The following is an 82,903-nucleotide window of genomic DNA, read 5'->3' as shown; positions in this document are numbered from 1 at the left end:
CATCCGGTCGGTGCCAGGGACTTTGCATGGCGCGTGCCAGTTTATGAACGCACGGTTTATCAAGGGGTTGGCGCTTCGATCCCCGCGGCGTTGGGATTTCGCGCCACTCCGCGGTGGCGACCGGCGCCAACTTACGGCGCGATGATCGTCCGCCCGCGCCCCTCGCCCTTCGCGCGGTACAGCGCCGCATCCGCCCGCGCCATCAACGACGCACGTCCCTCGTCCACGACCCCCTGGACCACGCCGGCGGAGAAATCGATCACGCCCAGCGGCTGGTCGGTCTCGCGGACGCGGAACCGGCGCCCGGCCAGATTCTCGCGCACATGGTCGATCCGCGCCTTCGCCTCCTCGGCGCTGATCCCCTCGTACAGGACCGCGAATTCCTCGCCGCCGTACCGCGTCGCCAGGCCGCCGCATTCCTCCATCAGCGTGCGGGCGACGGTGCGCAGCACGCGGTCGCCGACGGCGTGGCCGTAATTGTCGTTGACCCGCTTGAAATGGTCGACGTCGCAGATGACCATCGCCACCGCGGCATCGGGGGCCAGGGCGTTGAACGCATGGTCGAACGCGCGGCGATTGCCCAGTTCGGTCAGCGGATCGGTCAGCGCGTTGCCGCGCGCCTCCTCCAGCGCGTGACGCAATTCGTCCGATTCGCGCCGCGCATGGTCCAGTCGCTGCTCGGCGCGGGCGACCCGCTCGATCATCGCCGCGGTCAGCTCCTCGATCTCCGCCATGCCCGCCAGCGGCCCGGCGTCGCGCATCGTGTCCGCGCTGCGTTGCAGGTCGCGGCCGAAATCGCTCGTCTCCGCGAACACGATATCGACCGTATGCGCGAATCCCTCCATCTGGCTCATCGCGCGGTCCAGCAGCGCGCGCTCCTCCTTCAGCGCATTCTCTCCGCCCGGCAGCGCCACGCCGCCCAGCTTCGCGATATCGTCCGCCGACAGCCGGACCCCGCCGTCGGTCAGCACCGCGACCTCGCGCGCGGTCACGCCGCTCGGGTTCGCGACCACCTCGTATCCGATGGTGTAGTTGCGCGGGTCGGGCGACAGCCGGTGCGCCGTCAGGAACGCCCCGACCTGCGCGAACACCGCCTGTGCCGTCGCGCCCGCATCGCGCTCGATCGTCTTGGTCGCCATTACCCGCCCCGCCCTCTGCCCGCGCACGGACCTGCCGGACGGGATGGAGGGGCACGCTATCGGCGAAGCGCTAAGATATGGTGACCGGTGCTACCGCTTCGCCATGCCCTGCACCGCGGCCAGCGTGGCGGCGACATGCGCGGCCGGGTCGTTCCCGCCGTGCGCCAGGACGATCCGCCCGTCGCGCCCGATGACGTAGCTGACGCGCGCGGTGATGTCCCGACCCTTCAGCTGCCGCCCCATCGCCACGTCATACCCCTGGATCACGCGCGGCCCCGCGCTCGCCACCGCGAACTTGCCCGCGCATTCGGTGGCGGAGAAGCGCTGGAGGTCCGCCACCGAATCGGCCGACATGCCGATGACGGTGGCGCCCGCGGCCTTGAAGGCACCGACCTTCTCGGCGAAGGCGCGCGCCTCCGCGTTGCAGCCGTCGGTGAAGGCGGCGGGGAAGAAGTACAGAACCACCGGCCCGCGCTTCAGCGCCTGCGCCAGCTTCACGTCGACGACCTTGCCCGCGACCGCGCCGCGCGTCGCGAAATCGGGTGCCTTCGCCCCGGTGGGCAGTGCCGCCTGCGCGGCGGTGGCCAGGAAGAACAGCGGAAGGGCAAGGATGGCGCGCATGGGACAGGCTCCTGAAGGACAGGCTTTCCTAGCGCTTCGCAGGGTCAGGCGATAGGCGTGTGCCATGCCGATCCGCCCATCCGATATCGACCTCGCCCACCGCCTCGCCGATGCCGCGGGCGCGGTGATCCGAACGCATTTCCGTCGCGGCGGGGCGGTGACGCTGAAGGACGACAAATCCCCCGTCACCGTCGCGGACCGGGAGGCGGAGGCGGCGATGCGGCGCCTGCTCGACGCCGAATGCCCCGGCGACGGCATATTGGGGGAGGAACATGGCGAGAAACCCGGCGTGACCGGTCGCCGCTGGGTATTGGACCCCATCGACGGGACGCGCAGCTTCACCGCGGGGCGCGCGATCTTCGGTACGCTCATCGCGCTGGTGGAAGACGGCTGGCCCGTCCTGGGCGTGATCGACCAGCCGGTGCAGCGCGAACGCTGGATCGGCGTGGCTGGGCGCGACACGCTGTTCAACGGACAGCCCGTCCGCACCCGCGCCTGCCCCGCGCTGGACGGCGCGATCGTGGCGACGACCAGCCCGCATCTGTTCGCGGAGGGCGACGTGCCGCATTTCCTGGCCCTGGTCGCCGCCGCCAGCGGGGGCAGTCCGCGGCAGGGACCCGTCTACGGCGGCGACTGCTACAATTACGGCCTGCTGGCGAGCGGCCACCTCGACATCGTGTGCGAAAGCGGCCTGATGCTCCACGACTTCGCTGCGCTGGTGCCCGTGGTGGAGGGTGCGGGCGGTCGCATGTGCGACTGGAACGGCGATCCCCTGACCGCGGATAGCGAGGGGCACGTGCTGGCGATCGGCGACCCGGCGCGCGCGGAGGAGGTGCTGGAGGCACTGCGCGCCGTACCCGACGGGCACGGCCACGCGCATTAGGCGCATGGTCCCGCCCGCCGATGACGCATCCTGCGACGGGGCCTGGACGGCAGCGCCGCCGCCACCAGCTCAGGACCCGCAGGGGCCGCACCCGCCATAAGGTCGTCGCCGCACTCCGGCGACCTACGACCGCCCCGAAACTGCAACCCTACAGCTGGTGCCCCGTGCGGTCGCGTTTTGTCGCGAGATAGCGTTCGTTGTGCGGATTGGCGGGCAAGGCGTGCGCCACGCGCTCCGCCACCGTCACGCCCGCCGCCTCCAGTCCCGCCACCTTCGCGGGATTGTTCGTCAGCAACCGGACGCGATCCTGCCCCAGCAGCGTCAGCATCCGCGCCGCCACCCCGAAATCGCGCGCGTCGATCGCGAAGCCCAACCGCGTGTTGGCGTCGACGGTGTCGTACCCCTGGTCCTGGAGGGCATAGGCGCGCAGCTTGTTCACCAGCCCGATCCCGCGCCCCTCCTGCCGCAGGTACAGCAGCAGGCCCCAGCCCGATTCGCGGATCGCGCGAATCGCGGCATCCAGCTGCGGCCCGCAATCGCATTTCAGGCTGCCCAGCACGTCGCCGGTCAGGCATTCGCTGTGCAACCGCACCAGCGGGGGGCGTCCGTCGGGCTGCCCGATCAGCAGCGCGACATGCTCGTCCGCGCTTTCGGGCGAGCGGAAGGCGACGATCTCCGCATCCTCCGCCTGCGCGACGGGCAGGCGCGCGCGCACCGCGATGGCCAGCCGCGTCGCATCCTCGTGCGCGTCGATGTCGTCGACGTCGATCGTCAGCTCGGCCTCGACCCCGCCGGTGAAGAAGGCGGGCAGCAGCCCCGCGATCCGTGCCAGTCGCAACGCCGCCGCCGCGGCGACCGGGCTGGCGACGGGGATCGTGCGGAACGGCCCCTTCAACGGGGTCGCCAGGTCCAGCTGCGGATCCGCCAGCGCGGTCGCCAGCGCCATGTCGAACCACGGCGCATGCTGGATCGCAACGGGGCGGTCCGGGTCGGCGGCGGCATGCTGGTTGGTCAGTTTCAGCGTCACGGCCCGACCGCTGGATATCAGCAGGTCGAATGCGCCGCCGGGCGCGAAATCCGCCAGCCGCCCCGCATCCGCGGTCTCGATCGCGAGCAACGTCACCGGCGCCTCCCCGGTCGCGCGGATCGCGATGCCCCAGCCGCGGCGCATCGCGTCGATCGCCCGTGCGGCCCCCCGCGCGCCGGTGAGGCGTGCGGTCACCAGTCGAACTCGGTCATGATCGGCACGTGGTCCGACGGTTTCAGCCAGCTGCGGCAATCCTCGAACACCGTGTGCGCGGTCGCGGTCTTCGCCACGTCGGCGGTCGCCCATTGATGGTCCAGCCGCCGCCCGCGATCGTTCTTCGTCCAGTCGGGGGATCGATAGCTCCACCACGTATGCAGCCGCGCCGGCGCGGGATGGAAACGGCGACCCAGGTCGACCCAGCCCCCCGCCGCCTGCATCGCGTCCAGCGCCGCGACCTCCACCGGCGTATGGCTGACCACCTTCAGCAACGCCTTGTGGCTCCACACGTCGCTGGGCAACGGCGCGATGTTGAAATCGCCGACCAGGATCGTCGGGCAGGCCAGCGTCTCCGACCAGCGCGTCATCCGCTCGACGAAGTCCAGCTTCTGTCCGAACTTCGGGTTCGCGTCGCGATCGGGCACATCGCCGCCCGCGGGAACGTAGACGTTCTCCAGCCGGATCCCGCCCGGCAGTCGCACGCCGATATGCCGCGCCTCGCGGTTCGCCTGCCAGTCGAGCCGGTCGTCCTCCACGATCGGCACGCGCGACACGATCGCGACGCCGTGGTGCATCTTCTGTCCGTGCAGCAGGATATGGTCGTACCCCAGCGCGCGAAGCGCCTCGCCCGGAAAATCCTCGTCCACCACCTTCGTTTCCTGAAGGCACAGCACGTCGGGCGCGGCCTCGCGCAGGAATTGCGCCACGATGTCGAGCCGGAAGCGGACCGAGTTGATGTTCCAGGAGGCGATCTTCACGCCGCGTGGGTTAGCGGGGCGGGCGCGCCGGGACAATGGCACCGGCGTTCGAAGAAGACCGCACCGACCGCCGTTCGCCCTGAGCGCAGTCGAAGGGTATGCGCCGCGCGTGAGCCTGGACGGCGCACAGCCGACCGGATGTGAGGGAGGGTTTTCTGCATCGGACCCCGCCGCGGGCAAAGCCCGCGTCGAACGGGCATGGCCCGCCGGCCGTGCTTGGGCGAGTCCGGTAACAGCGTCGCTGTTTCCGGCCGCCCGACGCAGAAAGGCCCCCGCTCCGGGGGCAAGGAGCGAGGGCCGACCTGACGTTCGTCACGCAGGCGGGGCGTGGGTGCTGCCGAAGGCAACAGGGGGGAAATCCTCGAACAGCCCCTCACGTCCGCAGGTCCGCTTCTAGGACCGCTACCCTGTCGCGGACATGAACGGCGCTGTTACGTGCCGTTCAGCCTGCGCGCGTCTGTCGCCGCGGGTCGGTCCACCGGAACGCGCCGTCGGCGACCGGACCGTTGAAGCGCTGGTTGGACAGGCGGATCGTCGTGCGATTGCCCTGGCTGTCCAGCGCCACCCATCCCTGTAGCATCAGGCCCGCGGGCGACCCCGCGTTCCTGGCCATCACCAGCGTGATGCGGCCGTATTCCGGATGCTTGGGATCATAGGCCTCGACCGACAGAACGCCGGGATTGCCCGACGGCACGACCTTGGCATAGCGCGAGATGTCGCGGTTCGGGTCCAGCAGCACGCCCAGCGGCGAATTGCCGATCGGCCAGCGCTGCACCTGCTTCACCGAATAATCGATGAAGGTCAGCGCCTTGCCGTCGCCCACGATCAGCAGCGGCACGCCCTTCTGATACTGGAAGCGGATCTTCCCCGGCTTCTTCAGCGTCAGCGTGCCCGTCAGCGTCCGGCCGTTGCGATCCGTTTGCGTGAAGTCCGCGACCATCGTGTTCGTCGCCGACAGGTGCCGCTGCACCTGCGCCAGGTCGGCCGCGGGCGCCTGCGCCGCGGCGGGGGCGACCAGCGTGACGGCGGCGACCGCCAGGAACGGTTTGAAGAATGTCATGCCCCACCCTGTCCGTACGGCGTTGAACGCGCCGTGAACCCGTTCACCTGCCGCCGTTCATCGGAACAGCGACATCAGCCCGACCGTGTCCTCGCCGCCGACCCAGCCTTCGTAGATCATGCGTCCGGCGACGAACACGATCACGGCCAGCCCGATATAGGCGATCCAGTGATGCCGCCCGATGATCCGCGCGATGAAGTTCGCCGCCAGCCCCATCAGCGCGACCGACAGCAGCAGGCCGACGACCAGGATGCCCGGATGCTCCCGCGCCGCGCCCGCGACCGCCAGGACGTTGTCCAGGCTCATCGACACGTCCGCCACCGCGACCGCCCAGGCGGCGCCCGCGAAGCTTTTCGCCGGTCGCAACCCCGACGTCTCGTCGCCCTGCACCTCGTCCGACCCGACGTTCTGCGATCCTTCGCGGATCTCGCGCCAGAATTTCCAGCTGACCCACAGCAACAGCAATCCGCCCGCGAAGATCAGGCCGACGACCCCCATCAGCCACGTGACGATCAGCGCGAAGAAGATGCGCAGCACCAATGCGGCGCCGATGCCGATCAGGATGACCTTCTTGCGCTGGTCCGCAGGGAGTCCGGCGGCGAGCGCGCCGACGACGATGGCGTTGTCGCCCGCCAGCACCAGGTCGATCATCAGCACCGATCCGAACGTCGCCAGCGCGCGCGGATCGGTGATGTTCGAGAAATCGGCGACGATATGCTGCCAGATATCGCCCAGCGAGCCGGGTCCCTGGATGGCGGTCGTCGCGGCGGCGAGGAGGGTTTCGATCAACATCACGCGCGCCCTAACGCGCGAAACGGGCGGGGGGAAGCGACCTTGCGTGCTTCCCGCGGTGTTCCCGGCGAAGGGCGGGGCCCAGGTGGAAAGGCCGGGCGACGGGTGGCGCCGCGGCGAAGCCGCGTCGTCGAACGGGTTCGGCTGTGCCGACCCGCCGGCCGAGCCGGCCCGAGTCCTGCGCCAGCATGGCGCAGGCCGGGCTCGGCTACTGATTCATGCTCGCGAAGAAATCCTCGTTCGTCTTTGAATCCTTCATCTTCCCCAGCAGGAATTCCATCGCATCGACGGTGCCCATCTGCATCAGGATGCGGCGCAGGACCCACATCTTGCTGAGCTTGTCCTTGTCGACCAGCAGTTCCTCCTTGCGCGTGCCCGACTTGGACACGTCGATCGCGGGGAAGATGCGCTTGTCGGACACCTTGCGGTCCAGCACGATTTCCGCGTTGCCGGTGCCCTTGAATTCCTCGAAAATGACCTCGTCCATGCGGCTGCCGGTGTCGATCAGCGAGGTCGAGATGATCGTCAGCGACCCGCCCTCCTCGATGTTGCGCGCCGCGCCGAAGAAGCGCTTCGGGCGCTGCAACGCATTGGCGTCGACACCGCCGGTCAGGACCTTGCCCGAGCTGGGCACCACGGTGTTGTAGGCGCGGCCCAGACGCGTGATGTTGTCCAGCAGGATCACGACGTCCTTCTTGTGCTCGACCAGCCGCTTGGCCTTCTCGATCACCATTTCGGCGACCGCGACGTGGCGCGTGGCGGGTTCGTCGAAGGTCGAGGAGACGACCTCGCCGATGACCGTGCGCTGCATGTCGGTCACTTCCTCGGGCCGCTCGTCGATCAGCAGCACAATCAGGAAGACCTCGGGGTGGTTCAGCGAGATCGCCTTGGCGATGTTCTGCATCATGATCGTCTTGCCGACGCGCGGCGGCGCCACGATCAGGCAGCGCTGGCCCTTGCCCAGCGGGGTCACGACGTCGAGGACGCGGCCCGTCTTGTCCTTGATCGTCGGATCCTCGATCTCCAGCTTCAGCCGCTCCTCGGGATACAGCGGGGTGAGGTTGTCGAAGTTCACGCGATGGCGGACGCGATCCGGGTCCTCGAAATTCACCTGCGTCAGCTTGGTCAGCGCGAAATAGCGCTCGCCGTCCTTCGGCCCGCGAATCTCGCCCTCGACCGTGTCGCCGGTGCGCAGCGCGTGTTTGCGGACCTGATTCGGGCTGACGTAGATGTCGTCGGGACCGGCGAGATAATTCGCCTGGGCGGAGCGCAGGAAGCCGAAGCCGTCGGGCAGGACCTCGATCGTGCCCTCGCCCATGATCTGCTCGCCGTTCTCGGCCTGCGTCCGCAGGATCGCGAACATCAGGTCCTGCTTGCGCAGCGTCGAGGCGCCCTCGACGCCCAGTTCCTCGGCCAGCTGGACGAGGTCCGCGGGGGCCTTCTTCTTGAGGTCTTTCAGGTGCATGTGGGGTATCCGGTTGCACGGGCAGACCCGCGCCTTGGGGGAGAAGCTAGGTCGGCGATCAACGCTCGAAAAACGAAGCTGGAGGAGGCGGCAGGAGGCGCGGACGCGGACCTACCGTGATCGCGACCTAGGATTCGCGGGCGCGTTCGTCAAGCGATCAGAACGGCCGCACGATCACGAACACCACCGCCAGCACCGCGGCCAGCGCGGGAATCTCGTTCAGCATCCGCAAGGTCCGGTTGGCGACCGTCGCCCGCCCCGCCGCCAGCTTCCGCGCATAGCCCACCGCCCAGCCGTGATAGCCCGACAGCAGCAGGACGACGAGCAATTTGGCATGCAGCCACCCCAGCCCCGGCGTCCCGTCGGCGAGCCCGAGGTTCAGCGCCAGCGCGATCCCCAGCACCCACACCACGACCATCGCGGGCGTCAGGATGATGCGGCGCAGCTTGTTCTCGCGATCGGTCCAGCGCGCCGCCTCCTGCGGATCGGACAGCCCCTCCTGATGATAGACCAGGTAGCGCGGCAGCATGAACAGCCCCGCCATCCAGAAGATGACGAAGATGACGTGCGCGGCCTTCACCCAGAGGTACGTGGCGCCCAGGAAACCCGTCATCATCTACCCCTCATCCGGAAAACAACCCGTTCGCCCTAAGGGCATGCACCCGACGTCGCGCATCGGCCTCGACGACGCTCAGCCCGAACGGAGGCTAGCGCTCGGTCCTCACGCGCGCCAGCAGGCGCTCGACATGCGCCACCGGCGTATGCTGCCCGATGCCGTGGCCAAGGTTGAAGACGTGCGGGCGCGCCGGAAACGCCGCCAGCACGCGATCGATCCCGCGGTCGAGCGCCTCGCCCCCGGCCAGCAGCGCGAGCGGGTCGAGATTGCCCTGCACCGGCAACCCCGGCGGCAGGATCGCATCGGCCCAGGCCGGGTCGACCGTCTCGTCCAGCCCGATCGCATCGGGCGCGACTCCCGCGGCATAGGCGGCAAGCTTTCCCCCCGCCCCCTTCGGAAAGCCGATGATCGGCGTCCCCGGATGCCGCGCGCGCACGCCGTCGACGATCGCGCGATTGGGCGCGACGACCCAGCGGTCGTATTGCGCCGGCGACAGGCTCCCTGCCCAGCTGTCGAACAATTGCACCGCCTCGACGCCCGCATCGATCTGTGCCGACAGATAATCGATCGTCATCGCGACGATGGCGTCGACGATGTGCGCGAACGCGGCGGGATCGCGATAGGCGTAGCTGCGCGTGACCTCCTGGTCGCGGCTGCCATGGCCCGCGACCATATAGGTCGCGACGGTCCACGGGCTGCCCGCGAAGCCAAGAAAGGTGGTCGCCGCGGGCAGCGCGGCGGCGACGCGCGCCACCGTCCCGTACACCGGGGTCAGCCGCTCGGGCACCGCCGCCAGCGCATCGAGCGCATGATCGACCAGCGCGGGCGCCAGCTTCGGCCCCTCGCCGACGCCGAAGGTCAGGTCCTGCCCCAGCGCCCACGGCACCATCAATATGTCGGAAAAGAGGATCGCGCCGTCGAAGCCGAAGCGGCGGATCGGCTGGATCGTCACTTCCGCCGCCGCGTCGGGATCGGTCGCGAGCGCGAGGAAGCCGCCCTTCTCCGCCCGCAGCGCGCGATATTCGGGCAGGTACCGGCCCGCCTGCCGCATGAGCCATATCGGCGGCCGTTCGCGTCGCTCGCCCCGCAGGACGGCGAGCAGCGACTTGTCAGGCGCCGGAGCGGCGATCCCATCTACCATTAAGGAATCTTTAAAGAGGTTGTTGATGTTGTAGGCGCGTTGGCAGCGGGGATTAGGCGTCCGCCCCGCAAATGCCAACAGCTTGACCGCATGCGCCCCGCGGACTCGCGCGGATTCGATTCAATCGTCCCCGTTATCCACAGGCTGTGGAGGATATCGGGCGGCGTGGACGGGTTTGTGGATGAAACCCCGTTCCGTCCACCGTCGGCGTCGCGCTTGGCGGTCCGGCGCGGTTGCGCTAGCGCCTGTCCCCATGTTGTCCACAGATCGCTCCCGCTGACCCGCGATGCACCGGTTGCACCTCCATTTGCTGTCGGATTCGACCGGCGAGACGCTGGAGAACATCGCGAAGGCGGCGCTGGCGCAATATGACGATGTGGAGACGGTCCGCCATTTCTGGCCGATGGTGCGGACGGAGGCGCATCTGGACCGCATCTGTCAGGAGATCGCGCAGAATCCCGGCCTGGTCATCTTCACGCTGGTGAATCCCACGACGCGCAACGCGCTCGAAACCCGCTGCCGCGCGCTCGGCCTCCCCACGGTCGCGCCGCTCGATCCCGTCACCGACGCGCTGTCGGAAATGCTGGGCCAGACCGCGAAGGCGCGTCCGGGGCGGCAACACGTCCTCGACGCCGCCTATTTCGCGCGGGTGGAGGCGATCCAGTTCACGATCGCGCACGACGACGGCATCGCGCACGAGGATTGGGAGGAGGCGGACATCGTCCTGGCCGGGGTCAGCCGGTCGTCGAAGACGCCGACCTCGATCTACCTCGCCAACCGCGGGTTCAAGACCGCGAACATCCCCGTCGTGATCGAAAGCCCGCCGCCCGCGCTGCTGTATCGGCTGAAGAATCCGCTGGTCGTCGGGCTGACCACGAGCGCGGACCGCCTGATCCAGGTCCGGCGCAACCGGCTGCTGTCGCTGCACCAGGCGCCCGAGACGGACTATGTCGATCAGGAGGCGGTGGTACGCGAACTCGCCTTCGCGCGCCGCCTGTTCGCGGACAATGGCTGGCCCGTCATCGACGTGACCCGCCGCTCGATCGAGGAGACCGCGGCGGCGATCATCGGTCTCGTCAACGAACGCCGCGGACAGCCCGTGATGGAGACCGAATGAGCGTGCTGGTCCTGGCCTCGCAATCCGCGTCGCGCGTCGCGATGCTGTCGGCGGCGGGCGTGCCCTTCGTCGCCGAACCCGCCCATGCGGACGAGGCGGCGCTGAAGGCCGCGATGGCGGGTGCGCGCCCGCGCGACGTGGCGGACGCGCTGGCGGAGCTGAAGGCGCTGAAGGTATCGGCGCGCCATCTGGGGCGGTTGGTGCTGGGGTCCGACAGCCTTGTGGTGCTGGACGACGGCACGATCCTGGACAAGCCGGTCAGCCGGGAGGAGGCGCGCGACCACCTCCTGCGCATGTCGGGCAAGCGCCACGACCTGGTCAGCGCGGCGGTCGTCGCCGAGAACGGGCAGGCGGTATGGCGCCACGTCGATACCGCGCGGATGTTCGTCCGCCCGCTGTCCTACGCCTTCGTGGAGGCGTATCTGGATGCCGAATGGCCCGCGATCGGGGCCTGCGTCGGATGCTACAGGATCGAGGGGCCGGGGGTGCAATTGTTCAGCCGCGTCGAGGGGAGCCAGTTCACCGTGCTGGGAATGCCGCTGCTGCCGGTATTGTCATACCTGCGCGAGCGCGAGGTGCTGCCGGCATGACCGCGCTCGTACCCCGTTCCCGCCTCAACATTCGCAACATTCGCGGCGGCGGACGGTGATGGCCCGCGCCTATGCCGAGGTGATCGGCGATCCGATTTCGCACAGCAAATCCCCGCTGATCCACGGTTTCTGGCTGTCGAAACTGGGCATCGACGCCGATTACCGCGCCACTCGCGTCTTCCCCGACGATCTGGGCGCCTGGATCGCGGGCCGGACGGCGGATCCCGACTGGCGCGGCTGCAACGTCACCATCCCGCACAAGGCGGCGGTGCTGGACCATGTCGCCGATCCCGGCGGCGTGCGCGGCTCGATCGGCGCGGCGAATACATTGTTCCGCACCGGGGACGGGGACTGCATCGTCACCAACACCGATGCCGCGGGCTTCCTCGCCCCCATCGCCGACCTCGACCTGTCCGGCGCGCCGGTGGTGGTGGTCGGCGCGGGCGGCGCGGCGCGCGCGGTCCTGTTCGCGCTGGAGAAGGTGGGCGTCGGGCGGGTCACGGTCATGAACCGGTCGCCGCTGAAGGCCGCCGGGCTGCTGACGCATTTCGGGCTGAAGGGCGATGTCGTGCCGCTGGGCGCGCCCTTGCCCCCTGCCGCGCTGCTGGTGAACGCCAGTTCGCTGGGCATGACGGGGCAGGCGCCGCTCGACCTCGACCTGTCGCCGCTCCCCGACGAGGCATTGGTCTACGACATCGTCTACGCCCCGCTGGAAACGCCGCTGCTGGCCGCGGCGCGCGCGCGCGGGCTGGACACGGTCGACGGGCTGGAGATGCTGATCGGACAGGCCGCGCTGGCGTTCGAGCTGTTCTTCGGCACGGCGCCCCCGCGCGAGCACGACGACGAACTGCGCGGGTTGCTGCTGGCATGATGAAGCTCGGCCTCACCGGCTCGATCGGCATGGGCAAGTCCACCGTCGCCGCGATGTTCCGCGACGAAGGCGTGCCCGTGTTCGACGCCGATGCGGCGGTGCACCGGTTGCAGGGACCGGGCGGAGCGGTGGTTCCTGCGATCGAGGCGCGCTTTCCCGGCACGACCGGTGCGAACGGGGTGGACCGCGTCGCCTTGTCCGCCGCGGTGCTCGGCGACGATGCCGCGATGAAGGCGCTGGAGGGGATCGTGCACCCGGCGGTAGGGCAGGCACGCGCCGATTTCCTGCGCGACCACGCCGACGCGCCGCTGGTCGTCTTCGACATTCCCCTCCTGTTCGAAACCGGGGGGGAGCGCGGGGTGGACCGCGTCGTCGTCGTGTCCGCCGCCGCCGACGTGCAGCGCGCCCGCACGCTGGCGCGCCCCGGCATGACGCCCGACCGGTTCGACGCCATCCTGGCGCGCCAGACCCCCGACGCGGAGAAGCGCGCGCGCGCCGACCACGTCATCCATACCGACGTCGCGATGGACACGACGCGCGCGCAGGTCCGCGACCTCGTCGCTTGCCTATGCCCCGACAAGCGCCGATAACCGTCGCGACATGCGCGAGATCGTCTTCGACACCGAAACCACGGGCCTCAGCTTCGCCGGCGGCGACCGTCTGGTCGAGATCGGGTGCGTCGAGATGGTCAATCGGGTCGATACCGGCCGCACCTTCCACGCCTATTTTCATCCCGAACGGTCGATGCCCGCGGAGGCACAGGCGGTCCACGGGCTGAGCGACGCATTCCTGTCGGACAAGCCGCTGTTCGCCGCGGGGGTCGCCGCCTTGCTCGACTTCATCGGCGACGCGCCGCTGGTCGCGCACAATGCGGGCTTCGACTTCTCCTTCCTGAACGGCGAATTGCAACGCTGCGGCCGCGATCCGGTCTGCCGCACGCGGATGGTCGACACGTTGCAGATCGCGCGGACCCGCCATCCCGGCGCGAAGCATTCGCTCGACGCGCTGTGTTCGCGCTACGGCATCGACCGGTCGCACCGCGTCCTCCACGGCGCCTTGCTGGACGCGCAATTGCTGGCGCAGGTGTACGTCGAACTGAACGGCGGGCGTCAGATCGGCCTGGGCCTGCTGGCGGAAACGGCGCCGGTCGCGATTGCCGCGACGACCGTCCACGCGGCGCCGACGCCGCGCCCGCCACGGGTGTTTTCGGTCCCGCCCGCGGAACTGGCGGCGCATGCGGCGTTTATGGCGCGGGTGAAGGAGCCCGTCTGGTACCAGGGGAGGCCCGGGGGGGCCGCGGCGTCCGGTTGACGCCTGTGGTCGGGCCGGCCGCTCCCGCGACCGGTACGACCAAGAGGAGAGACGAGCATGGATATCCGGATTTCAGGTCATCAGGTTGCCATCGGCGACGCGCTGAAGGTGCATGTCCAGGACCGGCTCCAGGGTATCGCCGATAAGTACTTCGCACGCACGATCTCGTCTGAGGCCACGTTCGGGAAAGGGCCGCACGACAACGGTTTCACCTGCGACATCGTCGCGCACGTCACCCGCGGCCTGATCCTGAAGGGGCGGCACGCCGCACATGACGCGCATTTGTCGTTCGAAGGCGCGGCGGAGAAGATCGAGAAGCAGCTGCGCCGCTACGTCCGCCGGCTGAAGGACCATCACGGCGCGCAGGTCGCGGCCGAGGCGGAGCAGGAGCGGAGCGGGTACGACAACGCCGGTTACACCCTGTTCGCCGAAAGCGTGGACGAGGACGAGGCGGGCGACGCGCCGCTGGTCATCGCCGAGACGCGCGTCGACGTGCCCGACGCCAGCGTGTCCGACGCCGTCATGATGCTGGACCTGCGCAACACGCAGGCGTTGCTGTTCCGCAACGCCGGGACGGGTTCGTACAACATGGTCTACCGCCGCGGCGACGGGACGATCGGCTGGGTCGAGCCGCAGCGCGAACAGGCCAGCGCCGGATAACATGAGCTCCGATCTCAGCGACCTCGTGTCGCCGGACCTCGTCGCCGTGGGCCTGTCCGCGGCGACGAGGAAGGCGTTGTTCCAGCAACTCGGCGCGCTGGCGGCGGCGGCGGCGGGGCCGGGCGTGGACGCGCGCACGATCGGCGACCTGCTGACCGCGCGCGAGAAGCTGGGGTCGACGGGGTTCGGCGGCGGCATCGCCCTGCCCCATGCGCGCGTGCCCGGGCTGACGCGGATCGTCGGCCTCGTCGCGCGGCTCGCGCATCCGATCGATTTCGGCGCGGTCGACGATCAGCCGGTCGACATCGTCGCGGTCCTGCTCTCCCCGCCCGGCGCCGGTGCCGCCCATCTCAAGGCGCTGGCCCGCGTCGCGCGGCGATTCCGCGACCGCGGCTTCATCGCCAAGTTGCGCGGTGCGGGATCACGCGACGCAATCTACGCGCTGCTGACCGCCGACGAGACGCGCGATGCCGCCTGAGGGTGCGGAAGCGCATTTCCGCGCGCTCGAATCGCTCTACGCGGTCGCGCCGATCAATCGACTGTTCGAATCGCGGCTGGAAATCCCGTCCGCGGGTGTCTCGCGCATTCATTTCGCGATCGACGAACGCCATTTTCACGCCGCGGGCGCCGCGCACGGGACGAGCTATTTCAAGATGCTCGACGACGCGGCCTTCTACGCCGCCAACAGCCTGGTCACCGACCGTTTCCTGCTGACGACGCAATTCAGCCTGCTGCTGACGCGGCCCCTGGGCCAGGGGCCGGTGACCGCGGAGGGGCGCTGGATCAGCGGGCAGCGGCGCGTGTTCGTCGCGGAAGCGCGACTGGTCGACGACGAGGGCGAGGAGGTGGCGCGCGGCACGGGCACGTTCATGCGGTCGCGCATCCCGTTGGCGACGCTGCCGGGGTATCGCACCGCGTGAGCGACCGTCTGCCCAGCCACCTTTCGGTCGGGGCGCTGGTCCGGCGCGTGAACGCCGCAGGCGGATTCGCCGCGGTGCGCGCCGCCGGGGATCCGCAGACGGGCGCGATCCTCGTGCTGCTGGACGAGCGCGAGGGCTTCGGCGGGGAGGGGCGGATGCGCGCGCTGGAGCGGATGCGCGGGCTCGACGACGCGGATGCGCTGGTGGCCGCGGGGCCTGCGGACGCGACCGATTCGGCGATGGACGATTATTGGCGCGCCCGGCGCGCGCGCGATCCCGATCTATGGGTCGTCGAACTGGCCATCGCAGGCGGCGAACGATTCGTCGCTGAAACGATCTGCGGTGGTTGACGCAGCGCAGCACGCCGGACACGGGGCCTGATCGAAATTCGCGTTGTGCTGCCGGGGTGCGATCCCGCCGGTTACGCAGTCGGGGGGATACAAGACCGGTCGGTGCCCTGAACGGGGCGGTCAGGCGATCGGATCACGTTCCAACTGCACGTTGTTGAGCTAGAATGCCGTTATTCACGCGTGCTGCCCGCTGGGTGGCCGTTTCCCTGCTGTCCGTCGGCATCGCCGCCCAGAGCACCGCGTCCCACGCCACCGAGGCGTCGGTCGTCACCAGCGTCCATCCGCTGAATCAACTCGCCATTACGGGCGAGGTTCCCGCCATCGCCGCCCCCGTGGCCATCACCCCCGCCGTCATCGTCGCCGACGACGATTCGGTGCCGTCCGTCGAGCTTCAGGCTCCGGATGCGCTGCCCGGCGACAAGATTGCCTATCCCACGCTCGCCGCCGCCGTGGCTGCGCAGACCGCGCATGCCGAGGACGAGGCCGTTCGCTGCCTGGCCGGCGCGATCTACTTTGAATCGCGCGGTGAACCGCTCGCGGGCCAGCTCGGCGTCGCGCAGGTCATCCTCAACCGCGCCGAGTCCGGTCGCTTCGCCGACAACGTCTGCGACGTCATCACGCAGCGTGGCCAGTTCGGCTTCGTCCGCGGCGGCCGCATCCCCCCCGTCCCCACCAACGCCGACTGGCGCCGCGCGGTCGCGGTGGCGAAGGTCGCGATGGCGGATGCGTGGGATGGCCCGGCGGAGCGCGCGCTGTATTTCAACACCTCGCGCCCCGGCGGCGCGAAGGTGAAGGTCGCTGCGATCGGCAACCACCTGTTCTATCGCTGATACTTCCCAGCGTTCATGAATCGTTCTATACGGGCGGCGATGCTTTCGCCGCCCGTGTCGTGTCTGGACCCTGCCAGCGAGGCGCTGTGCGCCATCGACGTCGCGCGTGGCGTCACGCGTATGCTGCTGCGCCACGAACTGACCGCCATCCCCGAGGTGCCGCTGGACGGCGGGCGCCGTGCCGACCTGATGGCGCTCGATTCGCGCGGACAGATCGTGATCGTGGAGATCAAGGTGTCGCGCGCCGACCTCTTGGGCGACGGCAAGTGGCAGGATTATCTGGCGCATTGCGACCGCTTCTACTGGGCGGTGCCGGCGGGCTTCGACGCATCGCCGATCGATGGCGCGGCCTTCCTTCCCGAGCGGACGGGCCTGATCGTCGCGGACCGTTACGACGCCGCGATCCTGCGCGAGGCGCGGACAGATCCACTGGCGGCCCCGGTGCGCAAGCGATGTACCCTCGCGTTCGCCCGCCGCGCCGCGCGGCGACTTATCGCGGTGCACGATCCGGAGGCGGTACAGCCCTTCTGAGCGCGCTCTACAGGCGCGGGCCCGATACGTTGGCCGGCGCCTTCTTCTTCGTTTCCGCCATCACCTTCGCGATCGCGCCTGCGCGCGGATCGGCGGCGACGTAGCCGCGCGCGGAGGTGCCGTTGTAATCGGTCTGGTCCGGATTCCCGCCCGCGGCGATCAGCGCGCGCACCAGCGCCAGGTCGCGCCGCTGCACCGCCCGAAGCAGCGGCGTCTCCCCCGCCTTGTTGCCCAGGTTCGCGTTCGCGCGCCGCGACGCCAGCAGGTCGACGACATCCGCATGCCCCGCCTCGACCGCCAGCATCAGCGCCGTATTGCCCTGCGAATCGCGCGCATTGATGTCCGCGCCGCGCGCGAGCAGATATTGCGTGTAGGTCATGTCACCGCGCTTCGCGACGATGTGGAGCGCGCTTTCACCCGAGTTCACGTCGCGGGTATTGATGATCGTCTGCCCCGGCTGGTCGAGAATCCCGATCACCGCATTGCCGTCGGCCTTCCGGATCGCTTCCAGGAACTTGTAGCTCTGCGACTGCTGCTGCGCGCTTGCGGGCGCGGCGGCGAGGAGGAGGGAGGCGAGGGCAAGGCGAAGGCGCATGGGCGACGGGAATCCATGGGGTTGCGGGCGGGGCTATAACGGACCAAGTCTGCCGCGGCCATGAACAACCGTCCCTTCCCGCTCGCGGCGGCGCTGCTGGCGCTGGCCGCCTGCTCCGCCCAGCCCGCCGCCTCCCCGCCGTTGCAGGGCGCGCGGATCGGGGGGCCCATCGCGCTGATCGACCAGAACGGCCGCGCGTTCGGCGACGCGCAGCTCGCCGGCAAATATCGCATCGTCTATTTCGGCTACACCTTCTGCCCCGATGTCTGCCCGGTCGACGTCCAGAACATCTCCGCCGCGATGAAAGTGCTGGAGCAGCGGGACGCGGCCCTGGCGGCGCGGATCGTGCCGGTCTTCATCACCGTCGATCCCGCGCGCGACACGCCCGCGGTGCTTCGCCAGTTCGCCGGCAATTTCCACCCCCGCCTCGTCGCGCTGACCGGCACCCCGGCGCAGACCGCGGCGATTGCGAAGGCGTTCGGCATCTATTTCGCGCGCGGGAGGGGGAATGGGAACGGCTATCTGATGGATCACGGGCGGCAGATCTATCTGATGGACCCGCAGGGCAAGCCACTGGCGCTGCTGCCCGAAACGCCCCCGGCGGCCATCGCGGACGAGATCGTGAAATGGGCGCGCTGACGCTGAAGCCGGTCAATTTCTGGGAATTGCCGCTGGCCGCGCTGGATCGCGGACAGTGGGAGGCGTTGTGCGACGGCTGCGGCAAATGTTGCCTGCACAAGCTGGAGGACGAGGATACCGGCGAACTGGTCGCGACCAACGTCGCCTGCCGGCTGCTCGACCGGCGCAGCGGGCAATGCAGCAACTACCGCCATCGCCGCGCCTTCGTCAGCGAATGCGTCCGTCTAACGTCCGGCAACGTCGACAGCATCGACTGGCTGCCCTCAACCTGCGCCTATCGCCTGCGCGCCGCGGACGAGGCGCTGCCCGACTGGCATTACCTCGTCTGCGGCGATCGCGAGGCAGTGCATCGCGCGGGGCAGTCGGTGCGTGGCTGGACCATCAGCGAGGACGATGCCGGCGAGCTGGAGTATCACGTCGTCGATCGCGAGCTGTGACCGGCGACTTCGACGTGGTGCGGCATCCGCGCGCGCGCCGGACGAAGCTGTCGTTCGATCCGCTGACCGGGCGCGCGCGGCTGACCCTGCCCCCGCGCGCCTCGCTCGACCGCGCGCTCCTCTGGGCGCGGGCGCAGGCAGCGTGGGTGGAGCGGCAGCGGGCGGCGGTTCCGGCGGCGCGGCCGTTCGTCCCCGGCGCGATCCTGCCGGTCGACGGCGCGATGCTGACGATTGATTGGCGCGAGGGGATGCCGCGAATGCCCGCGCGCGCCGACGACCGGCTGGTGCTGGGCGGGCCGGTCGAAACGGTGGCGCGGCGGGTCGAGGCGTGGCTGAAGCGGCAGGCGCTGGCGGTGCTGATCGCGGATACCGCGCATTATGCGGCGCGCGCGGGCGTGACGGTCAGCACGGTGGCGATCGGCGATCCGCGCGGACGCTGGGGTAGCTGCGCGCATGACGGCGCGATCCGCTATAGCTGGCGCCTGATCCTCGCCCCCCCGGAGGTCCGTCGCGCCACCGCCGCGCACGAGGTGGCGCACCGTGTCCACATGAACCACTCGCGCGCGTTCCACGATCTCGCGGCGCGGCTCTACGGCGCCGATCCGACGCTGCAGCGGCAATGGCTGCGCGCGCAGGGCGCGTCGCTTCACTGGTTCGGTCGCTCGCCTTCGTAGCGTGGTGCGGGCTGTCGCGGGGCGGGGCGGGGGCGCGGCGCCTCCCGGCCCGTGACGCGATCGATCCAGTCCTGGTCGAGCTGTTGCGGGTCGTCGGCGTCACGGGGGTCGCGGTCGCGCGGGTCGAGAGCGCGGTCCTCGCGCGACCGCGTGGCCAGCGGACGATCGGCTTCGGTCGGCGGCGGTTGATCCTCTACCGCGCGATCGTCGTACGGCCGCGATGGCGCGGGCTCGGTCGCATAGCCGTCGTCGTCGACGAAGGTGGAATTGTCCGGCGCCCCGAAATAGCTCTCCTCGTCGGGCTCCATCTGCCATTCGGGTAGAGTCACCTCGGTATCGAACGGCTCGATCGGCCGCTTCGCCACCGCGCGCGTCATGAATGCGGCGAAGGCGCGCGCGGGCGCGGTCCCGCCGTGCAGCCCCGCCACGGGCCGGGCGTTGTCGCGCCCCATCCACACGCCTGTGGTGAGGCCGGAGGAAAAGCCCAGGAACCAGCCGTCCTTGCTGCTGGTCGTAGTGCCGGTCTTTCCCGCGACCGGGCGGCCGATCTGCGCCGCGCGGCCGGTGCCGGTGTTGACCGCGGTCTGGAGCAGGTCGGTCATCTGCGCCGCGACATAGGGCGCGACGAGGACGCGGCTACGATCGACCTCGTGGGTGTAGATCGTCTCGCCCTCGCTGCTGACGCGGGTGATGCCGAAGGGGGTGACGGCCACGCCCTTGTTCCCGACGCTGGCGAAGGCGCGGGTCATGTCGATCAGGCGAACGTCTGATGTGCCCAGCACCATCGACGGATGGGTGTTCACGGGCGTGGTGATCCCGAACCGTCGCGCCATGTCCGCGACCGTCGCGAATCCGACCTGCTGCCCTAGCTTCGCCGCGACGGTGTTGAGCGAATAGGCGAAGGCGGTGCGCAGCGTCACCTCGCCCGAATTGCGCCGCGAATCGTTGCGCGGGCTCCACCCGTCGATCATGACGGGCTGGTCCACTTCCTTGTCCTCGGGCGTCTTCCCCGCCTCCAGCGCGGCGAGATAGACGAACAGCTTGAACGCCGAGCCAGGCTGCCGCACCGCGGTCGTCGCGCGATTGTAGTTCGATCCGACGTAGTCGGTGCCGCCCACCATCGCCCGCACCGCGCCATCGCGATCGATCGCGACCAAAGCGCCCTGCGCGCCGTTTGGCACGTTGGCCCGGATCGCGGCATCGGCGTCGCGCTGCATCGCGGGGTCGAGCGTCGTCCACACCTCCAGCGGCTTGACCGTCTCGTCGATCAACAACTCCAGCTGCGGGAGCGCCCAGTCGGTGAAATAGCGGACGCTGTTCTGGCGCGGCGAGGGCGCCAGCTTCACCGCGGAAGCGTCGGCGGCCTCCGCCTCCGCCGCGGTGATGAAGTCGTTGCGGACCATCTGTTGCAGGACGACGCCCGCGCGGCCCTTCGCCGCCTCCGCATCCGCGGTGGGGGAGTAATTGGACGGCGCCTTGACGAGACCGGCGATGACCGCGGCCTCCGACAGGCTGAGGTTGTCGGCGCCGTGGTCGAAGAACTTGCGGCTCGCGGCGTCGATGCCATAGGCGCCGCCGCCGTAATAGACCTTGTTCAGGTACAGTTCGAGCACCTGATCCTTGGTGAACTTGCGTTCCAGCGCCAGCGCGAGGATCCATTCGCGGAACTTGCGGCCGAACTTCTTCTGGTTGTTCAGGAAGACGTTGCGCGCCAGCTGCTGCGTGATCGTCGATCCGCCCTGGACCCAGCGCCCGCGTTCGTAGCGGACCATGACCGAGCGGACGATCCCGATCGGGTCGACGCCCAGATGGCTGCGGAAGCGGCGGTCCTCCACCGCGATCGTGGCGTCGCGCATCACCTTCGGGATGCGGCTGTAGCCCAGCCATTCGCCGTAGCTCGGCCCGAGCGACACCAGCACGGTGCCATCGGCGGCGTGGACGCGGATCATCTGCCCGTTGGGCGACGATTTCAGATCCTCGAAGCTCGGCAATTGCGCGCGCGCGACATAGACCGCGGTCGCCAGAGCGGCGAACCCCAGCACCGCGAGGACGAGCGCGACCTTGACCAAGATCCCGAGGCGCCGGCGCCAGGGGGACCGCGGTCTGGCGGAGCGGGAGGTGCGGGAAGGGGCACGGGCCATGGCGTCGGCCTTGGGGGATAGAGGCTTAGGCCATGGTTAACAAGTTGTGGTCAGGCGGCGTCGCGCGGACGGAAATCCAGCGAGACCGAATTCATGCAATAGCGCAGCCCCGTCGGCGGCGGTCCGTCGGGGAAGACGTGGCCCAGATGGCTGTCGCAGCGGGCGCAGCGGCTCTCGACGCGGATCATCCCGTGGCTGGCATCGCGATGATCCTCCACCGCGTCGGCCGCGATCGGCTGCGTGAAGCTGGGCCAGCCTGAGCCGGAATCGTATTTGTCCGCGCTGTCGAAGAGCGGCAGGTCGCAGGCGGCGCAATGATAGATGCCGTCCGCCTTGTTGGCATTGTAATGACCCGAAAAGGCCCGCTCCGTCCCCGCCTCGCGCAGGACGTGATATTGTTCGGGGGTCAGGCGGTCCTGCCATTCGGCGGGGGAGAGATTGAGCTTTTCCATGGGGTACGATCTCGGGCCGGGGGAAGGCGAATTCAAGCCGCGTCGATCCGCGTCGCGTCCGCGATCAGCCGGACAAACGCGGCCGGCATCAGCGGCATCAGCGGGCGGGCGATGGCGGGCCGCTCCGCCAGCGCGCGTATCGCGCCGGCGATCGCGAGCGGTCGGCGGGCGTCGCGGGCGAAGCCGCGCTGCCACGTCGGCGCGTCGACGTCCTCCAGGATCGCGTGCGCCGCCGACATGCCGCTGGCGACCGCGATCCCGACGCCCTCGCCCGCCAGCGAGGGGATGACCGCCGCCTGATCGCCGAGGCGGTAGATGCCCGGCACCGTCGATAGCGCGCGCCAGCCGTACGGGACGTTGGCGACCGCGTCGGAGGAGGCATGACGCCATTGCAGCCGCGCGCCCAGCGCCGGGTGGTCGTGCGCCAGGTGATCCAGCAGCGTCGCCGGGTCGCCGCCGTCGAGCCGCGACCGGCGCACCGCCATGCACAGGTTGGCGCTTCCATCCTCCTGCATCACCACGCCGGCGTAGCCGCGGTCGAACAGGTGCAGCTCGATCGCATCTCCCACTAGCGCCTCGAGTGCGGGCGACGGGCCGAGCCGGATGCGGATGCCGAGCGCGGGGTCGCCATCGCGCGCCGCCGGGCGGGCAAGGCCGCGCAGGTCGTGCTTGCCGGTGGCGAGCAACATGATGTCGGGGGTCAGCACGGCGCCGTCGCCGGTCCGCACGCGCCCGTCCTCGACGGCGCGGGCCGTGACGCCGCGCTCGACCCTCGCACCCGTCGTCGTCGCGGCGGCGAGCATGAGCGTATCGAGGCGATGGCGCGAAACCGCGAGCGCCGGTCGGGGCAGCATCACCTCGCGGACGCGATCGCCCGCGATCACGCGCAGCCGCGTCACCGCCCGGGGATTGAGCGCGTCGCGCGCGATGCCCAGTCGCGCCAACGCATCGAGCGTGCGCCAGCTGAGGAATCCGCCGCACAATGGGTCGCCGGTCTCGCGCGTCCGCTCCAGGAGCGTGGGTCGCCGCCCGCCGCGTGCGAGGATGATCGCCGCTGCGGTGCCCGCCGGGCCACCACCGAGGATCAACGGGTCGCGCACCCGCCCTCCACGCACAATCGGAAGGGGAAGGCGCGGAAGACGCGGGCGTCCACGCCGGCCTCCCGCAGCAGCGGCGTCCATTCGGAGGCCCGGTAGCTGCGCGCGATCGAGACGTGCCCGTCGTGGCGGACGATGCGGTGCCAGCGGAACAGCGCCGCCAGCAGCGGCCAGCCGAAATAGGCGAAGCCGTGGCGGTGCAGGTCGTTCACCAGCCAGCCGACGCGCGATTCCGTCGCCATGAAACGCAGGAAGGCGACCAGTTGATCGTGCGTCATGTGGTGCGCCACCAGGCTGGAGACGACGAAGTCCCATTCCTGCCCCGACAGCGCGGCATAGTCGCCGGTCCGCCATTCGATGGTGGAGGCGGCGGGGGTATGTGCGCGCGCCGCGGCCTCGCTGCGCGGGTTGAGGTCGACGCCGACCAGCTCGATCGCCACGCCGCGTCGCGCGCTCCATGTTTCGATGCGGCGCAGCATGTCGCCATCGCCGAAGCCCACGTCGAGCAATCGATAGGATCGTCCCGGCCGGGTGCGACGGTCCAGGAACGCGAGCGTGGGGCGTGCCGCCAGCGTCACAGCGTTGACGCGAGCGAGGTCGGCGACGACTGCGGCGTAGGTGTCGGTCGGCAAGTCGTCCGCGTCCATCAGCTCATCGGCCTCGCGTCGGATCGCGAGGCTCACGTCGCCGCGGTCCCGAAGGCGATCCCCTCCGCGGCAAGGCCGGGACCGAATGCCAGCGCCACGCCATGGGCGGGCGGGGCGTCCATCAGGCGCGCCAGGACGAACATCAGGGTCGCCGACGACATGTTGCCGTTCGCGTCCAGTACGGCGCGCGACGCGTCGAGCGCGTGGGGTTCGAGATGCAGCGCCTGCGCCACCGCGTCGAGGATCGATCGTCCGCCGGCATGGACGGCCCAGCCGTCGACCACGCGCCCGCCCGTGATCGCCGCGACCGTTGGCGGGTCCGCCAGCGCCGCCGCGATGCGGTGCGGCACCTCGCCCGACAGGTGCATCGCGAAGCCCGCGTCGGTGATATCCCAGCGGATCAGCGCCGCCGATTCGGGCAGCGTCACCGCGAACGGCTGGCCCAGAGCCACGCCGTGCGACGCTGCGCTGACGATCGCCGCGGCGGCGCCGTCGCCGAATTGGAGCATCGCCAGCAACGGCTCGATCGCCTGCGCGGGTTGCAGGTGGAGCGTCGACAGTTCGACCGTTATCACCAGCACGCGTGCCGCAGGTTCCGACCGCACGATGTGCCGCGCGGTACGCAATGCGGCGATCGCGGCGTAGCAGCCCATGAAGCCGACGAGTGTCCGCTCGACCGACCCTGGAAGCCCCAGTTCGCGCGCGATGATCTGGTCGATGCCGGGCGCGACGAAACCGGTGCAGCTGGCGACGACGAGGTGGGTGATCGCGCCCAGCGGCTCCCGCGTCGACAGGTCATGGATCGCCGCGAGCGCCAGCGCGGGTGCTTCACGCGCGTACAGGGCCATGCGCGCCGCGGTGCCCGGATGCGGTTCGGTGGCGTAGAAGCCCCCCGGTGCGACGGGGGAGCAGTCCGCGGGCAGGACGGACCAGCGGTGCGCGATGCCCGACCGCTGCGCCATGCGGTCGAATACCCGCCGTTCGCCTTCGGGCAGGCGCGCGCGTGCCCAGCCGACGAACGCGGCATGGATGTCGTGCGCGGGCACGGCGGTACCGATCGCATGGATGTGGGGAACCGGCATCGCTGCTCAACGCACCGTTGCGACAATCGGGTACGCGTCGCGCCCCGATCGCCGATCCGCCGTCGTCGGCGGGGGAGTGGTGCGGTCGAGAAGACTCGAACTTCCACGGCCTTTCGGCCACAACGACCTCAACGTTGCGCGTCTACCAGTTCCGCCACGACCGCACGTGATGTCCACCGGGCAGGCCCGGCGGCTGGCAAGGACGCGCCGGTAGCAAAGGGGTCGGTGGCTGGCAAGCAGCTTGTCTATCCCGTCGTGTCGCGATCCTCGCCGACGAAGCTGAGGTCCAGCCGTGCGGACGAGGCGGGAACGTCCACCTGTGCGGAATTGAAATCGAGCGAGGCGTTGGGCGCCAGCGACCGTTGCGGCGGGGTGATCGTCCAGCTGAACACGATCTTGTCGTTCGCGTCGCGCAGATCGGCACGGATATCGGGCACGCGTTGCCGCGCCGACGACGGGTTCGTCACCCGCCCGCTGACCGCGAACAGTTCCGATCCGTTGGTCATCGTGCGCCGTTCGATGGGATTGTCGACGATCTTCAGCGGCAGGGCGTCGGGACCGATCGACAGGCCGATCTTCTCCGCCAGCCCCGGCGCGGTCGTCCACAGGATGATGCCGACCGCCGCCAGCATCAGCAGCCCGGCGGCGATCGACGCGATCGTGCGGATGCGGTTGGTGTTGCGGGTCGGGCGGAACGGCGCGCGATGCGCGAAGGCGTCGTAGCGGCCCGCCGCCGCATCCGCCGCGGTTTCGTCGATCACGGGCGGCAGCGGCGGGGCGGGCGGCGGCGGAGCCGGGACGATCTCCTCCTCCGGCGTTTCCACGACGGGAGCGGCCGGAGCGGCCGCCGCCGGCGCAGGTTCCGGTCGCTCGGGAAGGTCGGGTGCGTCCTGGTACCAGCTGTGGCGGCAATTGGCGCAGCGCACCGTGCGCCCCGTCGTCCCGATCGCGCTGTCGGGGACCAGGTAACGGGCGCGGCATTCGGGGCATTCGAGGATCATGGACGACGCAACCACCCCGGGCAAAGGACGTATGGCGTCAAGCTAAACACCCGCGTCGCCGCCGTGGCAAGCGATCCATCGCGGGTAATGCGGTTCGCGCCGCTTGAAGCGACGGTGGCGACCGTGCGATGGCGGGCCAACCCCGGCATCGGGGCGAGGACGGACGATCGGGACGGGAACAAGCGGGCGCGTGGGCACGATCGTGCAATTCGAGAACGTCGGCCTGCGCTACGGCCAGGGCGACGAGGTGCTGGGCGACCTCAGCTTCTCGCTCACCGCGGGCGAATTCTATTTCCTCACCGGGGCAAGCGGCGCGGGAAAGACCTCGCTGCTGAAGCTGCTGTACCTGTCGCAACGGCCTAGCCGCGGCGTGATCCGCCTGTTCGGCACCGACGTCGTGACGATGCCGCGGGCGCGCATTCCCGGTTTCCGGCGGCGCATCGGCGTCGTCTACCAGGATTTCCGCCTCGTCCCCCATCTGTCGATCGCCGACAATGTCGCGTTGCCGCTGCGCATCGCGGGCGTGCACGAGGAGGAAGTGCGCGAGGCGGTGATGGAGATGCTGGCGTGGGTGGGCCTGAGCCACCGCGCCGACGCGCGTCCGCCGACGCTGTCGGGCGGGGAGCAGCAGCGGGTGGCGATCGCGCGCGCCGTGATCGGCCGCCCCGAACTGCTGGTCGCGGACGAGCCGACGGGCAACGTGGACGAGGCGATGGCCGAGCGGCTGATGCAATTGTTCGCCTCGCTCAACGGCCTCGGCACCACCGTGGTCATCGCCACGCACGACATGCAGGTGATCGCGCGCGTCCGCGCCGCGCACCTGTTGCGGATCGAGGGCGGGCGCCTGTCCGATCCCACCGGCGCGCTGCGCCACCCGCCGCGGCGCGAACCGGCATGAGCGCGGATACCGTCCGCATCCTGGACGACGCCCGCGGCGGCCGCGCGATGGCGTGGGTGCTCGCGATCATGCTGTTCCTGACCGTGCTGGCGGCCGCCGCAGGGATCGGCACCGCGCGTGCGGCGGGCGCACTGGCGGCGTCGCTGGCGGGGCGGGCGACGATCGTGGTCGCCACCCCCGATCCCGACGTCCGCGCGCGGCAGGCCGCGGCGGTGCTGACGACGGTGCGCGGCGTGCCGGGCGTGACGCGGGCGGCGGCGGTGCCGCGCGCCGAACTCGCCCGGCTGCTGGGGCCGTGGCTCGGTGAGGGGAGCGCGGATGCGGAACTGCCGATCCCCGCGCTGATCGACGTCGACCTTGCGGATGCCGATGCGGCGGCGCGGGTCACGGCCGCCGTGGCGCGGGTCGCGCCGGGCGCACGGCTGGACGGGCATGGCGGCGCGTTGGCGGGGATCGCGACGTTGCTGACGACGCTGACCGTCGTGGCGGGCGTGGTCGTGGCGATGATGCTGGCGGCGACCACCGCGGTGGTGGTGCTGTCGACCCGCGCCGGCCTCGACGCGCATCGCACCACGATCGACGTGATGCACGGGCTGGGCGCGACCGACGTGCAGGTGGCGCGACTGTTCCAGCGCCGGTTGGCACGCGACGCCATCCTGGGCGCAGCGCTGGGGGCGTTTCCCGCGCTGGCGCTGGTGGCGCTGCTGGGCGCGCAGGTCGGCGGGCTGGGCTCCGCGTTGCTGGGGCAGGTGACGCTGGGTACGCCGGGCTGGGTGGCGCTGACCGTCCTTCCCTTCGCCTTCGTCATCCTCGCCGCCTTCGTCGCGCGGCGCGCGATCGTTGCGGCACTGGCGCGCACGCTGTGATCCGGCGGTTCCTCGCGCTCGCGCTGCTGGGATGGGCGCTGGGGTTCGCTGCGTTCATGCTGACGCTGCCCGAGCCCGCGGGCGACATGCGCACCGACGCCATCGTCGTGCCGACCGGTGCGCCGGGGCGGATCGATCGCGGGCTGGCGCTGCTGGAGGAGGGGCGCGCGCGGCGGATGCTCGTGACCGGCACCGCGCCGGGGGTGACGCGCGGCGATCTGGTCCGCGTGTACGGCCACCAGCGCACGATCGCGTGCTGCGTCGACCTGGGCGGGGAGGCGGTCGATACGCGCGGGAACGGGGCGGAGACCGCGGCATGGGCGCGGGCGCGAAGATATCGCAGCATCCGGCTGGTCACGTCGGACTGGCACGCGCGGCGGGCGCGGCTGGAACTGGCGGAGGCGACGGGGGCGGGCGTTTCCATCCTGGTCGACGGCGTGCCGGGGAAGCCGTCGCTGCGGCAGGCGCTGAACGAATATCACAAGCTGCTGTTGCGGCGCATGGTGCTGCTGTGGGAACGGTGGACATGATCCAGTGGCTTCGCACCGCCTTGTTCCGCATCCTCTTCTACTCGCTGTCCGTTCCCATCGTGGCGACGGTGCCGATCGCGGCGCTGTTCGGGCAGCGCGCGGTGATCGCGCATTCGAACACATGGTCGCGGCTCCACCGCGTGCTGATGCGCTGGGTGCTGGGCATCCGGCCGCGCGTCGTGGGGCGGGTGCCCGAGGGACAATATCTGTTCGTCGGCAAGCACGAGGCGATGTACGAGACGCTGGAGCTGCAACTGATCCTGCATTCGCCCGCGATGGTGCTGAAGCGCGAGTTGATGAAGGTGCCCCTGTGGGGCTGGGCGACGACGAAATACGGCGCGCTGGTGGTGGATCGCGATGCGTCGGCGCGCGCGCTGAAGCAGATGATGCGCGAGGGCCGGGCGATGCGGGAGAGCGGGCGGTCGGTGGTGGTGTATGCGGAGGGGACGCGCGTGCCGCCGGGCGAGCGGCCGCCGCTGCGATCGGGCTTCGCGGGGCTGTACAAGGCGCTGGACCTGCCGGTCGTGCCGATCGCGGTCGACAGCGGGCGGTTGCTGCCCAAGAAGGGACCGAAGAAGGCGGGCGTCGTCACCTTCCTGATCGGCGAGACGATCCCCCCCGGCCTGCCGCGGCGCGAGGCGGAGGCGCGGGTGCATGCGGCGATCAACGCGCTGAACGTGTAGGCGGCGCATCGCCTTCGACGTCGCTTAGGCCGAACGGATGTGGTGGGCGGGCATCAATCATGCCGCCGCCCGAAGTCCGCCGCCGCGTCGTCCTGCCCCTGATCGACGATCGAGCGGCGGATCGCGCGGGTGCGGGTGAAGCGGTCGAACAGGGCGTCGCCGTCGCCGTAGCGGATCGCGCGCTGAAGCTGGCTCAGGTCCTCGCTGAAGCGGCCCAGCATCTCCAGCACCGCATCCCGGTTCGACAGGAAGACGTCGCGCCACATCGTCGGATCGGACGCGGCGATGCGGGTGAAGTCGCGGAAGCCGCCGGCGGAGAATTTGATGACCTCCGACTGCGTCACCTGTTCCAGATCGTCCGCGGTGCCGACGATCGTATAGGCGATGAGATGCGGCAGATGGCTGGTGATCGCCAGCACCAGATCGTGGTGGTCGGGGTCCATCGTCTCGACCTCGGCCCCCAGACGGCGCCAGAAATCGGCGACGCGGGTCGCGGCGACGGCGTCGCCGTCGGCCAGCGGGGTGACGATGCACCAGCGGCCGCGGAACAGGGTGGCGAAGCCTGCCCCCGGTCCGCTCTTTTCCGTGCCCGCCACCGGATGCGCGGGCACGATCGTGGCGGTGGGGAGCGCGGCGCGCAGGGCGGCGGCGACCGACGCCTTGCTGCTGCCCACGTCGCTGACGATGCAATCGGCGGGCAGGTCGGACGCGAGGTCCGACGCGACCGCGCCCATCGCGCCGACGGGGACGCACAGCACCACGAGATCCGCGTCGATCACCGCCGCGCCGGGCGTGTCCGCCACGTCGTCCATCAGGCCCAGCGCGCGGACGGTGTCGCGCACGCCCGGATCGGCGTCATGGCCCGTCAGGCGGACGGTCGGCATCGCGTCGCGCACCGCGCGCGCGAGCGAGGAGCCGATCAGGCCGAGCCCGATGATCGTGACGCGGGCGAAGGGCAGCATCAGTTGCCCGCGGCCAGATCGCGCAGTGCCGCCATGACGCCGCGCGTCTCCTCCTCGGTGCCGATCGTGATGCGCAGGCCCTGCGCCAGCCCCTGTCCGGGCAGCCAGCGGACGATATAGCCCGCGTCCATCAGGCCCTTGTAGGCCGTCTCCGCGGTCAGCGCGCCTTCGAACACCACCAGCACGAAGTTCGCCTCGCTCGGGATCGCGCGCAGGCCGGCGTTGCCGAGCTTTCCGATCTCGTCCGCGAACCACGCGCGCCAGCGGGCATTGTGGTCGCGCGTGTGCGCCACGAAGTCGCGGTCCGCCAGCGCGGCCATCGCGGCGCGCTGCCCCCCGATCGTGACGTTGAAGGGCAGGCGGATGCGGTGCATCGCCTGGACGATATCGGCATGGGCATAGCCCCAGCCGATGCGTTCGGACGCGAGGCCGTGGATCTTCGAAAAGGTGCGCGTGACCAGCACGTTGGGCGCGGTCTGCGCCAGTTCCATGCCGCCGTCGTCGTCCGCGTCGGCCAGATATTCGGCATAGGCGTGGTCGAGGACGAGCAGGATGTCGCCGCGCAGCCCCGCGTGCAGCCGCGCGATCTCCGCCGCCGGGGCGTAGGTGCCGGTGGGGTTGTTGGGATTGGCGACGAACACGATCCGCGTCCGCTCCGTGACCGCGGCGAGGATCGCGTCGACGTCGGTGGCATAGTCGCGATCGGGGGCGATGACGGGGGTCGCGCCGACGCGCCGCGCCGCGATCTCGTACACCGCGAAGCCGTAGCGGACGAAGATCACCTCGTCCCCCGGCCCGGCGAACGCGCCCGCGGCGAGGTGCAGCACCTCGTCCGAGCCGTTGCCCTGGATGACGCGCGCGGGATCGAGGTCGAACCGCGTAGCGATCGCCTCCCGCAGGTCGGTCGCGCCCGCATCGGGATAGCGTTCCAGCGTGTCCGCCGCCCCGGCATAGGCGGCGCGCGCCGCGGGGCTGGTGCCCAGCGGATTCTCGTTCGACGACAGTTTCACCGCCTTGCGGCCGTCGTCGGTGGCGGAACGGCCGGGGATGTAGGGCGCGATGGCCATGATCCACGGCTTCGGGGCGGGGGCGGTCGTCGTCATGCGCGTCCGCTTACGCGGTGGAGCGGCGGGGCGGAAGGGGCGCGAATGTTGCGAATGTTGAGGCGATCGGGGGTTACGCGACGGCGGACCCGCCGGAAGGTCGCAAAGGTCGCGGGGTCGGACCCCTCGTGCAGAGCGTGTCGCGGGGACGTGAGATCGCGGACGTTCGGATCCGCGGCGCGGTGGACCCCGGGACAGGCCCGGGGTGACGGGTGGGGGTGGCGAGGGCGGGACGATCGGGATGCCGGGTCACGCAACCACACGCACTGCGTCACCCCGGACTTGTTCCGGGGTCCATCGTGCCGCCAGATCAACGGCTTTTGCTCCTGCGGCGCGATGGATGCCGGGACGAGCCCGGCATGACGGCGTGGGGCGTTGCGAAGGTCGCGCGGATGCCGGGTTCCCGAAAGACGATCGTGACGAGGCGGGGGGCCGGGAAATGGGAGCCTTCCGGACCGGTTCGCTAGGGAGCGATGCGTGTCGTCGTCCAGCGGGTTCAGGGGCAACGCCCGACGCGGTGTCGTCCCCGATGTGGTCATTCCGCCAATATACCCGTCCGCGACCCCTGTAGGACAGCGGCGATTAATGGGACGATTGCTGGTGCGGGCGCGAGGCGCTAACGCCGCGGCCATGTCCCATGATGCGCGTTTCGGCCTTTCGCGGCACGTCGTGCTGCCCGGCCCGCTGCGGCTGGACGGCGGCGCGACCCTGTCGCCGGTGGAGATCGCGTACGAGACGTACGGGACGCTGGCATCCGATGCGTCGAACGCGATCCTCGTCTGCCATGCGCTGACCGGCGACCACCACCTTGCCAGCGCACACCCGCGGACGGGCAAGCCGGGGTGGTGGACGCGGATGGTGGGGCCGGGGCGGCCGATCGATACCGACCGATATTTCGTCGTGTGCGCCAACGTGCTGGGCAGTTGCATGGGATCGTCCGGCCCGGCCAGCATCGATCCCGCGACCGGGCGTCCGTTCGGCATGGCGTTTCCGGTCATCACGATCCGCGACATGGTGCGCGCGCAGGCGATGCTGCTCGACCACCTCGGCGTCGCGCGGCTGCATGCGGTCGTCGGGGGATCGATGGGAGGGATGCAGGCGCTGAGCTGGGCCGCGACCTTTCCGGATCGCGTCGCCGCGGCGGTCGTCATCGCCTCCACCGCGCGGCACACCGCGCAGAACATCGCGTTTCACGAGGTGGGGCGGCAGGCAGTGATGGCGGACCCCAACTGGCGCGACGGCGATTATTATCATGGCGCCGCGCCCGCCGCGGGCCTGGCGGTCGCGCGGATGGCGGCGCATATCACATATCTGTCGGAGGCCGGGCTGACCGAGAAGTTCGGGCGGCGTCTTCAGGCGCGGCCAGATAGTCCGGACGGGGCCAAGTCGTTCGGGTTCGACGCGGATTTCCAGGTCGAAAGCTACCTGCGCCATCAGGGCAGCGCCTTCACCGACCGGTTCGACGCCAACAGCTACCTGTATATCACCCGCGCGATGGATTATTTCGACCTGGCGGAGGAGCATGGCGGCCTGCTGGCGCACGCGTTCCGGGGCACGCGCACGCGCTTCGCGATGGTAAGCTTCGACACCGACTGGCTGTACCCCACCGCCGAATCGCGCGCCGTGGTACAGGCGCTCCACGCCGCGGGCGCGCCGGCGAGCTTCGTCGAGCTGTCCAGCCCGTTCGGGCACGACGCCTTCCTGCTGGACGTGCCCGAGCTGGACCGGATCGTGGCGGGGTTCCTGCGCGTATGACCGGCATCGACCTGTCCGAGGATCCCGCGCGGCTGGACGTCGCGCGCGTCCACGGCTGGCTGGCGTCGAGTTACTGGTCGCCGGGTATCGCGCGCGACACCGTCGAACGCGCCATCACGGGATCGCACTGCCTCGGCGCATATGACGGCGCGGGACAGGTGGGTTTCGCGCGTGCGATCACCGACCACGCCACATTCGCGTGGATCGCGGACGTATGGGTGGACGAAGCGGCGCGCGGACGTGGGCTGGGTCGCCGGATGGTCGGCTGGTTCGTCGATCACCCGCGGCTGGCCGGCATCCGGCGCATCGGCCTCGTCACCGCCGACGCCCATGGGGTGTACGAGGCATTGGGGTTTCACGCGCTGATGCGTCCCGATCGCTACATGGAACGCCTGTCGCCGGAGGCCGCGGCGATGCTGCGGGCGGCGCCATGACCGCCCTGCGCCCCGATCTGGCGATCATCGCCCGTCATGTGGTGGCGCATTCGCGCGTCCTGGACGTCGGATGCGGGACGGGCGACCTGATGGCGGCGTTGCAGGCGCATCGCCACGTCGACGCGCGCGGGCTGGAGATCGACGCGGGCAATGTCGCCGCCGCGATGGCACGGGGCCTGAGCGTCGTGCAGGGGGACGCCGACGTCGACCTGTCCGCCTATCCGGACGGCAGCTTCGATTACGCCATCCTGAGCCAGACGTTGCAGACCGCGCGCGCGCCGCACGTCGTGCTGGACGAATTGCTGCGGATCGGGCGGCAGGCGTTCGTCAGCTTCCCCAATTTCGCGCACTGGCGCGTGCGATTGTCGCTGTTGTGGGGCGGGCGGATGCCGGTGACGCGGCTGCTGCCCGAACGCTGGTACGACACGCCCAACATCCACCACGTGACGATCGACGATTTTCGCGCGCATGTGTTGCAATGCGGCATCACCGTGGAGGGCGCGTGGTTCCTGCGCGGCGACCGGCAGACCGGCGGGGGCGCCGCGAACCTGCTGGCGGAGCATGCGGTGTTCCTGCTGTCCCGGAACAAAGGCGGCTGATCCCGGTTAGGTCGGTCCAACCCGGAATGAACAATGGCCAAGACCGCGCTCATCGTGGAGGACGAGATCTTCGTCGCTCTGGACCTGGAACGGATCCTCCTGGATGCGGGCTATGAGGTCGTGGGCATCGCGGCGGACAGCCAGGCCGCGTTGCAGGCGGCACCCAATTGCTCCTTCGCCTTCGTCGACGTGAACCTGCGCGACGGCCCCACCGGGCCGGACATCGCGCAGCGGATGGCGCGCGACTATGGCGTGAAGGTAGTGTTCGTCACCGCCAATCCGGGGCAGATCGGGCATGTCCGCGACGCGCTAGGCTATATCCGCAAGCCGTTCAGCGAGGCCGCGATCCTGGCCGCGGCGGCGGTCGCGACCGACCATGACGGCAACAACGCCGATTTCGTCAGGATGCCGGCGACCGACTGAACGCCGCCAATGGTGCGGTGCAGGTCAGTTCCAGCCCGCCTTCGTGCCACGCGCGGTCGAGCCGCCCGCCGAGCTGGCGCACCGCGCTCAATTCCACCAGCTTCGACCCGAACCCGCCCTCGCCGACGGGCGCGGACACCGGCGGGCCGCCGCGTTCGGTCCAGCGGATCGCCACGTCCCGGTCCACGACCGCGACCGCGATGTCGACATGGCCCGCCTGCGTCGACAGCGCGCCGTACTTGCTCGCGTTCGTGGCGAGTTCGTGGAACAGCAGCGCCAGCGGCGTCGCCGCGCGATCGTCGATGGCGACGTCGGGGCCGGTGATCGAGATGCGCTCCCCCGGCACCGCCTGATACGGCGCGAACAGTTCGACCAGCAGGCCGTGCAGGCTGTCCTGTTGCGCATGCGGGCGCGAATTGGGGCTGTGCGGGCGGACGAAGTCGTGCGCGCGGCCGAGCGCGGTGATCCGCTGCCTGAGGTCGGTCGCGACCGTCGCGATCGCGGGATTGGCGCGCGCCGCGAACTGGATCAGCCCCGCGACGACGGAAAAGATGTTCTTGATCCGGTGCGACAATTCCTGGCTGATGATCTCGCGCTCCTCCATCGCCAGCCGCTGTTCGTGGATGTCGGTGCAGGTGCCGAACCAGCGCGTGATGCGCCCGTCGCGGTCGCGCATCGGCAAGGCGCGGCCCAGCACCCAGCGATAGGTGCCGTCATGGTGGCGCAGGCGATATTCGATCTCGTACGGATCGCCGCTTTCCAGGCTGCGGCGCCACAGGGCCCAGGCGCGGTCCTGGTCGTCGGCGTGGAACATGTCGTTCCACCCCTCGCCATCGGTGGTGCCCGCGGGGGCGCCGGTGAATTCGTACCAGCGCGCGTTGTAATAATCGTGGTAGCCGTCGGGGAGCGTCGACCACACCATCTGCGGCATCGTATCGGCCAGCACGCGGAATCGCTGCTCGCTGTCGATCGCGACGCGGCGGGCGTGGCGTTCCGCGGCACGATGCGCGCTGCGGTCGCGCGAATCGCGCAGGCGGGCCATGACGTTCTCGGCCAGCACGGCCAGCCCGTCGCGCTGGAGCGCGGTCAGGCCGTCGCGCGGGCTGGTGTCGATCACGCACAGCGCGCCGATGGGGATGCCGTCGTCGGTGACCAAGGGGAAGCCGGCGTAGAAGCGGATGCCGCGTTCGGTGACCAGCGGGTTGGTCGCGAAGCGCGGGTCGGCGGTCGCGTCGGGCACCAGCATCGCGCGGTCGCCCAGCATGGCGTGGGCGCAGAACGACTGCTCTCTCGGGGTGGTCTCATCCTCCAGCCCGGTGCGGGCCAGGAAGGACTGGCAATCCTCCTCCACCACGCTGACCAGCGCGATCGGCACGTCGCACAGCCGCGCCGCGAAATCGACGATGTGATTCAGCGCGTCCGACCCGCGCAACGTGCCCAAGTCGAGCGCGTCGATCGCCGCGCGGCGGCGAGCCTCGTCGACGGTGGTCGGGGTCATGACGGGAGCCGCGGCGTTCACGTCCTAGAACGGCACGTCGTCGTCGAGGTCGTCCGCATAGCCACCGCCGCCGCCGCCGCCACGCGCCGCGCCGCCGCCCGACGGGCCGCGCCCGCCGCCGCGCGATCCGCCGCCGCCGCCGCCGAAGTCCTGGTCGCCGCCCCATTCGTCGCGCGGCGCTCCACCGCCGCCGCCGCCCGCGCCGCCGCTACCCGGCGCGCCGTCCAGCATCGTCAGGACGCCGCCGAAGCCCTGCAACACGACCTCGGTCGAATATTTGTCGTTGCCCTGCTGGTCCTGCCACTTGCGGGTCTGGAGGCTACCCTCGACGTACACCTTGCTGCCCTTGCGCAGGTAGCGTTCGGCGACGTTGGCGAGCCCTTCGTTGAAGATCGCGACCGAATGCCATTCGGTCTTCTCCTTGCGCTCGCCGGTGTTCTTGTCCTTCCACGATTCGGACGTGGCGATGCGCAGGTTCACCACCTTGCCGCCGTTCTGGAAGCTGCGGCTTTCGGGGTCGCGCCCCAGGTTGCCGACGAGAATGACCTTGTTGACGCTGCCTGCCATGGGACCCTCTTAAAGACCGGCGAACACCGCCAGCCAGTATGTCAGCCCAGCCATGACATAGGCCGCGGCGAAAAGGTAGCCGAGCATGAACAGCGGCCAGCGCCAGCCGTTGGTTTCGCGCCGCGTCACCGCGATCGTGCTGATGCATTGCGGCGCGAACACGAACCACATCAGGAACGCCAGCGCGGTGGGCAGCGACCAGCGGGCGCGCAGGTTCTCCACGATCGTGCCCTCGCCCTTTTCCGGATCGTCGACGGCGTAGACCGTGCCGATCGCCGCCACCGCCACCTCGCGCGCCGCCATCGCGGGGATCAGCGCCAGCGCGATGTCGCGGTTGAAGCCGATCGGCGCGACGACGACCTCGATCCCGCCCGCGATCCGCCCCGCGATCGAATGGTCGACCTGGCTCTTGCCCGCGGGCGCCTGCGGGAAGCTGAGCAGTGCCCACAGCACGATGGTGGTCAGCGCGATGATCGTGCCCGCGCGCTTCAGGAAGATCGCGGCGCGGCTCCACAGGCCGATGGCGACGTCCTGCAACCGCGGCATCTGGTATTTCGGCATCTCCAGCATGAAGCCCGACGATTCGCCCTTCGTCACCGTCCGGCGCAGCACCAGCGCGGCGACGAACGCGCCGACGATGCCGAGCAGGTACAGGACCAGCAGGACGAGGCCCTGCAATCCCACGCCGGGCAGCACCTGCCGCGCCGGGATGAAGGCGCCGATGATGATCGTGTAGACGGGCAGCCGCGCGGAGCAGGTCATCAACGGCGCGATCAGGATCGTGGTCAGCCGGTCCTTTTCATCGTCGATCGTGCGCGTCGCCATGATGCCGGGCACCGCGCAGGCGAAGCTGGACAGCAGGGGGATGAACGCGCGGCCCGACAGGCCGACGCCCGCCATCATCCGGTCCATCAGGAAGGCGGCGCGGACCATGTAGCCCGACGCCTCCAGCACCAGGATGAAGAGGAATAGGATCAGGATCTGCGGCAGGAACACCACCACCGCGCCGACGCCCGCGATGACGCCGTCGGTGATCGCGGAGCGCAGGATCGACGCGGGCATGGCGGCGCGGATGCCGTCGTCCAGCGCGGCGATCCCCGCCTCTATCCAGCCGATCGGGGTTTCGGACCAGGTGAACACCGCCTGGAACATCACGAACAGCAAAGCGACCAGCAGGACCGGGCCGAACAGCGGATGCAGCGCGACGGTGTCGAGCGCGTGGTTCCAGCGGCGCGTCGGCGTCTCGCTGACCGTCGCCGCCGCGGCCAGCCGCCGCGCGCGGCGCTGGAGCGTCGTCAGATCCTCGTCCGCCCAATCGTCGGTCCGGCCGTGCGGGGTCGCCGGGCCGCCCGTGACGGTGCGCGTCAGCCGGTCGCGCAGATCCTCCAGCCCGCGGCGGCGCACCGCGACGGTGGGGACGACGGGCACGCCCAGTTCGCGTTCCAGCACGGCCGCGTCGAGCACCAGCCCGTCGCGCTCCGCCAGGTCGACCATGTTCAGCGCGACGACGACCGGCAGGCCAAGCGCGATCAGCTGCAACGCGAAGCGCAGGTGATTGTCGAGGTTCGACGCGTCGATCACCACCACCAGCGCGTCGGGCCGCCGCTCCCCCGCCTGCGCGCCCAGCAGGACGTCGCGGGTCACGCGCTCGTCGGGGCTGGAGGGGTCGAGGCTGTAGGCGCCGGGGAGGTCGACCAGCTCGACCGGGCGGCCGTCGTCGAGCGCGAGGCGGCCCGAATGGCGCTCCACCGTCACGCCGGGATAATTGCCCACCTTCTGCCGCGCGCCGGTCAGCGCGTTGAACAGCGCACTCTTGCCGGCGTTGGGATTGCCGACCATCGCCACCAGCGGGGGCAGTTCCATTATTCGGCGGGCGCCACGTCGGGAAACAGGGGATCGGGCAGGACGGTGATCGCGCCCGCGACCGCGCGGCGCAGCGCCACGGTCATCCGCCCGATCCGGCACGCGATCGGCCCGCCGCCCAGCCGCGCGCGGTGCAGCACCTCCACCCCCACGCCCTGATCGAAGCCCAGCTCGCGCAGCCGCCGGGCCTCCGGCGCGGCGAGCCGCGACCAGTCGATATCCGCGACGGTCGCGCGCTGGTTGCGGGGCAGGGTGTTGAGGTGGAGCGGAGGGGTCACGACGCCCTCATACGGCCATTGCGAGCGATTATCAATTAGGTGTGGGCGGCGGGGGATCGCGTTCGCTTCTTTCGGTTTTCCGGCGAATGTGGGAATCCTTAGGTCCGGCAGAACGACGTCCGCTTTCATGACCCTGGGCTGCTGCGTTCGCAGGAGCACGCAGCGGCCCGTCACACCACCGGATAGCGCAGGCGTCCGACGAAGCGCGACAGGCTGGGGCGGTGGCGGGTGCGTTTCAGGGCGCCGGCCTTCGCCTTCTCGATCCGCATGATGTCGTCGATTCGGCGCGACAGGAAGGCGCGCGTGTCGGCCTGCCCCTCGCTGTCGTCGTCGAGGAACACCGTCGTCGTCGCGGCATAGACGCCCAGCAGCATCGCGCGCTTCGTATAATGGTTGTAGTCGGTCGCGGTGTCGCCCGCCGCGCGCCACATCGCATCCGCGCTGCGCCAGCCCAGTTTCGCCCCGCGCAGCAGGTTCTGCGGCAGCGCCAGCACCGCCAGCGCGCGGCGCAGCGCCTCTCGATCCTGCGCCATCGCGTCGAGTCGCGCCTCCACCAGCGCGGTGATGCGCGCGCGGATCTTCATCGCGGACAGCATATCGGGCGGGCAGGCGCGGGCCATGTGCGCATCGACGTGGGCGAACCATGCGTCGATCATCGCCACCGCGCCGCCGTCGAACGCCAGCGCGGCCACGTCGCGGTCCACGCCCGCGCCGTCCGCCGCCATGTCGCGCGCCGCGTCGCCCCAGCCGTCGAACGCCGCATTGGCCGCGATGGCGGGCGCCAGATGGGCGCGCACCTCCGGAAGGGTCATGTCGGCGGGATCGATATCGGGGGAGGTCATCGCGTTTCTTCCGGTTCCTGCGCCGCGACCGTAGCAGGATCGGGATCGCGACGCACCAGCACCAGCGCGACCGCGACCATCGCGACGCCCGCGAGATCGGGCACGCCCAGCCGCTCGTCGAACATCAGCCACCCGGTCGCCGCCGCCACGACGGGCTGGATCAGCAGCGCCAGCCCGATGACCAGCGGCGACAATTTCCCCAGCGCGTAGATCATGCACCCCTGCCCCAGCAGCTGGCTGACGAGGGCCAGCACGATCAGCGGGGTCCAGTCGCCGGGCATGACGCGCTCCCCCAGCAGCAGCGCGAAGGCCAGGAGTGGGGCGAGCGAGGCGACCGAGGACAGCGCCAGCGCGGGCAGGGGCGCGATGCCGCGGCGCAGGTCCGCCATCAGCACGAAATAGCCGGCGTAGAGCACGCCCGCGAACAGGCACATCAGGTCGCCGACCAGATGCGCGGGATCGGCCTGATACGACCGCCCCATCAGCAGCGCGGCGCCCGCGCCCGCCAGCAGCAGCGCGATCCCCTGCCGCCGCGACGGCCAGCGCCGCGCGACGACGAAGCCGTACAGGGGGAAGATGAAGATCGCGCAATTGCCGAACAGCGTGGCGTTGGCCAGCGTGGTGCCCAGGATCCCGACATGCCAGCTGCCCAGATCGCCCGCGAAGGCGATACCCGCGACACCCAGCAGCCACCACGACCGCCGCGGCAGCGCGGGCAGCGCGCGCGGCCGCCCGGCCAGCAGCCACGCCCCCAATGCGATCGGCGGCACCGCCAGCGCCATGCGCCAGAACGCCGCCGCCACCGGCCCCACGTCCGACAGGCGCACGAACAGCGGGCCGAAGGCGAGCGCGACGTTGGCGACCACCAGCGCGACGATCGCCGATGCGGCGCTTGGCGGCGGCGAAGCTTTTCTTGGCGTTCCCGTGACGTGCATGCGCCCCGTTAGCGCCCTATGTTCGCCCCGTCACATTCGTACATGTCATTCGCAGGAGCGACGATGCCCAGCCTGTTCGATCCCATCACCATCGGTGATCTCACCGTGCCCAACCGCGTCTTCATGGCGCCGCTGACGCGCACGCGCTCGACCGATGCGCACGTGCCCACCGACATCATGATCGAATATTATCGCCAGCGCGCGGGCGCGGGCCTCATCATCTCGGAAGCCACGGGCATCAGCGCGCAGGGCCTGGGCTGGCCCAACGCGCCGGGCCTGTGGACCGCAGAGCAGGTGGAGGCGTGGAAGCCGGTGACGGCGGCGGTGCATGACGCGGGCGGGCGGATCGTCGCGCAATTGTGGCATCAGGGCCGCCTGGCGCGCCCCGACGTCAACAAGCTGCAACCGCTGTCGTCGTCGGCGACGCGGGCGCCCTATCACAAACCGGACGCGAATCCGTACGGCGAGGCGCGGGCCGCGACGCCGGACGACATCCGCCAGACGCTGGACGATTATGCGTCGGCGTCGCGCAACGCGATCGCCGCGGGCTTCGACGGGGTGCAGGTGCACGGCGCCAATGGCTATTTCATCGACCAGTTCCTGCGCGACGGCACGAACCTGCGCGACGACGACTACGGCGGCAGCCCGGAAAACCGCATCCGCCTGATGCGCGAGGTGATGGAGCGCGTGGTGGCGGAGGTCGGCGCGGGCCGCACCTCGATCCGCCTGTCGCCCAACGGCGAGACGCAAGGGGCGGACGACAGCGATCCCGAATCGGTGTTCGTCCCCGCGGCGAAGGCGCTGAACGACCTGGGCATCGCGTTCCTGGAATTGCGCGAGCAGGCGCCCGACGGGACGTTCGGCGCGAGCGACGTGCCCAAGCTCAGCCCCGCGATCCGCAAGGTCTTCACCGGGCCGCTGGTGCTGAACCAGGATTATACCGCGCAGGCGGCGCAGGCGGACCTCGATTCGGGTGTCGCGGATGCGATCGCGTGGGGCCGGCTGTTCATCGCCAACCCCGACCTGCCCGAGCGTTTCCGCACCGGCGCGGCGCTGAATACCCCCAACCCGCGGACCTTCTATTCCGCCGGGCCGGAAGGATATATCGACTATCCGGCGCTGGAGACCGCGGCGGCGTGAACGAGTGGGGGAGCGGTCGGCGCTCCCCCCTCGCCTTCGCGTACCTTTCGCCCGACTTCCTTGTGCCTCCGCGAAGGCGGAGGCCCAGACTGGGTCCCCGCCTTCGCGGGGACACTAAGGTGGTCGAACCGTTACCGTCCCGCGGCCTTCGCCTTCGCGGCGGCGCGGGCCTTCGCGGCCTCGGCGCCTTCGACCTTGCCGTCGCCGTTGGTATCGTAGCGCGAGAAGACCTGTCCCATCAGCGCGCGGCTTTCCACCTTGCTGACGCGGCCGTCCCCGTTCGTATCCCCGCGCGCCAGGAACAGCCCCGCGACGCGCTTCGCATGGACGGCGTCGAGCGTGCGACCGCCCGACAGCTTCATCCGGCGCATCCGCGCCTCGATCTCGGCCGGGGACAGGAAGCCGTCCGCATCGCTGTCGGACTGCGCGAATTCGGCGTCCAGCTTGGCATTGGCGGAGGTGCGCGTCTCCTGCGCCATGGCGGCGGGGGAGAGGAGGAGCGCGGCGAGCAGGGTGTAGCGGATCATGGCCGCGCGCCTGCCCGCGCGCGCTTTTACCGCGGCTGAACGGACGCCGCCGGACGCCCGCGCTGCTTGCGAACGGGGGGCGCGGACCGTAGACGCCGGGCCATGACAGATTCCTCCATCAACCGCCCGGCCGGCGACGCCGGCATCAACCGCGTCGTCCTCGCCTATTCGGGCGGGCTCGACACCAGCGTCATCCTGAAATGGCTCCAGCAGACCTACGGGTGCGAGGTCGTGACCTTCACCGCGGACCTGGGGCAGGGCGAGGAACTGGAGCCCGCGCGCCGGAAGGCGGAGATGGCGGGCGTGAAGCCCGAGCATATCTTCATCGACGACCTGCGCGAGGAGTTCGTGCGCGACTACGTCTTCCCGATGATGCGGTCGAACGCCCTGTACGAGGGGCTGTACCTGCTGGGCACCAGCATCGCGCGCCCGTTGATCGCCAAGCGGCAGATCGAGATCGCGCGGGCGGTGAACGCCGACGCGGTCAGCCACGGCGCGACGGGCAAGGGCAACGACCAGGTGCGGTTCGAGCTGGGCTATTACGCGCTGGCGCCCGATATCAAGGTCATCGCCCCATGGCGCGAATGGGACCTGACCAGCCGCACGCGGCTGATCGAGTTCGCCGAACAGCACCAGATTCCGGTCAGCAAGGACAAGCGCGGCGAGGCGCCCTTCTCGACCGACGCGAACATGCTGCACACCTCGTCCGAGGGCAAGGTGCTGGAGGATCCGTGGGACGAGGTCCCCGATTACGTCTATTCGCGCACCGTCAATCCCGAGGACGCGCCCGACCAGCCGGAAATCATCACGATCGATTTCGAGCGGGGCGACGGCGTGGCGGTCAACGGCGTCGGCATGTCGCCCGCGACGTTGCTGGAGACGCTGAACGAGATGGGGCGGCGGCATGGCATCGGGCGGCTAGACCTGGTCGAGAACCGCTTCGTCGGCATGAAGTCGCGCGGGATGTACGAGACACCGGGTGGCACGATCTATCACCTGGCGCATCGCGGGATCGAGCAATTGACGCTCGATCGCGGCGCGGCGCACCTGAAGGACGAACTGGCGCCGCGTTATGCCGAGCTGGTGTACAACGGCTTCTGGTTCTCGCCCGAGCGCGAGATGTTGCAGGCCGCGATCGACCACAGCCAGGAGAAGGTGTCGGGCACCGTCCGGCTGAAGCTGTACAAGGGCAATGTCGGCGTGACGGGGCGCCGGTCGCCCCATTCGCTGTACAGCGAGAAGGTGGTGACGTTCGAGGACGACCAGGGCGCGTACGACCAGCGCGACGCGGCGGGCTTCATCAAGCTGAACGCGTTGCGGCTGCGGCTGCTGGGGCGGCGGGATCGGTAATTCCGCCTTTGTGTTCCCGCGAAGGCGGGAACCCAGTCTGGACCTCCGCCGTCGCGGAGGCACAAAGGATTAATGGCGCCGGGACCCGCCTCACCCTACACTCGTTCAGCCGCCAGAAGGGCACGGCTCGTCATGGGGCGTGCAGAACCGGCGACAGGAAGCGAGCGACGCGTGGGTAATGATATCAAGGCTGTGCTGGCGCTGATGGCGGCAGGCGTCTCGGGCGGTGCGCAGGCGCAGGTCGCGCCGCCGCCGGTTGCGACGACCGTGCCGATGGCCGCGCCGACGACCGCGATTCCCGCGCCGGTCGCGCCCGCCGTGTCCGCGCCGCTGCCCACGCTGTCGCCGGCGCAGGCGACGCAGCTGGCGACGCTGATCGCGGACGACGAGGTCGCGCAGGGGCTGCGCGTCGCGCGGCGCGGCGATCTGGACGGGCAGGACCCCGTCGCGCTCGTCCGCACCGCGCTGGACCATGCGCGCGCGGTCAGGACCGGGCGGCTGATGCCGGGGGATTTCAGTACCGACTGGGCGATCCGGCCGCAGGCGTGGGACCCCCTGCCCGGCTTCGCCGACGCGGTGAAGCGCGACCGGCTGGCGGCGTGGATCAAGACGCTGCCGCCGCCCTACACCGGCTACGACACGCTGGCGGCCGGGCTGGCGCGGTATCGCGCGGTGTCCGCGGCGGGCGGATGGCCGATGGTGAGCGACAGCCCGAAGTTCGGCGATCGCGGCCCCGCGGTGGCGCGGCTGCGCGAACGGCTGGCGATCGAGGATGCCGCGCTGACGGGCACGGGCGACCGGTTCGACGCCGCGCTGCTGGATGCGGTGCGGCGGGCGCAGCGGCGCTACGGCCTGAACCCCACCGGGCAGCCGGGGCCGCAGACCACCGCCGCGCTGAACGTGCCGGTGGAGCGGCGCATCCGGCAGATGATGGCGAACATGGAACGCTGGCGCTGGCTGCCGTCGCAGCTGGACCCGCGGCGCGTGCAGGTGAACGTCGCCGCCGCGGTGCTGACGGTGTTCGACGGCGATGCGCCCGTCATGTCGATGAAGGCGGTGACGGGGCGGCCGGGGAACGAGACCCCGATGCTGATCTCCCGCATCAATTCCATCGTCCTGAACCCGCCGTGGAACGTGCCGACGTCGATCGCGACGAAGGAATTGTGGCCCAAGGAGCGCGCCAACCCCGGCTACCTGAAGCGCAACGGCTTCCGCGTCATCGACACGGGCAACGGCGGCAACCGGTTGCAGCAATCTTCGGAGAAGAGCGCGCTGGGGCGGTACAAGTTCGATTTCCCCAACGATTTCGCGGTGTACCTGCACGATACGCCGGCGCAGTCGGGCTTCTCGCGCTTCGACCGCCTCGCCAGCCATGGCTGCGTCCGGCTGGAGAAGCCCGCGGACCTCGCCAAGCTGCTGATGAAGACGACGCCGGAATGGCAGGCGCCGCAGATCGACGCGACCGTGGCGGCGGGCAAGACCGTGCGCGCGACGATGGCGGAGCCGGTGAGCGTGTACCTGCTGTACTGGACCGCGTTCGCGGGCAACAACGGGCCGGTGGCGTTCCGCGACGATCCCTATGGCTGGGACGCGCGGCTTGCGGCGACGGTCGAGCGACGCTCCGCCGCGCAGGCACTGGCTGCGCGGTAGAGGCCGGGCGGTAAAGGCCGGGCGATAAAGGCCGGGCGATAAAGGGAATTGATGATGACGAAGCCCACGATCCTGCTCCTCGCCGCCGCCGTCGCGCTGGCGGGATGTTCGCGCTCCGACCCCGAGCCCGAGGTGGCCAACACCATGACGGTCGAGGAACTGCCCGAGGCGCCGGCGACCGTGGCGGAGCCGCTGCCCGAACCGGTGGCGACGCCGGTCGAACAGAATTCGGCCGCCGAACTGCCGCCGGAGGAGCGACCGGAGCCGGATGCGCAGATGCTGGACGATGCGTCGGCGACGGGAATGACCAGCCGGGTCGAGCGCGATGCGGAGGAGGCACCCGCGAACGGGCGCTGACCGTTCGTCCGTGCCGGGGAGGCGTGACGCAGGAGGGGTATCGCGTCGTCCCGGCGAAGTCGCGCGGCGCGACTTTCGGTTGATCCGCCGACTCGCATGCGCCATGGCCCCGCTATGGTTCCCCTTTCGTTCGGCGGACACGATTTCCGGGCGTTGCCGCAGGGCGCGCTATACTGGCCCGCGCGCCGGGCGCTGCTGGTCGCGGACCTGCACCTCGAAAAGGCGAGCTGGTTCGCGAAGGGCGGGCAGATGCTGCCGCCGTACGATTCGATCGCGACCCTCGCCGACCTCACCGCGCTGGTGACCGCCACCGCGGCGCAGGAGGTGTGGTGCCTGGGCGACAGCTTTCACGACGTCGACGGGTGCGACCGGTTGCCCGCACGCGCGCGCGACCTGCTGCTGGCGCTGACCGGGGCGACGCGCTGGACGTGGATCACGGGCAACCACGACCGTGCCTATGTCGATCGCTGCGGCGGCGCGGTGGTGGAAGAGGCGTGCGTCGACGGCATCGTCCTGCGGCACGAGGCGGACCGGCGGGAGGATGCGCCCGAGATGTCGGGGCATTTCCATCCCAAGCTGCGCGTCCGCGTCCGGGGCAAGCTGGTGTCGCGGCGCTGCTTCGTGGCGACGGGGCGGAAACTGATCTTCCCCGCGTTCGGATCGCTGACCGGCGGGCTGGACGTGACGCATCCCGAAATCGTGCGCGCCGCGGGGTTGCCGGCCGAGGCATTGGTGGCGGTGGCGGACCGGTTGCTGCGATTCCCGCTGGCGGCGTGACCTATCCGTCCAGCGCGAACCGCACCGCCGCGGCGGCGTGGAGCGTGGTGGTGTCGAACAGCGGGACGGCGGCGTCCTCCGCCCCCACCAGCAAGGCGATCTCGGTACAGCCGAGCACGATCCCCGCGGCGCCGTCGTCGACCAGCCGCGCCATGACGTCGCGATAGGCGCGGCGCGAATCGTCGCTGACGATGCCGCGCACCAGTTCGTCGTAGATCACGCGGTGTACCGTCGCGCGATCGTCGGCGCCGGGGACGATTACCTCCACGCCCCATCGCACCGCCAGCCGCGCGCGGTAGAAATCCTGCTCCATCGTGAAGGCGGTGCCCAGCAACCCCGCGCGCCGCACGCCCGCGGCGACCAGCGCGGCACCCGCCGCATCCGCGATGTGGAGCAGCGGCACGTCCACCGCCGCCGCGATCCGGTCGGCCAGTGTGTGCATGGTATTGGTGCACAGCACGATCCCGTCCGCGCCGGCGGTCGCCAGCGTCCGTGCCGCGTCCGCCATCCGGTCGCCCAGCGCGTTCCAGTCGCCGGCATGCTGGAGCGCGGCGATGTCCGCGAAGTCGACCGACAGCAGCAGCAGCGGCGCGGAATGGTGCCCGCCGCGCGCATCGCGCACGCCCTCGTTGATCGCGCGATAATAGAGCGCGCTGCTTTCCCAGCTCATCCCGCCGATCAGGCCGAGGGTGCGCATCCCTAGACGGACAGACCCATCAGCAATTTGGGCAGCGCGCCCGATTCGCCGCGCGCCTCTGCCATGAAGCGTTCCTTGAGCGGGGGCAGGCGGTCGACCGCGGAGATGCCGAAGCGCCGCACCGCGCTCGCGGCCCTGCCCGGCACGCCGAACAGGCGGGTCAGCGTATCCGTCGCGGCGGCGACCATGAAAGTATCGAGGCTGCGCCAGCGTTCGTAGCGGGCCAGCAATTGCGCATCCCCCGCCTCCAGCCCCAGCCGCCGGCCCTCGACCAATACCTCTACCAATGTGGCGACATCGCGGAAGCCCAGGTTCAGCCCCTGCCCCGCGATCGGATGGATGCCGTGGCCCGCGTCGCCGACCAGCGCGAGCCGGGTGTCGACCAGCCGCGCGGCGTGATGGAAGCCGAGCGGGTAAGACGCCCGCGGGCTGGGCGCCGAAAGCGGGCCCAGGAACCCGCCCATCCGCGCCTCCGCCTCCGCCAGGAAGGCGCGGTCGCCCAGCTTCATCATCGCGGCCCCGTGCTTCGCATCGACGGTCCAGACGATCGCGCAGCGATGCCCGATGTCGTCGTCGGGCAGCGGCAGCAGCGCGAAGGGGCCGGAGGGGTAGAAGATCTCGTACGCGATATCCTCGTGGCTGCGTTCGTGGTGGAAGGCGCCGATGATCGCGGTGTGATCGTATTTCCACGTCGCGACCGCGATCCCCGCTGCCTCCCGCGTCGGGGACCGCCGCCCCTCCGCCGCGACCAGCAGGTCCGCGGTCACGGTCGTCCCGTCCGACAGCTCGGCCCGCACGCCGTCCAGGTCGCGCTCGACGCGCAGCGCGTGCGTCTTCATCCGCAGGTCGACGCCCGACGCCCGGTCGACGGCGTCGTGCAGGACGGTGCGCAACAGGCGGTTCTCGTACATCGTGCCCAGCGCGTCGTCGTCGGGCGCGGGGGTGAAATCCAGCTTTCCGGGGGCCAGCCCGTCGCTGACGCGAATCTGCCGGATCGCGCATCCCCTGCCCGCCAGCTGCGCGCCGACGCCGATCGCGTCGAGCATCCGGTGGCTGGCGCTGGCCACCGCCGACGCGCGGCCGTCGAACCCGGCGGCCAGCGTCACCGCGGGATCGGCCGGATCGACCACGATGGCGGTCAGGCCCGCGCCGTGGAGCGCCGTCGCCAGCGTGCTCCCGACCAGACCGCCGCCGAGGATGAGGACATCTGCCGCGTTGCGCATGGGCCACGCTCTACGCGCGCCCGACGCCGCTGCCAACAGCGCCGTCTTGACGGCGGAGTCCCCGCCATGGGACAATTCGCCGCCTGCGGACATGCGCGGCGCGGCCCCGCGGGGCCTTTACGGGGACGGGTGACATGGCGAGCCGGGCGGACGCGCCGATGTGGCGCGAGACGGTGAAGGCGGGCGTGAAGCGCAGCGGGACGATGGTCGTCGCCATCGTCCTGTTCGTCGGCGCGGTCGCCATGGCCCTGTCGCTGGCGAGCTATCGCCCCGGCGACGCGGCGTTCAACACCGCATCGGGCGGGGTGACGGGCAATCTCGTCGGCCCGCCGGGCGCGTGGTTTGCGGACATCGCGCTGATGCTGCTCGGCCCCGCGGTCGCGCTGCTGCTGCCCGTCGCCCCGATCGTCGCGTTGCGGCTGTGGCGCGACGAGCCCGCGGGCGAATGGGGACGGATGCTGCGGTTCGCGACCGTCGGCGTCGCGTTGATGGCGGTCGCGCTCGGCTGCGTCGCGCCCGGCGCGGTGCCCGCGCTGCCGTTCGGCTGGGGCGGGGCGGTCGGGCTCGGCGCGGTGGCGGGGTTCCGCTGGGCGATGGGCTTTGCGGACAATGCGGCGCTGACGTGGTGGGGCCTGGTCGTGCTCGGCCTGCTGACCGGGATCGCGGGCGTGGTCGTGTGGGGGCGCAGCATGGAGATCGACTTCGCGCGCTGGACCCCGCGCGCGCGGTTCCGCGCCGGGCGCGATGCGGACGATGCGGAGGAGGAGCCGCTGCTGCTCACGCGGCGCCCCGTCCCGCGCCCGCAGGCGCAGCCCGACAACCGCCCGCCCCCGGTCATCGGCGACCGCACCGTCGCCCCCTCCCCTGCGAAGACACGCCCGCAGGAGCGGCTGGACCTGCGCGACAGCTACGTCCTGCCGCCGCTGGAGCTGCTGGTCCCCTCCCCGCCGTCCAGCGGCGGGCCGATCGACAAGGCGGCGCTGGAACGCAACGCCCGGCTGCTCGAAACCGTGCTCGACGACTTCAAGGTGCAGGGCCAGATCACCGAGGTCCGCCCCGGCCCCGTCGTGACGATGTACGAACTGGACCCCGCGCCGGGGATCAAGGCCAATCGCGTCGTCGCGCTGGCGGACGATATCGCGCGCAACATGTCCGCGATCTCCGCGCGCGTCGCGACCATCCCCGGCCGCACCGTCATCGGCATCGAATTGCCGAACGTGAAGCGCGAGATGGTATCGCTGCACGAACTGGTCGGATCGCAATCGTTCGACGACAATACCGCGCAATTGCCGATCATCCTGGGCAAGAATATCGCGGGCGATCCCGTCATCGCCGACCTGGCGCCGATGCCGCACCTGCTGGTCGCGGGCACGACCGGGTCGGGCAAGTCGGTCGGCCTGAACGGCATGATCCTGTCGCTGCTCTACCGGCTGACCCCGGATCAGTGCCGCATGATCATGATCGATCCCAAGATGCTGGAACTGTCGATGTACGACGACATCCCGCACCTTTTGTCCCCCGTCGTCACCGATCCGTCGAAGGCGGTCCGCGCGCTGAAATGGGCGGTGGAGACGATGGAGGACCGCTATCGCCAGATGTCGTCGGTGGGCGTGCGCAGCCTCGCCAGCTTCAACGACAAGGTGCGGCAGGCAAAGGTCAAGGGGACGCCGCTGGGCCGTCGCGTGCAGACCGGATGGGACGAACAGGGCCGCCCGATCCACGAGGAAGAGCAGCTGGAGTACGACGTGCTGCCCCAGATCGTCGTCATCGTCGACGAGCTGGCCGACCTGATGATGACCGCGGGCAAGGAGGTGGAATTCCTGATCCAGCGGCTGGCGCAGAAGGCGCGGGCGGCAGGCATCCACCTCATCATGGCGACGCAGCGGCCGTCGGTCGACGTCATCACCGGCGTCATCAAGGCGAACCTGCCGACGCGCATCAGCTTCCATGTCACCAGCAAGATCGATTCGCGCACCATCCTGGGCGACCAGGGCGCCGAGCAGCTGCTGGGCAAGGGCGACATGCTGTACATGCCCGGCGGCAAGGGCATCGTGCGCGTCCACGGCCCCTTCGTCAGCGACGACGAGGTCCGCGCGGTCACCGATCACTGGCGCGCACAGGGGCAGCCCGATTACATCAGCAGCGTGACCGAGGAGCCCGAGGAGAGCTTTGCGCTCGAAGGCGCGCCGACGGGCGAGGATTCGGCGGAGGACCAGCAATATCGCGCCGCGATCGCGATCGTGTGCAACAGCCAGAAGGCGTCGACGTCGTGGGTCCAGCGGCAGTTGCGCATCGGCTACAATTCCGCCGCGCGCCTGATCGAACGGATGGAGAAGGACGGCATCGTCAGCCGCCCCGACCATGTCGGCCGGCGCGAGGTGCTGCGCGACCAAGACGGCAACCCGGTTTGATTACGGCATAAAAAGGGCGTATACCGAAACGGTCTCGCCGGGAACCTACCCGGAGATGGTCAGGTCCTGGCTCGGCGGAGAGGACCAGCCATGACCAAAGCCCATACCCAGGACCTGTACGGCGTCGCCATCCTGCTCGCGATCTTCCTCGCGGCGCTTTTCCTCGCGAAACTGTTCGCCGGTGCGGTGATCGGCGTCGGCGCGATGATGCTCGGCTAGGATAGCCCTGTCGCCCGCGTCGTCCCGGGCGCACCGGAACGACGCGGGCGACCGCGCTTTTCTAGGCCAGGTGCTCGCGGAAGAAAGCGGCGGTGCGTTCGTCGGCGAGGTTTGCCGCGGCATCCGAACGGCGGGCGCCGAACTGGGTCGCGAAGCCGTGATCCTCGCCCGGATAGTCGTGCAACGTCACCTTCGGATGATCGTCCAGCCCGGCATGCATCGCCGCCTGGCTGTCCTTGTCCACGAACCCGTCGTCGCCCGCGATATGCAGCATCAGCGGCTTCGCGATGGCATGCTTCTCCCCCAGCAGCCGGTCCACGCCGACGGCATAATAGCCGACCGCCGCGTCCACGTCTGTCCGCGCCGCGGTCATATAGGCCAGGCGTCCGCCCAGGCAGTAGCCGACCACGCCGACCTTTCCGCCCGATACGGCGTCGCGCGCGTGGCGGATCGTCGCCTCGATGTCGCGGATGCCCTGGTCCTGATCGAACTTGCCCATCCATTCCAGCGCGCGGTTCATCTCCGCGGGTACATCCGGATCGAGCTCGATTCCCGGCTCCAGCCGCCAGAACAGGTCGGGCGCGATGGCGAGATAGCCTGCCTGCGCCAAGGCGTCGCACTTGCTGCGGATACCGGCGTTGACGCCGAAGATCTCCTGGATGACGACGATCGCGGCCCTCGCCTCGTGCGTCGGTGTCGCGCGATAGGCGCGCATCGTGCCGCCGTCGGCCGTCGTCAGCGTTTCGATGGTCATGGTCAAACTCCCGGAAAAGGCGATGCCCGACAGGCGTTGCGGTAACGCCGTGTTACGGGGCATATATCCCTCCTGTGCTATCGCGCGCCGACGGCGTGCTCAAGGGAAGCGTGCGGCGACATGAAATGGACCATCGAAGTCGATTGCACGCCCGAGGAAGTGCGGCGCATCATGGGGCTGCCCGACCTGACCCCAATCCACGAACGCTATCTGGCGAAGATGCAGGAGGCGGTGGAGAACGGGACGGTCGGTCCGGAGATCGTCGGGCAGATGATGAAAAGCTGGGCGCCGATGGGCGACGCCGGGATGGACTTCTGGCGCAAGCTGCTGGCGGGCGGGACGCGTCCGACCGGGTGAAGGCGGCGACGTGAGCGACACGATCTACGCGCTGTCCAGCGGGCGTCCCCCCGCGGCGATCGCGATCCTTCGCATCAGCGGCCCGGCCGCCCATGCCGCGGCGGAGGCGATTGCGGGCCCCCTGCCGCCGTTCCGTACCGCGTCGCTGCGGACGTTGCGCGACGCGTCGGGGGCGGTGCTGGACCATGGGCTGGTCCTCGCCTTCCCCGGGCCCGACACGGCGACGGGAGAGGATTTGGTCGAGTTCCACGTCCATGGCGGTCGTGCCGTGGTCGCCGCAGTGGAACGCGCGTTGGGGTCGATGCCGGACTTGCGGCCCGCGCTTCCCGGCGAATTCACCCGACGCGCGTTGCAGAACGGCCGGATCGACCTGGCACAGGCGCAGGGGCTGGCCGATCTGCTGGCTGCGGATACCGAGGGCGAGCGGCGCGCGGCGCTGGCGGCGAGCGAGGGAGCGGTCGGTCGTGCGGTGACCGGATGGGCCGGGCGGATTGCGGACGTAGCCGCGCGGATCGAGGCGGCGCTGGATTATTCGGACGAGGAGGAGGTGGCCGCCGCGCCGCTTGCGCCGATCCGGCGCGACCTGTCGTCGCTCGGTCGGGACATGCGCGAGGTCGTGGCGCGGCCGACGGTCGAGCGATTGCGCGATGGGGCGCTAGTGGTGCTGGCCGGTCCACCCAACGCGGGCAAATCCTCGCTGTTCAATGCATTGCTCGGTCGCGAGGGCGCCATCGTGACGGACATTGCCGGCACCACCCGCGACGCGATCGAGGCGGTCGTGGTGCGTGATGGTCACGCCTATCGTCTGGTCGATACCGCGGGGCTTGCACCTGCCACGACCGACGCGATCGAGGCGATCGGGATCGCGCGGGCGGGGATGCTGATCGAGGCGGCGGACCTCGTGCTGTGGTTCGGCTCGCCCGCCGCCCTCCCCCTGCGCGGGCTGTTACTCAGACCGAAAAGCGACCTTGTCGGTGATGGAGAGGGCCTGCCGGTGTCGGCACGCTTGCCTCGGACCGTCGAGCGACTGTGGGATGACATCGCTTTACGGGTTGCGCCGTTGATGGTTGCCGACGACATGCGGCTGCATGAGGAACAGCGGCGCCTGGTGATGCGCGCGGTAGACGCGATCGCGGCGGCGGAGGGATCCGACGATTTGTTGATCCTGGCGGAACAGGTGCGAAGGGCATCGGGCGCGCTGGCGGCGATCTTGGGGACCGACGCGACCGAGGCGATGCTGGACGCACTGTTCGCGCGTTTCTGTGTAGGGAAGTAGATGTTTCACGTGGAACAACGCGCTGCCTTCGACGTGATTGTCGTCGGGGGCGGTCATGCGGGGACCGAGGCCGCCGCCGCGGCGGCGCGGCGCGGCGCGCGCGTCGCGCTCGTGACGCAGGATCCCGAGCAGATCGGGACGATGTCCTGCAACCCGTCGATCGGGGGCGTGGGAAAGGGTCATCTGGTGCGCGAGGTCGATGCGCTGGATGGATTGATGGCGAGGGCGTCGGATGCCGCCGCGATCCATCACCGGATGCTGAACCGCAGCAAGGGACTGGCGGTGCAGGGGCCGAGGGTTCAGGCGGATCGGCGGCGCTACCGGTCCGCGATCCGCGCGCTGCTCGCCGAATATCCGAACTTAGAGATCGTGCGCGGCGAGGTCGCCGATCTGATTGTCGACGCGCATCGGGTCGAGGGGGTGGCGCTGTCCGAAGGATCGCGGCTACCGGGCCGCGCCGTCGTGCTGGCGACGGGGACGTTTCTGGGCGGGCGTATATTCCGCGGGCTCGACCGGATGGCGGGTGGGCGCGTCGGCGAGCGGCCTGCCGCGCGGCTGGGCGAGCGGCTGCGTGCGCTCGACCTTCCGATGCATCGGTTGAAGACCGGGACGCCGCCCCGGCTGGACGGTCGCACGATCGATTGGGCGGCATTGGAAGCGCAGCCGTCCGACATGGATGCCTGGGCCATGTCGCCGATGACGAGCGGGCGACGATTGCCGCAGCTGGCCTGTGCGATCACGCGGACGACCGCGGCGACCCACGACGTCATTCGCGACGGTCTGGCTGAGTCACCCCTGTTCGGTGGCGCGATCAATGGGGCGGGTCCCCGCTACTGCCCGTCGATCGAGGACAAGGTCCACCGATTCGGCGACCGCGACGGGCATCAGGTGTTCCTGGAACCCGAGGGACTTGACGACGCGACCGTCTATCCCAACGGCATCTCCACATCGCTGTCGGCAGCGACGCAGGCGGCGATGATCGCGACGATCCCGGGGTTGGCGCAGGCCACGATCACGGTCGCCGGCTATGCGGTGGAATATGATTATGTCGATCCGCGTGCGCTGGACCATCGACTGGCGCTGCGCGCGATCGCGGGGGTCTATTGCGCGGGGCAGTTGAACGGAACGACCGGATATGAGGAAGCGGCGGCGCAGGGGCTGGTCGCCGGTGCTAACGCCGCGGCCTATGCCTGCGATCTGGCGCCCGTGTTGATCGATCGTGCGGCCGGATATATCGGCGTCCTGATCGACGATCTGGTCCTTCAAGGGATCAGCGAACCGTATCGCATGTTGACGGCGCGGGCCGAGTATCGGTTGTCGTTGCGGGCGGATAATGCGGAAACGCGATTGTCATCGCTCGGGATCGCGGCGGGGCTGCTGGGCGAGGCGCGGCGGCGGCATGTCGAGCGCCGGGACCAGCAACGCGCGTCCCTTCGGGAAGGGGCGGATGCAAACGAAACGATCGATCCGGACATCGTCCGCGAGGTGGAGGAGGATCGACGTTATGCGCCGTATCTGGTGCGGCAGGCGCAGGAGATCGACGCGATGCGGCGCGATCGGGATGTGCCTATTCCGCGTGGTACGGCGCTGGCGGGGATCCCCGGATTGTCGATCGAGATGATCGAGCGGCTGAGCGTCAGTGATCCCCACACGCTGGATCAGGCGGGACGCATCCGCGGCGTCACCCCCGCGGCGCTCGCGGCCTTGTGGTTGCACGCGAGGAAGTCGGCATGACGGAAGATGACGCGCGGGCGTGGATCGCCGCCCGGTGGGGCGATGCTGCGGTGGCAAAGCTCGAACGGTTCGCGTCGCTGGTACGCGATGAGGCGGGGCGGCAGAACCTCGTCGCGCCGTCGACGCTCGACACGATCTGGGCGCGGCATATCGTGGATTCCGCGCAACTTCTGACGCTCGCGCCGGAGCGGGGCGGGGCCTGGATCGATGTCGGGACCGGCGCCGGATTCCCCGGACTGGTCGTTGCGATGCTTCGACCATTGCCGACCGTGCTGGTGGAGCCGCGCGCGCGCCGGGCCGCCTTCCTGTCCTCTGTTGCGGAAGCGCTCGATCTTCCTTTCGTGAAAGTCGAGCCCGTGAAGGTCGAAATGTTGCGATCGCCTGTCGCGGACATCGTTTCGGCGCGGGCCGTTGCACCGACGATGACGTTGTTGCGCGGGACCAAGCATTTGCGCACGCCGTCGACCACCGTCCTGTTCCCGCGCGGTCGTGGGGGATTGGCGGAACTTGCAAACCTTCCGCGCGAGTGGCAGGCAATGTTCCACGTGGAACATAGTCTGACCGACCCTGACTCGGTCATTCTGGTCGCCAACGGAGTGACATGATGTACCGCATCGCGATCGCAAATCAGAAGGGCGGGGTCGGGAAAACGACCAGTGCCATCAATGTCGCGACGGCGCTGGCGGCGACGGGCCTACGGGTGTTGCTCGTCGATCTCGATCCTCAGGGCAATGCGTCGACCGGTCTGGGCATCACCCATGCGCAGCGGAGCCGGTCGAGCTACGATGTCCTGATCGAACGAGGCGGCCTGGCGGAGGCGGCGGTGGCCAGCAGCGTACCGCGCCTGTTCGTCGTACCGGCGACGGTTGACCTGTCGGGGGCGGAGATCGAGCTGGTCGACCTGGAGCATCGGACGCATCGGCTGCACCGGGCGATCGAGGATGCTCCCGCTTCCTGGGACGTGGTGTTGATCGATTGTCCGCCCTCCCTCGGTCTGCTGACGATCAACGCCATGGTCGCGGCGGATTCCCTGCTGGTGCCGTTGCAATGCGAATTCTTTGCGCTGGAAGGGCTGAGCCAGTTGCTGGGGACGGTCGAGCGGATCCGCGAGCGATTCAATCCGTCGCTGTCGATCCTGGGCGTGGCGTTGACGATGTACGACCGGCGCAACCGGCTGACCGATCAGGTATCGACGGATGTGCGCGCGGTGCTCGGCAAGGTGGTGTTCGACACGGTCATCCCCCGCAACGTCCGATTGTCGGAGGCGCCGAGCCACGGCCTGCCCGCCCTGATCTACGATCATCGGTGCGCAGGGTCGGAGGCCTACATATCGTTGGCGCGTGAAGTGATCGAGCGGATGCCGCGAGCGAAGGTGGCGGCATGAGCGACGCAGGCGGACGACGGCCGCGCGGCGGGCTGGGTCGCGGGCTCGGCGCGTTGCTGGGCGATGTCGCGCAGGACGAACGCGTCGCCGCGGAGGCGAGCTCGGCACCGCGCGGCGGCGTCCGGATGATCCCGATCAGCGCGATCGCGCCGCACCCTGGCCAGCCGCGACGGCATTTCGACGAGCGCGCGCTGGACGAGCTGGCCGCGTCGATCGCGGAACGCGGCGTGATCCAGCCGATCATCGTGCGCAGCCACGGCCACGATTATCAGATCGTCGCGGGGGAACGGCGGTGGCGTGCGGCACAGCGCGCGCGACTGCACGAGGTGCCCGCCGTCGTCCGCGACTATTCGGACAGCGAGACGCTCCAGATCGCGCTGGTCGAGAATATCCAGCGGCAGGACCTGAACGCGATCGAGGAAGCGGTCGCGTATCAGCGGCTACAGGACGAATTTGGACATACGCAGGAAGTCCTGGCCCGCGTTGTCCACAAATCGCGGAGCCATGTCGCCAACCTGTTGCGATTGCTGGACCTTCCTGCGGGCGTGCAGGAAAGCGTCGTCGACGGCACTTTGTCGATGGGCCATGCGCGCGCGATCCTGGGCGCGCCCGATCCCGCCACCGTCGCGGAGGAGGTGATCGCCAAGGGCCTGTCGGTGCGCCAGACGGAGGCGCTGGCCCGCCGCCGTCGGGGCGACGAGACGCGTCCCGACCGGCGGGGGCGCCCCGCCGCCGGAGGATCGACCGGCAGCGCGGATATCGCGGCGCTGGAAACCCAACTGGCCGACCTGCTCGGGCTGAAGGTGCGCATCGCCTTCCACGACGACGGCCATGGTGCGATCACGCTGGAATATAGCACGCTCGAACAACTGGACATGGTGTGCCAGCGGTTGAGCGGGGAGCGGATCTAGGCCGCGGTCGCGCCGATCGCGACGCGACCGATCGCCAGTCCGCGTGCGCCCAGGGCGGTTTCCAGCACGTCGATCCGCGCGTCGGCGGTGCCCGGTGCCATGTCCACCGTCACGTCCAGCAGGCCGTCCGCACTCCTGACCAACGTGGCGCCGGTCGCGGGCCAGGTCGCGGCGCCGAAGCGGACGCGAACCTCGCGCGGGCCGCGCCCGTTCTCGCGCGTCCACAGGTCGGCGAGCAGCTGCGCGAAGGCGGTCGGATCGACCAATGGCGACGGGGGCTGCGCGGCGACGACCACCGGCACGGCGGCATGCTGGGCAAGCCCGGCGAACCCCTGATCGGGATGGCGATCGGCGTCGCGCCGGTCGAGCGTCGCCTGTTCGTCCCCCGTTCGCGGGCCGGCCGGGGCGGTGGCATCGGGCGCGGCGCCGGTGCGTGCGGCGACGCCCGCGCCCTTCCCTGTGCCACGCGGCATCGCCGCATCCGCCCGACCCGGGAGGCCGCCGCGCGCGCGCCGGAACGCCTCGCCCATCGCGCGCACATCCTCCGCGGGCGGGGCGGCGCGGGAGATGCGGCGCGCGGACGACCGCGTCGCGGGATCGGCACTGCGACCGGTGGCGGATACGTCGCTCATCGAAACCTCCTCACATCCTCGGCATCCAGCGCCTGGCGTTCCTCGTCCACCCGCGCCGCGCCCTGCCGGATCGTGCCCAGCCGTTCGGCCAGTGCATCGTGCCGTGCCTGCGCCAGGATCATCGTGCGACGGCGTCGGTCCTCGTCGCGGCGACAATCGTCCTCGGCCCCGCGCGCCTCGCCCAGCGTCTCGATCGCCATCGACCGGTCGAAACGGGCCCGGTCGACCAGTGCCAGCAGGCGTTCGGCCTCTCCCGGATCGGCCGCCAGCCCGTCGCGCGCCGTCCGGTGCGCGGCCGCGGCGCGATCCGCCGCCTCGTCCGCCGCGATGCGCGCGCGCTCCGCCTCCATGGTTGCGGCGCGGGCGGTGGCCAGCCGCACCGCGGCGGCGCGGACCCGTACGTCGCGCAGCCGCACTAGTTGCGTCGCCTGCGCGATCTGTATCCGGGTGCTCATCCGCCGATACTCCGCAGCATCAGGAGGGCGGTGGCCATGGCGGTCGGCTGCGTCGCGTCCTGCCGCAGCATCGCGTCGATTTCCGGCCGGGCGGCGATCGCGCGGTCGGCGACGGGATCGGCGCCCGCGCGATATTCGCCGACCTGCACCAGGAATTCGATCTCCGCATGTTTGGCCATCAGCGCGCGGACCTGCGTCGCGGCGGCGCGGTGCGCGGGCGACGCGAGCCGCGGGAAGAGGCGCGACAGGCTGCCCAGCACGTCGATCGCGGGATAATGGCCCGCCGCGCCCAGCTTGCGCGACAGCAGGATGTGGCCGTCCAGGATCGAGCGGACCTCCTCCCCCACAGGATCGCCGCCGTCCTCATCCTCCAGCAGGACGGTGTAGACGCCGGTGATCGCGCCGGTCGCGTCGGTGCCCGCGCGTTCGAACAGCCGCGGCAGTTCCGCGAAGACCGACGGCGGGAAGCCGCGGCGGACCGACGGTTCGCCCGCCGCCAGACCGATCTCGCGCAGCGCGCGCGCGAACCGCGTGACGGAATCCATCAGCAGCAGGACGTTGCGCCCCTCGCTCCGGAACCCTTCCGCCACGGCGGTCGCGTGATGGGCGGCGCGTACGCGCTCCATCGCCGCGCGATCCGACGTCGCGCAGACGATGACGGAGCGGGCGAGCCCGTCCGCGCCCAGCGCATCCTCGATGAACTCGCGCACCTCGCGCCCGCGCTCCCCGATCAGCGCGATCACGATCACCTCGGCCTTCGCGAAGCGGGCCAGCATCCCGAGCAACGTCGACTTCCCGCCCCCCGCCGCGGCGAAGACGCCGACGCGTTGCCCCTCGCCCAGCGTCAGGAGGGAATCGATCGCGCGCACCCCGGTTTCCAGCGGCTTGTCGATCAACATGCGCGTCATCGGCCCGGGGGCGGGGGCGTGGAGCGGCACCGTGGGCAGGCCCGGGGGCAGCGCACCCAGTCCGTCGATCGGCCGCCCGCGTCCGTCGAGCACGCGCCCGAGCAGCGCGTCGCCGTAGGGGACGCGGTCCGCCCCGGATCGCACGATCACCTCCGCATCGGCGGACAGCCCGCGCACATCGCCCAGCGGGGTCAGGATCGTGGCATGGCCCGCGATGCCGACGACCTCCGCCATCACGCTGTCGCCGGACTGCGGGGCGATGACCTCGCACGTCTCGCCGATCCGCGCCGCGATGCCCGTCACCTTCAGCGTGGTGCCGATCAGCTCGACCAGCCGCCCGCGGCGTTCGACCGTGGTCGACCGGCCCAGCCGCGCGACCAGATCGTCGACGGACGGGGCGGGCGGGGGATCGGCGAGGCTCATGCGTCGACACCCCAGGCCTGCGCCAGCGCCGCCAATTGCGTGTCCAGCCCGGCGTGCACCTCGCCCAGCGGAGTCGCCAGGACGCAATCGGTGGGGGCGAGCGCGGCGTCGCCCTGCACCACGGCGCGCGCGGCCAGTCGGTCGCGCGTCGCCGCGAGCGCATCGGGGTGGACGCGCACCACGGGATGCGCGTCGGGCGCCACGGTGGTCGCCGCGCGTTCGGCCAGCGCGGCGACCATCGCGGGCTCGCCCAGCTCCGCCGCGATCCGGCGGACGACCTCCAGTCCCAGCCGTGCCAGGTCGGCGCGCTGCGCCGCGGTCCGGGCGGCGTCGGCGGCGGCAAGCCGGAGCAATTCGTCGCGGACCTCCGCCGCGCCGATCGCCAGCCCTTCGGCATGCCCCGCCGCCAGCCCCTCCGCGCGTGCGGCGGCGATCGCGTCGGCGGCGCCGCGTTCGGCGTCGTCGCGGATCGTGGACGCGGCGTCGAGAAGCGCGTTCGCGTCGTAGAAGGCGGGCAGGTCGGCCGCTGGCACGACGGGATCGCCGCGCAGCAGCGTGGCCTGCCGGTCGGCGTGGATCAGGACGTAGCTCATGCCGGCTCGTCGGGAAGAACGGCCAGCGCGTTGCGGATGGAGACCGCGGCGACGGCGGGCGGGCACGGCGCCTCGCCGCCGGGTGCCCAGTCCAAATAGCGATGCAATGCGGGGGGCAGCGCCGCGCGCAGGACGTCGAAGCCCAGCGCCTTCGTCGCGTCCACCGGAACGGCGGCGATTCCGCCGTCCGGGATCGATGGGGCCAGTGCGATCGCATGGTCCAATGCCCCCTCCCCCGTCAGCGCGGCCAGTTCGCGCAGCCAGCCGCCGTCGATCGACGCCGCCAGCGCGGGCGCCATCGCGATCAGCGCCGCGCGCAGGGCGAGGCGGGTCAGCTCTTCGCGCGGGGATTGCAGCCACACCGGGGCAGCGGCGATGTCGGCGAAGCCCGTGGCGGGCGGCACCGGCCGCCGGTCGCCGCCGACGCTACGGGCGCGGCGATCGCCACGTTCGCCCGCCATCGCGATCAGGTTCGCGCCGATCCGGGCTAGCGCCGCGCGCTCCGCCGCGGCGCTCACCGCTGGATCTCCTGCGGTACGATCGCGCGCCGCGACGCCGCCCGTCGCCGCAACCGCCAGCGGCGGTATCCGGGATAGCCGATCGCGCCGGCCAGCAGCAACGCGCCGCCGATCGCCGCCATCACCGCGCCGTCGTTCGAGCCGTTGCTGCTGACCGGTGCGGTGCCCACCGCCACGGGGGGCGGTTGCGCGGCGAACGTCTCGACACTGACGTTCTCGTACTTCAGCCCCTCGATCGAATTGACGACCAGCGCCTTGATCTTCCCGATCTGTCCGTTGATGTCGGCGCCGGGGCGATATTTGATGAAGACCGATGCGGAGGCGGGCGCCTTCGTCTCCGCCAGCGGCGCGTCCTCGGGCAGGGCCAGGTGAACGCGTGCCTGCACTACCCCGTCGATCTGCGTCAGCGTGCGCGACAATTCCTGGCTCAGGCCCCAGTTCAGCCGCGCGCGCTCCTCGGTGGGGGAGGAGACGAACCCCTCCTTCTTGAACACCGTGCCCAGCGTCGCGAAATCCTGTCGCGGATAGCCCTGCGCCTGCAAAATCTCCACCGCGCGGCCGAAATCGCCCTTCGCGGTGGTCAGCGTCCAGCCCGCGTCGCCGCCGTTTTCCTTGCCGGCCTCGATCCCCGATCGCTGGAGCGCGGCGATCATCTCGTTCGCCTGCGCCTCGCTCAGTTTCCCGTACAGCTCGGCGCGCCCGCACGCGGCCAGGAGGACGAGTCCGAGCCCGGCGATCGCAAGCTTCAGCCGCTTCGTCCAGTCCATGGCGTCCTCCTGCGCGCGGGTCACGATTGCTGCCGGAACAATTGCTGCACGCCGTCCGACGTGCGGTTCGCGATGTTCGAGGTCAGCTGGCAATGGAACATGAACTCGTGGCATTTCATCGTCAGGTTGACGATCTCGCCGGGAGTCATCTCCGCGCCCTTCGCCGATGCCTGGCTGGCGTAATCGGCGACGTTCTTCGCCTCCCCGTTCACCTTCTCCAGCTGGGTGAACATCGCCTTGATCGCGGGCGACAGCTGGTCGGGGCCGCCGACGGGCGACGGACCGCCCGCCGCGGTCAGCGACGATTGGAAGCTGGTGATGTCCGCGATCGAGGCGCCGGGCCCCGCCTGGATCGTATCGGGGGGCGGCATGCCCGCCCCCGCCGCGCCGGCGGAGGCCGCCGCGATGGCTTCGATCGACATGTGTCGTCCTCCTTAGCCCTTGCGCGCCATGGTTTCGAGCGCCTTGCCGACGCTGTCGATCGAGCTGGAGGAGCTTTGCGCCATGAAGCTCATCCGCATCGATTCGGCGGTCAGCTTCGTGATCTGCGACGGATTGTCGCCGCCGCCGCTGATGCCCTGCGACATCTGTTCGATCCGCGATGCCTGCCCGTCCAGGGTCTGGCCCCATGCGTCGGCCAGCGCCTCGAACCAGGTGCCCGGCGCGCCGCCCTTCTGCATGCGGCTGCCCGTCATCGGGGTGGTGGCCATCATGCCCAGGCCGCCGCTGATGCTGTTGTCGGTCATCGTTCGTCTCCTTCTTGCAAGTGTCTAGAAAGCAACGCGGGTCTGTCGCCCGCTTTTCTCGAACACCACGTCGTTCCCCTGAATGGCGATCAGGCGGTGCCCACTGGGCATCACCGCGCCGGGGAAGTAACGCGCCCCATCAACGGTCTGGATGAACGAAGGTTCGCCGCCGACGACGGTCGACACCTTCTTCGTCGCATCCTGAACGGTCCGCAACGGCACCGCTTCCACGGGGGGAAGATCGTCGCGCAATGCCAGCCGGGTCAGCGCGCGGACGTCGCCGCGGACCGCCTGGGCCAGTTTCTGTTCCTGGTCGGGCGCCAGCGGGGTGACGCGCAGTTCGACCGCGGTGCGCCCGATCGGGCGCGCCACCGCCTGGATCCCGTTCATCCGCGCCACGTCCGCGGCGGAGCGGGCCAGGTCGGCGCTGGTCAGGACCGCGACGTTGCCCGCGATGCCGGTGTCGCGCATCACCGACACCGCCTTCGCGCGCTGCCGGTCGTTGGTCACGACGCCGGTCACGTTCACCGCGCCCGTCGCCTCGTCCTCCTGCGCGGACAGGCCCGCGATCCCGCTGCCCGCCAGCGCGCGCTCGACGCGTTGCGCCGGCGTGCCGCGCAGGTGCAGCGCGTCGACGACCGGCACCGCCGCGCTCGCCAGCGCGATCACGCCGATCGCGCCCGCGGCCAGCGCGATGCGCGGGCGGGTGAGGACGCGCGTCGCCCCCTCCCCCGCACGCCCCGCGAGGGCCAGCGCATGATCGCGCGCGCTGGGCGGCGCGGCGGCGGCGGCGGGGACCGCGGCGACGAGGCCGGTCGCCTCCTCCCACCGGTCGCTGTCGCGATCGCCCCACGCCATCGCCACGCCGCCGATCGCGAAGGGGACGTAGGCGGGCACGATCGCGGTTTCGCCTGCCGGGACGGTGGAGCCGAGCAATTCCGCCTCCCCCTCCAGCACGGTCGCCTGCGCCGCGCCCTCCGCCCCGAGCGACAGGTCGATCGCGATCCCCTTCGTCGCGGGATCGCGGACGACGACGTCGTGCCAGAAGGCATGGCCGATCGACACCGCGCCGCCCGCGGGCAGCGCCTGCTCCGTCCCGGCCAGGCGGCCGTTCAGGATGCGCAGCACGGGCATGTCGATGCTCACCGCAGCGGCCTCCCCCCCGCGGGCGTCGCGGGCGCGACCGGCGTCGGCGCGACGCGCGTGGTGGACGTCACCGTCGTCGGTCCGACGCGCGACCCGAGCGAGACGAGCCGCGGAGTGATGAGGAACAGGCGTTCGGTGCGCGAGCGGTTGCGTTGCTGCACCTTGAACAGATTGCCGAGCAGCGGAATGTCGCCCAGCAGCGGGATCTTGTAGACGTCGTCCGAATCCGCATCGACCGTCATGCCGCCCAGCAGCAGGCTTTCGCCGTCCAGAACCATCGCCTGCGTCGAGACGCTGGCGCGCTCCACGATCGGGATGTTCTCGACCAGCGAATTCTGGCTGATCGAGCCGTCCTCGATATTGACGATCATGCGCACGCGCGTCTGGTCCTGATCGCGGAAGACGTGCGGATTGACGCGCAGCACGGTGCCTGCGGTGACGTTGAACAGGTCGACCTCCTCGCGGCCCGCGACGCGGACGTAGAAGGTGCGCGTGCGGTCGAACACCGCCTCCACATTGGCCAGCGTCATGATCTGCGGCCGGCTGACCACGCGCGCGACGCCCTTCGTCTCCAGCGCCTGGATCCGGCCCAGGAACTCGCGCTGGCTGCCGATGATGGTGGACAGGGTGCCGCCCGCCGCGGGCGGGGTGATCTGCGTCACGTTGCCGCGGCGCGACAGGCCGCGATTGCGCGTCAGTAGCGTGTCGTTCGCGGTGCCGTCCCCGAACAGGAAGCCCAGCCCGCCGCTTTCCAGCCGCCAGTTGATGCCCAGCCGGCGCAGCTTGTCGGTGTTGATGTCGATGATCGTCGCCTCGACCTCGACCACCTGCGGCTCGACGTCGAGGGCGCGGATCAGCGAATCGTAAGCGCCCATCCGCTCGGGCACGTCGCGCACGATCACCGCGTTCAGATACGGGTTGGGTTCGATCCGCACGACGTCCTGCGTCAGCGGGGCCATGACGTCGCCGCCGCCGCCCGCGCCACCACCGAAACCGCCGTAGCCCAGCACATCGCCGCCGTCGGTAGGGTAGAGGCCGGGCACGGGCAGGCCGGTGGACGGAACCTGCGTTCCCGAAGGGAGGATGTTGCCCAGCCCCAGGCCCTTCAGCCGCGGCTGGCTCTGCCGCACCAGCCGTGCGCCCAGCGTCGGCGTCGTGCCGCCGGTCGCCGCGCTGCCGCCGGGACGCTGGTCGAGCACGAGGTTCTGTAGGATCGTGGCGAGGCCCGGCAGGCGCAGTTCGCGGCCCCCCGCGGTGCTGACCGTATCCTCCGCCCGCGCGTATTTCAGGTAGAAGACGCGGAATTCCAGCGGCGTGACGGGCGGCGGCGCGAAGGCGGCGCCCCCGACCAGCGGGCTGCCCGACGGGATGCCCGCGTTGCGGACGCCGCCGCCGCCGTTCGCGATCTGCGACACCTGTTGCAGGAAGCGCGGCGTGCCGCTGGCGACCAGCGTTCCGTCCGTCGAGGCGCGGACGTAGTTGCGCCGGTCCGCCAGCCGCTGCGCCGCGACCTGTCGCACCACGCGCTGCGCCGTGGCGGTGCCGACGGTCAGCGTCTGCACACCGACCTCGTTCGCGCCGTAGACGTACAGGGCGGCGCCGTCGTCGTAACTGACCAGGTTGAAGGCGCGCGCGATGTCGGCGAAGATCTTGTTCACCGATCCGCGGAACACGCCGTTGACCGTCCCGGTCAGGTTCGCGCTGGGCACCACCGGCCGCCCGACCCGGCCGAACAGGTCGCGCAGGAAGGCGGTGATGGGTTGATCGCGCGGCGACAGCGTCAGTTCGCCGGCCGCGCCGCCGGGCGTGGCGGGGGACGCGGGCGCGCCCTGCAACCGGGCGACGGGGGATCGCGCCGCGGGAACGACCTGCGACGTCATCACCGCACCGGGCACCGGTTGCATCGTGCGCGGGGCGGTGTCCGCGGATGCCCATCCGCCGGGCAGCATCGCCGCGATGGTCAGCGCGACGCCGGTTCCGGTCGTCAACATCGTCAGGCCGTGCGAAATCATGCAATCCGTCCCCTCGGGATCACTCGGCCGCCATGGCCGGCTGGTTGGTCGTATCGTCGCCCTGCCCGTTCCCGGCCAGTCCCGCGGCCGGCAGGCCGATCTGGCCCACCATCTCCAGCCGGTTCGTCGACGACAGTTCGTTGAAGGCGAGCACCGGCAGGTCGAACAGGTCGGGCTCGATCAGTTTGCGCACCGCGCGCCGCGCCTCGAACGAGGTGACGAGCGCGTTGGCGCGCGTCTCCGCCGCGGTGGCGGCGATCGCGGCGACCAGGTCGCGCGCGACATCGGGCGCGATGGCCAGTCGTTCCGCCCCGTCGACGACGCGCGTCGCCTCGCGCACCATCGTCTCCAGCTCGGGGGTGACGACCAAGGCGCGGACCGCCCCGTCGGGGGCGGCGGCGTCGACCAGATAGCGTTTCAGCGCGACCCGCGTCATGTCGGCGAGGCGCGGCGTCTCGCGCTCGTTCTGCGCGGCGTCGGTCAGGCCCTCCAGCACGTCGCGCATGTTGCGCAGCGGCACTTCCTCCTCGGCGAGGCGGCGCATGACCTCCGCGATGCGCGCGGCGGGCAAGGCGCGGACGGCTTCCTTCACCACCTCGGGATAATCGTCGCCGATGCGGTTGAGGAGCGCCACCGCCTCCTGCACGCCCAGGAAGCGCGCGAGGTTGCGGCGCAACGCCGTCTCGACCGCGGCGACCAGTGCGGCGGCGTCCATGTCGTCGCGCAGGCCGTGGCCGACCGGCAGTTCGTACGCCAGCAACTGCCACGCCGCGCGCGCGTCGGGCGCCATGAAGTGGATCGCCAGTCGCGGCAACGGGACGCCGGAGCGATATTGCAGCCGTTCCAGCATCGCCTGAAGCGCCGCGGCGAGCGCATCGCCCTCCGCGCCCGATGGACGCGGGCCGGACAGTTCCAGCAGCAGCGGCACGATCGGCTTGGGCAGCGCGGGCTCCGCGATCAGCGTGGCGGGCGGCGGCGTCTCGCGCCCGCGCGACAGCGTGCGGGTCAGCGGGCCGGCGCGTTTCAGCAACATCGGGCGCAACCGCGGATGCGTCAGCGCGCCCGCCCCCATCGCGCCCGCGCCGAGGCCCAGGAATACCGCCACCGGGAAACCGGGGATCAGCGCCATCAGGAACGCGACCGCGCCGACGCCCATCAGGACGCGAGGATTGCCCGACAACTGGCGCTGCATCGTCTGGCCCAGGTTGCTGGGATCGTCCTCGTCCGTCGCGCGCGTCACCATCAGGCCCGCGGCCATCGCGCCCAGCAGCGCGGGAATCTGCGCGACCAGCCCCTCGCCGATCGTCAGGATCGAATATTTGTGCGTGGCGGCGCCGAGGTCCAGCCCCTGCTGCATCACGCCGATGGCGAGACCGCCGATCAGGTTGACGACGACGATCACGATCGAGGCGATGGCGTCGCCCTTCACGAACTTCATCGCGCCGTCGAGGCTGCCGTGCAGCTTCGATTCCAGTTCCAGCACGCGGCGGCGGCGGCGCGCCTCGTCCTTGTCGATCAGGCCGCTGCGCAGGTCGCTGTCGATCGACAATTGCTTGCCCGGCATCGAATCGAGGCTGAACCGCGCGGCGACCTCCGCCACGCGCTCCGCGCCCTTGGCGATGACGATGAACTGCACGATCGTGATGATGAGGAAGACGACGAGGCCGACGACGATGTTGCCGCCCGCCACCATCGACCCGAACGTCTGGATGATGTGGCCGCCATGTCCCTCGGTCAGGATCATGCGCGTCGTCGCGATCGACAGCGACAGCCGGAACAGCGTCGAGACGAGCAGGATCGCGGGGAAGGACGAGAAATCGAGCGGCCCGCGGACGTACAACGTCGTCAGCAGCAGCATGACGCCGAACGTGATGTTCACCGCGACCAGCAGGTCGATCAGGAACATCGGCAGCGGCAGGATCATCGCCCCGATGATCGTGACGACGAACGCCGCCAGCGCGATGTCCGCGAAGCGCGCGGCGAAGCCCAGCCGCGCGGGAGTCCCGCTGGACGCCAGATAGGTCTGGACGCTCACTGTGCAGCTCCTGGGGCAGCTCCCGCGGCCGCGCCACGGCCCGCGGCATAGCGACCCATGACGTCGCGGACATAGCCCTGCGTCTCGCGATAGCGCGGGACGCCGCGGTATTTCTGCACCGCGCCGGGCCCGGCGTTGTAGGCGGCGACGACCAGCGGCACGTTGTTGCCGAACCGGCCTTGCAGATGCTTCAGATACCTGGCCCCGGTCGCCAGCGCGAGCGGGCGGTTGCCCAGCAGCGCGGACGGATCGCGGACCCCCATGCTGCGCGCGGTGCCCGGCATCACCTGCATCACGCCCAGCGCGCCCTTGCGCGAGACGGCATTGGGATTGCCCGCGCTCTCGGTCGCGACCATCGCGGACAGCAGATGCGGATCGATGCGATATTGCCGGCCGATCGCGACTACCAGCGCGTCCGGCGCGGACGATCCGCCACGGCGGCGTACCTGGCCGACCGCGGCGGCGAGGCGGCGGCGATAGCCGGGCATGCTGACCGACACGTTCGCGGGTTCCGCCACCGCCACCGCGGTCGCGACGGGGGCGGCGGCGGGTGTGACGGCCGCGCACATCCGCGTCGCCTCGCTGAACCGCGCGCCGATGCCCGCGGCGCCGCAATCGACCGATTGCGCGGCGGCGGCAGGGGCGATCCCCGCCAGGATCGTCGCGGCGATCGCCGTGCGGCGGCGACGCGCCCGTCCAACGTCCTTCGTCGTGTCGATGTTATCCGACATCCCGATTGCTCCTCTGCACCCCGCCGGAGGGACGGGGCGTGCGGCAAATGGGGTCCTGCGGTCGGCGTGACGAAACGCCCGACCATTCAAGGATGGCGAAACACTTCATCACATACTACCCGTCATTCGTTCGCCTGGTCCTGCTATTGTCACGGCTTGTCGTGGATTGTGGCGGCATTGCGGCGCGGGATCACGATCGCGACATGATCGCAAACACCGGGAAAGACGGCGGTTCGCCACCTTCCTGGTCACATCTATCGGGCCGTTCGATGACACTTTGCCGACGCCCGCCGCCGGGGCGGTCGGTTGACTCGCATCATCGGAAACGCGACATTGTTGCTGTCGGATACGCAATAAGGGTCCTGCGATCGGACGTCTTCGCACCTTGCAGGTGCGCGGGTGACAGTGACGAGACACCCCGGCACGATGGCCGCACGCCACGGGATCCCGCGATCCCGCACGGCGTCGGCGCGCGCGGGAGTGGGACGTGGCCGGTAAGAACGACGGCGGCGACAAGACCGAGAAACCGACCCCCAAGCGGCTGGCGGACGCCCGCCGCAAGGGCGACGTCGCGAAGTCGAAGGACGTGACCGCGACAGTCACGCTGTTCGTGTGGCTGGTCGTCTTCATCTTCGGCGCCGGGTTCGCGGGCGCGCGGATCGCCGCGCTGTTCCAGGAAAGCTTTCACCTGGTCGCCGCCGGCGGATCGTTCGCGGTCGCCGCGAGCGGCCTGGGCTGGAACGCGCTGTGGGCGCTGCTCGCGATCTGCGCGGTCGCGCTGATCCCTGCCGCGGTGGCGGGCACGCTGGTCGAATTCCTCCAGGGCGGCGGGGTCTTCACGACCGAGAAGATGAAGCCGAGCCTGGAAAAGCTGAACCCGGTCGAGGGGCTGAAGAAGATGTTCAGCCTCGACAACGTCGTCGAGCTGCTGAAGACGCTGGCCAAGGCGATGCTGATCGTCTTCGTCATCTGGCTGATCCTGAAAGGGTCGCTGGGCGAGATCGTCGAGCGTACCGGGCCGCTGCTCCAGCCCGCGGCGCAGAGCGACGGCCGCGCCGCCGCCGCCTCCGTCCTGGGCTATACCGGCGCGCTGGTCCGGCAGGCGTTGCTGTGGACCTTCGCGGTGTTCGTCGTCGTCGCGGTGCTCGACCTCGCATGGCAGAAGCACAGCTTCATGAAGAAGATGCGGATGAGCATGCGCGACATCCGGCAGGAGCATAAGGACAACGAGGGCGACCCGATGATAAAGGGCAACCGCCGCCAGCTGCACGAGGAATGGGCGAACCAGAACGCGGTCGGCGCGGCGCGCGGCGCCAACGTTCTGGTGGTGAACCCCACGCATATCGCGATCGCGATCGACTACGACCCGGACGGCGCCCCCGTTCCCGTCGTCGCGGCGAAGGGCGAAGGCCCGCTGGCGCAGGCGATGCGCGAGGCGGCGGAGGAGGCGGGCGTGCCGATCGTCCGTCACGTCGCCGTCGCGCGCAAGCTGTACGAGGATGCGGTGGTCGAGGACATCGTGCCGCGCGACATGTTCGAGGCGATCGCGCAGATCATCCTGTGGGCGAAGAAGGTGCGCAGCGGCGAGGCGCCGCAGCACCACGATTTGGGCGCAGACCGACGACTGGAGACGAGCTGACATGGATTCGACGATCGGCACCGCGGTGACGGGCCTCATCGGCATGGTGATCGCACTCGCGATCGTGCTGGGGCTCGCCTACGTGTGCCTGAGGTTCCTGCGCCGGTGGCAGGATCGCGGGCTGGGCGGGCGCGAGGGCGCGCCCGATCGCCAGCTGCGCTTCGTCCGCGCGCTGGCGGTGGGGCAGCGCGAGCGGTTGATGCTGGTCGAGGCGGAGGGCGAATTGATGCTGATCGGCGTGGCGGGCGGATCGGTCACGCTGCTGCGCAACTGGGGCGACGCACGCGACGCGGGTGCGCCCGTGGCCGCGGAGCCGCGATCCTGATGCCGCCGCCGTCGTCGCCGCACCGCGAACGCCCCATGCCGCTGCGCGACCGGTTGCGCGCGCTGGACGCCGGACGGGCCGATCGACAGACGCAGCTGATCGCCGCGCTGAACGCGCGTCGCGCGGGCGACCTGTCGCTGACCGCGCGCGTCGCCTTCGCCCGCGATCAGCGCGCGGCGGGTGCGTGGATCGGGTTCGCGGCGGGGCGGCGGCAGGTGTTCGTCGCGCCGTTGCTGGTCGACGGTGAGCTGATGCGGCTGTCGGGCGGGGACGGCGTGCCCGATCCCGCGCTCGCGGCCCGCCTGCTGCCGTCGATCGAGCCGCTGCTCGCCGCGCTGGAAAGCGCGGTGGGCGACGACCTGCGCCCCGCGACGCTGGTCACCGCGGTCCCGGGCGACTTCATCCAGCTGCGGCTGGACGCGGCCTGTTCGCGCCACACGATCCGCCACCGCCTGCTGGTCGCGTTGCCCGCCGACGGCGACGTCGCCGAATCGCCGCTCCCGCCCGCCCCGCCCGCGCTGCTGTCCACATTGCGCACGCGCTGGACCGCGGCGTTTCCCGCGCCCGCCCTTTCCGCCGCGCGCATCGCCACGATCGGGCACGGCGACCTGCTGCTGCTCGGCATCGGGCCGTTGTCGGCGCGTATCACCATCTCCGGCCGCGACATGCCGTTCGTCGGCCGGATCGAACCATCGAAGGGAAGCATGACGTTGCAGGAAGACCTCGTGCCGCCGCCCGGCCCGTCGCCGCACGACGCGGACCCCGTGCCCGCCGCGGATGCACCGAAGGATTGGGAGGCGATGACGATGCCGACCCGGATCGAGATCGACGGCGGCCTGTTGTCGGCACGCGACATCGCGGGGCTGGCCGCGGGCAGCGTCCTGCCGGTGCCGCAGACGGGAGGCACGCTGCGCGTCCGGGTGATCGCGGGCGATACCCCGATCGGCGGCGGCGAGCTGGTCGCGGTGGGCGAGGGGTTCGGCGTCCTGTTCGACCGGATCGGGACGAGCGCAGGCGCGGGGGACTGATATCCATGGACCTGTCGACCTTCACGCCGGGCTCCGCGCTCGTCGTCGTCATCGCGCTCGCCATCGCGCCGTTCTTCGCGGTGATGGTGACCAGCTTCACGAAGATCGTGGTGGTGCTCAGCCTGTTGCGCAATGCGCTGGGGTTGCAGCAGGTGCCGCCCAACATCGTCCTGAACGGCCTGTCGCTGATCCTGACGCTGTACGTCATGTATCCCGTCGGGCAGCAGATGCAGGCCGCGATCGCGCAGGGGCCGACCGCGGGGATCGAGCAGTCGATGCCGATGCCCGGCGGCGCGCCCGGCGGCCCCGGCGTCCTGTCGTCCACCAACACCATGCTGAACGCGGTCGATGCGGGGAAGGAGCCGTTGCGCGGATTCCTGCTGAAGCACAGTTCCCCGACGGAGCGCGGCTTCTTCCTGAAGACCGCGCAGCGCGTCGGCGATCCCAATCGCGCGGCGGAGATGACGGAGCGCGACTTCATCGTCGTCATCCCCGCCTTCGTCGTGCGCGAGCTGAGCCTGGCGTTCCAGGTCGGCTTCCTGATCTTCCTGCCGTTCCTGGTCATCGACCTCGTCATCTCGAACATCCTGCTGGCGATGGGGATGATGATGCTGTCGCCGACGACGATCTCCCTTCCATTCAAGCTGCTGCTGTTCGTCCTGGTCGACGGCTGGGTGAAGCTCGCGCACGGGCTGGTGCTGAGTTACGTATGAACGGCGACTTCCTCAGCCTGACCAACGATGCGCTGTGGCTGGTGCTCGTCCTGTCCGCGCCGCCGATCATCGTCGCGGCGGTCGCGGGCCTGATCGTGGCGGTGATCCAGGCCGCGACGCAGGTGCAGGAGCAGACGCTGCAATATACGGTGAAGTTCTTCGCGATCGTGCTGACCCTGTTCCTGACGGCCGCGCTGCTGGGCGGGTCGCTGTACCGGTTCAGCGATCGCATCTTCACCGAATTCCCCGCGATGATCCGCAAATAGGGTGGGCGGCTGGGCGGACCAGATCCTGCTGCTGGGCGTCGCGACCGCACGGGTCGCGGCGACGTTCCTGCTGCTGCCGATGTTCTCGACCGAGACCGTGCCCGCGCTGGTGCGCAATTCCATCTTCGTCTCGCTCGGCCTCGTCAGCCTCGCGCTCCAGCCGCCGCTCGACCCGTCGCTCCTCGGCCCGGCGCAATGGGCGACGATCATGTTGAAGGAGGTGTTCGTCGGCCTCGTCATCGGGTTCTTCTTCGGCTCCGTCCTGTGGGCGCTGGAAGCGGCGGGGAACATCATCGACACGAAGGTCGGCGCGACGCTGGCGCAGGTCGTCGATCCGCTGTCGGGGCACCAGACGTCGCTGAACGGCGCGTTCCTGGGGCGGCTGGCCAGCGTGGTGTTCATCGCGGGCGGGGGATTGTCGCTGTTGCTGCGCGTGATGATGGAAAGCTACGCCATCTGGCCGATCGCAGCGCCGATGCCGGTGCTGACGGGCGGCAGCCTCGCGCTGTTCGAGGGCGAGTTCGGGCGGTTGATGGTATTGGCGACGCTGTTCGCCGCGCCGGTGCTGACCGTGCTGTTCCTGATCGACGCGGGGCTGGGCCTGATGAACCGGTTTGCGCAGCAACTGAACGTCTTCACCCTGTCGATGTCGCTGAAGGCGTTCGCGGCGACGTTCGTCCTGCTGCTCCTGCTGGGCAGCTACGTCACCGCGATCCTGCGCGACATGGCGGCGCGGCCGGGGGTGATCCGCGCGATCCTGACCGGGCTGGCGACGTGACCGACGTGGAGGACGACCGGCTGGCCGCGATCGCGGACCTGCTGCGCCGCGCCGACGCGCTTCCGGGCGGGCCTGCGCCCGTGGCGCTGGGCGAACATATGGTGGAGGCGGCGCGCGTGCCGACGCGGCATCGCGCGGCATTGCTGCGCCTGACGCCGATGGAGCTGACATGCATCCGCTTCCTGGGCTGGGGCCGGTCGAACGCGGACATCGCGACGCTGCTGCTGATTTCGGACAACACCGTGCGCGTCCATCTGTCGAACGTGGCGCGCAAGCTGGAACTGGACGGCATGCGCGAACTCGCCGCGCTGGCGGGGCTGCTGTTCTACCCCGCGGATTGAACCGCGGACGGGGCGACGGGCCGCGTCGATCGACCGCCTACGGGCCCGACAGATACGGGCGCAAAGTACCGGTATCCCGCCTGTCGACACGCGGCGACCAGCCGCACGACCCGTGCGTCGCCCTTGCCCAGACGGCTGCGCACGTTCGGATAATCCTCGCAACAGGCGCGCGCGTGGGCGCTGATGACGACGCCGTTGGGGCCGCGCGTCGTCGACGCTGCGCCGCCGCGTTCGGCATAGCCGCGCGCGGTGGCGGACTGAACCTGCGTCCGCGACAACGCGCCCAGGTCGACGGCGCCGCCCATGTCCTGCGCGATCGCGGGCGCCGAACCGGCCGTGAGAATGGCGATCGTCGTCACGAACCTACTCATGGGCCACTCTGCGTTGCGACGGCTCTCGACAGAATCGGTGCGATGGCCGGCCGCAACGTTGCGACACGTTGCGAAATGTGATGGGTCGTGAACGCCGATCAGTATCGGTAACCGGCCCGCCGGCATGCCGCGGCAAGACGGGTGACACGCGCATCTTTCGCGCCGTAGCGGCTGCGATACGAAGGGAACGCCTCGCAATAGGCGCGCGAGCGCGGCGACAGGACTTCGCGTGACTCACTCGGGGATTTCCCGCGGGCACGATCGATGTAGCCCTGATTTTGTCCGGTCAGCACCATCGTGCGGCCCATGTCCGTGACGCTCATCGCGCCGGGCATATCCTGCGCACAAACCGGAATGGCGAAGAGCGATACGATCAGGGTCGCCATCTTGGTCGTGACCGTCATCAAACGCATCCCTTCAATTTCGGTATATTCTCAGTCAGAACGAAGGTCGGACCGCACGGTTGTCGGCTCCCGATTGCCCAACGCCTGCCTTCGATGCCGCACAGGGTGCGCTCATCAACGGCCGATCGACCGGCATAGGCCGTAAAGCCGGCGCACCTTCGGATTATCGGCGCAATATTCCGCCCTGAGCCGGGCTTTGCCATTGCACGCGGCCACCTGCTGCCGTGTGGCGCCGGTTCGTGCGATCCTGCGCCCATTGTTGCGATCGATGACCTTGCGCAGCGCCATCGCTTCGATCTGCGACTGCTGGGTACGGAACTGCTGCTGGCTCATGCTGTCGTACGCCGCCATCGACGGGTCGTAATCCTGTGCGCCGGCCTGAGTTGCGCCAGTGACGACGAGGACGAGCGATATCAGCATGCGCATCGAAGCGTCTCCCGTCATCGGGCAGAGCTGCCCGGATCAGTATCGATAGCCTGCCTGTCGACAAGCGGCGGCAAGCCGCATCGCGCGCGGATCGCGTGCGCCCAAACGGTTGCGGACATTGGGATAGTCCTCGCAATAGGCGCGTGCTCGAGAACCAAGCGCCACTCCGTTCGGACCGCGCACCGCTTGCCGTGCACCGTCGCGTTCGGCATGGCCCTGCATCATGGAGGCCTGCGTCTGCGTGCGTGCCAGCTGGCCGAGGTCGATGGCGCCGCCGCCGTCCTGGGCTGCGGCAGGCAACGGAGTTACAGCGACAACAGCGATGGTCATCAGAACTTTCAGCATCGGAAGGTTCCTTTCGACTAATTTATGGTGCCATAACGTTGGAAGGGTCGGACCGTTTCCGATCCGACCCACGTATATTAGCGTTAGGGGGTGAACACCCGCTGACCGGTTTTACTGCTTCGACGCCATGCGGCCCATTGCTTCACCGACCGTCTTGATGGCGGTGCTGGTCGCGTTCATAAGCATGTTGAATTGCTGCGACACCACGCCGAATTCGGCTGTCAGACCCGGTGTATCCTTCGTGATGCGCTTGGACATGCTCGTCATCTGGTCGCCAAGCTGATCGAGCTGCGAACCAAGAACCTTGGCCATTGCCATCAGCCAGCCTTGGCCGCCCGCCGAACCGGATTTCCCACGGCTTGCCTTTGCATCCTTGAATTCGTCACTTTGACCCATCCGATCCAAGGTGTCGCGGATGAAGTCCTGCGTTGCCCGCTGCTGGTCCGCGATGTCGTGAGGCGAGGCGCCCGAGGCCAAGCCAGCCTCCTCGATCGCACCCTCGACGCCCTGCGTCAGGTTGCCGGCGAGCCCCTGGATATCACCGTGCGACCCTGCGAACGAAGCCTGCGCCACGTCGATCGCCGACTGCGGCAGGCCCAGGTTCTGACCCATCTGCTGGATCATCTGCTGGCCGACCTTGGAGAAGACCTGCGATGCCAGTTGCGCCGCGATCCCGCCTGCGGGGCCGAGCGCCGCGGTGGCGATGAGCGTGGTCGGATTGAAGGCGTTGAACGAAAGCATGGGAATTCCTCCTGATTGCCGGCCCGTCATGGGCCTTCGCCAGTGCGCCGCATCCCGACGCTGCCCATCCTTTATGGCGCGTGCCTGCGACCTTCGCGCTCAGCGTTCCGACTAGACCGCCTAGTCGTTTCGCTTAGCATGCGCGCTCCCATCGATTATGCAGGGTCGTCGGGAGCACGGTCATGAAATCGAGGATCGCGATCATCGCCGCCGTCGTCGCCCTGTCTGCACGGGCCGTCGCGGCGCAGGAATTCCAGCCCTACTCCGAATCGTTGAACGATTCGGCGCGACAGGTGCGCGAACGGGTGCTGCGCGATTCGACCGTGAACCGTCACCGCGGCGGGGCGCAGCGTCGCGCCGTCAGCCCGCGAACGCGGCAGACCTGCGCGCACCGCCGGCAGGCCGCGGCGGCATATGGCCGCGACCATCCGCAGGTCCGGCGATTGTACGCGCTGTGCGCGCGCGCGGGACTGTGACCGCCGCGTCGCTAGTCGGTTCGATTATGGTGCGGGGGTGCGGCGTCCCCCATACAGGATGCGCGCCCGATATGTCGTCGGGCCGCACCGAGGATTGATCGATGACCGCTATCGACCGCCTGTCACCCCTTGCGCCGCTGTCGCCGCTGGCCGGTGACGCGACGACGAGTGCCGGGTCCGCCGCGGCGCAGGCGATCGGCAACATCGGGCATCGCGTGCTCGGCTGGGTCGCCGCCGCGGGTGGCGAGGCGAACGGCAGTGCCGCCTGGACCGCGCGCGCCGGGGAAGCGGATGGCTTCGTGCCCGATCGTGGCGTGCTGGCGCAGCGCGGCGACGTCTACGGCCTGAACCAGATCGCGCGCGACCTGTCCGTGCGCTTCGGTGCGACGCCGACGCAGGAAGGCGACCTGCGCCGCGCGCTGGAAGGCGTGGCGCGCGGGGCGATGGTGCAGGCCGCGGGCCTGTCGGGCGCGGATGGCGAGCGGCAGGTGGCGGGGCTTTCCGCGGCGCTCGACAGCGCCGCCGCCGCGCCCGCGGGCGACGGCATCGACGGCATCGACGGCGTCGTCGCGCGGCTGGAGGCGGCGGCGGGCAGCTTCGCGCGCGGCAACGGCTGATCCGCCAAGCGCCGGGAACCACGCGCCACCCGCACGATTTGATGCCGTGATCGTTTCGTCGGGAGAATGACGCCGTGACCCGTGCCCTGCTCGCCATCACCGCCGCCGCGCTCGTCCTCGCCCCGTCCGTCGCGGCGCAGCGCCGGGTGGCGATCGTCAGTTCGGGCAACGAACAGGCCATCGCCGCCGGCAAGACGATCCTGTCCCGCCCGTTCGGCGCGCAATTGGTCGACCGGCTGTCGGTGATCGGCAGCTATCCGGCGGGTCGCGTCACCTATCACCTCGTCCGCGGCGACGCCGCCGGGCAATGCCCGTCGCGCTTCGTCGTCGTCGCCACGGGAACGGGCGCGGCACCGGAAGCGAGCGAGCCGTTCGGCACCTGCGCCGGGCAGGCGCGCGCGGCGGCGACGCGCACCGGCTTCGTCGTGACGATGCCCGCGACCGCGCAGGGCGGCCCGCCGGTGCGGTTCGGGTGGGACAGCGGGAAGATGCGCCTGCTCGACGCGATGCCCGCCGCGGTCGTCGCGGAGGCGGACGGCGCGCCGGGCTATGCCGCGCGCCAGGCCGCCACGTGCCGCACCCCGACGTCCGCCGATCCGGGGACGCAGGCGGCGGTGGTGGAGGAATTCACGCGCGACTATCCGGGCGATTTCCGCACGCAATCGACGCTGAACCGCACCGACATTCCCGCCGACGAACTGCGCGCGACCGTCACCGGGCTCGCCTGCCTCGCGCGCTGGCCGGGGGCGGAGACGGTCGTGCCCGAGGCGGCGACGCCGCTGTTCGCCAGCAAGCGACACGGCGAGGCGGCGTTCCGGACGATCCAGGTCATCGCGCGCGATCCCAATTCCGACGCGAACCTGCGCGCCGCGGTCCGCGCGTTCGGCGCCGAGATGCTGTACCGCGTCGACCGGCGCGAGCCGCTCTGACCGCCCGGTCCCGTCGCGCGGCCATCCGATGCTGAGCGGGATGGCGATCGCGGCGCGTGCCTATGTCGTCGCCCGCCTGCGCATGGCGCGGATGCGCGATCGTGCCGCGATCGACGCGCATCGCGCCCGGGCCATGGCGCGGCTGGGCCATCACCTGGCGCGCGCCATCCCCTTCTACCGCGGCATCGACCCGGCGCGTCCCGATCGCTGGCCGATCGTCGACAAGCAGGTGCTGCTGGACCATTTCGCGGCGATGAATCGCGCGGGCATCGCGCTCGATACGGTGCGCGACGTGTTGATGCGCGGCGAGAACCGGATCGGCGACCTCGCGATCGGGCACAGCACGGGGACCAGCGGGAATCGCGGCTATTTCGTCGTGGACGATGCGGAGCGCTACGTCTGGCTCGGCACGTTGCTGGCGAAGGCGCTTCCCGACGCGCTGTGGCGGCGGCACCGCGTCGCGCTGGCGCTGCCCGGCTTCTCGCGGCTCTATGCGGCGGCGGGCGGGGGCAGCCGGGTGACGCTGGGGCTGTTCGACCTGGCCGAGGGGATCGATCGCTGGGCGGAGCGCTTCGCCGCCTTCGCGCCCGACACGATCGTCGCGCCGCCCAAGGTGCTGCGCGCGCTGGCGACGCGCGGGCTGATCGTGCGCGGCACGACCGCGTTCAGCGCCGCGGAGGTGCTCGATCCCGTCGACGTGCCCGCGATCGAGGCCGCGACGGCGCGGCCGCTGCGCCAGATCTACATGGCGACGGAGGGGTTGCTCGGCGTATCGTGCGCCCACGGGACGCTGCACCTGGCCGAAGACGTCGTCGCGTTCGAATGGGAGGCCGCGGCGGGCGGACTAGTGCAGCCGGTCGTGACCGATTTCACCCGCCGCGCGCAGGCGATGGTGCGGTACCGGATGAACGACCTGCTGCGGCTGGACGACGAACGATGCGCGTGCGGATCGGCGATGCAGGCGGTCGCGGCGGTGGAGGGGCGGCGCGACGACCTGTTCCTGATCGGCGACGCGATCGTCACGCCCGACGTGCTGCGCAACGCCTTGCTCGACGCCGACCCGCGCATCGACGATTTCCGCATCGTGCAGACCGGCGCGGCGGCGATCGCGGCGGCGATCCCGCCGGGGCGCGACGCGGTGGCGGTGCAGGCGGCGCTGACCCGCGCGATCGAGCGGGTCGGGGCGGCCGCCGCGGTCGCGGTCACCCACGGCATCCCCGCCACGGACGCGACGAAGCTGCGCCGCGTCCGCCGCGACTGGCGGCCGGATCACAGCAGCATCTCCGCCTCGTAGCGGCCCGGCGGCGGGGGCGTGCCGTTGGCGAAGCCCCAGATCGCGGGGCCGAGGAAGTCGAGCGGCCCGACCGCATAGGGCCCCGCCCGCGTCGCCTGCCGCGCCAGGACGCGGCGGTCCTGCGCCAGGATGGGCAGGTGGAACGCCTTCAGCATCCAGCGTTTCAGCCACGCGGGCATTGTCCCGAGCGGCGTCGCGAAATGCGCGTAGGGGCGCGTCGTGCCGTCGCGTTCGGGCACGAACACGACCGCGATGGACAGGCGCAGGCCGCGCGGCCCCGCGAACGACACCTCCCCGATCGTCGGCGGCCACAACCGCCCGCTGCTGGTGCTGCGATGCCCCTCGAACAGGCGGGGGACGAGGCCGCTGGCGCGCGCATCCTCGACATAGGTGGCGCACGCGCCCGCGGCGTCGATCGTCACCGTCACGCGCGCGGGCCGCCGCCGGTCGGGCGCGCGCACGATCCACGGGTGGACGTGATGCGGATGCGCGGGATCCAGGTGATTCTCCAGCGCGTCCAGGACCCGCGCGTGCGATGCGCGCGGCGTCCACCAGAAGCGGTCGAGCGCGGGATCGTCGAACACGGGCGGCAGGGAGGGGAACGCGCCGTCGCCCAGCGTCGTCCACACCAGCCCGCCCGCCGTCCGCACCGGCAGCGCCTGTGCCGACACCGCCGGGACCGCGCGTGCGCCCGGCACCGCGCGGCACGCCCCGTCGGCGCCGAACGCCCAGCCGTGATAGGGGCAGACGATCGTGCCGTCGCGCACGCACCCGGCCGACAGCGGCATGCCGCGATGCGGGCATCGGTCGCGCAGCACCACCGGGCCGCCGGGCCCGGCGAACACCACCAACGGTTCGTCCAGCAGGACGCGTGCGACCGGGCGTCGCCCCGGCCGTCCCGCGACCGCGACCGGATGCCACCCCGCGGCGATGGCGGCGGGCCATGTCACCAGCCGTTGCGCCGCATCATCGGCACCGCGACGCGGGTCAGCAGTGCGGCGAAGGCGCGGATCGCGGCGGCGCGCGGGCGGGACAGGTGGCCGACGTGCATCGCCCAATATTCGATCACCCCGCGCGCACCGCGCAACCGCTTGAAATGCGCGGCCCCCGCCGATCCGTGCAGCCGCAGTCCGCGGGTCATCGCCGCCTCCATGAACATCCACGACGCGATGCGGTACAGTCCCTCCGCCTGCGGTCGATCCGTGTCGTAGCCGACGACCGGGGGCGTCGCGATGCCGCCGCGCGCCATCAGTCCGGCGACCGCCATCACGCGCGCGCCGTCGCGCGCGACGCGATAGGCGATCAGTCCGCTCGCCATCGTCGCGGCGACGAAGGCGGGGGTGAACACCGGGTTCAGCGCACTGTATTTCCCGACGTACAATCGCCGGTACAGGTCCGCGATCCGCGGCGCATCCGACGGGACCGCCGCGCCGATCGACAGCCCCGATCGCGCGACCAGCCGGCGATCGTTGCCGTACTGGTTGCGCGTCCGCCATGCGTGGCGCAGGTCGTCGACCACCCACACCTGCCGCGACGGCAGCATGACCCAGTCGTCGCGTCGCGCGGCGGCGGCGAGCGCGGGTCGGGACCAGTCGTCCACCGACCGGATCGACAGGACGTGATCGGGAAAGGCCGCCGCCAGGCGGGTGCGGATCGCGGCAAGGTCCGCGCCGTCCCAGTCCCCGTGCAGGTTCGTCGACAGCAGCCAGTTGTCGATCCCCACGATCCGGTCGATCCGCGCCGACCGCAGCATGGCGTCGACGCCGTGCAGCATACCGCGCAGCATCGTCGCACCGCGCACGCCGACGATGTCCAGTTCGGCGCGCGCGTAATCGACATAGGCCGCGCGCGGGGTGCAGACGTAGCTGTCGCCGCGCGCCCCGTCGTTCACCGTCAGCGGCAGGACGCGGTCCCCGGTGCGCACGGCGCGCCATCGCGTGGCGACATTGGCGACATGCCCGCGCACGTCCGCCATCATCGTCAGGTACGCGCGTTCCGCCGACGGGATCGCGGGCCAGTCGGCATCGGGGTCGGCAGGGTCGAACAGCCTCACCGGATCGGCTCGCCGTTCCATTCGATATCCGCGGTCGTCTGGCGCGTCGGGCTGCGGCGGCGGGTCAATCCCGTGGCGGCGAAGCGCGCCGCGTCGACGATCGCGCCCGCCACGGGCCGGCGATCGCCCGGCCGCCCGATCGCGTCGGCGCCCGCGCGCCATGCCGCCGCGAACGCGCCCGCGCGCCCCGTCGCCAGCGCCTGCGGCATTCCCAGCAACGCCATCGCGGGGGACAAATGGCGGCGCGTTCCCGGCGGCGGCGGCGGCACCGCCTCGCCGACGATCGCGCGGGCCGTCAGATCGCCCGCGAACAGGTGCACCCCGCTGACCGCGCGGGGATTGCATTCGATCGGCACGGCGCGGTCGTCGGGGGTGCGGATCAGGTCGAACGACAGATGCCCCGTCATCGCGCACGATGCGGCGATGCGCGCGGCCATGTCGATCGCGGGCGGCCAGTCCACCGCCTCGAAAGCATAGGCCGCCGACCGCCCGTGGCGCAGCGCCGGACGGTACAGCGCATGCCCGGTCAGCCGCCCGTGGTGCGCCGCGGTCCACAGGCACAATTCCTCCCCCACAACGATATCCTGCGCGACCCAGGCGTGCGTCGGCGACGGCCGCAGGCGCGCCGCCGCGCACCGCGACGGCCGCACGAGGGTCGCGGCGGCGAAGCGCGAGAATTCGGGCTTCAGCACCAGATCGTCGAGCCGCAACCCGGCCAGGGCGGTCCGGTCGACGATCCGTCGCGTCGCGGGGACGTCGACCCCCGCCGCGCGGGCGAGGTCGACGAAGGCGGCCTTGGAATGGAGCGCGCGCAGGACATCCGGCGACGGCGCGAACAGCGGCGCGGGCGGCGCGGCGGCGGCGAGGTAGAACACTTCCTCGCACGTCGGCACGATCAGCGTCGCGCGCGTCGCGTCGATCAGTCGCGCCAGCGCATCGCGGAACGCCGCGAACGCGTGGCGCGGCGGGGGCAGACGATGCAGCGGGAAGGCGGGGCGCGCCCATCGCGCCGCCGTGGCGGGCACCGAATCGGCCAGGTGCACCTCCCACCCCAGCGCGCGGAACGACCGCGCGACATCCAGCGCGACCGGCGCCCGCGCGCCCGTGACGATCACCGTCCCGGTCACGGCGCGGCGGCGCATTCCGCGCAATGCGACGGCGTCAGCCGGATGTCCGGATTGCGCGTGCGCAGCCGGTGCAGGTCGTGCAGCGTCGCCCGCCCCGCCGCCGCGTCGCCCAGCAGCGTCGCCGTGATCCACGGCGGCGGCGTGTCGGTGCGGATCGCCGCGCTCGACCATGCCGCATCGGCGACGAGGAAATGCAACCCCGCGTCCTGCGCGGTCACCAACCCCCAATGCCCCGGGCAATGCCCCGGCAGCTCCACCATCCGCAGCGACCCGTCGCCCAGCAGGTCGCGCGCCGTCGCGAACGGGGCGCAATCGGCGGGCAGCGCGATCGCCGCCGCGTCCTCGAACCAGCGGATGCGCGACAGGAGGTCGCCCGGCGCCAGCGCGCGCAACATGCCCCGCCGCACGCTCGCCAGCCGTCCGCCGTGGCACATCGCGTCCCATCCCGCGCGCGCGGCGTGGATCGTGGCGTTGGGGAAGCGATGCGTCCCCGCCATGTGATCGGCGTGGAAATGCGAGAGGATCAGGTGGCGCACCTCCCCCGGCGCCACCCCCGCGGTCGCCAGCTGCTCCGCCAGCGCCTGCCCCGGCGGCAGGACGGGCGGGGTCGCCCAGCGGTACAATCGTTCCGGAAACGGCCGGGTCGCCTGCCAGAAGGCGGGATCGTAGCCCGTGTCGAACAGGATCGCGCCTTCCTCCGGATGGCGGATCAGGAACGCGAGCGCGGGAAACGCGACCGGGGCCCAGCGTCCGCCCCGGATCGTCATCGCCTGCGGATGCCGGCAATGGCCGACGCGGAAGCGCGTCAGCGTCACGCGGCGCATCGGGCGTCCAGCGCATGGTCGATCGCATCGATCGGGGCGATCCGCGGCATCCACCCCAGCGCATCGCGTGCATGCGACAGGTCGAACGTCCGCGACCAGCCCAGCGCCATGATGCCGTAGCGCGTCACGACCGGCTCGCGCCCCGTGATCCGCCCGATCGCCTCCAGCATCGCCGCCCCGGCCAGCGCGATGGGCCGCGGCAGGGCGACGATGCGCGCGTCCGGCCGCAGCCGCGCCGCGATCCGCGCCACGATGTCGCGCACCGGCAGCGCGACGCCGCCCGACACGTTCACCTCGGTCGGGGCCGCATCGGCCGCGGCGATCAATGCGGCGGCGACGTCGCGCACGTCGGTCAATTCGACCCGCGCCGTCCCGCCCGCCGGCAGGGGCACGCGTCCGGTCCGTACCGCGCGCAGCAGGCGCGGGAGCAGGACGCGATCGTCCGGGCCGACGATCGCATGCGGGCGCACGATCGTCGCCGCGATCCCCGCGTCGCGAACCGCCGCCTCCGCCTGCCATTTGGTCGCGGCGTAATGATTGGCCCAGCGGCGCGCGGGGGAATCGCCCTCGCGGA

General features: G+C 70.5%; 97 protein-coding genes and 1 tRNA gene. 47 read left to right on the top strand and 51 right to left on the bottom strand.

What is annotated here, in order from left to right; translation table 11 throughout:
- Positions 1 to 131: 131 nt before the first annotated feature.
- Together ASG29_RS02835 and ASG29_RS02830 are read right to left on the bottom strand one after the other, a co-directional pair.
- Positions 132 to 1,139 carry a GGDEF domain-containing protein gene (locus tag ASG29_RS02835; RefSeq protein ID WP_055979792.1) on the bottom strand — a complete coding sequence of 336 codons (1,008 nt, stop codon included), beginning with the start codon at positions 1,137 to 1,139 and terminating at the stop codon, positions 132 to 134.
- A 90-nt stretch (positions 1,140 to 1,229) separates the two neighbouring features.
- Positions 1,230 to 1,760 (bottom strand): peroxiredoxin, encoded by a 531-nt coding sequence (locus ASG29_RS02830; RefSeq protein ID WP_055979789.1) that lies wholly within the window; start codon positions 1,758 to 1,760, stop codon positions 1,230 to 1,232.
- Positions 1,761 to 1,824: 64 nt separating this feature from the next.
- On the opposite strand from ASG29_RS02830, the gene ASG29_RS02825 reads away from it, so the two are divergent.
- Positions 1,825 to 2,643, top strand: a complete 819-nt coding sequence (locus ASG29_RS02825) for an inositol monophosphatase family protein (RefSeq protein WP_055979786.1) — start codon at positions 1,825 to 1,827, stop codon at positions 2,641 to 2,643.
- Positions 2,644 to 2,791: 148 nt separating this feature from the next.
- Here ASG29_RS02825 and ribA read toward each other — a convergent pair whose 3' ends face one another.
- The 7 genes from ribA to hemE form a co-directional block, all read right to left on the bottom strand.
- Positions 2,792 to 3,814 (bottom strand): GTP cyclohydrolase II, encoded by a 1,023-nt coding sequence (ribA, locus tag ASG29_RS02820; protein ID WP_055980767.1) that lies wholly within the window; start codon positions 3,812 to 3,814, stop codon positions 2,792 to 2,794.
- 47 nt (positions 3,815 to 3,861) lie between these two features.
- Entirely contained in the window at positions 3,862 to 4,644 is a 783-nt protein-coding gene (locus ASG29_RS02815) for an exodeoxyribonuclease III (RefSeq protein WP_055979783.1), read from the bottom strand.
- Positions 4,645 to 5,086: 442 nt separating this feature from the next.
- Positions 5,087 to 5,704 (bottom strand): LolA family protein, encoded by a 618-nt coding sequence (locus tag ASG29_RS02810; RefSeq protein ID WP_055979779.1) that lies wholly within the window; start codon positions 5,702 to 5,704, stop codon positions 5,087 to 5,089.
- A 57-nt stretch (positions 5,705 to 5,761) separates the two neighbouring features.
- Positions 5,762 to 6,496, bottom strand: coding sequence for a TerC family protein (locus tag ASG29_RS02805; protein ID WP_200932345.1), 735 nt, complete (start codon positions 6,494 to 6,496; stop codon positions 5,762 to 5,764).
- A 208-nt stretch (positions 6,497 to 6,704) separates the two neighbouring features.
- Entirely contained in the window at positions 6,705 to 7,961 is a 1,257-nt protein-coding gene (rho, locus tag ASG29_RS02800) for a transcription termination factor Rho (RefSeq protein WP_055979776.1), read from the bottom strand.
- Between the two features lie 157 nt (positions 7,962 to 8,118).
- The gene (locus ASG29_RS02795) at positions 8,119 to 8,574 is read right to left on the bottom strand and encodes a CopD family protein (protein ID WP_055980761.1); all 456 of its coding nucleotides are present in this window, start codon (positions 8,572 to 8,574) and stop codon (positions 8,119 to 8,121) included.
- Positions 8,575 to 8,668: 94 nt separating this feature from the next.
- Positions 8,669 to 9,718, bottom strand: coding sequence for a uroporphyrinogen decarboxylase (gene hemE, locus ASG29_RS02790; protein WP_055979773.1), 1,050 nt, complete (start codon positions 9,716 to 9,718; stop codon positions 8,669 to 8,671).
- A gap of 286 nt (positions 9,719 to 10,004) precedes the next feature.
- Here hemE and ASG29_RS02785 point away from each other — a divergent pair, with 286 nt between their 5' ends.
- The 11 genes from ASG29_RS02785 to ASG29_RS02735 all read left to right on the top strand — a co-directional run bounded on the left by ASG29_RS02785 (position 10,005) and on the right by ASG29_RS02735 (position 16,898).
- Positions 10,005 to 10,835: a pyruvate, water dikinase regulatory protein gene (locus ASG29_RS02785; protein ID WP_055979770.1), complete on the top strand. Its 831-nt coding sequence runs from the start codon at positions 10,005 to 10,007 to the stop codon at positions 10,833 to 10,835.
- The gene (locus tag ASG29_RS02780) at positions 10,832 to 11,425 is read left to right on the top strand and encodes a Maf family protein (RefSeq protein WP_082515567.1); all 594 of its coding nucleotides are present in this window, start codon (positions 10,832 to 10,834) and stop codon (positions 11,423 to 11,425) included. Before ASG29_RS02785 ends, ASG29_RS02780 begins: the two co-directional genes overlap by 4 nt.
- Positions 11,426 to 11,483: 58 nt before the next feature.
- Entirely contained in the window at positions 11,484 to 12,296 is an 813-nt protein-coding gene (locus tag ASG29_RS02775) for a shikimate dehydrogenase family protein (protein ID WP_055979767.1), read from the top strand.
- Positions 12,293 to 12,886 (top strand): dephospho-CoA kinase, encoded by a 594-nt coding sequence (gene coaE, locus ASG29_RS02770; protein ID WP_200932344.1) that lies wholly within the window; start codon positions 12,293 to 12,295, stop codon positions 12,884 to 12,886. Before ASG29_RS02775 ends, coaE begins: the two co-directional genes overlap by 4 nt.
- Before the next feature lie 10 nt (positions 12,887 to 12,896).
- Complete coding sequence (gene dnaQ / locus ASG29_RS02765; protein WP_055979764.1) at positions 12,897 to 13,607, top strand: DNA polymerase III subunit epsilon; 711 nt, start codon at positions 12,897 to 12,899, stop codon at positions 13,605 to 13,607.
- Between the two features lie 57 nt (positions 13,608 to 13,664).
- Positions 13,665 to 14,267 carry a ribosome hibernation-promoting factor, HPF/YfiA family gene (hpf, locus tag ASG29_RS02760; RefSeq protein WP_055979761.1) on the top strand — a complete coding sequence of 201 codons (603 nt, stop codon included), beginning with the start codon at positions 13,665 to 13,667 and terminating at the stop codon, positions 14,265 to 14,267.
- A gap of 1 nt (position 14,268) precedes the next feature.
- Positions 14,269 to 14,745 (top strand): PTS sugar transporter subunit IIA, encoded by a 477-nt coding sequence (locus ASG29_RS02755; RefSeq protein WP_055979758.1) that lies wholly within the window; start codon positions 14,269 to 14,271, stop codon positions 14,743 to 14,745.
- Positions 14,735 to 15,187 carry a PaaI family thioesterase gene (locus tag ASG29_RS02750; protein WP_055979755.1) on the top strand — a complete coding sequence of 151 codons (453 nt, stop codon included), beginning with the start codon at positions 14,735 to 14,737 and terminating at the stop codon, positions 15,185 to 15,187. The genes ASG29_RS02755 and ASG29_RS02750 overlap by 11 nt, the downstream gene beginning before the upstream one ends.
- The gene (locus ASG29_RS02745; RefSeq protein WP_055979753.1) at positions 15,184 to 15,537 is read left to right on the top strand and encodes a DUF1491 family protein; all 354 of its coding nucleotides are present in this window, start codon (positions 15,184 to 15,186) and stop codon (positions 15,535 to 15,537) included. The genes ASG29_RS02750 and ASG29_RS02745 overlap by 4 nt, the downstream gene beginning before the upstream one ends.
- 164 nt (positions 15,538 to 15,701) lie before the next feature.
- Positions 15,702 to 16,367 carry a cell wall hydrolase gene (locus tag ASG29_RS02740; RefSeq protein ID WP_082515566.1) on the top strand — a complete coding sequence of 222 codons (666 nt, stop codon included), beginning with the start codon at positions 15,702 to 15,704 and terminating at the stop codon, positions 16,365 to 16,367.
- A 39-nt stretch (positions 16,368 to 16,406) separates the two neighbouring features.
- Entirely contained in the window at positions 16,407 to 16,898 is a 492-nt protein-coding gene (locus ASG29_RS02735; RefSeq protein WP_055979750.1) for an MmcB family DNA repair protein, read from the top strand.
- 7 nt (positions 16,899 to 16,905) lie between these two features.
- Here ASG29_RS02735 and ASG29_RS02730 read toward each other — a convergent pair whose 3' ends face one another.
- Positions 16,906 to 17,493: an ankyrin repeat domain-containing protein gene (locus ASG29_RS02730; RefSeq protein ID WP_055979747.1), complete on the bottom strand. Its 588-nt coding sequence runs from the start codon at positions 17,491 to 17,493 to the stop codon at positions 16,906 to 16,908.
- A 60-nt stretch (positions 17,494 to 17,553) separates the two neighbouring features.
- Here ASG29_RS02730 and ASG29_RS02725 point away from each other — a divergent pair, with 60 nt between their 5' ends.
- Genes ASG29_RS02725 through ASG29_RS02715 form a run of 3 tightly spaced genes read left to right on the top strand, consistent with a single transcriptional unit; the run spans position 17,554 to position 19,243 of the window.
- Positions 17,554 to 18,132, top strand: coding sequence for an SCO family protein (locus tag ASG29_RS02725; RefSeq protein ID WP_055979742.1), 579 nt, complete (start codon positions 17,554 to 17,556; stop codon positions 18,130 to 18,132).
- Positions 18,120 to 18,569, top strand: coding sequence for a YcgN family cysteine cluster protein (locus tag ASG29_RS02720; RefSeq protein WP_055979739.1), 450 nt, complete (start codon positions 18,120 to 18,122; stop codon positions 18,567 to 18,569). The genes ASG29_RS02725 and ASG29_RS02720 overlap by 13 nt, the downstream gene beginning before the upstream one ends.
- Complete coding sequence (locus tag ASG29_RS02715) at positions 18,566 to 19,243, top strand: M48 family metallopeptidase (RefSeq protein WP_055979737.1); 678 nt, start codon at positions 18,566 to 18,568, stop codon at positions 19,241 to 19,243. Before ASG29_RS02720 ends, ASG29_RS02715 begins: the two co-directional genes overlap by 4 nt.
- Here ASG29_RS02715 and ASG29_RS02710 read toward each other — a convergent pair.
- The 7 genes from ASG29_RS02710 to ASG29_RS02680 all read right to left on the bottom strand — a co-directional run bounded on the left by ASG29_RS02710 (position 19,216) and on the right by ASG29_RS02680 (position 25,663).
- Positions 19,216 to 21,384 carry a transglycosylase domain-containing protein gene (locus ASG29_RS02710; RefSeq protein ID WP_082515565.1) on the bottom strand — a complete coding sequence of 723 codons (2,169 nt, stop codon included), beginning with the start codon at positions 21,382 to 21,384 and terminating at the stop codon, positions 19,216 to 19,218. The two genes, ASG29_RS02715 and ASG29_RS02710, sit on opposite strands and share 28 nt — an antisense overlap.
- A 50-nt stretch (positions 21,385 to 21,434) precedes the next feature.
- Positions 21,435 to 21,836: a peptide-methionine (R)-S-oxide reductase MsrB gene (gene msrB / locus ASG29_RS02705; RefSeq protein ID WP_055979735.1), complete on the bottom strand. Its 402-nt coding sequence runs from the start codon at positions 21,834 to 21,836 to the stop codon at positions 21,435 to 21,437.
- Between the two features lie 32 nt (positions 21,837 to 21,868).
- The gene (locus ASG29_RS02700; protein WP_055979733.1) at positions 21,869 to 22,936 is read right to left on the bottom strand and encodes an NAD(P)/FAD-dependent oxidoreductase; all 1,068 of its coding nucleotides are present in this window, start codon (positions 22,934 to 22,936) and stop codon (positions 21,869 to 21,871) included.
- A complete protein-coding gene (locus ASG29_RS02695) occupies positions 22,921 to 23,616 on the bottom strand; it encodes a methyltransferase domain-containing protein (protein ID WP_055979730.1) in 696 nt (231 codons plus the stop codon). Before ASG29_RS02695 ends, ASG29_RS02700 begins: the two co-directional genes overlap by 16 nt.
- Positions 23,613 to 24,662, bottom strand: a complete 1,050-nt coding sequence (locus ASG29_RS02690; protein ID WP_055979726.1) for a type III polyketide synthase — start codon at positions 24,660 to 24,662, stop codon at positions 23,613 to 23,615. The genes ASG29_RS02695 and ASG29_RS02690 overlap by 4 nt, the downstream gene beginning before the upstream one ends.
- Before the next feature lie 77 nt (positions 24,663 to 24,739).
- Positions 24,740 to 24,826, bottom strand: a tRNA-Leu gene (locus ASG29_RS02685).
- An 81-nt stretch (positions 24,827 to 24,907) separates the two neighbouring features.
- Entirely contained in the window at positions 24,908 to 25,663 is a 756-nt protein-coding gene (locus ASG29_RS02680) for a zinc-ribbon domain-containing protein (protein ID WP_055979723.1), read from the bottom strand.
- A 190-nt stretch (positions 25,664 to 25,853) separates the two neighbouring features.
- Here ASG29_RS02680 and ftsE point away from each other — a divergent pair, with 190 nt between their 5' ends.
- Genes ftsE through ASG29_RS02660 form a run of 4 tightly spaced genes read left to right on the top strand, consistent with a single transcriptional unit; the run spans position 25,854 to position 28,640 of the window.
- On the top strand, positions 25,854 to 26,561 hold the full coding sequence (gene ftsE / locus ASG29_RS02675; RefSeq protein WP_055979720.1) for a cell division ATP-binding protein FtsE: 708 nt from the start codon (positions 25,854 to 25,856) through the stop codon (positions 26,559 to 26,561).
- Positions 26,558 to 27,427, top strand: coding sequence for a cell division protein FtsX (locus ASG29_RS02670; protein ID WP_055979718.1), 870 nt, complete (start codon positions 26,558 to 26,560; stop codon positions 27,425 to 27,427). The genes ftsE and ASG29_RS02670 overlap by 4 nt, the downstream gene beginning before the upstream one ends.
- Positions 27,424 to 27,957, top strand: coding sequence for a YdcF family protein (locus tag ASG29_RS02665; RefSeq protein ID WP_055979715.1), 534 nt, complete (start codon positions 27,424 to 27,426; stop codon positions 27,955 to 27,957). The genes ASG29_RS02670 and ASG29_RS02665 overlap by 4 nt, the downstream gene beginning before the upstream one ends.
- The gene (locus ASG29_RS02660) at positions 27,954 to 28,640 is read left to right on the top strand and encodes a lysophospholipid acyltransferase family protein (RefSeq protein ID WP_055979712.1); all 687 of its coding nucleotides are present in this window, start codon (positions 27,954 to 27,956) and stop codon (positions 28,638 to 28,640) included. Before ASG29_RS02665 ends, ASG29_RS02660 begins: the two co-directional genes overlap by 4 nt.
- Positions 28,641 to 28,693: 53 nt before the next feature.
- Here ASG29_RS02660 and ASG29_RS02655 read toward each other — a convergent pair whose 3' ends face one another.
- Together ASG29_RS02655 and hisC are read right to left on the bottom strand one after the other, a co-directional pair.
- Positions 28,694 to 29,602: a prephenate/arogenate dehydrogenase family protein gene (locus ASG29_RS02655; RefSeq protein ID WP_055979708.1), complete on the bottom strand. Its 909-nt coding sequence runs from the start codon at positions 29,600 to 29,602 to the stop codon at positions 28,694 to 28,696.
- A complete protein-coding gene (hisC, locus tag ASG29_RS02650) occupies positions 29,602 to 30,705 on the bottom strand; it encodes a histidinol-phosphate transaminase (RefSeq protein WP_055979705.1) in 1,104 nt (367 codons plus the stop codon). Before hisC ends, ASG29_RS02655 begins: the two co-directional genes overlap by 1 nt.
- A gap of 630 nt (positions 30,706 to 31,335) precedes the next feature.
- Here hisC and metX point away from each other — a divergent pair.
- From metX to ASG29_RS02630, 4 genes are read left to right on the top strand one after another with little or no spacing between them, the layout of a single operon-like run.
- On the top strand, positions 31,336 to 32,460 hold the full coding sequence (gene metX / locus ASG29_RS02645) for a homoserine O-acetyltransferase MetX (RefSeq protein WP_055979702.1): 1,125 nt from the start codon (positions 31,336 to 31,338) through the stop codon (positions 32,458 to 32,460).
- Positions 32,457 to 32,894 carry a GNAT family N-acetyltransferase gene (locus ASG29_RS02640; protein WP_055979699.1) on the top strand — a complete coding sequence of 146 codons (438 nt, stop codon included), beginning with the start codon at positions 32,457 to 32,459 and terminating at the stop codon, positions 32,892 to 32,894. The genes metX and ASG29_RS02640 overlap by 4 nt, the downstream gene beginning before the upstream one ends.
- On the top strand, positions 32,891 to 33,493 hold the full coding sequence (metW, locus tag ASG29_RS02635; protein WP_055979696.1) for a methionine biosynthesis protein MetW: 603 nt from the start codon (positions 32,891 to 32,893) through the stop codon (positions 33,491 to 33,493). The genes ASG29_RS02640 and metW overlap by 4 nt, the downstream gene beginning before the upstream one ends.
- 33 nt (positions 33,494 to 33,526) lie before the next feature.
- Positions 33,527 to 33,916 (top strand): response regulator, encoded by a 390-nt coding sequence (locus ASG29_RS02630; RefSeq protein WP_055979694.1) that lies wholly within the window; start codon positions 33,527 to 33,529, stop codon positions 33,914 to 33,916.
- Here ASG29_RS02630 and ASG29_RS02625 read toward each other — a convergent pair.
- The 6 genes from ASG29_RS02625 to ASG29_RS02600 form a co-directional block, all read right to left on the bottom strand.
- Positions 33,894 to 35,414: a sensor histidine kinase gene (locus tag ASG29_RS02625; protein WP_055979691.1), complete on the bottom strand. Its 1,521-nt coding sequence runs from the start codon at positions 35,412 to 35,414 to the stop codon at positions 33,894 to 33,896. The genes ASG29_RS02630 and ASG29_RS02625 overlap by 23 nt on opposite strands.
- A 24-nt stretch (positions 35,415 to 35,438) precedes the next feature.
- A complete protein-coding gene (ssb, locus tag ASG29_RS02620; protein WP_055979689.1) occupies positions 35,439 to 35,981 on the bottom strand; it encodes a single-stranded DNA-binding protein in 543 nt (180 codons plus the stop codon).
- Between the two features lie 9 nt (positions 35,982 to 35,990).
- Complete coding sequence (feoB, locus tag ASG29_RS02615) at positions 35,991 to 37,844, bottom strand: ferrous iron transporter B (RefSeq protein ID WP_055979686.1); 1,854 nt, start codon at positions 37,842 to 37,844, stop codon at positions 35,991 to 35,993.
- Positions 37,844 to 38,122: a FeoA family protein gene (locus ASG29_RS02610; RefSeq protein WP_055979683.1), complete on the bottom strand. Its 279-nt coding sequence runs from the start codon at positions 38,120 to 38,122 to the stop codon at positions 37,844 to 37,846. The genes feoB and ASG29_RS02610 overlap by 1 nt, the downstream gene beginning before the upstream one ends.
- 170 nt (positions 38,123 to 38,292) lie before the next feature.
- Positions 38,293 to 38,964 (bottom strand): COQ9 family protein, encoded by a 672-nt coding sequence (locus tag ASG29_RS02605; protein WP_055979680.1) that lies wholly within the window; start codon positions 38,962 to 38,964, stop codon positions 38,293 to 38,295.
- Complete coding sequence (locus ASG29_RS02600) at positions 38,961 to 39,899, bottom strand: DMT family transporter (protein WP_055979677.1); 939 nt, start codon at positions 39,897 to 39,899, stop codon at positions 38,961 to 38,963. The genes ASG29_RS02605 and ASG29_RS02600 overlap by 4 nt, the downstream gene beginning before the upstream one ends.
- A gap of 63 nt (positions 39,900 to 39,962) precedes the next feature.
- On the opposite strand from ASG29_RS02600, the gene ASG29_RS02595 reads away from it, so the two are divergent.
- On the top strand, positions 39,963 to 41,039 hold the full coding sequence (locus ASG29_RS02595; protein WP_055979676.1) for an alkene reductase: 1,077 nt from the start codon (positions 39,963 to 39,965) through the stop codon (positions 41,037 to 41,039).
- A gap of 131 nt (positions 41,040 to 41,170) precedes the next feature.
- On the opposite strand, the gene ASG29_RS02590 is transcribed toward ASG29_RS02595, so the two are convergent.
- Positions 41,171 to 41,566: a hypothetical protein gene (locus tag ASG29_RS02590; RefSeq protein WP_055979673.1), complete on the bottom strand. Its 396-nt coding sequence runs from the start codon at positions 41,564 to 41,566 to the stop codon at positions 41,171 to 41,173.
- A 102-nt stretch (positions 41,567 to 41,668) separates the two neighbouring features.
- Between ASG29_RS02590 and ASG29_RS02585 the strand changes: the two genes are divergently transcribed.
- From ASG29_RS02585 to pdeM, 4 genes are all read left to right on the top strand, one after another.
- Positions 41,669 to 42,916 (top strand): argininosuccinate synthase, encoded by a 1,248-nt coding sequence (locus ASG29_RS02585; RefSeq protein ID WP_055979670.1) that lies wholly within the window; start codon positions 41,669 to 41,671, stop codon positions 42,914 to 42,916.
- A 204-nt stretch (positions 42,917 to 43,120) separates the two neighbouring features.
- Entirely contained in the window at positions 43,121 to 44,566 is a 1,446-nt protein-coding gene (locus ASG29_RS02580; RefSeq protein ID WP_055980746.1) for a L,D-transpeptidase family protein, read from the top strand.
- Between the two features lie 51 nt (positions 44,567 to 44,617).
- Complete coding sequence (locus ASG29_RS02575; protein WP_235532735.1) at positions 44,618 to 44,923, top strand: hypothetical protein; 306 nt, start codon at positions 44,618 to 44,620, stop codon at positions 44,921 to 44,923.
- Between the two features lie 114 nt (positions 44,924 to 45,037).
- The gene (gene pdeM, locus ASG29_RS02570) at positions 45,038 to 45,700 is read left to right on the top strand and encodes a ligase-associated DNA damage response endonuclease PdeM (protein ID WP_055979667.1); all 663 of its coding nucleotides are present in this window, start codon (positions 45,038 to 45,040) and stop codon (positions 45,698 to 45,700) included.
- 1 nt (position 45,701) lies between these two features.
- Here the strand turns inward: pdeM and ASG29_RS02565 are convergent, their stop codons facing one another.
- On the bottom strand, positions 45,702 to 46,397 hold the full coding sequence (locus tag ASG29_RS02565; RefSeq protein ID WP_055979664.1) for an aspartate/glutamate racemase family protein: 696 nt from the start codon (positions 46,395 to 46,397) through the stop codon (positions 45,702 to 45,704).
- A 2-nt stretch (positions 46,398 to 46,399) separates the two neighbouring features.
- Entirely contained in the window at positions 46,400 to 47,620 is a 1,221-nt protein-coding gene (locus ASG29_RS02560) for a UbiH/UbiF/VisC/COQ6 family ubiquinone biosynthesis hydroxylase (protein ID WP_055979660.1), read from the bottom strand.
- A 134-nt stretch (positions 47,621 to 47,754) separates the two neighbouring features.
- Between ASG29_RS02560 and ASG29_RS02555 the strand changes: the two genes are divergently transcribed.
- Both ASG29_RS02555 and ASG29_RS17705 read left to right on the top strand, forming a co-directional pair.
- Positions 47,755 to 50,031, top strand: a complete 2,277-nt coding sequence (locus tag ASG29_RS02555; RefSeq protein ID WP_055979656.1) for a DNA translocase FtsK — start codon at positions 47,755 to 47,757, stop codon at positions 50,029 to 50,031.
- Between the two features lie 90 nt (positions 50,032 to 50,121).
- The gene (locus ASG29_RS17705; RefSeq protein WP_268796200.1) at positions 50,122 to 50,250 is read left to right on the top strand and encodes a hypothetical protein; all 129 of its coding nucleotides are present in this window, start codon (positions 50,122 to 50,124) and stop codon (positions 50,248 to 50,250) included.
- 61 nt (positions 50,251 to 50,311) lie between these two features.
- Here ASG29_RS17705 and ASG29_RS02550 read toward each other — a convergent pair whose 3' ends face one another.
- Positions 50,312 to 51,004: a dienelactone hydrolase family protein gene (locus ASG29_RS02550; protein ID WP_414884011.1), complete on the bottom strand. Its 693-nt coding sequence runs from the start codon at positions 51,002 to 51,004 to the stop codon at positions 50,312 to 50,314.
- A gap of 120 nt (positions 51,005 to 51,124) precedes the next feature.
- On the opposite strand from ASG29_RS02550, the gene ASG29_RS02545 reads away from it, so the two are divergent.
- Genes ASG29_RS02545 through ASG29_RS02520 form a run of 6 tightly spaced genes read left to right on the top strand, consistent with a single transcriptional unit; the run spans position 51,125 to position 56,666 of the window.
- A complete protein-coding gene (locus ASG29_RS02545) occupies positions 51,125 to 51,361 on the top strand; it encodes a DUF6489 family protein (RefSeq protein ID WP_055979648.1) in 237 nt (78 codons plus the stop codon).
- A gap of 10 nt (positions 51,362 to 51,371) precedes the next feature.
- A complete protein-coding gene (gene mnmE, locus ASG29_RS02540) occupies positions 51,372 to 52,637 on the top strand; it encodes a tRNA uridine-5-carboxymethylaminomethyl(34) synthesis GTPase MnmE (protein WP_055979646.1) in 1,266 nt (421 codons plus the stop codon).
- On the top strand, positions 52,638 to 54,371 hold the full coding sequence (mnmG, locus tag ASG29_RS02535) for a tRNA uridine-5-carboxymethylaminomethyl(34) synthesis enzyme MnmG (protein ID WP_055979643.1): 1,734 nt from the start codon (positions 52,638 to 52,640) through the stop codon (positions 54,369 to 54,371).
- Positions 54,368 to 54,976 (top strand): 16S rRNA (guanine(527)-N(7))-methyltransferase RsmG, encoded by a 609-nt coding sequence (locus ASG29_RS02530; protein ID WP_055979641.1) that lies wholly within the window; start codon positions 54,368 to 54,370, stop codon positions 54,974 to 54,976. The genes mnmG and ASG29_RS02530 overlap by 4 nt, the downstream gene beginning before the upstream one ends.
- Positions 54,976 to 55,755, top strand: a complete 780-nt coding sequence (locus tag ASG29_RS02525; protein ID WP_055979639.1) for a ParA family protein — start codon at positions 54,976 to 54,978, stop codon at positions 55,753 to 55,755. The genes ASG29_RS02530 and ASG29_RS02525 overlap by 1 nt, the downstream gene beginning before the upstream one ends.
- Positions 55,752 to 56,666: a ParB/RepB/Spo0J family partition protein gene (locus ASG29_RS02520; RefSeq protein ID WP_055979636.1), complete on the top strand. Its 915-nt coding sequence runs from the start codon at positions 55,752 to 55,754 to the stop codon at positions 56,664 to 56,666. The genes ASG29_RS02525 and ASG29_RS02520 overlap by 4 nt, the downstream gene beginning before the upstream one ends.
- Here ASG29_RS02520 and ASG29_RS02515 read toward each other — a convergent pair.
- The 12 genes from ASG29_RS02515 to ASG29_RS02460 are packed head-to-tail and all read right to left on the bottom strand — an operon-like array spanning position 56,663 to position 67,632.
- On the bottom strand, positions 56,663 to 57,298 hold the full coding sequence (locus tag ASG29_RS02515; RefSeq protein WP_055979634.1) for a hypothetical protein: 636 nt from the start codon (positions 57,296 to 57,298) through the stop codon (positions 56,663 to 56,665). The genes ASG29_RS02520 and ASG29_RS02515 overlap by 4 nt on opposite strands.
- Positions 57,295 to 57,753, bottom strand: a complete 459-nt coding sequence (locus tag ASG29_RS02510) for a hypothetical protein (protein WP_055979631.1) — start codon at positions 57,751 to 57,753, stop codon at positions 57,295 to 57,297. The genes ASG29_RS02515 and ASG29_RS02510 overlap by 4 nt, the downstream gene beginning before the upstream one ends.
- Positions 57,750 to 59,084 carry a FliI/YscN family ATPase gene (locus ASG29_RS02505; RefSeq protein WP_082515564.1) on the bottom strand — a complete coding sequence of 445 codons (1,335 nt, stop codon included), beginning with the start codon at positions 59,082 to 59,084 and terminating at the stop codon, positions 57,750 to 57,752. Before ASG29_RS02505 ends, ASG29_RS02510 begins: the two co-directional genes overlap by 4 nt.
- Positions 59,081 to 59,677 (bottom strand): FliH/SctL family protein, encoded by a 597-nt coding sequence (locus tag ASG29_RS02500; RefSeq protein ID WP_055979628.1) that lies wholly within the window; start codon positions 59,675 to 59,677, stop codon positions 59,081 to 59,083. Before ASG29_RS02500 ends, ASG29_RS02505 begins: the two co-directional genes overlap by 4 nt.
- A complete protein-coding gene (locus ASG29_RS02495) occupies positions 59,674 to 60,195 on the bottom strand; it encodes a hypothetical protein (protein WP_055979626.1) in 522 nt (173 codons plus the stop codon). The genes ASG29_RS02500 and ASG29_RS02495 overlap by 4 nt, the downstream gene beginning before the upstream one ends.
- Complete coding sequence (sctJ, locus tag ASG29_RS02490) at positions 60,192 to 60,962, bottom strand: type III secretion system inner membrane ring lipoprotein SctJ (RefSeq protein ID WP_055980738.1); 771 nt, start codon at positions 60,960 to 60,962, stop codon at positions 60,192 to 60,194. The genes ASG29_RS02495 and sctJ overlap by 4 nt, the downstream gene beginning before the upstream one ends.
- 20 nt (positions 60,963 to 60,982) lie before the next feature.
- The gene (locus tag ASG29_RS02485; protein WP_055979622.1) at positions 60,983 to 61,384 is read right to left on the bottom strand and encodes a hypothetical protein; all 402 of its coding nucleotides are present in this window, start codon (positions 61,382 to 61,384) and stop codon (positions 60,983 to 60,985) included.
- Positions 61,385 to 61,396: 12 nt separating this feature from the next.
- Positions 61,397 to 61,708: a hypothetical protein gene (locus tag ASG29_RS02480; protein WP_055979619.1), complete on the bottom strand. Its 312-nt coding sequence runs from the start codon at positions 61,706 to 61,708 to the stop codon at positions 61,397 to 61,399.
- A 24-nt stretch (positions 61,709 to 61,732) separates the two neighbouring features.
- On the bottom strand, positions 61,733 to 62,854 hold the full coding sequence (locus tag ASG29_RS02475) for a hypothetical protein (protein ID WP_055979617.1): 1,122 nt from the start codon (positions 62,852 to 62,854) through the stop codon (positions 61,733 to 61,735).
- Positions 62,851 to 64,845 (bottom strand): type III secretion system outer membrane ring subunit SctC, encoded by a 1,995-nt coding sequence (gene sctC, locus ASG29_RS02470; protein WP_162242922.1) that lies wholly within the window; start codon positions 64,843 to 64,845, stop codon positions 62,851 to 62,853. Before sctC ends, ASG29_RS02475 begins: the two co-directional genes overlap by 4 nt.
- 40 nt (positions 64,846 to 64,885) lie before the next feature.
- Complete coding sequence (locus ASG29_RS02465) at positions 64,886 to 66,901, bottom strand: flagellar biosynthesis protein FlhA (RefSeq protein ID WP_082515563.1); 2,016 nt, start codon at positions 66,899 to 66,901, stop codon at positions 64,886 to 64,888.
- Positions 66,898 to 67,632, bottom strand: coding sequence for a lytic transglycosylase domain-containing protein (locus ASG29_RS02460; protein WP_055979611.1), 735 nt, complete (start codon positions 67,630 to 67,632; stop codon positions 66,898 to 66,900). Before ASG29_RS02460 ends, ASG29_RS02465 begins: the two co-directional genes overlap by 4 nt.
- A 487-nt stretch (positions 67,633 to 68,119) precedes the next feature.
- Between ASG29_RS02460 and sctU the strand changes: the two genes are divergently transcribed.
- From sctU to ASG29_RS02425, 7 genes are read left to right on the top strand one after another with little or no spacing between them, the layout of a single operon-like run.
- Complete coding sequence (sctU, locus tag ASG29_RS02455) at positions 68,120 to 69,271, top strand: type III secretion system export apparatus subunit SctU (protein WP_055979608.1); 1,152 nt, start codon at positions 68,120 to 68,122, stop codon at positions 69,269 to 69,271.
- Position 69,272: 1 nt separating this feature from the next.
- Positions 69,273 to 69,596 (top strand): flagellar biosynthetic protein FliO, encoded by a 324-nt coding sequence (gene fliO / locus ASG29_RS02450; RefSeq protein WP_055979605.1) that lies wholly within the window; start codon positions 69,273 to 69,275, stop codon positions 69,594 to 69,596.
- On the top strand, positions 69,596 to 70,624 hold the full coding sequence (locus ASG29_RS02445) for a FliM/FliN family flagellar motor switch protein (protein WP_055979602.1): 1,029 nt from the start codon (positions 69,596 to 69,598) through the stop codon (positions 70,622 to 70,624). The genes fliO and ASG29_RS02445 overlap by 1 nt, the downstream gene beginning before the upstream one ends.
- A 5-nt stretch (positions 70,625 to 70,629) precedes the next feature.
- Positions 70,630 to 71,337 carry an EscR/YscR/HrcR family type III secretion system export apparatus protein gene (locus tag ASG29_RS02440; RefSeq protein ID WP_055979599.1) on the top strand — a complete coding sequence of 236 codons (708 nt, stop codon included), beginning with the start codon at positions 70,630 to 70,632 and terminating at the stop codon, positions 71,335 to 71,337.
- Complete coding sequence (sctS, locus tag ASG29_RS02435) at positions 71,334 to 71,603, top strand: type III secretion system export apparatus subunit SctS (RefSeq protein ID WP_055979596.1); 270 nt, start codon at positions 71,334 to 71,336, stop codon at positions 71,601 to 71,603. Before ASG29_RS02440 ends, sctS begins: the two co-directional genes overlap by 4 nt.
- Position 71,604: 1 nt before the next feature.
- Positions 71,605 to 72,381 carry a type III secretion system export apparatus subunit SctT gene (gene sctT / locus ASG29_RS02430; RefSeq protein WP_055979593.1) on the top strand — a complete coding sequence of 259 codons (777 nt, stop codon included), beginning with the start codon at positions 71,605 to 71,607 and terminating at the stop codon, positions 72,379 to 72,381.
- Positions 72,378 to 72,722 (top strand): LuxR C-terminal-related transcriptional regulator, encoded by a 345-nt coding sequence (locus tag ASG29_RS02425; RefSeq protein WP_055979590.1) that lies wholly within the window; start codon positions 72,378 to 72,380, stop codon positions 72,720 to 72,722. Before sctT ends, ASG29_RS02425 begins: the two co-directional genes overlap by 4 nt.
- Here the strand turns inward: ASG29_RS02425 and ASG29_RS02420 are convergent.
- From ASG29_RS02420 to ASG29_RS02405, 5 genes are all read right to left on the bottom strand, one after another.
- Positions 72,707 to 73,093 (bottom strand): hypothetical protein, encoded by a 387-nt coding sequence (locus ASG29_RS02420; protein ID WP_200932342.1) that lies wholly within the window; start codon positions 73,091 to 73,093, stop codon positions 72,707 to 72,709. The two genes, ASG29_RS02425 and ASG29_RS02420, sit on opposite strands and share 16 nt — an antisense overlap.
- A gap of 98 nt (positions 73,094 to 73,191) precedes the next feature.
- Entirely contained in the window at positions 73,192 to 73,497 is a 306-nt protein-coding gene (locus ASG29_RS02415) for a hypothetical protein (RefSeq protein ID WP_156457843.1), read from the bottom strand.
- Between the two features lie 114 nt (positions 73,498 to 73,611).
- The gene (locus ASG29_RS02410) at positions 73,612 to 73,923 is read right to left on the bottom strand and encodes a hypothetical protein (protein WP_156457842.1); all 312 of its coding nucleotides are present in this window, start codon (positions 73,921 to 73,923) and stop codon (positions 73,612 to 73,614) included.
- A 36-nt stretch (positions 73,924 to 73,959) separates the two neighbouring features.
- Entirely contained in the window at positions 73,960 to 74,268 is a 309-nt protein-coding gene (locus ASG29_RS16270) for a hypothetical protein (protein WP_235532734.1), read from the bottom strand.
- A 111-nt stretch (positions 74,269 to 74,379) separates the two neighbouring features.
- A complete protein-coding gene (locus ASG29_RS02405; RefSeq protein ID WP_055979582.1) occupies positions 74,380 to 75,009 on the bottom strand; it encodes a hypothetical protein in 630 nt (209 codons plus the stop codon).
- A gap of 182 nt (positions 75,010 to 75,191) precedes the next feature.
- On the opposite strand from ASG29_RS02405, the gene ASG29_RS02400 reads away from it, so the two are divergent.
- The 4 genes from ASG29_RS02400 (at position 75,192) to ASG29_RS02385 (ending at position 78,325) form a co-directional block, all read left to right on the top strand.
- Entirely contained in the window at positions 75,192 to 75,485 is a 294-nt protein-coding gene (locus ASG29_RS02400; protein WP_055979578.1) for a hypothetical protein, read from the top strand.
- Between the two features lie 101 nt (positions 75,486 to 75,586).
- Positions 75,587 to 76,102, top strand: a complete 516-nt coding sequence (locus ASG29_RS02395) for a hypothetical protein (protein WP_055979575.1) — start codon at positions 75,587 to 75,589, stop codon at positions 76,100 to 76,102.
- A 74-nt stretch (positions 76,103 to 76,176) separates the two neighbouring features.
- Complete coding sequence (locus ASG29_RS02390; protein ID WP_055979571.1) at positions 76,177 to 77,031, top strand: hypothetical protein; 855 nt, start codon at positions 76,177 to 76,179, stop codon at positions 77,029 to 77,031.
- 40 nt (positions 77,032 to 77,071) lie between these two features.
- Positions 77,072 to 78,325, top strand: coding sequence for a CoF synthetase (locus ASG29_RS02385; RefSeq protein ID WP_156457841.1), 1,254 nt, complete (start codon positions 77,072 to 77,074; stop codon positions 78,323 to 78,325).
- On the opposite strand, the gene ASG29_RS16950 is transcribed toward ASG29_RS02385, so the two are convergent.
- The 5 genes from ASG29_RS16950 to ASG29_RS02360 all read right to left on the bottom strand — a co-directional run.
- On the bottom strand, positions 78,301 to 79,275 hold the full coding sequence (locus tag ASG29_RS16950; protein ID WP_055979567.1) for a Rieske 2Fe-2S domain-containing protein: 975 nt from the start codon (positions 79,273 to 79,275) through the stop codon (positions 78,301 to 78,303). The two genes, ASG29_RS02385 and ASG29_RS16950, sit on opposite strands and share 25 nt — an antisense overlap.
- Positions 79,272 to 80,378 carry a GNAT family N-acetyltransferase gene (locus tag ASG29_RS02375; RefSeq protein WP_055979563.1) on the bottom strand — a complete coding sequence of 369 codons (1,107 nt, stop codon included), beginning with the start codon at positions 80,376 to 80,378 and terminating at the stop codon, positions 79,272 to 79,274. The genes ASG29_RS16950 and ASG29_RS02375 overlap by 4 nt, the downstream gene beginning before the upstream one ends.
- On the bottom strand, positions 80,375 to 81,520 hold the full coding sequence (locus tag ASG29_RS02370; protein ID WP_055979557.1) for a hypothetical protein: 1,146 nt from the start codon (positions 81,518 to 81,520) through the stop codon (positions 80,375 to 80,377). The genes ASG29_RS02375 and ASG29_RS02370 overlap by 4 nt, the downstream gene beginning before the upstream one ends.
- The gene (locus tag ASG29_RS02365; RefSeq protein WP_055979553.1) at positions 81,502 to 82,329 is read right to left on the bottom strand and encodes an MBL fold metallo-hydrolase; all 828 of its coding nucleotides are present in this window, start codon (positions 82,327 to 82,329) and stop codon (positions 81,502 to 81,504) included. Before ASG29_RS02365 ends, ASG29_RS02370 begins: the two co-directional genes overlap by 19 nt.
- A partial coding sequence (locus tag ASG29_RS02360) for an NAD-dependent epimerase/dehydratase family protein (protein WP_156457881.1) occupies positions 82,317 to 82,903 on the bottom strand: 587 nt, incomplete at its 5' end. The genes ASG29_RS02360 and ASG29_RS02365, both read right to left, overlap by 13 nt.

Origin of the sequence: Sphingomonas sp. Leaf412, assembly GCF_001425405.1 — a bacterium.
Lineage (GTDB): Bacteria > Pseudomonadota > Alphaproteobacteria > Sphingomonadales > Sphingomonadaceae > Sphingomonas.
The sequence above is the reverse complement of the archived record's forward strand: the minus strand, read 5'-3'. Positions and strand labels throughout refer to the sequence as shown.

Excerpts from the sequence above, each read along its gene's own strand:
- ASG29_RS02835 (WP_055979792.1), bottom strand. The coding sequence starts at position 1,139 with ATGGCGACCAAGACGATCGAGCGCGATGCGGGCGCGACGGCACAGGCG.
- ASG29_RS02830 (WP_055979789.1), bottom strand. The coding sequence starts at position 1,760 with ATGCGCGCCATCCTTGCCCTTCCGCTGTTCTTCCTGGCCACCGCCGCG.
- ASG29_RS02825 (WP_055979786.1), top strand. The coding sequence starts at position 1,825 with ATGCCGATCCGCCCATCCGATATCGACCTCGCCCACCGCCTCGCCGAT.
- ribA (WP_055980767.1), bottom strand. The coding sequence starts at position 3,814 with ATGCGCCGCGGCTGGGGCATCGCGATCCGCGCGACCGGGGAGGCGCCG.
- ASG29_RS02810 (WP_055979779.1), bottom strand. The coding sequence starts at position 5,704 with ATGACATTCTTCAAACCGTTCCTGGCGGTCGCCGCCGTCACGCTGGTC.
- ASG29_RS02805 (WP_200932345.1), bottom strand. The coding sequence starts at position 6,496 with ATGTTGATCGAAACCCTCCTCGCCGCCGCGACGACCGCCATCCAGGGA.
- rho (WP_055979776.1), bottom strand. The coding sequence starts at position 7,961 with ATGCACCTGAAAGACCTCAAGAAGAAGGCCCCCGCGGACCTCGTCCAG.
- ASG29_RS02795 (WP_055980761.1), bottom strand. The coding sequence starts at position 8,574 with ATGACGGGTTTCCTGGGCGCCACGTACCTCTGGGTGAAGGCCGCGCAC.
- hemE (WP_055979773.1), bottom strand. The coding sequence starts at position 9,718 with ATGGTAGATGGGATCGCCGCTCCGGCGCCTGACAAGTCGCTGCTCGCC.
- ASG29_RS02785 (WP_055979770.1), top strand. The coding sequence starts at position 10,005 with ATGCACCGGTTGCACCTCCATTTGCTGTCGGATTCGACCGGCGAGACG.
- ASG29_RS02780 (WP_082515567.1), top strand. The coding sequence starts at position 10,832 with ATGAGCGTGCTGGTCCTGGCCTCGCAATCCGCGTCGCGCGTCGCGATG.
- ASG29_RS02775 (WP_055979767.1), top strand. The coding sequence starts at position 11,484 with ATGGCCCGCGCCTATGCCGAGGTGATCGGCGATCCGATTTCGCACAGC.
- coaE (WP_200932344.1), top strand. The coding sequence starts at position 12,293 with ATGATGAAGCTCGGCCTCACCGGCTCGATCGGCATGGGCAAGTCCACC.
- dnaQ (WP_055979764.1), top strand. The coding sequence starts at position 12,897 with ATGCGCGAGATCGTCTTCGACACCGAAACCACGGGCCTCAGCTTCGCC.
- hpf (WP_055979761.1), top strand. The coding sequence starts at position 13,665 with ATGGATATCCGGATTTCAGGTCATCAGGTTGCCATCGGCGACGCGCTG.
- ASG29_RS02755 (WP_055979758.1), top strand. The coding sequence starts at position 14,269 with ATGAGCTCCGATCTCAGCGACCTCGTGTCGCCGGACCTCGTCGCCGTG.
- ASG29_RS02750 (WP_055979755.1), top strand. The coding sequence starts at position 14,735 with ATGCCGCCTGAGGGTGCGGAAGCGCATTTCCGCGCGCTCGAATCGCTC.
- ASG29_RS02740 (WP_082515566.1), top strand. The coding sequence starts at position 15,702 with ATGCCGTTATTCACGCGTGCTGCCCGCTGGGTGGCCGTTTCCCTGCTG.
- ASG29_RS02735 (WP_055979750.1), top strand. The coding sequence starts at position 16,407 with ATGCTTTCGCCGCCCGTGTCGTGTCTGGACCCTGCCAGCGAGGCGCTG.
- ASG29_RS02730 (WP_055979747.1), bottom strand. The coding sequence starts at position 17,493 with ATGCGCCTTCGCCTTGCCCTCGCCTCCCTCCTCCTCGCCGCCGCGCCC.
- ASG29_RS02725 (WP_055979742.1), top strand. The coding sequence starts at position 17,554 with ATGAACAACCGTCCCTTCCCGCTCGCGGCGGCGCTGCTGGCGCTGGCC.
- ASG29_RS02720 (WP_055979739.1), top strand. The coding sequence starts at position 18,120 with ATGGGCGCGCTGACGCTGAAGCCGGTCAATTTCTGGGAATTGCCGCTG.
- ASG29_RS02710 (WP_082515565.1), bottom strand. The coding sequence starts at position 21,384 with ATGGCCCGTGCCCCTTCCCGCACCTCCCGCTCCGCCAGACCGCGGTCC.
- msrB (WP_055979735.1), bottom strand. The coding sequence starts at position 21,836 with ATGGAAAAGCTCAATCTCTCCCCCGCCGAATGGCAGGACCGCCTGACC.
- ASG29_RS02690 (WP_055979726.1), bottom strand. The coding sequence starts at position 24,662 with ATGCCGGTTCCCCACATCCATGCGATCGGTACCGCCGTGCCCGCGCAC.
- ASG29_RS02680 (WP_055979723.1), bottom strand. The coding sequence starts at position 25,663 with ATGATCCTCGAATGCCCCGAATGCCGCGCCCGTTACCTGGTCCCCGAC.
- ASG29_RS02670 (WP_055979718.1), top strand. The coding sequence starts at position 26,558 with ATGAGCGCGGATACCGTCCGCATCCTGGACGACGCCCGCGGCGGCCGC.
- ASG29_RS02660 (WP_055979712.1), top strand. The coding sequence starts at position 27,954 with ATGATCCAGTGGCTTCGCACCGCCTTGTTCCGCATCCTCTTCTACTCG.
- ASG29_RS02655 (WP_055979708.1), bottom strand. The coding sequence starts at position 29,602 with ATGCTGCCCTTCGCCCGCGTCACGATCATCGGGCTCGGCCTGATCGGC.
- hisC (WP_055979705.1), bottom strand. The coding sequence starts at position 30,705 with ATGACGACGACCGCCCCCGCCCCGAAGCCGTGGATCATGGCCATCGCG.
- metX (WP_055979702.1), top strand. The coding sequence starts at position 31,336 with ATGTCCCATGATGCGCGTTTCGGCCTTTCGCGGCACGTCGTGCTGCCC.
- ASG29_RS02640 (WP_055979699.1), top strand. The coding sequence starts at position 32,457 with ATGACCGGCATCGACCTGTCCGAGGATCCCGCGCGGCTGGACGTCGCG.
- metW (WP_055979696.1), top strand. The coding sequence starts at position 32,891 with ATGACCGCCCTGCGCCCCGATCTGGCGATCATCGCCCGTCATGTGGTG.
- ASG29_RS02630 (WP_055979694.1), top strand. The coding sequence starts at position 33,527 with ATGGCCAAGACCGCGCTCATCGTGGAGGACGAGATCTTCGTCGCTCTG.
- ASG29_RS02625 (WP_055979691.1), bottom strand. The coding sequence starts at position 35,414 with ATGACCCCGACCACCGTCGACGAGGCTCGCCGCCGCGCGGCGATCGAC.
- ssb (WP_055979689.1), bottom strand. The coding sequence starts at position 35,981 with ATGGCAGGCAGCGTCAACAAGGTCATTCTCGTCGGCAACCTGGGGCGC.
- feoB (WP_055979686.1), bottom strand. The coding sequence starts at position 37,844 with ATGGAACTGCCCCCGCTGGTGGCGATGGTCGGCAATCCCAACGCCGGC.
- ASG29_RS02605 (WP_055979680.1), bottom strand. The coding sequence starts at position 38,964 with ATGACCTCCCCCGATATCGATCCCGCCGACATGACCCTTCCGGAGGTG.
- ASG29_RS02600 (WP_055979677.1), bottom strand. The coding sequence starts at position 39,899 with ATGCACGTCACGGGAACGCCAAGAAAAGCTTCGCCGCCGCCAAGCGCC.
- ASG29_RS02595 (WP_055979676.1), top strand. The coding sequence starts at position 39,963 with ATGCCCAGCCTGTTCGATCCCATCACCATCGGTGATCTCACCGTGCCC.
- ASG29_RS02590 (WP_055979673.1), bottom strand. The coding sequence starts at position 41,566 with ATGATCCGCTACACCCTGCTCGCCGCGCTCCTCCTCTCCCCCGCCGCC.
- ASG29_RS02585 (WP_055979670.1), top strand. The coding sequence starts at position 41,669 with ATGACAGATTCCTCCATCAACCGCCCGGCCGGCGACGCCGGCATCAAC.
- ASG29_RS02580 (WP_055980746.1), top strand. The coding sequence starts at position 43,121 with ATGGCGGCAGGCGTCTCGGGCGGTGCGCAGGCGCAGGTCGCGCCGCCG.
- ASG29_RS02575 (WP_235532735.1), top strand. The coding sequence starts at position 44,618 with ATGATGACGAAGCCCACGATCCTGCTCCTCGCCGCCGCCGTCGCGCTG.
- pdeM (WP_055979667.1), top strand. The coding sequence starts at position 45,038 with ATGGTTCCCCTTTCGTTCGGCGGACACGATTTCCGGGCGTTGCCGCAG.
- ASG29_RS02565 (WP_055979664.1), bottom strand. The coding sequence starts at position 46,397 with ATGCGCACCCTCGGCCTGATCGGCGGGATGAGCTGGGAAAGCAGCGCG.
- ASG29_RS02560 (WP_055979660.1), bottom strand. The coding sequence starts at position 47,620 with ATGCGCAACGCGGCAGATGTCCTCATCCTCGGCGGCGGTCTGGTCGGG.
- ASG29_RS02555 (WP_055979656.1), top strand. The coding sequence starts at position 47,755 with ATGGCGAGCCGGGCGGACGCGCCGATGTGGCGCGAGACGGTGAAGGCG.
- ASG29_RS17705 (WP_268796200.1), top strand. The coding sequence starts at position 50,122 with ATGACCAAAGCCCATACCCAGGACCTGTACGGCGTCGCCATCCTGCTC.
- ASG29_RS02550 (WP_414884011.1), bottom strand. The coding sequence starts at position 51,004 with ATGACCATCGAAACGCTGACGACGGCCGACGGCGGCACGATGCGCGCC.
- ASG29_RS02545 (WP_055979648.1), top strand. The coding sequence starts at position 51,125 with ATGAAATGGACCATCGAAGTCGATTGCACGCCCGAGGAAGTGCGGCGC.
- mnmG (WP_055979643.1), top strand. The coding sequence starts at position 52,638 with ATGTTTCACGTGGAACAACGCGCTGCCTTCGACGTGATTGTCGTCGGG.
- ASG29_RS02530 (WP_055979641.1), top strand. The coding sequence starts at position 54,368 with ATGACGGAAGATGACGCGCGGGCGTGGATCGCCGCCCGGTGGGGCGAT.
- ASG29_RS02525 (WP_055979639.1), top strand. The coding sequence starts at position 54,976 with ATGTACCGCATCGCGATCGCAAATCAGAAGGGCGGGGTCGGGAAAACG.
- ASG29_RS02520 (WP_055979636.1), top strand. The coding sequence starts at position 55,752 with ATGAGCGACGCAGGCGGACGACGGCCGCGCGGCGGGCTGGGTCGCGGG.
- ASG29_RS02515 (WP_055979634.1), bottom strand. The coding sequence starts at position 57,298 with ATGAGCGACGTATCCGCCACCGGTCGCAGTGCCGATCCCGCGACGCGG.
- ASG29_RS02510 (WP_055979631.1), bottom strand. The coding sequence starts at position 57,753 with ATGAGCACCCGGATACAGATCGCGCAGGCGACGCAACTAGTGCGGCTG.
- ASG29_RS02505 (WP_082515564.1), bottom strand. The coding sequence starts at position 59,084 with ATGAGCCTCGCCGATCCCCCGCCCGCCCCGTCCGTCGACGATCTGGTC.
- ASG29_RS02500 (WP_055979628.1), bottom strand. The coding sequence starts at position 59,677 with ATGAGCTACGTCCTGATCCACGCCGACCGGCAGGCCACGCTGCTGCGC.
- sctJ (WP_055980738.1), bottom strand. The coding sequence starts at position 60,962 with ATGGACTGGACGAAGCGGCTGAAGCTTGCGATCGCCGGGCTCGGACTC.
- ASG29_RS02485 (WP_055979622.1), bottom strand. The coding sequence starts at position 61,384 with ATGTCGATCGAAGCCATCGCGGCGGCCTCCGCCGGCGCGGCGGGGGCG.
- ASG29_RS02480 (WP_055979619.1), bottom strand. The coding sequence starts at position 61,708 with ATGACCGACAACAGCATCAGCGGCGGCCTGGGCATGATGGCCACCACC.
- sctC (WP_162242922.1), bottom strand. The coding sequence starts at position 64,845 with ATGTTGACGACCGGAACCGGCGTCGCGCTGACCATCGCGGCGATGCTG.
- ASG29_RS02460 (WP_055979611.1), bottom strand. The coding sequence starts at position 67,632 with ATGTCGGATAACATCGACACGACGAAGGACGTTGGACGGGCGCGTCGC.
- fliO (WP_055979605.1), top strand. The coding sequence starts at position 69,273 with ATGGATTCGACGATCGGCACCGCGGTGACGGGCCTCATCGGCATGGTG.
- ASG29_RS02445 (WP_055979602.1), top strand. The coding sequence starts at position 69,596 with ATGCCGCCGCCGTCGTCGCCGCACCGCGAACGCCCCATGCCGCTGCGC.
- ASG29_RS02440 (WP_055979599.1), top strand. The coding sequence starts at position 70,630 with ATGGACCTGTCGACCTTCACGCCGGGCTCCGCGCTCGTCGTCGTCATC.
- sctS (WP_055979596.1), top strand. The coding sequence starts at position 71,334 with ATGAACGGCGACTTCCTCAGCCTGACCAACGATGCGCTGTGGCTGGTG.
- ASG29_RS02420 (WP_200932342.1), bottom strand. The coding sequence starts at position 73,093 with ATGAGTAGGTTCGTGACGACGATCGCCATTCTCACGGCCGGTTCGGCG.
- ASG29_RS02415 (WP_156457843.1), bottom strand. The coding sequence starts at position 73,497 with ATGACGGTCACGACCAAGATGGCGACCCTGATCGTATCGCTCTTCGCC.
- ASG29_RS02410 (WP_156457842.1), bottom strand. The coding sequence starts at position 73,923 with ATGCGCATGCTGATATCGCTCGTCCTCGTCGTCACTGGCGCAACTCAG.
- ASG29_RS16270 (WP_235532734.1), bottom strand. The coding sequence starts at position 74,268 with ATGCTGAAAGTTCTGATGACCATCGCTGTTGTCGCTGTAACTCCGTTG.
- ASG29_RS02405 (WP_055979582.1), bottom strand. The coding sequence starts at position 75,009 with ATGCTTTCGTTCAACGCCTTCAATCCGACCACGCTCATCGCCACCGCG.
- ASG29_RS02400 (WP_055979578.1), top strand. The coding sequence starts at position 75,192 with ATGAAATCGAGGATCGCGATCATCGCCGCCGTCGTCGCCCTGTCTGCA.
- ASG29_RS02395 (WP_055979575.1), top strand. The coding sequence starts at position 75,587 with ATGACCGCTATCGACCGCCTGTCACCCCTTGCGCCGCTGTCGCCGCTG.
- ASG29_RS02385 (WP_156457841.1), top strand. The coding sequence starts at position 77,072 with ATGGCGATCGCGGCGCGTGCCTATGTCGTCGCCCGCCTGCGCATGGCG.
- ASG29_RS02370 (WP_055979557.1), bottom strand. The coding sequence starts at position 81,520 with ATGCGCCGCCGCGCCGTGACCGGGACGGTGATCGTCACGGGCGCGCGG.
- ASG29_RS02365 (WP_055979553.1), bottom strand. The coding sequence starts at position 82,329 with ATGCGCCGCGTGACGCTGACGCGCTTCCGCGTCGGCCATTGCCGGCAT.